The organism is Kribbella sp. NPDC051620 (assembly GCF_044453825.1).
GTDB lineage: Bacteria > Actinomycetota > Actinomycetes > Propionibacteriales > Kribbellaceae > Kribbella.
Genome location: NZ_JBITDB010000003.1, coordinates 307084 through 420778, shown reverse-complemented (window position 1 = coordinate 420778; position 113695 = coordinate 307084). Strand labels below are relative to the sequence as shown.

General features: G+C 68.3%; 108 protein-coding genes, 2 tRNA genes and 1 pseudogene (1 of these 111 cut by a window edge). 71 read left to right on the top strand and 40 right to left on the bottom strand.

The features are described from left to right. Together ACIA12_RS15035 and ettA are read left to right on the top strand one after the other, a co-directional pair. Positions 1–434: the 3' portion of a Type 1 glutamine amidotransferase-like domain-containing protein gene (locus tag ACIA12_RS15035; RefSeq protein WP_396367540.1), read on the top strand. It extends 286 nt beyond the left edge of the window; only the last 434 of its 720 coding nucleotides appear in the window; its start codon lies beyond the left edge, outside the window; it ends in the stop codon at positions 432–434. Positions 435–1320: 886 nt separating this feature from the next. After that, a complete protein-coding gene (gene ettA / locus ACIA12_RS15030) occupies positions 1321–3003 on the top strand; it encodes an energy-dependent translational throttle protein EttA (RefSeq protein ID WP_396367539.1) in 1683 nt (560 codons plus the stop codon). Between the two features lie 118 nt (positions 3004–3121). Here the strand turns inward: ettA and ACIA12_RS15025 are convergent, their stop codons facing one another. Then, the gene (locus ACIA12_RS15025; protein WP_396367538.1) at positions 3122–3571 is read right to left on the bottom strand and encodes a MarR family winged helix-turn-helix transcriptional regulator; all 450 of its coding nucleotides are present in this window, start codon (positions 3569–3571) and stop codon (positions 3122–3124) included. Positions 3572–3677: 106 nt separating this feature from the next. On the opposite strand from ACIA12_RS15025, the gene ACIA12_RS15020 reads away from it, so the two are divergent. Further along, on the top strand, positions 3678–5039 hold the full coding sequence (locus tag ACIA12_RS15020; protein ID WP_396367537.1) for an FAD-dependent oxidoreductase: 1362 nt from the start codon (positions 3678–3680) through the stop codon (positions 5037–5039). Here the strand turns inward: ACIA12_RS15020 and ACIA12_RS15015 are convergent. Continuing rightward, positions 5020–5685 carry an SGNH/GDSL hydrolase family protein gene (locus ACIA12_RS15015; RefSeq protein ID WP_396368290.1) on the bottom strand — a complete coding sequence of 222 codons (666 nt, stop codon included), beginning with the start codon at positions 5683–5685 and terminating at the stop codon, positions 5020–5022. The genes ACIA12_RS15020 and ACIA12_RS15015 overlap by 20 nt on opposite strands. Then, complete coding sequence (locus tag ACIA12_RS15010; protein WP_396368289.1) at positions 5682–6140, bottom strand: MarR family winged helix-turn-helix transcriptional regulator; 459 nt, start codon at positions 6138–6140, stop codon at positions 5682–5684. Before ACIA12_RS15010 ends, ACIA12_RS15015 begins: the two co-directional genes overlap by 4 nt. 140 nt (positions 6141–6280) lie before the next feature. On the opposite strand from ACIA12_RS15010, the gene ACIA12_RS15005 reads away from it, so the two are divergent. Further along, entirely contained in the window at positions 6281–6835 is a 555-nt protein-coding gene (locus ACIA12_RS15005) for a YceI family protein (protein WP_396367536.1), read from the top strand. A 48-nt stretch (positions 6836–6883) separates the two neighbouring features. On the opposite strand, the gene ACIA12_RS15000 is transcribed toward ACIA12_RS15005, so the two are convergent. After that, positions 6884–7486 carry a TetR/AcrR family transcriptional regulator gene (locus ACIA12_RS15000; protein ID WP_396367535.1) on the bottom strand — a complete coding sequence of 201 codons (603 nt, stop codon included), beginning with the start codon at positions 7484–7486 and terminating at the stop codon, positions 6884–6886. 75 nt (positions 7487–7561) lie between these two features. Between ACIA12_RS15000 and ACIA12_RS14995 the strand changes: the two genes are divergently transcribed. From ACIA12_RS14995 to ACIA12_RS14985, 3 genes are read left to right on the top strand one after another with little or no spacing between them, the layout of a single operon-like run. After that, positions 7562–8707: an acyl-CoA dehydrogenase family protein gene (locus tag ACIA12_RS14995; protein WP_396367534.1), complete on the top strand. Its 1146-nt coding sequence runs from the start codon at positions 7562–7564 to the stop codon at positions 8705–8707. An 11-nt stretch (positions 8708–8718) separates the two neighbouring features. Then, positions 8719–9939, top strand: a complete 1221-nt coding sequence (locus tag ACIA12_RS14990; RefSeq protein WP_396367533.1) for an acetyl-CoA C-acetyltransferase — start codon at positions 8719–8721, stop codon at positions 9937–9939. Next, positions 9939–10694 carry an SDR family oxidoreductase gene (locus tag ACIA12_RS14985; protein ID WP_396367532.1) on the top strand — a complete coding sequence of 252 codons (756 nt, stop codon included), beginning with the start codon at positions 9939–9941 and terminating at the stop codon, positions 10692–10694. The genes ACIA12_RS14990 and ACIA12_RS14985 overlap by 1 nt, the downstream gene beginning before the upstream one ends. 11 nt (positions 10695–10705) lie before the next feature. Here ACIA12_RS14985 and ACIA12_RS14980 read toward each other — a convergent pair whose 3' ends face one another. Beyond that, entirely contained in the window at positions 10706–11572 is an 867-nt protein-coding gene (locus ACIA12_RS14980) for a helix-turn-helix domain-containing protein (protein ID WP_396367531.1), read from the bottom strand. 125 nt (positions 11573–11697) lie between these two features. Here ACIA12_RS14980 and ACIA12_RS14975 point away from each other — a divergent pair, with 125 nt between their 5' ends. Next, positions 11698–12735, top strand: coding sequence for a zinc-binding dehydrogenase (locus ACIA12_RS14975; RefSeq protein WP_396367530.1), 1038 nt, complete (start codon positions 11698–11700; stop codon positions 12733–12735). Positions 12736–12748: 13 nt separating this feature from the next. Here the strand turns inward: ACIA12_RS14975 and ACIA12_RS14970 are convergent, their stop codons facing one another. Further along, complete coding sequence (locus tag ACIA12_RS14970; RefSeq protein ID WP_396367529.1) at positions 12749–13312, bottom strand: TIGR03086 family metal-binding protein; 564 nt, start codon at positions 13310–13312, stop codon at positions 12749–12751. A gap of 65 nt (positions 13313–13377) precedes the next feature. On the opposite strand from ACIA12_RS14970, the gene ACIA12_RS14965 reads away from it, so the two are divergent. After that, complete coding sequence (locus ACIA12_RS14965; RefSeq protein WP_396367528.1) at positions 13378–14358, top strand: helix-turn-helix transcriptional regulator; 981 nt, start codon at positions 13378–13380, stop codon at positions 14356–14358. Here the strand turns inward: ACIA12_RS14965 and ACIA12_RS14960 are convergent. The 5 genes from ACIA12_RS14960 to ACIA12_RS14940 are packed head-to-tail and all read right to left on the bottom strand — an operon-like array spanning position 14349 to position 18324. Beyond that, the gene (locus tag ACIA12_RS14960; protein ID WP_396367527.1) at positions 14349–14894 is read right to left on the bottom strand and encodes a hypothetical protein; all 546 of its coding nucleotides are present in this window, start codon (positions 14892–14894) and stop codon (positions 14349–14351) included. The genes ACIA12_RS14965 and ACIA12_RS14960 overlap by 10 nt on opposite strands. Before the next feature lie 18 nt (positions 14895–14912). Beyond that, the gene (locus ACIA12_RS14955) at positions 14913–15629 is read right to left on the bottom strand and encodes an ABC transporter permease (RefSeq protein WP_396367526.1); all 717 of its coding nucleotides are present in this window, start codon (positions 15627–15629) and stop codon (positions 14913–14915) included. A 4-nt stretch (positions 15630–15633) separates the two neighbouring features. Beyond that, a complete protein-coding gene (locus ACIA12_RS14950; RefSeq protein WP_396367525.1) occupies positions 15634–16548 on the bottom strand; it encodes an ABC transporter ATP-binding protein in 915 nt (304 codons plus the stop codon). Then, the gene (locus ACIA12_RS14945) at positions 16545–17432 is read right to left on the bottom strand and encodes an ABC transporter permease subunit (protein ID WP_396367524.1); all 888 of its coding nucleotides are present in this window, start codon (positions 17430–17432) and stop codon (positions 16545–16547) included. The genes ACIA12_RS14950 and ACIA12_RS14945 overlap by 4 nt, the downstream gene beginning before the upstream one ends. After that, positions 17425–18324 (bottom strand): ABC transporter ATP-binding protein, encoded by a 900-nt coding sequence (locus ACIA12_RS14940; RefSeq protein WP_396367523.1) that lies wholly within the window; start codon positions 18322–18324, stop codon positions 17425–17427. The genes ACIA12_RS14945 and ACIA12_RS14940 overlap by 8 nt, the downstream gene beginning before the upstream one ends. A gap of 117 nt (positions 18325–18441) precedes the next feature. Here ACIA12_RS14940 and ACIA12_RS14935 point away from each other — a divergent pair, with 117 nt between their 5' ends. Continuing rightward, positions 18442–19332 carry a GNAT family N-acetyltransferase gene (locus ACIA12_RS14935; protein WP_396367522.1) on the top strand — a complete coding sequence of 297 codons (891 nt, stop codon included), beginning with the start codon at positions 18442–18444 and terminating at the stop codon, positions 19330–19332. Positions 19333–19419: 87 nt separating this feature from the next. Continuing rightward, the gene (locus tag ACIA12_RS14930) at positions 19420–20307 is read left to right on the top strand and encodes a GNAT family N-acetyltransferase (protein WP_396367521.1); all 888 of its coding nucleotides are present in this window, start codon (positions 19420–19422) and stop codon (positions 20305–20307) included. On the opposite strand, the gene ACIA12_RS14925 is transcribed toward ACIA12_RS14930, so the two are convergent. Next, positions 20304–20756: a MaoC family dehydratase gene (locus tag ACIA12_RS14925; protein WP_396367520.1), complete on the bottom strand. Its 453-nt coding sequence runs from the start codon at positions 20754–20756 to the stop codon at positions 20304–20306. The two genes, ACIA12_RS14930 and ACIA12_RS14925, sit on opposite strands and share 4 nt — an antisense overlap. Before the next feature lie 10 nt (positions 20757–20766). Continuing rightward, on the bottom strand, positions 20767–21522 hold the full coding sequence (gene fabG, locus ACIA12_RS14920; RefSeq protein WP_396367519.1) for a 3-oxoacyl-ACP reductase FabG: 756 nt from the start codon (positions 21520–21522) through the stop codon (positions 20767–20769). A gap of 92 nt (positions 21523–21614) precedes the next feature. Here fabG and ACIA12_RS14915 point away from each other — a divergent pair, with 92 nt between their 5' ends. From ACIA12_RS14915 to ACIA12_RS14900, 4 genes are read left to right on the top strand one after another with little or no spacing between them, the layout of a single operon-like run. Continuing rightward, on the top strand, positions 21615–22043 hold the full coding sequence (locus ACIA12_RS14915) for an acyl-CoA thioesterase (RefSeq protein WP_396367518.1): 429 nt from the start codon (positions 21615–21617) through the stop codon (positions 22041–22043). Then, entirely contained in the window at positions 22040–22459 is a 420-nt protein-coding gene (locus ACIA12_RS14910; protein WP_396367517.1) for an acyl-CoA thioesterase, read from the top strand. The genes ACIA12_RS14915 and ACIA12_RS14910 overlap by 4 nt, the downstream gene beginning before the upstream one ends. Positions 22460–22486: 27 nt before the next feature. Next, positions 22487–22912 carry a globin gene (locus ACIA12_RS14905; protein WP_396367516.1) on the top strand — a complete coding sequence of 142 codons (426 nt, stop codon included), beginning with the start codon at positions 22487–22489 and terminating at the stop codon, positions 22910–22912. Positions 22913–22935: 23 nt separating this feature from the next. Then, positions 22936–23367 carry an OsmC family peroxiredoxin gene (locus ACIA12_RS14900; protein ID WP_396367515.1) on the top strand — a complete coding sequence of 144 codons (432 nt, stop codon included), beginning with the start codon at positions 22936–22938 and terminating at the stop codon, positions 23365–23367. A gap of 65 nt (positions 23368–23432) precedes the next feature. On the opposite strand, the gene ACIA12_RS14895 is transcribed toward ACIA12_RS14900, so the two are convergent. Continuing rightward, entirely contained in the window at positions 23433–24251 is an 819-nt protein-coding gene (locus ACIA12_RS14895; RefSeq protein WP_396367514.1) for a mechanosensitive ion channel family protein, read from the bottom strand. A gap of 80 nt (positions 24252–24331) precedes the next feature. Here ACIA12_RS14895 and ACIA12_RS14890 point away from each other — a divergent pair, with 80 nt between their 5' ends. After that, entirely contained in the window at positions 24332–25318 is a 987-nt protein-coding gene (locus ACIA12_RS14890) for a hypothetical protein (RefSeq protein ID WP_396367513.1), read from the top strand. Positions 25319–25321: 3 nt separating this feature from the next. On the opposite strand, the gene ACIA12_RS14885 is transcribed toward ACIA12_RS14890, so the two are convergent. After that, positions 25322–26812: a glycerophosphodiester phosphodiesterase gene (locus ACIA12_RS14885; protein WP_396367512.1), complete on the bottom strand. Its 1491-nt coding sequence runs from the start codon at positions 26810–26812 to the stop codon at positions 25322–25324. 213 nt (positions 26813–27025) lie between these two features. On the opposite strand from ACIA12_RS14885, the gene malQ reads away from it, so the two are divergent. The 5 genes from malQ (at position 27026) to ACIA12_RS14860 (ending at position 31249) form a co-directional block, all read left to right on the top strand. Further along, positions 27026–29143 carry a 4-alpha-glucanotransferase gene (gene malQ / locus ACIA12_RS14880; protein ID WP_396367511.1) on the top strand — a complete coding sequence of 706 codons (2118 nt, stop codon included), beginning with the start codon at positions 27026–27028 and terminating at the stop codon, positions 29141–29143. 143 nt (positions 29144–29286) lie between these two features. Continuing rightward, a complete protein-coding gene (locus tag ACIA12_RS14875) occupies positions 29287–29928 on the top strand; it encodes a lytic polysaccharide monooxygenase (RefSeq protein WP_396367510.1) in 642 nt (213 codons plus the stop codon). Between the two features lie 75 nt (positions 29929–30003). Next, positions 30004–30504 carry a hypothetical protein gene (locus ACIA12_RS14870; RefSeq protein WP_396367509.1) on the top strand — a complete coding sequence of 167 codons (501 nt, stop codon included), beginning with the start codon at positions 30004–30006 and terminating at the stop codon, positions 30502–30504. A gap of 81 nt (positions 30505–30585) precedes the next feature. Beyond that, positions 30586–30864: a hypothetical protein gene (locus ACIA12_RS14865; RefSeq protein ID WP_396367508.1), complete on the top strand. Its 279-nt coding sequence runs from the start codon at positions 30586–30588 to the stop codon at positions 30862–30864. Beyond that, complete coding sequence (locus ACIA12_RS14860; RefSeq protein WP_343971313.1) at positions 30851–31249, top strand: DUF5130 family protein; 399 nt, start codon at positions 30851–30853, stop codon at positions 31247–31249. The genes ACIA12_RS14865 and ACIA12_RS14860 overlap by 14 nt, the downstream gene beginning before the upstream one ends. A 40-nt stretch (positions 31250–31289) precedes the next feature. On the opposite strand, the gene ACIA12_RS14855 is transcribed toward ACIA12_RS14860, so the two are convergent. The 3 genes from ACIA12_RS14855 to pepN all read right to left on the bottom strand — a co-directional run bounded on the left by ACIA12_RS14855 (position 31290) and on the right by pepN (position 35463). Further along, complete coding sequence (locus ACIA12_RS14855) at positions 31290–32147, bottom strand: hypothetical protein (RefSeq protein WP_396367507.1); 858 nt, start codon at positions 32145–32147, stop codon at positions 31290–31292. Between the two features lie 200 nt (positions 32148–32347). After that, positions 32348–32890: a hypothetical protein gene (locus tag ACIA12_RS14850; protein ID WP_396367506.1), complete on the bottom strand. Its 543-nt coding sequence runs from the start codon at positions 32888–32890 to the stop codon at positions 32348–32350. Beyond that, the gene (pepN, locus tag ACIA12_RS14845; protein ID WP_396367505.1) at positions 32890–35463 is read right to left on the bottom strand and encodes an aminopeptidase N; all 2574 of its coding nucleotides are present in this window, start codon (positions 35461–35463) and stop codon (positions 32890–32892) included. Before pepN ends, ACIA12_RS14850 begins: the two co-directional genes overlap by 1 nt. Before the next feature lie 214 nt (positions 35464–35677). Between pepN and ACIA12_RS14840 the strand changes: the two genes are divergently transcribed. The 7 genes from ACIA12_RS14840 to ACIA12_RS14810 all read left to right on the top strand — a co-directional run bounded on the left by ACIA12_RS14840 (position 35678) and on the right by ACIA12_RS14810 (position 41225). Further along, positions 35678–36274 carry a DsbA family protein gene (locus ACIA12_RS14840; RefSeq protein ID WP_396367504.1) on the top strand — a complete coding sequence of 199 codons (597 nt, stop codon included), beginning with the start codon at positions 35678–35680 and terminating at the stop codon, positions 36272–36274. A 93-nt stretch (positions 36275–36367) separates the two neighbouring features. Further along, entirely contained in the window at positions 36368–37168 is an 801-nt protein-coding gene (locus ACIA12_RS14835; RefSeq protein WP_396367503.1) for a hypothetical protein, read from the top strand. 20 nt (positions 37169–37188) lie between these two features. After that, on the top strand, positions 37189–37662 hold the full coding sequence (locus tag ACIA12_RS14830) for a ribose-5-phosphate isomerase (RefSeq protein WP_396367502.1): 474 nt from the start codon (positions 37189–37191) through the stop codon (positions 37660–37662). 144 nt (positions 37663–37806) lie between these two features. Then, positions 37807–38646: an Fpg/Nei family DNA glycosylase gene (locus ACIA12_RS14825; RefSeq protein WP_396367501.1), complete on the top strand. Its 840-nt coding sequence runs from the start codon at positions 37807–37809 to the stop codon at positions 38644–38646. 111 nt (positions 38647–38757) lie between these two features. After that, positions 38758–39945: a PP2C family protein-serine/threonine phosphatase gene (locus ACIA12_RS14820; RefSeq protein ID WP_396367500.1), complete on the top strand. Its 1188-nt coding sequence runs from the start codon at positions 38758–38760 to the stop codon at positions 39943–39945. Positions 39946–40549: 604 nt separating this feature from the next. Continuing rightward, entirely contained in the window at positions 40550–40726 is a 177-nt protein-coding gene (locus ACIA12_RS14815) for a hypothetical protein (protein ID WP_396367499.1), read from the top strand. A 46-nt stretch (positions 40727–40772) separates the two neighbouring features. Continuing rightward, positions 40773–41225, top strand: coding sequence for a hypothetical protein (locus tag ACIA12_RS14810; protein ID WP_396367498.1), 453 nt, complete (start codon positions 40773–40775; stop codon positions 41223–41225). On the opposite strand, the gene ACIA12_RS14805 is transcribed toward ACIA12_RS14810, so the two are convergent. Beyond that, positions 41222–41668, bottom strand: a complete 447-nt coding sequence (locus ACIA12_RS14805; RefSeq protein WP_396367497.1) for a MarR family winged helix-turn-helix transcriptional regulator — start codon at positions 41666–41668, stop codon at positions 41222–41224. The two genes, ACIA12_RS14810 and ACIA12_RS14805, sit on opposite strands and share 4 nt — an antisense overlap. Before the next feature lie 79 nt (positions 41669–41747). On the opposite strand from ACIA12_RS14805, the gene ACIA12_RS14800 reads away from it, so the two are divergent. The 4 genes from ACIA12_RS14800 to ACIA12_RS14785 all read left to right on the top strand — a co-directional run bounded on the left by ACIA12_RS14800 (position 41748) and on the right by ACIA12_RS14785 (position 44128). Continuing rightward, positions 41748–41924 carry a hypothetical protein gene (locus ACIA12_RS14800; protein ID WP_396367496.1) on the top strand — a complete coding sequence of 59 codons (177 nt, stop codon included), beginning with the start codon at positions 41748–41750 and terminating at the stop codon, positions 41922–41924. A 38-nt stretch (positions 41925–41962) separates the two neighbouring features. After that, on the top strand, positions 41963–42427 hold the full coding sequence (locus ACIA12_RS14795; RefSeq protein WP_396367495.1) for a nitroreductase family deazaflavin-dependent oxidoreductase: 465 nt from the start codon (positions 41963–41965) through the stop codon (positions 42425–42427). A 74-nt stretch (positions 42428–42501) separates the two neighbouring features. Next, the gene (locus tag ACIA12_RS14790; RefSeq protein WP_396367494.1) at positions 42502–43230 is read left to right on the top strand and encodes a CDP-alcohol phosphatidyltransferase family protein; all 729 of its coding nucleotides are present in this window, start codon (positions 42502–42504) and stop codon (positions 43228–43230) included. A 1-nt stretch (position 43231) separates the two neighbouring features. After that, positions 43232–44128: a hypothetical protein gene (locus tag ACIA12_RS14785; RefSeq protein ID WP_396367493.1), complete on the top strand. Its 897-nt coding sequence runs from the start codon at positions 43232–43234 to the stop codon at positions 44126–44128. Here ACIA12_RS14785 and ACIA12_RS14780 read toward each other — a convergent pair. Then, entirely contained in the window at positions 44073–45251 is a 1179-nt protein-coding gene (locus tag ACIA12_RS14780; RefSeq protein ID WP_396367492.1) for an AAA family ATPase, read from the bottom strand. The two genes, ACIA12_RS14785 and ACIA12_RS14780, sit on opposite strands and share 56 nt — an antisense overlap. Positions 45252–45306: 55 nt before the next feature. Between ACIA12_RS14780 and ACIA12_RS14775 the strand changes: the two genes are divergently transcribed. After that, on the top strand, positions 45307–46260 hold the full coding sequence (locus ACIA12_RS14775; RefSeq protein WP_396367491.1) for a Gfo/Idh/MocA family protein: 954 nt from the start codon (positions 45307–45309) through the stop codon (positions 46258–46260). Between the two features lie 62 nt (positions 46261–46322). On the opposite strand, the gene ACIA12_RS14770 is transcribed toward ACIA12_RS14775, so the two are convergent. From ACIA12_RS14770 to ACIA12_RS14760, 3 genes are all read right to left on the bottom strand, one after another. After that, a complete protein-coding gene (locus ACIA12_RS14770) occupies positions 46323–48185 on the bottom strand; it encodes an ABC transporter ATP-binding protein (RefSeq protein WP_396367490.1) in 1863 nt (620 codons plus the stop codon). Continuing rightward, a complete protein-coding gene (locus tag ACIA12_RS14765) occupies positions 48182–49846 on the bottom strand; it encodes an ABC transporter ATP-binding protein (protein WP_396368288.1) in 1665 nt (554 codons plus the stop codon). The genes ACIA12_RS14770 and ACIA12_RS14765 overlap by 4 nt, the downstream gene beginning before the upstream one ends. A 330-nt stretch (positions 49847–50176) precedes the next feature. Continuing rightward, complete coding sequence (locus tag ACIA12_RS14760; RefSeq protein WP_396367489.1) at positions 50177–52954, bottom strand: hypothetical protein; 2778 nt, start codon at positions 52952–52954, stop codon at positions 50177–50179. A 166-nt stretch (positions 52955–53120) separates the two neighbouring features. Between ACIA12_RS14760 and ACIA12_RS14755 the strand changes: the two genes are divergently transcribed. From ACIA12_RS14755 to ACIA12_RS14730, 6 genes are all read left to right on the top strand, one after another. Beyond that, positions 53121–54182, top strand: coding sequence for an AAA family ATPase (locus ACIA12_RS14755; RefSeq protein WP_396367488.1), 1062 nt, complete (start codon positions 53121–53123; stop codon positions 54180–54182). 236 nt (positions 54183–54418) lie between these two features. After that, positions 54419–56206: a hypothetical protein gene (locus ACIA12_RS14750; protein WP_396367487.1), complete on the top strand. Its 1788-nt coding sequence runs from the start codon at positions 54419–54421 to the stop codon at positions 56204–56206. A gap of 26 nt (positions 56207–56232) precedes the next feature. Beyond that, positions 56233–57411: an MFS transporter gene (locus ACIA12_RS14745; RefSeq protein WP_396367486.1), complete on the top strand. Its 1179-nt coding sequence runs from the start codon at positions 56233–56235 to the stop codon at positions 57409–57411. A gap of 81 nt (positions 57412–57492) precedes the next feature. Further along, positions 57493–57678 carry a hypothetical protein gene (locus ACIA12_RS14740; protein WP_396367485.1) on the top strand — a complete coding sequence of 62 codons (186 nt, stop codon included), beginning with the start codon at positions 57493–57495 and terminating at the stop codon, positions 57676–57678. Then, positions 57672–58430, top strand: a complete 759-nt coding sequence (locus ACIA12_RS14735; protein ID WP_396367484.1) for an MBL fold metallo-hydrolase — start codon at positions 57672–57674, stop codon at positions 58428–58430. The genes ACIA12_RS14740 and ACIA12_RS14735 overlap by 7 nt, the downstream gene beginning before the upstream one ends. A gap of 9 nt (positions 58431–58439) precedes the next feature. Continuing rightward, the gene (locus tag ACIA12_RS14730) at positions 58440–58865 is read left to right on the top strand and encodes an NUDIX domain-containing protein (RefSeq protein ID WP_396367483.1); all 426 of its coding nucleotides are present in this window, start codon (positions 58440–58442) and stop codon (positions 58863–58865) included. 17 nt (positions 58866–58882) lie between these two features. Here the strand turns inward: ACIA12_RS14730 and ACIA12_RS14725 are convergent. After that, a tRNA-Gly gene (locus ACIA12_RS14725) sits at positions 58883–58953 on the bottom strand. Positions 58954–59087: 134 nt separating this feature from the next. On the opposite strand from ACIA12_RS14725, the gene ACIA12_RS14720 reads away from it, so the two are divergent. Together ACIA12_RS14720 and tig are read left to right on the top strand one after the other, a co-directional pair. Further along, positions 59088–59160 (top strand) — tRNA-Pro (locus tag ACIA12_RS14720). Positions 59161–59237: 77 nt separating this feature from the next. Further along, the gene (gene tig / locus ACIA12_RS14715) at positions 59238–60632 is read left to right on the top strand and encodes a trigger factor (RefSeq protein WP_396367482.1); all 1395 of its coding nucleotides are present in this window, start codon (positions 59238–59240) and stop codon (positions 60630–60632) included. Between the two features lie 77 nt (positions 60633–60709). Here the strand turns inward: tig and ACIA12_RS14710 are convergent, their stop codons facing one another. Further along, entirely contained in the window at positions 60710–61414 is a 705-nt protein-coding gene (locus ACIA12_RS14710; RefSeq protein ID WP_396367481.1) for an ice-binding family protein, read from the bottom strand. 402 nt (positions 61415–61816) lie between these two features. On the opposite strand from ACIA12_RS14710, the gene ACIA12_RS14705 reads away from it, so the two are divergent. The 5 genes and pseudogenes from ACIA12_RS14705 (at position 61817) to ACIA12_RS14685 (ending at position 67571) form a co-directional block, all read left to right on the top strand. Next, the gene (locus ACIA12_RS14705; protein WP_396367480.1) at positions 61817–62440 is read left to right on the top strand and encodes an ATP-dependent Clp protease proteolytic subunit; all 624 of its coding nucleotides are present in this window, start codon (positions 61817–61819) and stop codon (positions 62438–62440) included. 22 nt (positions 62441–62462) lie between these two features. After that, positions 62463–63080 (top strand): annotated as a pseudogene (locus ACIA12_RS14700) (ATP-dependent Clp protease proteolytic subunit); the annotation flags it as partial. A 214-nt stretch (positions 63081–63294) separates the two neighbouring features. Then, the gene (gene clpX, locus ACIA12_RS14695; RefSeq protein ID WP_328321187.1) at positions 63295–64590 is read left to right on the top strand and encodes an ATP-dependent Clp protease ATP-binding subunit ClpX; all 1296 of its coding nucleotides are present in this window, start codon (positions 63295–63297) and stop codon (positions 64588–64590) included. A 192-nt stretch (positions 64591–64782) separates the two neighbouring features. Further along, on the top strand, positions 64783–66321 hold the full coding sequence (locus tag ACIA12_RS14690) for an alkaline phosphatase D family protein (RefSeq protein WP_396367479.1): 1539 nt from the start codon (positions 64783–64785) through the stop codon (positions 66319–66321). A gap of 11 nt (positions 66322–66332) precedes the next feature. Beyond that, a complete protein-coding gene (locus ACIA12_RS14685) occupies positions 66333–67571 on the top strand; it encodes a hypothetical protein (protein ID WP_396367478.1) in 1239 nt (412 codons plus the stop codon). Between the two features lie 50 nt (positions 67572–67621). Here the strand turns inward: ACIA12_RS14685 and ACIA12_RS14680 are convergent, their stop codons facing one another. Further along, the gene (locus ACIA12_RS14680; protein ID WP_396367477.1) at positions 67622–68923 is read right to left on the bottom strand and encodes a phosphodiester glycosidase family protein; all 1302 of its coding nucleotides are present in this window, start codon (positions 68921–68923) and stop codon (positions 67622–67624) included. Between the two features lie 127 nt (positions 68924–69050). Here ACIA12_RS14680 and ACIA12_RS14675 point away from each other — a divergent pair, with 127 nt between their 5' ends. Both ACIA12_RS14675 and ACIA12_RS14670 read left to right on the top strand, forming a co-directional pair. Continuing rightward, a complete protein-coding gene (locus tag ACIA12_RS14675; RefSeq protein WP_396367476.1) occupies positions 69051–69329 on the top strand; it encodes an AEC family transporter in 279 nt (92 codons plus the stop codon). 12 nt (positions 69330–69341) lie between these two features. After that, positions 69342–69974: an AEC family transporter gene (locus tag ACIA12_RS14670; protein ID WP_396367475.1), complete on the top strand. Its 633-nt coding sequence runs from the start codon at positions 69342–69344 to the stop codon at positions 69972–69974. 17 nt (positions 69975–69991) lie between these two features. Here the strand turns inward: ACIA12_RS14670 and ACIA12_RS14665 are convergent, their stop codons facing one another. The 3 genes from ACIA12_RS14665 to valS all read right to left on the bottom strand — a co-directional run bounded on the left by ACIA12_RS14665 (position 69992) and on the right by valS (position 74977). Further along, positions 69992–70492: a hypothetical protein gene (locus ACIA12_RS14665; protein WP_396367474.1), complete on the bottom strand. Its 501-nt coding sequence runs from the start codon at positions 70490–70492 to the stop codon at positions 69992–69994. 338 nt (positions 70493–70830) lie between these two features. After that, the gene (locus ACIA12_RS14660) at positions 70831–71064 is read right to left on the bottom strand and encodes a hypothetical protein (protein WP_396367473.1); all 234 of its coding nucleotides are present in this window, start codon (positions 71062–71064) and stop codon (positions 70831–70833) included. Between the two features lie 1372 nt (positions 71065–72436). Next, positions 72437–74977 (bottom strand): valine--tRNA ligase, encoded by a 2541-nt coding sequence (gene valS / locus ACIA12_RS14655; RefSeq protein ID WP_396367472.1) that lies wholly within the window; start codon positions 74975–74977, stop codon positions 72437–72439. 71 nt (positions 74978–75048) lie between these two features. Here valS and ACIA12_RS14650 point away from each other — a divergent pair, with 71 nt between their 5' ends. The 9 genes from ACIA12_RS14650 (at position 75049) to ACIA12_RS14610 (ending at position 83925) form a co-directional block, all read left to right on the top strand. Continuing rightward, positions 75049–76410 carry a bifunctional folylpolyglutamate synthase/dihydrofolate synthase gene (locus ACIA12_RS14650; protein ID WP_396367471.1) on the top strand — a complete coding sequence of 454 codons (1362 nt, stop codon included), beginning with the start codon at positions 75049–75051 and terminating at the stop codon, positions 76408–76410. Further along, the gene (locus tag ACIA12_RS14645; protein WP_396367470.1) at positions 76407–76739 is read left to right on the top strand and encodes a DUF4233 domain-containing protein; all 333 of its coding nucleotides are present in this window, start codon (positions 76407–76409) and stop codon (positions 76737–76739) included. The genes ACIA12_RS14650 and ACIA12_RS14645 overlap by 4 nt, the downstream gene beginning before the upstream one ends. Positions 76740–76800: 61 nt before the next feature. Beyond that, positions 76801–77211, top strand: coding sequence for a nucleoside-diphosphate kinase (gene ndk, locus ACIA12_RS14640; RefSeq protein WP_396367469.1), 411 nt, complete (start codon positions 76801–76803; stop codon positions 77209–77211). 160 nt (positions 77212–77371) lie between these two features. Beyond that, positions 77372–78397 carry a rod shape-determining protein gene (locus ACIA12_RS14635; protein ID WP_164603246.1) on the top strand — a complete coding sequence of 342 codons (1026 nt, stop codon included), beginning with the start codon at positions 77372–77374 and terminating at the stop codon, positions 78395–78397. A gap of 3 nt (positions 78398–78400) precedes the next feature. After that, positions 78401–79327 carry a rod shape-determining protein MreC gene (mreC, locus tag ACIA12_RS14630; RefSeq protein WP_396367468.1) on the top strand — a complete coding sequence of 309 codons (927 nt, stop codon included), beginning with the start codon at positions 78401–78403 and terminating at the stop codon, positions 79325–79327. A 45-nt stretch (positions 79328–79372) separates the two neighbouring features. After that, positions 79373–79906: a rod shape-determining protein MreD gene (gene mreD, locus ACIA12_RS14625; RefSeq protein ID WP_396367467.1), complete on the top strand. Its 534-nt coding sequence runs from the start codon at positions 79373–79375 to the stop codon at positions 79904–79906. Continuing rightward, complete coding sequence (mrdA, locus tag ACIA12_RS14620; protein WP_396367466.1) at positions 79903–81960, top strand: penicillin-binding protein 2; 2058 nt, start codon at positions 79903–79905, stop codon at positions 81958–81960. Before mreD ends, mrdA begins: the two co-directional genes overlap by 4 nt. Next, entirely contained in the window at positions 81957–83123 is a 1167-nt protein-coding gene (rodA, locus tag ACIA12_RS14615; RefSeq protein ID WP_396367465.1) for a rod shape-determining protein RodA, read from the top strand. Before mrdA ends, rodA begins: the two co-directional genes overlap by 4 nt. Before the next feature lie 49 nt (positions 83124–83172). After that, the gene (locus ACIA12_RS14610; protein WP_396367464.1) at positions 83173–83925 is read left to right on the top strand and encodes a hypothetical protein; all 753 of its coding nucleotides are present in this window, start codon (positions 83173–83175) and stop codon (positions 83923–83925) included. 54 nt (positions 83926–83979) lie between these two features. Here ACIA12_RS14610 and ACIA12_RS14605 read toward each other — a convergent pair whose 3' ends face one another. Then, on the bottom strand, positions 83980–84945 hold the full coding sequence (locus ACIA12_RS14605) for an asparaginase (RefSeq protein WP_396367463.1): 966 nt from the start codon (positions 84943–84945) through the stop codon (positions 83980–83982). Positions 84946–84980: 35 nt separating this feature from the next. Between ACIA12_RS14605 and pcaD the strand changes: the two genes are divergently transcribed. The 3 genes from pcaD to ACIA12_RS14590 all read left to right on the top strand — a co-directional run bounded on the left by pcaD (position 84981) and on the right by ACIA12_RS14590 (position 90042). Further along, positions 84981–85739, top strand: coding sequence for a 3-oxoadipate enol-lactonase (gene pcaD / locus ACIA12_RS14600; RefSeq protein WP_396367462.1), 759 nt, complete (start codon positions 84981–84983; stop codon positions 85737–85739). Between the two features lie 52 nt (positions 85740–85791). Continuing rightward, positions 85792–87990 (top strand): P-loop NTPase fold protein, encoded by a 2199-nt coding sequence (locus ACIA12_RS14595; protein WP_396367461.1) that lies wholly within the window; start codon positions 85792–85794, stop codon positions 87988–87990. Positions 87991–88110: 120 nt separating this feature from the next. Next, positions 88111–90042: a TIGR03960 family B12-binding radical SAM protein gene (locus tag ACIA12_RS14590; RefSeq protein WP_396367460.1), complete on the top strand. Its 1932-nt coding sequence runs from the start codon at positions 88111–88113 to the stop codon at positions 90040–90042. 53 nt (positions 90043–90095) lie between these two features. On the opposite strand, the gene ACIA12_RS14585 is transcribed toward ACIA12_RS14590, so the two are convergent. The 5 genes from ACIA12_RS14585 to ACIA12_RS14565 form a co-directional block, all read right to left on the bottom strand. Beyond that, a complete protein-coding gene (locus tag ACIA12_RS14585) occupies positions 90096–90524 on the bottom strand; it encodes a hypothetical protein (RefSeq protein WP_396367459.1) in 429 nt (142 codons plus the stop codon). A gap of 139 nt (positions 90525–90663) precedes the next feature. Next, complete coding sequence (locus tag ACIA12_RS14580; RefSeq protein WP_396367458.1) at positions 90664–92028, bottom strand: HAD-IA family hydrolase; 1365 nt, start codon at positions 92026–92028, stop codon at positions 90664–90666. Next, a complete protein-coding gene (locus tag ACIA12_RS14575; RefSeq protein ID WP_396367457.1) occupies positions 92025–93365 on the bottom strand; it encodes a M20/M25/M40 family metallo-hydrolase in 1341 nt (446 codons plus the stop codon). The genes ACIA12_RS14580 and ACIA12_RS14575 overlap by 4 nt, the downstream gene beginning before the upstream one ends. Position 93366: 1 nt before the next feature. Continuing rightward, positions 93367–93600 (bottom strand): hypothetical protein, encoded by a 234-nt coding sequence (locus tag ACIA12_RS14570; RefSeq protein WP_396367456.1) that lies wholly within the window; start codon positions 93598–93600, stop codon positions 93367–93369. Between the two features lie 56 nt (positions 93601–93656). Further along, positions 93657–95846 (bottom strand): M43 family zinc metalloprotease, encoded by a 2190-nt coding sequence (locus ACIA12_RS14565; RefSeq protein ID WP_396367455.1) that lies wholly within the window; start codon positions 95844–95846, stop codon positions 93657–93659. 173 nt (positions 95847–96019) lie between these two features. Here ACIA12_RS14565 and ACIA12_RS14560 point away from each other — a divergent pair, with 173 nt between their 5' ends. Further along, positions 96020–96559 (top strand): hypothetical protein, encoded by a 540-nt coding sequence (locus ACIA12_RS14560; protein WP_396367454.1) that lies wholly within the window; start codon positions 96020–96022, stop codon positions 96557–96559. Here the strand turns inward: ACIA12_RS14560 and ACIA12_RS14555 are convergent. From ACIA12_RS14555 to ACIA12_RS14545, 3 genes are read right to left on the bottom strand one after another with little or no spacing between them, the layout of a single operon-like run. Next, positions 96556–97539, bottom strand: a complete 984-nt coding sequence (locus ACIA12_RS14555) for a GNAT family N-acetyltransferase (protein WP_396367453.1) — start codon at positions 97537–97539, stop codon at positions 96556–96558. The two genes, ACIA12_RS14560 and ACIA12_RS14555, sit on opposite strands and share 4 nt — an antisense overlap. A gap of 43 nt (positions 97540–97582) precedes the next feature. Then, entirely contained in the window at positions 97583–98461 is an 879-nt protein-coding gene (locus ACIA12_RS14550) for a prephenate dehydratase (RefSeq protein WP_396367452.1), read from the bottom strand. 39 nt (positions 98462–98500) lie between these two features. Then, a complete protein-coding gene (locus tag ACIA12_RS14545; protein ID WP_396367451.1) occupies positions 98501–99304 on the bottom strand; it encodes a lysophospholipid acyltransferase family protein in 804 nt (267 codons plus the stop codon). A 174-nt stretch (positions 99305–99478) separates the two neighbouring features. Here ACIA12_RS14545 and ACIA12_RS14540 point away from each other — a divergent pair, with 174 nt between their 5' ends. Together ACIA12_RS14540 and ACIA12_RS14535 are read left to right on the top strand one after the other, a co-directional pair. Further along, on the top strand, positions 99479–102235 hold the full coding sequence (locus tag ACIA12_RS14540) for a M64 family metallopeptidase (protein WP_396367450.1): 2757 nt from the start codon (positions 99479–99481) through the stop codon (positions 102233–102235). Between the two features lie 37 nt (positions 102236–102272). Beyond that, positions 102273–102773 (top strand): DUF1772 domain-containing protein, encoded by a 501-nt coding sequence (locus ACIA12_RS14535; protein ID WP_396367449.1) that lies wholly within the window; start codon positions 102273–102275, stop codon positions 102771–102773. A 6-nt stretch (positions 102774–102779) separates the two neighbouring features. On the opposite strand, the gene ACIA12_RS14530 is transcribed toward ACIA12_RS14535, so the two are convergent. Further along, a complete protein-coding gene (locus ACIA12_RS14530; protein ID WP_396367448.1) occupies positions 102780–103508 on the bottom strand; it encodes a zinc-binding alcohol dehydrogenase family protein in 729 nt (242 codons plus the stop codon). Beyond that, complete coding sequence (locus tag ACIA12_RS14525; protein WP_396367447.1) at positions 103463–103762, bottom strand: alcohol dehydrogenase catalytic domain-containing protein; 300 nt, start codon at positions 103760–103762, stop codon at positions 103463–103465. Before ACIA12_RS14525 ends, ACIA12_RS14530 begins: the two co-directional genes overlap by 46 nt. An 88-nt stretch (positions 103763–103850) precedes the next feature. On the opposite strand from ACIA12_RS14525, the gene ACIA12_RS14520 reads away from it, so the two are divergent. The 8 genes from ACIA12_RS14520 to proB all read left to right on the top strand — a co-directional run bounded on the left by ACIA12_RS14520 (position 103851) and on the right by proB (position 113577). Continuing rightward, the gene (locus ACIA12_RS14520; RefSeq protein ID WP_396367446.1) at positions 103851–104432 is read left to right on the top strand and encodes a TetR/AcrR family transcriptional regulator; all 582 of its coding nucleotides are present in this window, start codon (positions 103851–103853) and stop codon (positions 104430–104432) included. Positions 104433–104509: 77 nt separating this feature from the next. Next, positions 104510–105595 (top strand): Gfo/Idh/MocA family protein, encoded by a 1086-nt coding sequence (locus ACIA12_RS14515; RefSeq protein WP_396367445.1) that lies wholly within the window; start codon positions 104510–104512, stop codon positions 105593–105595. A gap of 57 nt (positions 105596–105652) precedes the next feature. Continuing rightward, positions 105653–106480 (top strand): TIGR03936 family radical SAM-associated protein, encoded by an 828-nt coding sequence (locus tag ACIA12_RS14510; RefSeq protein WP_396367444.1) that lies wholly within the window; start codon positions 105653–105655, stop codon positions 106478–106480. 146 nt (positions 106481–106626) lie between these two features. Beyond that, positions 106627–109920 carry an Rne/Rng family ribonuclease gene (locus tag ACIA12_RS14505; protein WP_396367443.1) on the top strand — a complete coding sequence of 1098 codons (3294 nt, stop codon included), beginning with the start codon at positions 106627–106629 and terminating at the stop codon, positions 109918–109920. Between the two features lie 136 nt (positions 109921–110056). After that, entirely contained in the window at positions 110057–110374 is a 318-nt protein-coding gene (rplU, locus tag ACIA12_RS14500) for a 50S ribosomal protein L21 (RefSeq protein ID WP_328335202.1), read from the top strand. 12 nt (positions 110375–110386) lie between these two features. Continuing rightward, positions 110387–110647 carry a 50S ribosomal protein L27 gene (gene rpmA, locus ACIA12_RS14495; RefSeq protein ID WP_020388387.1) on the top strand — a complete coding sequence of 87 codons (261 nt, stop codon included), beginning with the start codon at positions 110387–110389 and terminating at the stop codon, positions 110645–110647. A 120-nt stretch (positions 110648–110767) separates the two neighbouring features. Further along, complete coding sequence (gene obgE, locus ACIA12_RS14490) at positions 110768–112402, top strand: GTPase ObgE (protein WP_396367442.1); 1635 nt, start codon at positions 110768–110770, stop codon at positions 112400–112402. A gap of 62 nt (positions 112403–112464) precedes the next feature. Beyond that, entirely contained in the window at positions 112465–113577 is a 1113-nt protein-coding gene (gene proB / locus ACIA12_RS14485) for a glutamate 5-kinase (RefSeq protein ID WP_396367441.1), read from the top strand. The last annotated feature ends 118 nt before the right edge of the window (positions 113578–113695 follow it).

The window sequence follows — 113695 nt, the reverse complement described above, 5'->3', positions numbered from 1 at the left end:
ACACCGCCAACCTTCTCGCGGTCTGGCGCGTACACGGCCTCGACACTGCACTCGCGAAGGCCTACCGAGAAGGCGTGATCCTGGCCGGGATCAGCGCCGGCATGAACTGCTGGTTCGAAGCCTCGGTCACCGACTCGTTCGACACCAACAGTCTGGCCCCACTACCCGACGGCCTCGGCCTGCTCCCCGGCAGCGCCTGCCCCCACTACGACGGCGAGGCCCTCCGCCGCGGCACCTACCTCGACCTGGTCCAAAACGACTTCCCCGCCGGCTACGCAGCCGAGGACGGCGCAGCCCTCCACTTCACCAACGGCAACCTGACCACCGTCGTCTCATCCCGCCCCCAAGCCACCGCCTACAAAATCACCCCCGGCCCCACCCACCCATCCGAACACCCCCTCCCCACCAAATACCTAGGCACCACCCCTGCGTAATCCGAGCACCCCCACCTGCCGACAACCCCACATCCTGCGGAGCACGACCGACAGGGCTCCTCGCCCGACGACAGCAAGCATTTCGGCGACGCCAACCCCCACCCACCCGAACCAGCCACCCGCGGCCAGCCACATGCACCCGTGGCAAGCCACCTGCACCCGCCTCCCGTACCCGCGGCCGGCCGCCTGCACCCGTGGCTAGCCACCTGCGCCTGCCACCCGTACCCGCGGCCGGCCGCCTGCACCCGTGGCTAGCCACCTGCGCCTGCCACCCGCACCCGCAGCCAGCGGCATGCACCCGTGGCTAGTCGCCTGAACCCGCGGCCAGCCACCTGCACCCGCCTTCCGTACCCGCGGCCGGCGGCCTGCACCCGTGGTTAGCCACCTGCGCCTGCCACCCGCACCCGCGGCCAGCGGCATGCACCCGTGGCTAGTCGCCTGAACCCGCGGCCAGCCACCTGCACCCGTGGCTAGCCACCTGCACCTGCCTCCTGCACACGTGGCGAGCGGCGTGCAGCCGCGGCTAGCCACCTGCACCTGCCACCCGCACCCGCGACCGGCCGCGTGCACTCGTGGCTAGCCGCCTGCACCTGCCTCCTGCACACGTGGCGAGCGGCGTGCACCCGCGGCTAGCCACCTGCACCTGCCTCCCGTACCCGCGGCCAGCGGAGTGCACCCGTGGCTAGCCGCCTGCACCCGCGGCCAGCCATCGGCAGCCGCCACGCGCTTGGGGTCGGGGCTGCGGTGGGGCTTTGTGGGCGTGGGGTCTTGGGGTTGGGGTGTGGGTTGGGCTTGGGGTGGGTTGGTGGAGGGGTTACTCGGGTGGGGGTGCGGTGGGTGGTGCCGGATTGGGGCGGGTGGGGGGTGGGGACATAGGCTCTGGGGTATGGCGGAATTCATCTACACCCTTCGCAATGTCCGGAAGGCGCATGGGGACAAGGTCGTTCTCGACGACGTCACCCTGAACTTTCTGACCGGCGCGAAGATCGGCGTGGTCGGGCCGAACGGTACCGGCAAGTCCTCGTTGTTCAAGATCATGGCGGGGCTGGACCAGCCCAACAACGGTGAGGGGCGGCTGGCCGAGGGCGCGACGGTGGGGATCCTGTTGCAGGAGCCGCCGTTGACCGAGGGCAAGACGGTGCTGGAGAACGTCGAGGAGGGGGTCGGCGACACCAAGAAGAAGCTCGACCGCTTCAACGAGATCTCCGCCGAGCTGGCCGATCCGGACGCCGACTACGACACCCTGCTCACCGAGATGGGCGACCTGCAGACCGAGCTCGACCACCGCAACGCATGGGACGTCGACGCGCAGCTCGAGCAGGCGATGGACGCGCTGCGCTGTCCACCGCCGGATGCACTGGTCGACAACCTGTCCGGTGGTGAACGCCGCCGGGTCGCGTTGTGCAAGCTGCTGCTGCAGGCACCCGACCTGCTGCTGCTCGACGAGCCCACCAACCACCTGGACGCCGAGTCGGTGCTGTGGCTCGAGCAGCACCTGCAGAAGTACGCGGGCGCCGTCCTGGCGATCACCCACGACCGGTACTTCCTGGACAACGTGGCCGAGTGGATCCTGGAGCTCGACCGCGGCAAGACCTACGGGTACGAGGGCAACTACTCGAAGTACCTGGAGACCAAGCAGCAGCGGCTGGTCGTCGAGGGGCAGAAGGACGCGAAGCGGGCGAAGATCCTGGAGCGCGAGCTCGAGTGGGTCCGGTCGAACGCGAAGGCCCGGCAGACCAAGAGCAAGTCCCGGCTCGCCCGGTACGAGGAGCTCGCGGCCGAGGCGGAGCGCTCCAAGCCGCGCGACATCGACGAGATCAACATCCCGGCGGGCCCCCGACTGGGCAGCACGGTGCTGGAGGCCGACAAGCTGACCAAGGGGTTCGGCGACCGCGTCCTGATCAACGGGCTGAGCTTCTCGCTGCCGCGGGCCGGCATCGTCGGTGTCGTCGGCCCGAACGGTGTCGGCAAGTCGACGCTGTTCCGGATGATCGTCGGCGAGGAGACGCCCGACAACGGCACCCTGAAGCTCGGTGAGACGGTCCGGATCTCGTACGTCGACCAGTCCCGCGGCGGCCTGGATCCGAAGAAGACGGTCTGGCAGATGGTCTCCGACGAGCTCGACTACATCAAGGTCGCGAACTTCGAGATGCCGAGCCGCGCGTACGTCGCGTCGTTCGGGTTCAAGGGCCCGGACCAGCAGAAACCGACCGGCGTACTGTCCGGCGGTGAGCGGAACCGGCTGAACCTCGCGCTGACGCTGAAGATGGGCGGCAACCTGCTGCTGCTCGACGAACCGACCAACGACCTGGACGTCGAGACGCTGCAGTCACTCGAGGACGCGCTGCTCGAGTTCCCGGGCTGTGCCGTGGTGATCTCCCACGACCGGTGGTTCCTCGACCGCGTCGCGACCCACATCCTGGCCTGGGAAGGTACCGACCAGGACCCGTCGAAGTGGTTCTGGTTCGAGGGCAACTTCGCGGCCTACGAGGCGAACAAGATCGAGCGTCTCGGCGCCGAAGCGGCCCGCCCGCACCGCGTCACCTACCGCAAGCTCACCCGCGACTGAGCTAGCCACCAAGCACCCGAGCCCCGCCAGGAATCCCCTGGCGGGGCTCAACTGCGTCCGGGCGGGGCGGTGACGCGTACTACGCGGAGGCGGCCGGCGGGCGTTGTTGCCGGGTGGATCAGGCGTCTGCGCCGGGCTGGGCGTTGTCGATCGCATCGGCCAGGAAGGTGGAGATCACTCGCAGCTCATCGTCGGAGCGGGTGGCGAGGACGGACTGCATGCGGCGGCCCTGTTCGGCGTACAGAGGGGCCAGTTTTTCCTGGATCGCCTCGAAGGACGGGGTGACCAGGACTTTGCGGCGGTCGTTGGGGTCGGGCTCGCGGGTGATCAGGCCGATGGATTCCAGGCGGTCGATGACGCCGGTGACGGTGCCTGAGGTGAGGCCTGTGTGTTCGGACAGTTGCCGCGGGGTCAGCGGGCCGTGCGACTGCAGCAGGGTCATGAACTGGGAGTCGCTGCCGCCCAGGCCGACCTTGGCCGAGACGGCGTGGTTGAAGAGGATCACGTCCGCGATGAAGTGGATCATCCGCTCCTGCAGTTCGGCGGCCAGCTCTTCCCGGGTACTCATCACAGACCTCCACCGACGACGGGCTTGCGTTTATCTCGGATCTCCAAGATACTCGGAATGCCGAGATACTTGTAGATCCGAGACAATCGTAGTGGAGGAGTGACCGATGAAGGTGTTGGTGATCGGTGGCGGGACCGGCGGCCTGGCGCTCGCCCACGGGTTGAAGCGGGCCGGTATCGAGGTGCGCGTGTTCGAGCGGGACGTACTGCGGACCGACGGACTGCACGGCTACCGGGTCGGCATCGATCCCGACGGCAGCCGGGCGCTCAGCGCATTGCTGCCCAAGGACCTGTACGACACGTTCGTCGCGACGAAGGCCCGCGACCCGAAGTACTTCAACATGATCACCGAGGACCTCAAGGAGGTGCTCTCGATGGAGATCCCGCCGGCGGCCGACCCGGTCGAGAGTGAGAAGTCGATCAGCCGGATGACGATGCGGCAGGTGCTGCTGACCGGGCTGGACGACGTGGTCGAGTTCGGCAAGGAGTTCGTTCGGTTCGAGCAGCGGGACGACAGCGTGACGGCGTACTTCGCCGACGGGTCCCAGGAGACCGGCGATCTGCTGGTGGCTGCGGACGGTTCGGGTTCCCGGGTACGCCGGCAGTACCTGCCGCAGGCGAAGACCGAGGAGACCGGGATCGTCGCCATCGCAGGCAAGCTGCCGATCACCGAGGAGAGCGCGAAACTCGTGTCCCCGAAGGTGTTCGAGGGCATCACGATCGTCCAGGCGCCGCGGGGATTCGCCTGCATCCTGCACGTGATGGAGTTCCAGTGGGACCGCGACGGCAAGGTCAAGGACGGCATCGGCGGCAACACCGAGCAGCTGATCCGGCAATGGCCCGGGCTGCAGTTCGACAACACCCGCGACTACATGAACTGGGGTTTGTCGGCGACCGCGGACAAGCTGCCGGCGAACGTGATGGATCTGCGGGGCGAGGAGTTGATCAAGGTCGCGCTGGATGCGACGCCCGGCTGGCACCTGAATCTGCGCCGCCTGTTCGAGCTCACCGATCCAGGCACCTGCTTCCCGGTGAACATCTGGACCTCGGTGCCGCTGGACCCCTGGCCGACGACCAACGTGACGCTGCTGGGTGACGCGATCCACACGATGACGCCGGGCCGCGGGGTCGGGGCGAACACGGCGCTTCGCGATGCGCTGCAGCTGTGCAAGAAGCTGATCGAGGTCAGGGACGGGCGCAGCGAGCTGATCGCGGCGGTCGGCGAGTACGAGAAGGCGATGATCGAGTACGGCTTCGATGCTGTCCTGAAGTCACGGGCTCAGATGAGTGCGAGCGACCCCGTGCACAAGCCGGTCGTCGGGCGTGTGGTGTTGGCAGGCATGCGTACTGCGATGCGCGCCGTCAACCACCTGCCACCGGTGAAGCGCCGGATGCGCGACTCGATGCTCGCCTACCGGGGCGCCGACCGCGACGAGGCCGCCTTCGAGATCACGCCCGCGGTGAGGTGACCGCGGTGATCCAAGCGTCGGCGAGGACCCGCTGGCCGGCGTACGTGGGATGGATGCCGTCCCAGATCCAGTGCTCGGCGGGTGCGCGGAGTACGGCGGCGTCGAACGCAGCCTGGTTGGGCACGAAGGTCGCGTCGAAGGTGTTCGCCAGGTCTCGGACGATGGTGGCTCGCAAAGCAACGGCAGCGGCCCAGTCGGCGCGGAGCTCGGGAGCCGGGCTCGTCGGCAGGTAGAAGGGCTCGCCCAGGACCAGCAGCACGTTCGGCAGCGCAGTACGGGTGCGGTCGAGCAGCAACCGGTACTCCGCTGCGAAGGCCGAACCGTCGGCGTCACCCGACTCCCCGCTCAACACCGCGTCGACGTCGTTGACCCCGACCAGGATGCTGAGCACGTCCGGGCGCAGGTCGATCGCGTCCGCGTGCCAGCGGGCGGCGAGGTCGGCGACTGTGTCTCCGCTCACACCTCGGTTGACGAATCGCCAGTCGCGCTCGGGCAGGGCGGCGGCCGCTGCCGAGGCGATCAGGAACGGGTACGAGTGACCGAGGATGTGATTGGGGTCCTCGGTGGGGCCGCGGCCGCCGTGGGTGATCGAGTCGCCCTGGAAGACGACCCGAGCGCCCGTGGGGAAGCCGAGATCAGCGCTCAGCGCTGGCCGATGTGTTCGGAGACGGCATCGAAGACGCGGCCGAGAGCGGCGAAGTCCTCGGGGGAGACCAGGTCGACGAGGTTCTCCCGGACGCCGTCCACGTGGTACGGCGCGGCGTGCTCCAGGAGCGAGAGGCCGGCGTCGGTGAGCTCCGCCCACACGCCGCGCTTGTCGCTCTTGCACGAGGTGCGGCGGACCAGTTCGGCTGCCTCCAGGCGGCCGACCGTGTGGGTCAGGCGGGATCGGCTCTGGTGCAGCCGGTCGGCCAGCTCGGCCATCCGGAGGCGGCGCTCGGGCGCCTCGGAGAGCCGGACCAGAATCTCGTAGTCGTTGATGCCCAGGCCGAACTGTCGGAGATCGTCGTCGAGTTTGGCCATCAGGCGTGCAGTGCCCAGCAGGTAGGCGCGCCACGCCACCTGCTGCTCGGAGTCCAGCCACCGGGTCCCAGTCGTCATCGTCACTCCGACAGTGTACCGGGAATGTAGTTGACTTTTAAATAGTTCATCTCTATTGTCGACGTCGTTGGTTGAAGTTTTAACGAACCTCGACGGCGACGCCCCCTACAGCTCTCCCGGTTTTCGAAAGGACCTCACACATGAGCACCGCCACCACCACGATTCCCGGCCTGGTATCCGGAACCTATGCGCTCGACGTCGCGCACACCGAGATCGGCTTCACCGTCCGGCACCTGATGACCAAGGTCCGCGGCGTGTTCAAGGAGTTCAGTGGCGAGATCGTCGTCAAGGACTCGCTCGAGGAGTCGACCGCCAACGTGTCGGTCGAGCTGGCCTCCGTGCACACCCGGAGCGAGCAGCGCGACGGCCACCTGCGCTCGGGTGACTTCTTCGACGCCGAGAACAGCCCGAAGATGACGTTCGTCAGCACCGGCATCAAGCCCGAGGGCGACGACTACATCCTGGCCGGCGAGCTGACCATCAAGGACGTCACCAAGCCGATCGAGTTCGCGGTCGAGTTCCTCGGCGTGGAGCAGAACGCCTACGGCCAGACCATCATCGGCTTCGAGGGCTCGACCTCGATCAGCCGCAAGGACTGGGGCATCGACTTCAACGTCCCGCTGGAGGGCGGCAAGCTCCTCATCGGCGACAAGGTCGACATCCACCTCGACGTCCAGGCTGCACTCCAGGCCTGACCTGTACTACGGAACGCCCCGCACCTCCCTTGAGGTCGCGGGGCGTTGCTATGCCTGGACCATTCGTAGTGCGAGGTCGGCGTACGTTGCGCCCAGGGCTTCTGGGGAGGCTCGGCGGGTGGGGTCGTACCAGCGGGCTACGTCGATTGACAGCGACAGGACGGCGAGGGTGGTGCCGGGGAGGTCGGGGACTGTGAAGGTGCCGTCGCTTACGCCGTCGGTGAGGACTTTTTCGATCAGGGTGGAAATTGATCGGCGGATGGCGGCCACCTCGGTGAAGTGTTCGGGGGAGAGGGCTGCCAGTTCGTACTGGACGACGCGGGCGATCGTGTGGTGTTCGGCGTGCCAGGCGGTGAAGGCGGCGACCATGGCGCGCAGCCGGTCGGCGGGGGTGTCGGCCGTGTTGGCCGCGGTCAGGATCTCCAGCGCCGCGCGGTGACCGTACAGGCTGATCTCGAAGAGCAGGCGTTCCTTCGAGGGGTAGTGCACGTAGAGCGCCGCGGGGGACATGCCGGCACGCGAGGCGATGTCGCGCGTGGTGGTGGCCTGGAAGCCGCGCTCGGCGAAGGCTTCGATGGCGCCGGTGAGGAGCCGGCGGGCGGCGGCGGGCTGGACATGCTCCCAGACGAGGGGGCTGGTGACTGCGGACACGTTGACACCATGCCCTAAGTTCGCGAAGCTAAGCAAGCGCTTAGCCATCAGTCTTACGTCTCGGGAGGCCCCACGATGGAACGGATCATCTTCAACGAGGACCACCACGCCTTCCGGGCCAGCGCCAAGGAGTACTGCGACCGCTCGCTGGTGCCGCGGATGGAGCAGTTCCTCGAGGAGAAGACGATCGAGCGGGCCGCCTGGCTCGAGGCCGGCAAGCAGGGCTTCCTCGGCCTCGACGTACCGGAGGAGTACGGCGGTTCGAGCGTCGGCGACTACCGGTTCAACCAGGTGTTCGCCGAGGAGGTCTCCAAGGTCTCCGCCTCGCTGTCGAGCTGTTTCGGCATCCACTACGACTGCGCCGCGCCATACTTCGTGGACCTCGGCACCGAGGAACAGAAGCAGCGCTGGCTGCCGAAGTTCTGCTCGGGTGAGTACGTCGCCGCGATCGGGATGACCGAGCCGTCCGGTGGCTCCGACCTGGCCGCGCTGAAGACGACCGCGAAGAAGGCCGACGGCGGCTGGGTGCTGAACGGGTCGAAGACCTTCATCACCAACGGCGACATGGCCGACCTCGTCATCGTCGCCGCCCGGACCACCCCCGAGAAGGGCGCGAAGGGCATCACCCTCTTCGTGGTCGAGGAGGGCATGACCGGCTTCGCCCGCGGCCGCAAGCTGGACAAGGTCGGGCAGACCGAGTCCGGCACGTCGGAGCTGTTCTTCGAGGACCTCTTCATCCCTGACGAGAACGTGCTGGGCCAGCTCGACCGCGGTTTCATCCACATGATGGAGCGGCTGGCCCAGGAGCGGATCGGCGCCGCCGTGTGCAACATCGCGCACGCGACTCAGATCCTGGACGAGACGATCGAGTACGTGAAGCAGCGCAAGGCGTTCGGTCAGGCGGTCGGCTCGTTCCAGTACAACAAGTTCCTGATTGCCGAGCTGGTCACCAAGGCCGAGGTGACCCAGGCCTACGTCGACAACGCGGTCGTCGCGCACGACCAGGACCGCCTCTCCGCTGTGGACGCCGCCAAGGCGAAGTGGTGGAGTGCACAGGTACAGAACGAGATCCTCGACGCCTGTGTCCAGCTGCACGGCGGCTACGGCTACATGAACGAGTACCGGGTCGCCCGGGCCTGGCGGGACGCCCGCGTCACCAAGATCTGGGCCGGCTCGAACGAGATCATGAAGGAACTCATCGGCCGCGATCTGGGCCTCTGAAAGGAATCGGTATGCCTGAAGCAGTCATCGTCTCCACCGCGCGGTCGCCGATCGGCCGGGCCAACAAGGGGTCGCTGACCTCGATCCGGCCGGACGAGCTGGCCGTCCAGATGATCAAGGCGGCCGTCGACAAGGCCGGCCTGACCGGGGACCAGATCGAGGACCTGATGCTCGGCTGCGCCGAGCCGCACGACGAGCACGGCGGCAACATGGCCCGCCGGGTCGCCGTCCAGCTGGGCTGGGACAACACGCCCGCGACGACGATCAACCGGTTCTGCGCGTCCTCGACGCAGACCGCGCGGATGGCCTTTCACGCGATCAAGTCCGGTGAGGGCGACATCTTCGTCAGCGCCGGCGTCGAGTGCGTCTCGCGGTACAAGAACTTCGGGTCGGCCGGGGTCGGCGACCCGAGCTCGTTCAACCAGGTCTTCGCCGACGCGGTCCAGCGCACCGAGAAGTACGCGGAGACCAACGAGACCTGGCACGACCCACGCGAGGACGGGCTGATCCCGGACGTCTACATCTCGATGGGCCAGACCGCCGAGAACGTCGCAACGCTGAAGGGCATCAGCCGGGCGGACCAGGACGCATTCGGCGTACGGTCGCAGAACCTGGCCGAGAAGGCGATCAACAACGGGTTCTTCGAGCGCGAGATCGTCCCCGTCACGCTGCCCGACGGTACGGTCGTCAGCGCCGACGACGGTCCGCGGGCCGGTACGACGCTGGAGAAGGTCAGCCAGCTCAAGCCGGTGTTCCGCCCGGACGGTACGGTCACCGCCGGCAACTGCTGCCCGCTGAACGACGGCGCCGCGGCCGTCGTGATCATGAGCGACACCAAGGCACGCGAGCTCGGCCTGACCCCGCTGGCCCGGATCGTCTCCACCGGCGTGAGCGGCCTGTCGCCGGAGATCATGGGCCTCGGCCCGGTCGACGCGACCAAGCAGGCGCTGGCCCGGGCCGGGATGAGCATCGGCGACATCGACCTGGTCGAGATCAACGAGGCGTTCGCCGTCCAGGTGATCGGCTCGGCGCGTGAGCTCGGCATCGACGAGGACCGGCTGAACGTGCACGGCGGCGCGATCGCGCTCGGCCACCCGTTCGGCTCGACCGGCGCGCGGATCATGACCACGCTGGTCAACGGTCTGCAGTTCGAGGACAAGCAGTTCGGCCTGGAGACGATGTGCGTCGGCGGCGGGCAGGGCATGGCCGTGATCCTGGAGCGCCTGAGCTGATGAGCCTCAAGGGCAAGACGGCGATCGTCACCGGCGCCTCCCGGGGGATCGGGCTGGCGATCGCCAAACGGCTGGTGGCCGATGGCGCGCATGTGGTCATCACGGGTCGCAAGCAGGATGCCCTGGACGAGGCGATCGCCGGCCTGGGTGGTCGCGACAATGCGATGGCCGTCGCGGGCAACGCCGCCGATCCGGCTCACCGTGCGAGCGTGGTGGCCGCGGCGGTAGCGACGTACGGGTCGGTTGATCTGCTGGTGAACAACACCGGCATCAACCCGATCTACGGCTCGCTGCTGGACGTCGACAGCGCAGTGGCGGCCAAGATGGTCGACACGAACGTGCTGGCGACCATCGCCTGGGTCAAGGCCTGCAGCGATGCCTGGATGCGGGCCCACGGCGGCTCGGTCGTCAACCTGTCGTCTGTGGCCGGCCTGTCGCCGTCGCCCGGCATCGGCTGGTACGGCGCCACGAAGGCGATGCTGTCGCGCGTGACGGCAGAGCTGGCGGTGGAACTCGCCCCGGCGATCCGGGTCAACGCGGTTGCCCCGGCGGTGGTGAAGACCCGATTCGCCGGCGCCCTCTACGAAGGCCGCGAGGAGAAGGTCGCCGCGGCGTACCCGATGAAGCGCCTGGGCACCCCCGAGGACGTCGCGTCCCTGGTCTGGTTCCTGCTCTCCGACGAAGCCTCCTGGATCACCGGCCAGACCATCACCATCGACGGCGGCCTGACCCTCAACGGCGGCATCACCGGCTGACCTCAGCTGATCTACTCGTTGCTGTGGGCGATTGATTCGGTGGCTGACCAGCTGGCCAGCAGGGTGAGGGCGTCGGCGGTGGGGGTGTTGGGGGCGGCGGTGTAGACGAGGAGGGTCAGGCCGGGGGAGGAGGGGAACTCCATTGCTTCGAAGTCGAGGTCCAGCGGGCCCACGACGGGGTGGTGGAGTTGTTTCTTGCCGGTGCGGTGGAAGCGGACGTTGTGGGTTGCCCAGCGGGTGCGGAAGTCCTCGCTGCGGGTGGAGAGTTCGCCGATCAGTTCGGTGAGTGCCTTGTCGTGCGGGTTGCGGCCGGCGTGGGAGCGGAGGATGGCGGCGATGTCGTCGGCTGTCCTGTCCCAGTGGGGGAAGAAGTCCTTGGATGCCGGGTCGAGGTAGACGAAGCGCGCGGTGTTCGCTGGGCGGCGTGGGTCGGCGAGCATCGGGGCGTACAGCGCCGACGCCATCCGGTTGGCGGCCAGCATGTCGTGACGGTCGTTGCGGATCCAGGCCGGTGCGTCGGTGATCGCGTCCAGGATCTGCTGGATGGCCGGCTTCACGGCTTGCGTAGTACTGCGGCGGCGCCGGGCCGGGGTTGCTGTGCTCTCCCGGGCTAGGGCGAACAGGTGGGACTGTTCGGCCTCGTCGAGTTGCAGCGCTCGTGACACTGACTCCAGCACGCTCTCGGAGGCTCCGCTGAGGTTCCCGCGCTCCAGCCGGATGTAGTAGTCCACGGACACGCCGGCGAGCAGGGCGACCTCCTCCCGGCGCAGTCCCTTCACCCGGCGGTTGCCGCCGTACGCGGGCAGCCCGGCGCGCTCAGGGGTGATCCGCGCACGCCGGGAGCTGAGGAACTCCCGGATCTCGGCTCTGTGGTCCATGGCGTCCACGCTACGTCGCTGCACTGTCGTGAAGGAGGTACTGCCGTTACCTGGAACGACAGACACTGCCGACCGGGGATGCGAGCGCCTTCACTGGGGACATCCAAACCAGCTGAGAGGAAGCTATGCGAGCGACATACCTGTACGGCGCCGGCGACGTCCGCGTGATCGACGTACCGGACCCAGTCATCCAGCAGCCCACTGATGCGGTACTACGGGTCATCCGCTCTTGCGTTTGCGGGAGCGATCTTCATCCGTACCACGGTGCGCCGGTCCCTGCGGGCGGCAAGCCGATGGGGCACGAGTTCATCGGCGTCGTCGAGGAGATCGGTGGCGAGGTGGCGACCGTCAGGCGCGGTGATGTGGTCATCACGCCGTTCGCCTGGTCGGACGGGACCTGCGACTTCTGTCGCGAGGGTCTCCAGACGTCCTGCCGGCACGGTGGTTTCTGGGGGAGCAACGGAATTGGCGGCGGTCAGGCCGAGGCGGTTCGCGTACCGCTCGCGGACGGCACGCTGGTCAAGGTGCCGGTTGATGAGGACTCAGAGTTGTTGCCGTCGCTGCTCACGCTGTCGGATGTCTATGGCACGGGCTACCACGCGGCGGTGAAGGGTGGTGTCAGCGAGCAGACGACGGTGACCGTGATCGGTGATGGAGCGGTCGGTCTGCTTGCAGTGCTGTCCGCCAAGCAGTTGGGAGCGTCCAGGATTGTGTTGATGGGGCGGCACAAGGAGCGCACGGAGCTCGGGGTCGAGTTCGGTGCGACCGAGGTTGTCGCCGAGCGGGGTGACGAGGGGATCGCGAAAGTCCGCGAATTGACTGGTGGCGATGGCACGCACGTGGTGATCGACGCGGTCGGGTTTCGGGAGGCGTACGACCAGGCGCTGGGAGTTGTGCGCGCTGGTGGCGTGATCAGCCGGGTGGGCGTTCCGCAGTACGCGGAGGCGCCGGCGGGCTTCGCCGACTTTTTCGTCCCCAACATCACCCTTACCGGTGGCGCCGCTCCGGCCCGCGCTTACATCGAGCGGCTGCTTCCCGACGTACTCGCCGGAAAAGTTGCCCCAGGCAAGGTCTTCGACCAGGTGGTCACCCTGGAAGACATCCCGGACGGTTACCGCGCGATGCACGAGCGGACAGCACTAAAAGTACTTGTCCGCCCGTGATCACCCTTGCCTGCTAGGGCTGGCGGCCCTGCCAGCCCGCCAGGCGGTCGTAGGGGGAGGCGTCCGCGGGGACGTCGACTACCGGGCCGAATGGAATGTGGCCGCCTCGTGGCTCGGCAGGTAGGAATTGCTGAGACAGCGGTAGGCAGTAGATGGCGATGGCGTCGTCGAGCAGGTCGGTGCGACCGGTGGCCTTGGCGAGATCCCAGGCGTGGGTGGCCAGTTCGCTTGTGTAGGAGGCGATTGCCGCCGCGCCGGGGATGGTTCCCCACGGCACCGTGCAGGTCATGGTGAGGACGTCGGGGTTGGACAGCGTCTCGTCGGCGACAGCGCGGCGTTCCTTCCACGTGCCGGCGAAGTCCGTCACGCCGGGCGTCACGGTCGGGATCGACAGCGGGTTGTTGCCGGTCAGCGCCAGGTCGATCCGGGCGATGACTGTCATCAGGTGGCCGAGCAGCGTCTCGACGTCGTACTCCGGGCAAGGCGTCGGCAGGGCCAGGTCGTCGGCGCCGATGGTGTCGATCATCGCCTGGGTCTGGTCCAGGGCGCGGGCGAGCATCGGGCGTGGGTCCGTCACGATTCCTCCAGTAGTTGGCTTCTGTCCTTACTCTCGCGCGCTATCTATGACATCTTCTGTCTTATATGAGAGCTGATCGGTTGTTGCAGATCATCCTGTTGCTGCAGCGGCATCCGCGGTTGAGTGCGCGGGAGCTGTCCGAGCGGCTGGAGGTGTCGACGCGCACGGTGATGCGCGACATGGAGGCGCTGTCGGCGGCCGGCGTACCGGTTTACACGGAGCGCGGCCGCAACGGCGGATGTGTGCTGCTGCCTGGCTACCGGGCTGATGTGAGTGGGCTGACCCCGCGGGAGGCGCAGGCACTGTTTGCCTGGAGCGGTAGGGCGTCGCTGTCGGCAGAGCTCGGCTTGCACGACGCACTGCAGTCCGCGATGGGCAAGCTGTCGTCCACGCTTCCCCTGCAGTTGCAGGACGATGCAGACGCGCTATCCGATGCCATAGTCGTCGACAGGCGCCGGTGGTTTGCCGATGCCGAGGACACCGGCGCACTGCCGGTACTACGCCAAGCCGTCGTCACCCGCCGTCGAGTAGCCATCCGCTACGCCTCAGCCAGCGAGGGCCGGCCAGTACGCCGTACCGTCGACCCCTGGGGCCTTGTCGAGCAGGCGGGCCGCTGGTACCTGGTGGCAGCCCATCGCGGTACCTCCCGGATGTACAGGGTGTCGCGGGTCGAGCAGGTCGACGTACTGGACCAACTCGCCGCAAGGCCGGAAAACCTCGACCTGCAAGAGGAATGGGACCGCCTGCGGTCAGGGCTGGAGCGGACGCTACCGGCCAGGGGCGTGTATGTACTGCTCCGGGTGCGACCGGATCGGGCGGAGCAGGTCAGACGGATCTCGGCGCCCATGCTGGCCAGGGGTGAGCACGTGCACCAAGTACCGGCCGAGGAGGACGGCTGGCCGCGGCTGTCGATGCGTTTCCGCATCCGCGAAGCCGCGTGCGGGGTCCTGCTCGGCTTCGGCGACGTGGTGGAGGTGCTCGAACCTCTGGACCTCCGCGACGAACTCCTGCGGCTCGCACACGCGGCCGTCGCGGTCTACGGCTGAAGATGTAAGGCTGGGCGGGTGCCGGAGAAGCGTTGCCGGACGATGATTCGTCCGTCGGCGTCCTCGTCCTCGTTGCGCCACTGGAAGCTCGTCGCGGTGATGTCGGTGAAGATCCACCGCGTCTTGGCCGCGTCCGAGTCCCGCGCCTCGAGTGTGATGCTTCCCGGTCCAGCATGCCCGATGAAGGTCTTCACAAGCGCATTGCGAGGCCCCATCCAGGTGGACCGGAAGGCATCCAGCTCAGGGTCGTACAGGCGGATGCTGAGCCCCCACTCGCCGTCGTCCGGCGAAGTACGAATGGCCCGGCTCGGGGTGATCCAGACGTCGGCCACCGCGCTGCCGTCGAGCGCCCAGGAGAAGTGCCACTCGCCGTTGGTCTCCCGGGTCAGCCGTCCCTCGTCGTCGTACCAGGTGACGTCCAGGTCCCAGCTGCCGATCAACGGCGCGTACGGCTGAAACGCCTGCTCGAACTCGGGCCGCGGCGCATCGGAGACGAACAACCCTGCCAGTAGCAAAGCCGGTGACGCTGCTGTCATCCCGGCAGGCTACAACACCTACTCGGCGGTGGAAAGGATGAGGGAGCGGAGGCGGGCGATCGCGAGGCTCAGGCCGATGATGGTGACGGCCAGCAGGAGGATGGTGGCGATCGGGAGTTTGACGGCTGAGTCGACGTCCGCGTGGTCGGTGAGTTTGTTGATGACGGCCAGGGACCATTGTTGGACGCTGAGGGTTTTCGCGCCGTCGACGTACTGGCCCATCACGCCCTCCCAGAGCAGGGCGTAGATCAGTCCGATGGTGACGGCGTTGCCCGAGATCACCGACAGGGCGATGAAGATGGCCGTGTAGGCGATCCCGGCCACCAGGGAACCGATGCCGAAGGCAACGGCCGTCTGGGGGTCGTGGACGTCCAGGATCAGGCCGGCGACGAACATCGGCACGGCGCCGAGGACGAAGATCACCGCGATCGCGACCAGCGCCTTGGTCAGGATGATCGTGGAGCGCTTGATCGGCTTGCTCAGCAGGTAGACGATCGAGCCGTCGTCGATCTCGGACGACAGCGCGCCGGTCGCCGCGAGCAGTGAGACCAGCGGCACGATCACCGCGAGGCCGAACAGCTGGAGCAGGCTGATGCTGAAGTCGGCCGAGTCGTCCAGCGTCAGCGCCAGCAGCAAACACAGGGCAAGCAGTACGCCGGGCAGGATGAAGAGCAACAGCCCACGCCGGTGGCCGAACAAGGTGGCCATCGTGAGCCGGGCGATCGTCGCGTTCATGAAGTCAGCGCCTCCCGACGAGGTAGGAGAAGACGCTCTCGAGGGACTCGTCGGTCGGCGCCACCTCGAGCAGCCGGATGCCGAGGTCACGCGCCAGCGCCGGCACGATCCGGCTGAACCGTTCGAAGTCGACCACCTGCACCTGCAGGGCGCCACCGTCGAGATCGGCGCCGGACGTACAGGGATCGCCGATCAGTGCGGACGCGAGCCGGCGGTCGTCCGACGAGCGCAGCCGGTACAGCACCGGCCGGTCCGTCATCAGCGTGCGGATCGCGCGGTAGTCGCCCGAGGCCGCGTGCCGCCCGGACACGACGACCTCGATGTGCGTCGCGACCTGCTGCACCTCCTCGAGGATGTGCGAGCTGAACAGCACGGTACGGCCGTCCGCGCCCATCTTGCGGAGCAGGTCCATCAGGTGCAGCCGTTGCCGCGGGTCCATCCCGTTGAACGGCTCGTCGAGCAGCAGTACCGACGGCTCGTGGACGAGCGCCGCGGCCATCTTGATCCGCTGCTTCATGCCCTTCGAGTACGTCGAGATGCGCCGCCCGGCAGCATCCTCCATCGCCACCGTCGCGATCGCGGCCGCGCCGGCGGCACCCGGATTCGGCAGGCCTTGCAGCTCCGCGTTCGCGATCACGAAGGCCGAGCCGGTCAACGTGTCGTACACGGCCTCGGTCTCGGGCACCAGCCCGATGTGCCGGTAGGAGCTCTCGTTGCGCCAGACCGGTACGCCGTCCAGCGTGACGTCTCCTGTCGACGGCGGCAGGAAGCCGGCCATCATCGTGATCAGCGTCGACTTGCCGGCACCGTTCGGCCCGAGCAGCCCGGTCACGCCGGGACCGATCGTCATCGTCACGTCGTTGACCGCGACGACGTTGCCGTACCAGCGGGAGACCTTCTCGATCTGGATCACGCTCATCCGCGGGCCACCTTCGCGTAGCGCCAGTTGACGCCCCAGCCGCACAGCACCACCACGACGACGTAGACGCCGACGAAGACGAAGCCCTGGGTGGTCGTCGGCCTGAACTCGCCGTGCCCACGCAGGATGAAGGTCTGCAGCACCTGGATCAGCGTGAAAGGCGAGCCCAGGTTGGCGTATCTGGCCGCCGTGGTCGTCCCGCCGGCCTGTTCGTTGAGGATCGCGGTCGTCGTCACGACGGCCGTGAAGGAGACGAGGAGGACCGCGATGATCGCCGCTACCGCGAAACCGCGGCGCGGGGTGGCGGCCGAGATCAGTCCGCCGATCGCGGCCAGCAGGATCGAGAGCAGCAGGGCGGCGACGAGTCCGCCGAGGAACTGTTTCGTCATTTCCGTGAAGTCGAACTTGGCCAGCAGCGCTCCGGCGTACAGGATCACCAGCGGCAGGCCGGTCAGGATCATCAGCGCGAGGATCAGAGCCGTCAGCTTGGCCAGCGCGTAGTCGGTCCGCCGCAGCGGCCGGGCGAGGTAGAGCACGATCGAGCGGTACCGGAGATCCCGGGAGAACAGCTGTGGCGCCTGTGAGGCCAGATAGAGGGCGATGACGGCCTGCAGCAAGAAGATGTACTGCACCTGGGTCACCGGCGGCTTGTCGAACTGCAGCGCGGTCTCGATGCCGACGATGATCGCCACCGGCACCACCATCACCGCGAGCAGCAGGATCGGCATCACCTTCGACTTGCCGGACCTGCCCAGCCCGTACGCGTGCCGCAGGCTCGACACGACCAGCGCCTGCCAGATCGCGAACCGGCCCAGTCGTGGACCGTCGTAGTGCCGGTAGCCGATGTCGTGGATGACACCGGCGGCACGTTGCTGGTCAGACACTGAAGACCTCTTCCAGGCGGTGCCGATGCTGCTCGACCCGGACCAGTCCGAGGCCGAGCTCGGCGATCGAGTCGCGGACCAGGTCGTACGTCTCCTCGCCGCTGATCTCGACGAGCACCAGTGGGCCGTCGGTCCGCGCCCGTCCACCGGCTCGCTCCAGTGCGGCGGCCAGTCGGTCGCGTCCGCTGAGATCGCGTACTTCGACCGCGAGCACTCCGGTCTCGCCGGTCAGTGCGGCCTTCGACTCCGAGCGAAGCAGCCGGCCTCCGTCGAGTACGACGATGTGGTCGCAGACGTGTTCGAGCTCGCCGAGCAGGTGCGACGTGATCAGCACGGGGATGCCGAACTCGGTGCCGATCCGGCGTACCAGCGTGAGCATCTCGTCGCGGCCGGCCGGGTCGAGCCCGTTGGTCGGCTCGTCGAGCAGGACAAGCTTGGGGTCGTGCACCAGGGCCTGGGCCAGCTTCACGCGTTGCTTCATGCCGGTGGAGTAGCCGCCCATCGGCCGGTAGCGTGCCTCGTCGAGGCCGACGTGCCGCAGTACGTCGGCGGCTCGTTCTCTCGCGGCGGTCGCGGGCAGGCCGGACATCTGGGCGAGGTGCACCGCGAACTCGGTCGCGGAGACGTCGGGGGGCAGGCAGTCGTGCTCCGGCATGTAGCCGACGAGAGCACGGACCGCCTCGCCGCCGGTGACCACGTCGTGTCCCAGCACGATGGCGCTTCCGGCGGTCGGGGCGATCAGTCCGAGCAGAATTTTCAGCAGGGTCGACTTGCCGGCACCGTTGGCTCCGACCAGTCCGGTCACGCCGGACCCCACCTCGACAGTCAGCTCGTCCAGGGCCGTCACACGCGGGTATCGCTTGGTCAACGATGTGGTCGCGATAACGGGCACCGGCCAACCCTAATGCCCACCCGGCCCACGACAGAATCACAGCCACCCCACAGCTGTTGCGATCGCGTCCCAACTAATCCGCTGGCGGCCGCTGATGGCTCTGGTTAGGGTCCGGAGATGCGGATCAGGGTGATGACGGCCGACGATGCCGAGGCGGTTTCGCGGTTGCGGCGGGAGGTCTACTCGTACTCCGTGATGTCGCCGGCCTACCTCCGGCACCAGCTCACCACGCGGTCGCCGGCGGAGCGGCATCTCGGGCTGGTCGTCGAAGAGGGCGGGCAGTTGGTCGGGATGGGGACGGCCGGGCTGAACCTCTGGACCAGCGAACCGGGGCAGAGTGAGATGGCGATCCAGGTCCATCCGTCGCATCGCCGTCGTGGCATCGGTGCAGCGTTGGCCGAGCGGTTGCACGGTCACTTGAGCGAGATCGACGCCTTGCGGATCCGGACTTTCGCGACGCCTTCGGGGCTGTCCTTTGCCACCGGGCTTGGGTATGAGCCGTCGCGCGAGATGCACTACTCGGGTGTCGATCCACGGGTACTCCCGGAGCAGCCGGCTGTGCCGGACGGGATCCGGATCGCGACGCTGGACACGTTGGAGCCACGGCAGATCTTCGTCGCGGACACGATCGCCACCCTCGACGAGCCGGCCGATTCACCGATGGACTCGGTGGACTACGACCGGTGGCTCGACGAGATCTGGAATTCACCGGCCTCGGACAAGACACTGAGCGTCGCGGCTCTCGCCGGCGATGAGGTCGCCTGCTTCACGGCGGTCGCGGCGGACGGCGACCGAGCTTGGTCGGACATGACGGGGACCATTCCGCAGTACCGGGGTCGTGGACTCGCAAAGCTGGTGAAGTCCATCGCGCTGCGCCGCTGCGCCGATGCCGGCATCACCGGCGCCTTCACCTCGAACGACGACGCGAACGCCCCGATGCTCGCGATCAACAACTGGCTCGGCTATCGCCGGATCGAGACCCAGACGAGCCTGCTCAGGACGCTTTGAGTTCGGTAACTTTTGCAGCAGTCCAGACCAGTTTGCTCCTGACCGCGGGTATGTTCCGGTTGACTCTTCGCCCCTGAAGGAGTTCCGATGGAGATCAGGCCAGCTGTACCGGATGATGCCGCGGCTGCCGCGGCGCTCTACGAGATCGTGGAGCCGTGGTCGGTGACGACCGCCGAGTTGATGCGCGCGGGGCTCGAGGAGGGCAGTGGGTCGCGGGCTCGGGCCGCCTTCGCTGCGTTTGAAGATGAGCAGTTGATCGGGTGGGGGACGTGTGCGGTGATCCCGGGGTCCAACCCGCTCAGTGCTCAGCTCAGGGTGCTGGTGCATCCGGAGTACCGGAGTCTTGGTGCGGGGACCGGGCTGGTGGAGTGGACGCATGCGCATCTGAAGGCGGCGGGGGCGGTGAACGTTCGCGTGTTCGCCGACCCTGCGTCGCGGGAGTGGGCGTCGCAGTGGGGGTACCAGCAGACGCGGCAGGTGCACTACGCGGGGATCGATCCGCGAGAGGCGCCGGCGCTTCCCGTAGTTCCGGCCGGGGTTCGGCTGGAGCCGTTGGTCGAGGTGGATCCGCGGCTCGTCTATGCGGCCGATGAAGTTGCCCAGCGCATCAAACCGGGCGACGCGAAGATCGAGAGCCGGCCGTACGAGGACTGGCTCAACGATGTCTGGCAGGCGCGGGGGATGATGCTCGACCTGAGTGTCGCGGCCCTGCAGGACGACGAGGTCATCGGCTTCACGCTCGGTACCGGCAGCTATCACAAGATCTGGTCGCAGATGACGGCGACGATGCCCGAGCACCAGGGGCGGGGGCTGGCCAAGCTGGTGAAGTGCGCGGCGCTGCATCGAGCCGCCGACGCCGGGGTGGTCGGCGCGTACACCGCCAACTACGACGGCAACGAGCCGATGCTTGCCGTCAACAACTGGTTGGGCTACCGGCGCGCGGCAACCCACTCGGTCTTGGTCTGCCCTCTTTAACGGACCAGCAGTACCACGGTCTCCGCGACGCAGGCCGGCTTGGTGGAGTCCTCGAGCTCGATGACCCACTGCAGCGAGACCTGTACGCCGGCCGGAGTCTCCTGCGCGCCAGCGATCGAGGCGCTCGCGCGGACCCGGCGGCCGACCGGGACCGGGCTGGGGAAGCGGACCTTGTTGACGCCGTAGTTCAGTTTGGCCGTGACGCCCTTGACCGAGAACAGTTCCTCGCCGAACCGGGCGATCAGGCTGAGCGTCAGGTAGCCGTGCGCGATCGTGCCGCCGTACGGTCCCTTCGCCGCCCGATCGACGTCGACATGGATCCACTGGTGGTCACCGGTCGCCTCGGCGAACTGGTTCACCTGCTCCTGGGTGATCTCCAGCCACTCGGTCTCGCCGAGCTGGGTGCCGACCGCGTGGACGACCTCGTCGACGCCGGTGAAGGTTTGCATCTCTCGACTCCTAGTTGCGGGGTCCGCCGGCGACGTACAGGACCTGGCCGGAGACGAAACCGGCCTCCTCGCTCGCGAAGAACGATGCGGCGGCGGCGATGTCCTCGGGCTTGCCGGTCCGGTTGACCGGGATGGTGGCGGCGGTGGCCTTCTTGAACTCCTCGAAGTCGACGCCGACTCGGGCCGCGGTGGCCGCCGTCATGTCGGTCTCGATGAAGCCCGGCGCGATCGCGTTCGAGGTGATGCCGAACTTGCCCAGCTCGATCGCGAGCGTCTTGGCCAGGCCCTGCAGGCCGGCCTTCGCGGAGGCGTAGTTCGCCTGGCCGCGATTGCCCAGCGCGGAGGTGGAGGACAGGAAGATCATCCGGCCGTACCCCGCGTCGACCATGTGCTTCTGGCAGGCCTTGGACATCAGGAAGCTGCCGCGCAGGTGCACCGACATGACGGTGTCCCAGTCGTCCTCGGACATCTTGAAGATCAGGTTGTCGCGCAGTACACCGGCGTTGTTCACCAGGATCGTCGGCGCGCCCAGCTCGGATACCACCCGCTCGACGGCGGCGGCGACCTGGTCGGACTTGCTCACGTCACAGCCGATCGCGACGGCCTTGCCGCCGGCTTCGGTGATCGCGTCGACGGTGGCGGCGCAGGCCGCCTCGTCCAGGTCGAGTACTGCGACGGCGTTGCCGTCGGCGGCGAGCCGCTGCGCCACGGCGGCGCCGATTCCCCGGGCCGACCCGGTCACGATCGCCACGCGCTGCTCGCTCATACCGCCTGCTCCCTACTGATCGGTTCGTATCCGGGGATGACATTACCCACGTTCGCTCATGGCCGGTGCGGCCAGGATGCGATGATCGCCGTGTGGATCATCACAACCGGCACGTCTACCACTGCCCGCTGCGCTGGGGTGACATGGACGCGCTGGGCCACGTCAACAACGGCCGGTACGTCGACTACCTCCAGGACGCGCGCGTCGACTTCCTGTTCCGGACCGCCAAGGAGCTCGGCGCCGACGACCTGGAGACCGGGCTGCTGGTCGCCCGGCACGAGGTCGAGTACCGGCGGCCGCTCGTCTTCCGGCCCGAGCCGGTCCGGATCGAGCTGTGGATCAGCGAGATCAAGGCAGCGTCGTTCATGGTCGACTACGAGATCCTCGACGTTGCTGCCGGCGACCGGGTGACCTACGTGGAGGCGCGGACCCGGCTCGTTCCCTTCGATTTCGCCGCCAACCGGTTGCGCCGGATCACTGCGGTGGAGCGGGCGGCGCTGGAGAAGCTGGTGGGTTCGTGACGTTCAGCCATCCCGTACTGGTCCGCTGGTCCGACATCGACTCCTACGACCACGTGAACAACGTCCGGTACTTCGACTACTTCCAGGAAGCCCGGATCCTGTTCCTGACCTCGTTGGTCGGCGTTTCGGGCGACTACTTCGCGCACTATCCGGTGGTACTGGTGAGTCAGACCGTCGACTACCTGCGCCCGATCCTGCTGCGGCATCCGCCGTACGACGTGGACGTCTGGGTCGAGGCGGTCGGGCGTACGTCGTACACGCTGGGCTCCCGGATCGTCGACCGGACGGGGGAGACCGAGGACGTCTACGCGTGGGCCACGTCGGTACTGGTCGCGGTGGACGGTTCGACGCACGCCAAGCGGGAGCTCAGCGATGCCGAACGGGAAGCCCTCGTGCGGCACGTTTCGGTGGCTTGAGACACTGATGAGGATATGAGCGAGCCGATGAGTTCCAGCGAGCCGATGAGCTTCTACGACGCCGTGGGCGGGGCTGACACCTTCCACCGCTTGGTGGCCGCCTTCTACCGCGGAGTCGCCGCCGACCCGGAGCTGCGCGCGATGTACCCGGAGGAGGACCTCGGCCCGGCCGAGGTGCGCTTCCGGATGTTCCTCGAGCAGTACTGGGGCGGGCCGCGCACGTACTCCGAACAGCGCGGGCACCCCCGGCTGCGGATGCGGCACAACCCGTTCGCCGTCACCCCGACCGCCCGTGATCGCTGGCTCGGCCACATGCGGGCTGCGCTGGACGAGCTGGGGCTGGAGCCGGAGCGCGACGAGGAGATCTGGAAGTACATGGTGATGGCCGCGCACAGCATGGTGAACACCGACGAACCGAACTACCCGGGCGCGATCGACGTGGCCGGGAACTGACTTTCTTAGGAGATACGAAGAGCATGGCTGCTACTCGCACCGCCAAGGCCCACTGGGAAGGTTCGCTGCTGGAGGGGGCCGGTCAGGTCAACCTCGAGTCGTCGAAGCTCGGTACCTTCGACGTGACCTGGGCCGCCCGGTCCAACGACAAGGCCGAAGGTGTCACCAGCCCCGAAGAGCTGATCGCCGCCGCCCACTCGACCTGCTTCTCGATGGCCCTGTCGCACGCCCTGGCCGGCGCCGGCAATGCCCCCGAGTCGATCGACACCACCGCGGACGTCACCTTCGTCCCCGGCGAAGGCATCACCGGCATCAAGCTCTCCGTCAACGGCAAGGTCCCCGGCCTCACCGCCGACGAGTTCGCCCAGTTCGCCGAAGAGGCCAAGAAGAACTGCCCGGTCTCGCAGGCCCTCACCGGTACCACCATCACCCTCGACGTGACCTTCACCGCCTGACCTGCTGAACACCTCCGGCACCGCTCTCCCTTGGAGACCGGTGCCGGATCTTTTTGCCCGTGGGGTCAGGCGGGGGGTTCGTGGCCGCCGCTGGTGTGGTGGGCGGGGGTGGAGCGGGGCGGAGGCTCGTCGGCGGGGGCCTCGAGGTGGGCCAGGCCGTCGGCGGCTTCGGCGGCGCTGCCTACGCCGGTGGTGGAGGTGGCGGGGGCTTCGGGGTCGCGGGTGGTGAGGTTGCCGACCCGGAGGACCTCGCCGTTGCGGACGTACCAGGTGGTGCCGTCCTCGCCGCGGAGCTGGGTGACGCGCAGGCCGACCGCCTCGACGACGCCGGTCGCCTTCTCCATGTCGATCAGGTCGCCGACGGCGTACTGGTCCTCGAAGATCATGAAGACGCCGGCCAGGAAGTCCTTGACCAGCGTCTGGGCGCCGAAGCCGAGCGCCACGCCGATGATGCTCGCCGACGCGACCACCGGGAGGATGTTGAAGCCGAGCTCGGCCAGCAGCATCACGACCAGGATGGCGGTCAGGATGATGGTGACCGTGCTGCACAGCAGCGACGCGATGGTCTCGGCGCGCTGGCTGCGGCGTTCGCTCATCAGGGTCTGTTCGACGAACTCCTGGCCGCGCTTGGACTTGGCCAGGACGCCGGCCACGGCGCCGTTGCCGGTACGCCGGGCGAACCGGCGGATCGCCTTGTGCAGCAGCCAGCGGACGACGAAGAACGCGAGGATCAGGCCGACGATCCGGGCCGGCACGGTGATGATCTGGTCGGTCACCTCGAGCTTGCCGTCGTTGCCTCTCCGGAAGAACGTCGGGAAGCTGTCCGGGACGGAAAACAGGGGGTGACTGAGCAGGGACACGGGGTAACTGAGCAGAATAGGCATCTCGCCGCCCTACTGTAGTGATCCCGCCAAGGATCTCTACATTCCCTCATCCGGAGATTTGCGAGGAGGAACGAACGGACATGCCGAGCCGGCTGCAGGACGAGCTGACCCGACTGGTGTCCGCCGGCGTCCTGCGCCCGCACCAGGCCGAAGCCCTCCGCACAGCCGCCGAAGCAGACGCCGCCGCACCTCGCATCGCCCCCGGCGCCAATCGTCCGCCTGAGGCGCGGCGGCAGCCTCCTACGGCTGTGCACTCCTCTGCGTTGACTGAGGTGTTGGGGTATATCGGGGGTGCGCTGCTCCTGGGGGCTGTGGCGTTGTTGACGTTGGCCAACTGGGGGGAGATGGGGCGGGCGGCCCGGATCAGTACTGGGGCCAGTGCGGCGGTGATTTTGCTGGGGACTGCCGCGGTGCTGGCCTTGTTGAGGCGGCGGGAGCAGTTGAGCTCGGCGTTGGCGTCGTTGGGGTGTTGTGTGGCGGGGTTCGCCACCTATGTCGCGATCGAGGGGGAGACCGGCCGGGTCGCCGGCGTCGCCGTGGCGCTCGCGCTGGCGGTGGTCGGGGTGTGGTGGCTGGCCGGGTCTTCGTTGCTGGTGGCAACGTTCGGGATCCTCGCCGTCGGTGTGTTGGTGATCACCGCGGACGTCCTCACTCCGGACACCTCGACGAACACCAACTCCGCGGGCATCGCCGGTACCGGGTTCATCCTGGTCGCCTTCGTGATGGCGATGATCGGCCTGGTGCGCGACCAGGTGACGGCATGGTCACTCGCCGGCGCCGCCATGTTCAGTTCCTCGATCTGCTGGCTGATCCAGGAGCGAGGTGAGGTGATGGCCCTCGCAGTCGGTACTGCCGGCCCGGCCGCTCTCCTGGTCGCCTACGGCCGCCGCCACGCCTCGGCGTACGCGGTAGTCGGCTGCTCGATCCTCCTGGTCATCTGGCCGATCTCGCTCTACCAACTGACCAACAACGTCGCCGGAGTAGCCATCGGCCTGGTGATAGCCAGTACTGCGCTCCTGCTGGCCGTCTTGCTCCTCACCCGCCGCCAGCGAAGACTGGTCGAGTGAGACTCAGGGCGACTGGGTGACCGTCAGGGCGCGCAATGCGAGGCTGCCGTCGGTGGAGGCGCGGCCCAGGTGCAGGTAGCCGCCCCGGTAGGTCTTGTCGGTGACAGACACCTTCGTGGGGTGGTCGAGCCGGCTCCAGGTGAGCGTGGTCGGCGTGACGTCGAGGCGGAACCGCATCCACTCGCCGGCGAACACCGGGGCGGTCTTCCGGACCGCCAGCTTGATCCCCGGCCGCTGCCCGGTCCGGTGCGCCCACAGGCCCAGTTCCCCGTTGGCCTGCAGGATCGCGTGGTAGCCGCTGGCGGTGCCGATCCGGTTCTCGTAGTACGAGTCGTCCTGGTGGCCGAAGGCCAGGCTGAGGTGCGCGAGCGGGTCGGACGGCAAGGCGGCGAACGACGCCTCGAACTCGACCGAGTAGGCCGGTGAGGTGATCGGTCCGAGATTGCCCAGCGTCAGGAAGTGCTGCGTACCCTTCGCGGCGAGCCCGATGCTGCCCCCGCGTCCCCAGCTGACGGCGAACCGGTCGTCGTACGGATCCCGGGTGAGCTCGCCCGGCACCACCGCTCCGGTCGCCCACTGATCGGTCGTGACCTGCTCGGTCTTGCCGAGGACGTAGCCGAGGTTCGACGTGACCGCGCCCTGCATCCCGAGCGCGGTGTAGTGCGCGAGGTCCGCGCGACGATGCAGCGGGTACGGCCAGATCGGGATGCCGGTCCCCACGGCCGCCTCGGCGAGCGACGCGTCGAGGTACCCGCCAGGACCGGAGTTCGGTACCACGATCGCGTCCGTCCGCGGCGACAACTGCCCGGCGACCGCCTGGATCGCCTCCGGGGTCATCTCCTCCGGCGTGGTGAAGTACGCGAACACGCCGAGCCCGAGCGACTTCACGTCGGCGATCAGCTCGCCCTTGAAGTAGGTCTTGATCATCACGGCCGACTCCAGCCGGTACTTCGCCACCATCGCCATCATCGGGGCGTAGGCCCGCTCGTCCTTCGCCTCGATCGCGAGGATCACCCGGCCGCCGTACTTGCGCAGGACGTCCTCGAACAGCGGCACCTTGAGCTTGGCCTCGGCCCAGCGCGGGCCCAGCCGCGGTACCTGCAGCCAGCCCTTCTCGAGCTGGGAGTACTTCACCGCCCGCAGGTTGCCGGTGAGGTTGGTGGTCCGTTCGAGGGTCTTGTCGTGCATGCAGACCAGCACGCTGTCAGCGGTGATGCCGACACTGACCTCCATCGCCTGTGCGCCCCACGCGACCGCGGCGTCGTACGACTCCATGCTGTGCTCGGGGAACACGTCACCGACGCCCCGATGGGCGACCAGGTAGTGGTCGCCCCGATCCGCGACCCAGTCGGTGAGGCTGTAGTCGCCGGTGACGCCGATACTGCCGCCGGTCGTCTCGCGACAACCGGTGACCAGCGAGCCGGCCGCGACCGCGCCGAGCAGTCCCAGCGTCGTACGGCGGCTGACCCCGGTACGCGGCAGCAACTCATCCATCGGGTGTGCCCCCTCCAACGCACCGGCGCAAGTCCCCCCTGCGCGTGCTTAGCCGAAGAGTAAGGGCATCAGGCGGTCTTGCGGCAGTGCTCGATGCAGGGTCGTGACGCAGGAGAACGCGTAGTACCGAATCGCCTCCGAGCGGTGACGTCCACGACCCCGATGGCGCGCGCCGTTGGGTGCGATGCCCCGGGATACGGCAGACTCGCACGCGTGACTGCTCCCACTCCAGCCCTTGTCGAGCTTGCCGTCGCGCACGGAGTGGCGACCGAGTACTGGAACTGGCAGGGCGAACACGTGCTGGTGTCGTCCGAGGTCGTATCCACAGTGCTGGCCGCACTCGGTGTCGACGCGTCCACCCCCGAGCAAGCCACCGATGCGCTGGCGGAGCACCAGTTGGCGCGCTGGCGCCGCGTGCTGCCCGCCACGCTGGTGATGCGGGAGGGCTGGACGCCCTGGTTCGCAGTACACCTGCCGCACGGCTCCACTGCCGAGGTGTGGGTCGATCTGGAGGACGGTGGACAACGCCGGGACATCCCGCAGCAGGAGCACTGGGTAGAGCCGGAGTGGGTCGACGGCGTGCAGATCGGCGAAGCGACGTACCAGCTGCCGGGTGACCTGCCACTGGGCTATCACCGGCTGTGCGCGCGTGTCGGCACCAGCCCGGAGATCTCCGTCGGCTCCCTGATCGTCACCCCGCAACGACTGGAGCCGCAGCGACTGCAGCGGACCTGGGGCTGGGTGCTTCAGCTGTACTCCGTACGCTCCCGCAGGTCCTGGGGTATCGGCGACCTGCACGACCTGGCCGACCTGGCCGCGTGGTCCGCCAACGACCTGGGCGCCGGCTTCGTACTGGTCAACCCGCTGCACGCTGCCGAGACCGCCGGCCGCATGGAGCCGTCGCCGTACCTGCCGGCCTCCCGTCGGTTCGCGAACCCGCTCTACCTGCGCATCGAGGACATCGACGAGTACGGCGACCTCGCACCGGCCGAGCGCGACCGTGTCCGCACACTGGCCCTCCAGGCCCGGGCGCTGAGCGAGGACCCGGATGCGCTGGACCGCGACACCGTCTGGGCCGCCAAGCGCGAGGCCCTCCAGCTCCTCTTCGGTGTCCGCCCATCCATCGGCCGCATAGCCGAGTACGGCGCGTACTGCGACCGCGAAGGCCTAGGGTTGATCGACTTCGCCACCTGGGCGGCCATCGCGGATGTGCACGGTCCCGAGTGGAGCAAGTGGCCCGAGGAGCTGCAGGACCCGAACGCGGCCGCAGTCGTTGCCTTCCGCAACGAAAATCCGGACGCGGTGGAGTTCCACTGCTGGTTGCAGTGGCAGCTCGACGAGCAGCTCGCCCGGACCCAGGCGCGGGCCAAGTCGGCCGGCATGTCGCTCGGCATCCTGCACGACCTCGCCGTCGGCGTACACCCCGATGGCGCCGACGCGTGGGCGCTCAAGCGCGTGCTGGCCGCCGGCATCCATGTCGGTGCGCCGCCGGACGCGTTCAACCAGCAGGGACAGGACTGGTCGCAACCTCCGTGGCGGCCGGACGCCCTTGCTGCCACCGGTTACGCGCCCTGGCGGGACCTTGTTCGCGCGGTGATCCGGCATGGGGGCGGGCTGCGGATCGACCACATCCTCGGGCTGTTCCGGCTCTGGTGGGTCACCTCGCCGGAACGGCCGACCGAGGGCACCTACGTCCGCTACGACCACGAGGCACTGATCGGCATCCTCGTCCTCGAGGCGTCTCGCGCCGGTGTGGTCGTCGTGGGGGAGGACCTCGGCACGGTCGAGCCGTGGGTACGCGACTACCTCACCGAACGCGGAGTCCTCGGTACTTCGGTGCTGTGGTTCGAGCGCGACGCGAACGGCAACCCGCTCCCGCCCGAGCGCTGGCGCGAACTCTGCCTGGCCACGGTGACGACCCACGACCTGCCGCCGACCGCCGGGTACCTGGCCGGCGACCACGTCCAGCTGCGCGACCGCCTGGGCCTGCTGACCCGCCCGTACGCCGAAGAGCTCGCCATCGACGAGGCCGAGCGCGACTCATGGCTGAACGCGTTGCGCGAACGGCACCTGCTGGGCTACGCGGACGGCGATGTCGAGCGCATCGTCGAGGCACTGCACCGGTACGTCGCGCACACCCCGGCGAAGCTGGTCGGTGTCGCCCTGACCGACGCGGTCGGCGAACGGCGTACCCAGAACCAACCCGGCACCACGGACGAGTACCCGAACTGGCGGGTCCCGCTCGGCGGCCCTGACGGGATGCCCGTCCTGATCGAGGACCTGCCCAACAACCAGCGGCTCCGCAGGCTCATCGGCGTACTGCACTGCTAGGCGGTGCAGTATTCGCGGAAAGTGAACAACCGCCTACGAGCTGTTGACAATAGATTTGAACGGTTGTTATCTATTGTCACACGAAGGCGCCTTCCTTCATTCCCCGACCGCCCCCACAACCGGGAATCCGAAGGAGTGTCCGCATGCCGCGAACACACAAACTCAGCCTGGCCGCAGTTGCCGCCGGAGCCTTGGCTCTGACGGCCTCCACGTCCCTGTCCGTACCCCTGGCCTACGGCCACGGGTACACCAACTCGCCGATCAGTCGCGCCAAGCTGTGCGCGAACACGACGGTCAAGAACTGCGGCGCGATCCAGTGGGAGCCGCAGAGCACCGAGGGTCCGAAGGGCTTCCCCGGCGCGGGTCCGGCCGACGGAAAACTCTGCTCGGCGGGCCTGCAGCAGTTCAACGAGCTGAACGACCAGCGCGGTGGCGCGTGGCCGGCCACCCAGCTCACCTCGGGCGCGAACTACGCGTTCAAGTGGCACCTGACCGCGCAGCACTCCACCACGGACTTCAAGTACTACGTCACCAAGCAGGGCTGGAACCAGAGCGCGGCGCTGAGCCGTTCGGCGCTCGACCTGACTCCGTTCCTGACGGTGCCGATGGGTGGCGCCCGGCCTGCCGCCGACATCACCCACAACGGCCGGCTGCCGAGCCGGTCCGGGCGGCACATGATTCTCGCCGTCTGGACCATCGCGGACACCGGCAACGCGTTCTATCAGTGCTCGGACGTCCAGTTCGCGAGTTCGTTGTCGAAGACCGGAACCGATTTCGGGTTCTGACCATGTTTGGTTAATAACTTTCGTGGGAATGGCCCTCCTTGAAACCTTCCGCCCCGAGTTTCAAGGAGAGTCCCCATGAAGTTCTTTCTCCGTCGCGTGACCGTGCCCTTGGTCGCCTTGCTGGTCGGGCTGCTGCCCGGCCTGCTGGTGATCGAGAACGCCTCGGCCCTCACCAAGCTGACCCAGGCGCAGGCAGCCTCGATCCTGAGCGCCGCCGGCGTCACCTGGTCGTCCAGTGGCAACTGCACCGACTGGAACAACTCAACCTGTACCTCGTTCACCAACATCAACGACAGCACCGTGTACGGCGTCCGGACGCTGCACACGGCGAGCGGGTGCGCGGTGAACATCACCGGCGGCACCGAGGTCGGCCACGCCAGCGGGACCTACAGTCACCGCAACGGGTACAAGGTCGACATCTCGAAGTACACGTGTGTCGGCAACTACATCAAGAACACCTTCACCCGGATCGCCAACCGCGCTGACGGCTACCCGCAGTGGAAGGCCGCCTCCGGCAACATCTACTGCGACGAAGGAAACCACTGGGACATCACGTATTACACCTGTGGTTGCTAGCCGACTTCTGAATCCGTCCGTGCCCGTCCCGGTCGAGGCCCCGGGGCGGGCGCGGGTGTTCGTGGGACTAGGCTTGCGTCCGTGATCACTCAGCTCTCCGGCCACACCGTGCTGGTGTTCGTCGGTATTCCAGTGCTGGTCGTGGCGGTGCTGGCCTTGCTCGTCTTCGCCTCCTCGATCGCCAAGGGTCCCCGCTACCGCCCGGGCCTGTCCTGGTGGGCTCCGCCCGTCTGGATCGGCGGCCCGACGGCCACCCGGCCCGACCCGGCCAACCTGCCCGAGCTCCCCGCCGGCACCACTACCGCGACCGCCGGCACCGGCGTCGCCCGGACGACCGGAGGCGCAAGTGCCAGCTGGTGACGCATTCACCCCGGACCAGCTCTACGACATCGAGCGCGCCGTCCGGCATGCCGAGGACGCGTCCGGCCTGCACTTCTCCGTGTACGTCGGGGGAGCGGACTCCGAGACGCGCCCGTTCGCCCTGGAGCTGCTGAACGAGCTGGACGACCCGGACAACAGCGTCCTGGTGTACGTCGACCCGGCCGGGCGCCGGCTGGAGGTCGTCACCGGCGCCAACGCGCGGCGGCAGCTCTCGGATCACGCGGCCGGCCTGGCAGCGCTGACCATGCAGACGTCCTTCGCCACCGGCGACCTGACCGGCGGCCTGGTCACCGGCGTCCAGCAGCTGGGCACCCACGCGCACCAGCCCCCGCTGCTCCACGCGAACGAGCCCCACAAGCAGTAGCAGCCCACACAGCTCACCCGGCGGTCAGTCGGGTGAGCTGTCAGCCGGGCTTGGCGGCGGGTTCGTACGTCGGGCAGGCGATGTTGGAGTGAATCGCCTGCGTCTTCGCCGCCTGGCAGAGGTTGAGGGCCGCCTCGGCGCTGGGGAGCGCGGCGAGGTACACGACCCACTCGCCGGTCTCCGGCTCGAGGCTGCTGTTCGCTATCCCGGGGTACTGCCCGTTGAGGAACATCGCCCGGCCAGGTACGCCGGCGGTGATCAGCTTGGCGGCGAGCTCCTTGGCGACCTGCTCGGCGTCCATACCGGCGTCGGTCGGGTACTTGTCGAGCACCGCGATCCACTGGCCGCGGCGGAAGACCGGGGTGGCCGGGCCGGTGTTCGGTGTCGCGGACGTCGCGGTGGTGGTCGTCTTGGCCACGCTCGGCTTGGCTGCCGTCGGCTTCACCACGGGAGGCTTGCGGTCGGCCTTCGCCGTGCTGACCGCCGCGGGTGCGGTACCGCTCTTCGTCTTCGGCGTCGCTGAGGTCGGCGGCGCGGGAACCGGCGGATTGCTTCCGCTCTGCGGCGAGGACCCGCCATTTGTCAGGATAAAAGCAGAAGTCGCGACCACCGCGGCGCTCGCGATGATCGCGGCTCCGACCGCGGCAGTGGATCGCTTCGATTTCTTCCGGCCCGAATGGCCCGCGCCGTGGCCCGCGGAGCGCTTGCCGGCGGCCATCCGCTCGGCGCGGTCGGCCTCGCTCTCCAGTTGGGACCCGGCCACGTCCTTGGTCGGTACCGCACGTCCGGCGCGAGCGGCCACCCGGCTGTCGCCGCCGTGGTTGAGCGCACGCGCGTTGGCCCGGCCGGCCGAGCGCTTCGCCCGGGTCGGGCCTTTCCGGTCATCCACGTGTGTCACGACAAAGGTCCTCCCCAGAATCCTCAGGTGAATATCTGGGTGCAGCTTAAACCGGGAAAGCGGAAAAGTGAGGGCCCTTCACGTGGTGAGAATCTCCTTCTGGACAAGGCGATCGCGGCCCGCGACCGATCAGCGACGGTGTGGTGACATTCAACTGTTTGAATGTCGCGGACAGTGCCCGCGCCGGCACTGTCCGGAATTCAGGTCCCGGAAGGGATGCCGCCCTGTTTCGGAGCCGGCCGGGTGTCCAGGCAGTCGTCCAGCCAGGTCTCGACATCGACCTCGGAGTTGAGGATGTGGCTCACGTACGACGCCCGCTCGTGGCTGAGGACTTCCTGCTCCCAGACGCAGGGCGCGACGCCGATCGGAGCCGGGCGCAGATCGTCGACGTCCAGGCCGCGGAAGATGCTCAGCCGGGACTGGAACTCCTTCGCCCAGCTCTGCACGACGAGGTACGTGGCGTCGTCACTCAGATGGAGGACCACCACGCCGAGCCCGACCGCGCCCATCGCGTCGTCGAACTCCAGCTGCTTGGCGGCGGTCACTCGCGCCACCGCCACCATCTGGTCGTCCCAGGAGCGGCCGCGGGCGGTGATCACGTACGGCTTGACCAGCCGGCCGGTGAACCGCCAGGGCATCAGCGGAGTGACCGGGCGCGGACGGTAGGCCTCGGCCAGGCCGGTGAGGGCCACGGCCGAGGCGCCGGCTAACGAGGGATCCCCTGCTTCACTCCGGTCCGGCATCAGCCGACCGCGTCGCGACGCTGGGCCTCCAGCGCACGCTCCAGGTCGGCACGGGCCTCTCCGACATACCGGAGGGTCGGTGCGTCGACTGACTCGGCCTCCGCGTCCAGCCAGCCGGTCAGCGCCTCCAGCGTGGACTGCTCCGGCAGGCCGCGCGGCGACAGGTAGACCAGCACGTTCTCGCCCATGGACGAGCCGAGCCGGGTGTAGACGTCCTTGGCCGCGGTCAGGTACTTGCCGACGTACGGCCGGAGCAGGTCCTCCTGGCCCGGCTGCTGGAAGCCCAGGATGGTCCGGAACTGCGTCTCGTTCGGGGTGTCCTCGGACTCCACGGCGATCCGCCACGCGTCGGCCTTGGCCTCGGCGGTCGGCCGGGCGGCGCGTGCCTGCGCGGCCCGCTCCTGGCCGGTCATCGTGGTGTCGTGGGTCAGCTCTTCGTCGATGGCGTCCGCGTCGACCCGGCCGAGCCTGGCCAGCGCGACGATCAGCGTCCAGCGCAGGTCGTTGTCGACGACCAGGCCGTTCGGCAGGTCAGTACCGGCGACCCAGGCGGCCAAGCGGTCGGCTCCGGCGTCGGAGAAGACGCCACCGATGTAGGCACGGGCGAACGCGAGCTGGTGGTCACTGCCCGGCTCGGCGCCGGCCAGCAGCTCGGCCAGGGTCTCCTCGTACTGCGCCCGCAGCTCCGCGCGGTGCTCCGGTGCTGCATAGCTGTTGATCGTGGAGGTGGCCTGCGCGAGCAGCGACCGCACACCGGTGAGGTCCGTCTCGGCGCGAACACCCTTGAGCACGATGCCGACGTACTGGCTGGCAGGCATCTCCGCGTCGCGGGTCATGTCCCACGCCGCGCCCCAGGCCAGCGCCCGGGCCAGCGACTGGTCGAGCTTGTCGATCGAGTCGACCAGCGTCAGCCGGGACCGCTCGTCGAGCCGGATCTTGGCGTAGGTCAGGTCGTCGTCGTTGAGCAGCACCAGGTCGGGCTGGGTCGCGCCGACCAGCTCGGGAAGCTCGGTCCGCGGGCCGTCGATGTCGACCTCGAACCGCTCGGTCCGGACCAGGCCGGCGTCAGTGAGCCGGTACAGGCCGACCGCGAGCCGGTGCGGCCGCAGGGTCGGGTGGTCGGCGGCAGCGGTCTGCTCGATCGCGAAGGTCTGGAACTTGCCGTCCGCGTCGACGGTGAAGTCGGCGCGCAGGGTGTTCACGCCGGCGGTCCGCAGCCAGCGCTCGGTCCAGTCGTCCAGGTCGCGCCCGGACGCCTTCTCCAGCGGCTTGAGCAGGTCGGCCAGTTCGGTGTTGCCGAACGCGTGGTCGGCGAAGTACTCCTTCAGCGCGGTGATGAAGGTGTCCTCACCGACGAAGGCGACCAGCTGGCGCAGCGTCGAGGCGCCCTTGGCGTAGGTGATGCCGTCGAAGTTCACCTCGACCGCGTGGAAGTCGACCATGTCCGCGGCGATCGGGTGCGTCGAGGGCAGCTGGTCCTGCCGGTAGGCCCAGTTCTTGCGGGCGTTGCAGAAGGTCGTCCAGGCCCCGGCGTACTTCGTGGTCGCGGTCGCCTGCGCCCAGTGGCTGGCCCATTCGGCGAACGACTCGTTCAGCCACAGGTCGTCCCACCAGGTCATCGTGACCAGGTCGCCGAACCACATGTGCGCGAGCTCGTGCAGCACGGTGTTCGCGCGGCTCTCCAGCTCGGCGTGGGTGGTCCGGCTGCGGTAGATGTACTCGTCGCGGATCGTCACGCAGCCCGCGTTCTCCATCGCGCCCATGTTGTACTCCGGCACGAACGCCTGGTCGTACTTGTGGAACGGGTACGGCGTACCGAAGGCGCGCTCGAACAGCTCGAAGCCCTGCTTGGTCACCTCGAACAGGTCCTCGACGTCGAGCGAGTCGGCCAGCGACGGGCGGCACAGCAACGACATCGGGTACGTGCCGTTCGGGCCCTCGTAGGCGTCGGTCACCACGTGGTACGGACCGGCGACGACGGCGGTGATGTAGGTCGAGATCGGCTCGGTCGGCGCGAAGCTCCAGGTCGCCAGCTCCTCGCCGTTCGCACCCTTGTACGGCGTCGGCTCGGGGGTCGGCGCGTTCGAGATGACGACCCAGCGGGCCGGCGCGGAGACGGTGAAGGTGAACGGCGCCTTCAGGTCGGGCTGCTCGAAGGTGGTGAACACCCGGCGGGCGTCCGGCACCTCGAACTGGGTGTAGAGGTAGGTCTCCTTGTCGGCCGGGTCGACAGAGCGGTGCAGCCCTTCACCGGTACGCGAGTAGATGCAGTCCGCGACCACGACGAGCTCGTTGCGCTCGGCCAGGTCGTCCAGCTGCAGCCGCGCGCCGTCGTACACGCTGTCCGGGTCGAGGGCGCGTCCGTTCAGCGTCACCTCCCGCACCGTCGCGGCGATCAGATCGGCGAAGGTGCTCGCGCCGGCTTCGGCGGTGAAGGTGAGGGTGGTCGTCGACGCGAACGTCGCGGCTCCGCTCGCGGCGGTGGTCAGGTCGAGCTCGATCGCGTAGCTCACGTCACTGACCAGGCCGGCGCGGGTGCGCGCTTCGTCGCGCGTCAGGTTGGTTCCAGGCATGTCGGCATCCTATGCACCTGGGTGGTTGCGGCACCGAGGGTTTCCCCGCGACTTGCGCACCAGGTGGGAAACCGTTGCCAGAGCTTGATCCGGCGTTGCCCGAGCGTGATCGGCCGGTGCCGGCTGGTGACCGGTCTGGTCCGGTGCCTGTCCGCTGGACGAGACGCCACGCGGCCCGGAGTACGAAGTGGTTTCAGTTTGTACGATCGAAGGCATGACCCCCACCGCTGATTTCTGGTTCGACCCGGCCTGCCCCTGGGCCTGGATGACGTCTCGCTGGATGCTCGAGGTCGAGCAGGTCCGGGACGTGAAGACCGCCTGGCATGTGATGAGCCTCGCGATCCTGAACGAGGAGCGCGACGAACACGACGCGAACTGGCTGCGCAAGCTCGGGCTGGTCCGGGTGCTGATCGCCGCCGAGCAGGCGCACGGCAACGAGGTGCTGCTGCCCTTCTACACCGCGCTCGGCAATCGGATCCACGTCGCAGGCCGTGGCATCAACGGCGAAGGCGTGCTGGAGGAGTCGCTCGCCGAAGCCGGTCTGCCCGCCTCGCTGGCGGAGGCAGCCGGTAACGACAGGTACGACGACGCTGTCCGCAAGTCGCACCTGGCCGGGATCGAACTGGTCGGGATGGAGGTCGGTACGCCGGTCATCTCCGTCGAGGGCACCGCGTTCTTCGGGCCGGTGGTCACCCCGGCGCCCAAGGGCGAGGCGGCCGGCAAGCTCTGGGACGGGGTCCGGCTGGTGGCGGCGACCGACGGCTTCTTCGAGCTGAAGCGCACCCGGGACCGCAGTCCCAGCTTCGACTGATTCCTTCGAACTTGCTGAGAAGGGTTGAACGTTCCAACGGTCTCGGCGAAGGTTACTCACCAAGTTAATCGTTCAATGGTGAGTAGGTTGCAAGTGAAGCTTCTGCGTAGTGGCGAGGCCGTCGTGCCTGTCGGTGTGACGGCCGGGATCGCGGTCTTCGATCGGCAGACCGGGCAGTTCACCGACGTGGTCGACCCGGATCGTCAATTCCGCTCGGCGTCGGTGGTGAAGCTGCTGCTGGTGCTCGACTTCCTGTGGGACCGCGGTCCGGCGTACGACATCCCGGCGGCCGACAAGGCCCGGCTCGAGGTGATGCTGCGCAGCAGTGACGACGACGCGGCGAGCTACTACTGGGACCACCTCGGCGGCTCCGCGATCATCGACCGGATGGTGCTGTTGCTCGGCCTGACCCACACGGCCGGGCCGCCGGTCACCCACCCGGGCTTCTGGGGGTACGCGGCCTTCACTGCCGCCGATACCGTGCGGATCTACCGCTACCTGCTCGACCAGGCGCCTGCGCCCGTGCGGGACTTCGTGATGGGCAACCTGCAGCAGCCGACCCGCTACGGCACCGACGGCTTCGACCAGTACTTCGGGATCGCGTCCGCGTTCGAGCCGCCCTTCGCGATCAAGCAGGGCTGGTCGGGCTACCTGGACTCCAGTGGGTACGGCAGGGACAAGAACAAGCCGAAGGACGCGGCGGTGGATTTCGTCCGGGCGGCGCTGCACACGACGGGAACCGTCGGCCCGGACCACCGGGCCATCGTCGCGGTCTACACGCTGCATCCCGCCGGGACCGGGTACGGCAAGGCCTGCGCCGACACGACGGCCCTGACCAGAACTCTCAACGTGCCCGGCGCGGTCAAGACGCCCGGCGTACCGGACTGTCAGTAGGACCTGTAAGACTTCTGGGCATGCGAGTGCACATCGGCTCTGATCACGCCGGCTTCGACCTGAAGAACCATCTGGTCCAGCACCTCAAGGGTGCCGGGCACGACGTCGTCGACCACGGCCCGGCCGTGTTCGACGCGGTGGACGACTATCCGCCGTACTGTCTGCGGGCAGCCGAGGGGACCGTCGGTGACGAGGGCAGTCTCGGCATCGTGATCGGTGGCTCGGGCAACGGCGAGCAGATCGCCGCGAACAAGGTGAAGGGCGTCCGGGCCGCACTGGCCTGGAGTGTCGAGACCGCCGAGCTCGGCCGGCTGCACAACAACGCGAACGTCGTCAGCGTCGGTGCGCGGATGCACACCGAGGAGGAGGCGACCGCGTTCGTGGAGAAGTTCCTCGCCACCGCGTACTCCGGCGAGGAGCGGCACACCCGGCGGATCGAGATGCTGTCCGCCTACGAGGAGACCGGCGAGCTGCCGCCGTTGCCCTCGTCCTGATCTTCTTTCTGTTTGCGGGCCGGCCGGTCCGGAGTACGGGGTCTGGAGACGTCCCGGGCCCGCATGGAGCGGCCGGTCCCGACCACTGCCGGAGTCGGCGCGCCGCTGCGGCCTTTACCTGATGTCAGACCCATAAGAGGAATCATGCCCGAAGGTCACACCCTGCATCGCCTGGCCAACGACGTCTGGGACGACTTCGGCGGCCGGGTGGTCCGCGCGTCGAGTCCGCAGGGCCGGTTCGTCGAGGGCGCCGCGCTGCTCGACGGTCACGTCCTGCGCGGGACCGAGGCCCACGGCAAGCACTTCCTGGCCGACTTCGAGGGAGCTGGCTGGCTGCACATCCACCTCGGCCTGATCGGCAAGATGGACTTCGGCAAGATCGAGGCCGGCGACACCGCGCCGCAACCGGTGGGCCAGGTCCGGCTCAGGTTGCAGAACGCGACGGCGTACTCCGATCTGCGCGGCGCGACCGTGTGCGAGGTACTGACCGACGGCGAGCGCGAGGCGCTGATCAAGCGGCTCGGGCCCGACCCGCTGCGCGACGACGCCGATCCCGAGCTGGCCTGGAAGCGGATCCACCGCAGCAAGCTGCCGATCGGCCAACTGCTGATGGACCAGGAAGTGCTGAGCGGCGTCGGCAACGTGTACCGCGCCGAGGTGCTGTTCCGCGCGAAGCTGCACCCCAAGACGCCCGGTCACCTGGTCAAGAAGAAGGAATGGCAGGGGATGTGGACCGACTTGGTCCAGCTGATGAAGTACGGCGTCGAGACCGGCCGGATCGACACCGTTGCCGATGACCACACACCCGAGGCGATGGGCCGCGACGCCCGCCAGGACGACCACGGCGGGGAGGTCTACGTGTACCGCCGCCAAGGTCAGCACTGTCACGTCTGCGACTCGGTGATCCGGACCGAGATCCTGGCCGGGCGCAACCTTTTCTGGTGCCCGAAGTGCCAGCGCACCGGGCTGACCCGGCGCGGCTGAGAAAAACGGTCACCGGGTCTCAATTGTGACTGTATCAATTGAGAGAAGGCTGCAATCAGGTTGTGACAATGTGATGCGCGGACCTGATGGTGCCGTTATCTTCATCTCACCATGAGTAGCGGCGGTGGCGGCAACGCTGTTGTGCGACGGGTCGGCAACCGGGCCGAGTCGTGGCTTCGGCGCGCGCGGACCTCACACCAGCTGGCCTTCGTCGGTCTGCTGGCGTTGACGGTCACGGTCAGTTCCGCCGCACTGGCGATGCCCTCCTTCATACCCAGCAGCGTGCTGGTCATACCTCTTCTGCTCGGCGGATTGGTGCTGCGCTTCCGGCCGCTGGTGCTGCTCACCGTCTTCGCGCTGATCACCGGCTCGTACGTCGTGTCGGAGCGCGCGGCCGGCCTGCCGAAGACCGGGTTCGTGGTGGTGCTCGGGCTGATCGCCTGGATCATCCTGACCGGGGCGAAGGTGCGCAGCCGGCTCGGAGTCCAGGGGACCCGCGGCGAGACGATGCTGATGGAGTTGCGCGACACGTTGACGGCTCAGGGCGAGTTGCCGAAGCTGCCGGGCGGGTGGCGGGCCGAGCAGGCGATCCGGTCGGCGGGTGGGGCGTCCTTCTCCGGCGACTTCGTGGTGTCGACGACGCGGGCGGACGAGGTGCTCGAGGTCGCGCTGGTCGATGTGTCGGGCAAGGGAATCGATGCCGGGACGCGGGCGCTGCTGCTGTCCGGGGCCTTCGGCGGGTTGCTGGGGGTGGTACCGGTGGAGGAGTTCTTGCCGGCGGCCAACCACTACCTGCGCAGGCAGGCCTGGAACGATGATTTCGCGACCGTGGTGCATGTGGCGGTCGACCTGCGCACGGGCGGGTTCGAGGTGCGGACCGCCGGGCATCCGCCGGCGATCCAGTTCGACTCGTGGTCGGGGCGGTGGCAGACCCGCGACGCCGACGGGCCGCTGCTCGGGCTGGTCGAGACCCCGGACTTCGTGGTGAACCGCGGCGAGCTGAAGATGGGCGACGCGCTGTTCCTCTACAGCGACGGCATGGTCGAGACACCGCGGCGCGACATCGAGCGGGGGACCGACCGGCTGGCGGGGCATGCCGAGCGGCTGATCGCGACCGGCTTCAAGGGCGCGGCGCTCGAGCTGGTCGACGAGATCGGCGGGCCGGGCGACGACTCGGCGATCGTGGTCATCCACCGCAAGACGAACCCGTCCGACACGCCGGACTTCACGGCCGCGCGGCCCGGGTTCACGACGAAGATGCAACGCCGGAAGACGGCAATGCTTCGCTACGCTCGCTGACCGCGCGCATACTGCTGGAAGAGACGCTTCCAGTTTCTGCGAACGGGGCAGTGCCGTGATCGCTAACTCGGCCAGGTTGTTGCCGCTACTGCTGATCGCCTTCGTCCTGCTCGCCTTCGGGCCGCAGACCGCTGCCGCGGACGGACTGCCACGTACTGTTCCGGTGGCGTCGGGTGAGCGTCCACCGACGGTCCCGGTCGCGACGGCGTCGCCTCCGGTGGCGTCCGAGTCGCCGCCGGAGACGCCGCCCGGTACGCCGCCGGTTACGCCGCCCAGCACGTCGCCGTCGACTCCACCGGTCACGCCGCCGTCGACCCCACCCACCAGCCCGCCAGCGACCAGCCAGTCACCCACTAGCCCGCCAGTGACTCCGCCCGGGACTCCGGCCACCTGTCAGCCTTCGAGGGCGTTCGCCATGGAGTGCTCGCCGGGGGATGGGCGTCCGACGTTCCCCGCCCGGCCGCTACCACCCGTGCCGTCGACCGCGCCGGAGCCGTCCGTCCCGACGGTGACTGACTCCGAGCCGGCTCCTCCGGTTTGGCGGGGCGGGCCGAGCGATGGGGGCACGCCCCAGCCAGCGGGTCCTACGGTTCCACCCAGCGGGGTGACCTTGCCACCGCCGGCGGCGGGCGGAGTACAGGTTGAGGGGGTTGCTCTGGCTCGGAATGCGGCTCCGCTGTTGCCGTTCGGAGTACTAGGCGGCATCTTCCTCGCGTCTGGCGGCCTACTGCTGGCAGCGGCCGCCCTCCTGCTCCGCCGCCGAGGCAAACACTCCTACTGACGCACCCGTACTGACCTGACCGGAGCATGGCGTACCGTGCTCGGTCGTGACGATAGATGGGGTGGACCGCGGCGCCGACCGAAGCGCGCCAGACGTCTCGTTCGACGAACTGCTGGCGATGACTCCGCCGTCCATGCGCGAGGTCTTCCCCCAAACCCACTGGCAACTGGGCAAACTCTGGGCCCTCGACCTGCGGGTGGAACCGGTAGAGGTAGCCGACCTCCTCTGGATGTTCGACCTCCCCTTGTGGCAGCTGAACGGCGAACGCTTCAAGGTCACCCCCAACCAGGTAGCGGCGACCCCCATGAACTACCGCCCCCACTACGAACGCGTCATGGACGCAGACCTCGACTTCCCCATCCACCTGGTCGCCTACCGAGGCCGCCTGGTAGTCCTGGACGGCGTCCACCGCCTCCTCAAAGCGCACTTCCTCCGCCGGCGCTGGATCGAAGCCAAGATCGCCACCGCGGCCCAACTCCAGGAATGCACGCCCAGCTAGGTCGTCGCGGCGGCGATCACCCGGGTCAGGGACTTGTGGAGGCCTTCTAGCTCCTCGAGGGTCATGCCCAGGCGGTCGATGATCGCGGGCGGGATCTTCAGGGCCTGGGTGCGGAGGGACTGGCCGGCTTCGGTGAGGGTGACTGCCAGGGAGCGTTCGTCGCGGGGGTCTCGGGCTCGGGTGAGGTAGCCGCTTGACTCCAGGCGCTTGAGCAGCGGGGAGAGGGTGCCGGGGTCTAGGGCCAGCAAGTTGCTGAGTTGCTTCACCGACAGTGGGGATTCCTCCCAGAGGGCGAGCATGACGAGGTACTGCGGGTGAGTAAGGCCCATCGGGTCCAGTAATGGGCGGTACAGGGCGATCACGCTGCGGGAGGCGACCGCGAGCGCGAAGCAGACCTGGCGGTCCAGGGCCAGCAGGTCGACCTCTTCGGATGTCCCGGGCATATCTCTCCTTCGAGCTGTGTTGACTACAGTATCAGTTGGTGTACAAACTATTGCCACACCAAGCAATTGGAGAGACCTGATGAGCAAGAAGACCGACGGACTGAGCCTGCCCTACCGGATCCGCTGGCGCCTGACCTGGCTGCTGCTGCACATCGCCGGCCCCGCGACCCTCCCGGACCACCTCGACCCTCGCCGCCGGATGGAACGCGAACGCGCCGCCCGAGTCGCGCGTTTCCAGGCCGCGCACCACGCCTGACCGGGCGGTGACCTGCCCGATAGGGCAGGGTGGGTGACATGTCATCCCCTGAAGAGGAATATGCGCCCAGCCCGACCGGTTGGGTCCGCGCCGCGGTCGAGAAGATGGTGGCGGCCGGCGACACCAGCGTCGGCGGATTCGACGGTATGGGCGTCGTGCTGATGACCATGCGCGGCGCCAAGTCGGGGAAGCTCCGCAAAGTGCCGGTGATGCGGGTCGAGCACGATGGCGTGTACGCCGCGGTCGCGTCGCTCGGCGGGGCGCCGAAGAACCCCGTCTGGTACTACAACCTCCAGGCCGACCCCAAGATTCAGTTGCAGGACGGCGAACGCACCGGCGAGTACGTGGCCCGTGAGATCCACGGCGAGGAGTACGAGCTGTGGTGGAAGCGCGCCGTCGAAGCCTTCCCCAACTACGCCGAGTACCAGACCAGGACCACCCGGATCATCCCGGTCTTCCTGCTCGAACCGTATGCGGTCGCCGACTCGGCACCCGGCTCGTGAGACCCTGACTCCCTGAAGTCCGGGGCGTTGCGCCCGGCCGAGTTCTGGGAGTTCTCCTGACCACACACGACGCGGTGCGGGAACCGTTCGTCGGGTCGACGCGGTTGCGTCTGGCCGGACTTGCACTGCACGCCTATACCGCGAGCGGAACGGTGCTCGCGTTGCTGATCGTGATCGCGGCGATCGACGGGGACGCGGTCCGCGCGCTCTGGCTCGGCCTGGCCGCGCTCTGGATCGACGGTACCGACGGGATGATCGCGCGACGGCTCCGGGTGAAGGAGACGATCCCGTGGTTCGACGGCGCGATGCTGGACAACATCGTCGACTATCTGACGTACGCGTTCGCGCCGATCGTGTTGCTGTGGACCGGCGGCTTCCTGCCGCACGGCTTCATCGGCGCCGCGCTGGCCGCGCTGCCGCTGCTTGCCTCCAGCTACCAGTTCTGCCGGACCGACGCGAAGACCGACGACCACTTCTTCCTGGGCTTCCCGAGCTACTGGAACGTGGTCGCCTTCTACGTCGTCGTGCTCGACCTCGGCCAGACCGCGACCGGCATCATCCTGCTGACCTGCTCGATCCTGGTCTTCATCCCGATCAAGTACGTCTACCCCTCGCGGACCAAGGCGTTCCGGACCACGAACCTGGTCACCACGCTGATCTGGCTCGGCTCGTACGCCGTCCTGCTGACCCAGATGCCGAACCCGAGCGCGATCGTGGTGGCGATCTCACTGGCCTATCTCGTGTACTACGGAGTGCTCAGCCTGTACCTGACCTTCTGGGCCCCCAGACGCAAGGCCGCCTGAGTTGATCCTCGGTCTGGGCGCGGCCCTCGGCGCCGCAGTCGTCTTCGGCATCGCGTCGATCCTCCAGGCGGTCGGCTCCCGCAAGGTGCCGACCGGCTCGGAGCTCGACCCGCGGCGCTTCGGCGGGTTCGTCATCGCCCTGCTCAAGCAGCCCGCGTGGCTCGGCGCGCTGGTGCTCCAGCTGGCCGGCTTCGGACTGCACTTCGTCGCGTTGCGGCTCCTTCCCCTGTACCTCGCTCAGGCAGGTATCGCGGTCAGCCTCGTGGTCACCGCCTTGCTGGCGACCCGGTTGATGGCGGACAAGCTGTCCGCGATCGAGTGGTCGGCCGTCGTCGCGGTCTGCGGCGGACTCGGCCTGCTCGCGGTCTCGTCCGGTGACGCGGGGGAGGCGGCCGTCCATCACGGCCTGACGATCGGAGTCATCGTCGGGTTGATCGCCATCGCGGTGCTCGGTGGCGTGGCCAGCCGTTCGGAGCACGCGAGTGCGACGGCGGTACTCGGGGTGCTCGCGGGATTCGGGTACGCCGGGGTGGCGATCTCGGCAAGGATGCTCGACGACAGCTCGATCGGCGCGCTGTTCGCCAGCCCCACGACGTACACGCTGCCCGTCTCGGCCGCGCTCGCGTTCCTGCTCTACTCGCTGGCCCTGCAACGCGGCTCGGTGACTCTGGCGACCACCCCGATGATCGCCCTCCAAACGATCACCCCGGCCGCCGTCGGCGTCTTCCTGCTGGACGACAAGATCCGCGACGGCTGGTACACCGGCGCCATCGCCGGCTTCGCGGTCACCGCCATCGGCGCCCTGATCCTCGTCCGCTTCGAAAGCGTCAAGGACGAGGTGGCTACCGACTCGGCCACTTCCACGCCGGCTCGTCCAGAGGGCGCTGACCCTCGATAGTCGTCTGGCCGAACTCCTTCAGCAACTCGATGGTGTTGAAGTCGACGGCGGTTTCTTCGGCGCCGGACCGGAGAGCGGACTGGAAGGGGCGGGAGTGGGTCACCACGATCACCTGGGTGTTGCGAGCGGCCGTGACGACGAGGTTCGCCAGCGCAGGCAGCAGGTCTGGATGCAGGCTCGTCTCGGGTTCGTTGAGCACGAGGAGCGCCGGTGGCCGGGGTGTCAGCAAGGCGGCCACCCACAGCAGGTACCTGAGTGTTCCGTCGGACAGCTCAGCACCTGACAACGGCCTGAGCAGCCCGTACTGCCGGAAGGCGATCTCGAACCGGCCGTTGTTGTTCTCGATGGCCAACTTGCTGCCCGGGAAGGCCTGCTCGATCGCAGTGTCGATCGCACGCGGCGCGCCGATCTCCTTGATCGTCTGCAGGGCGGCCGCGACATCGGCGCCCTCCGGGCCGAGCACCGTGGTGCGCGTGCCGATCTGCACCTGCCGGGCGGGGGCCTCGGCATCGGTCCGCAAATGGTCGTAGAACCGCCAGGACCGCATCCGCTCGCGTAACGTCAACAGCTCCGGCGCGCGCTCCGGATCGGCATACTCACTGAGCATGCTGTCGAAGGACTGCAGCGGATGACGGCTGTCGTGCCACTTCCCGTCGTCGTCCCGGATCCGGACCCCGCCGCTGCCGCGCTCGGCCAGCAACGCGCTGGGGCGCAGGAATGGTCCGGCCCACAACACTTCACGCTTGATCTCGGGGTCCAGCGCGAAGGCGGATGAGCTGGGCATCGGCAATCCGAGGTCCATCGCATAGCCGTAGTCCTCCGACGCGAAGCCCATGCGGAGGTGGACCGCCTTCGTCCGTACCGTGCCCTGGATCGGTTGCTCGCCTCGCCGGACCGCCTTCGACACGTTCTCCGGACCGGCCCACAGCGTGGACTGCAGCCCACCCTCGTGGGCCAGCGCCGCCACCGCCCCGTTGCGCGAGGCATCGGCCAGCAACCGCAAAGCCCTGTACAGACTCGACTTCCCGGTCCCGTTGGCCCCGCTCACCACGTTCAACCGCCTCAACGACACCACCAGCCGCCGCAACGACCGGTAGTTCTCGATAGCCAACGTGGTCAACATGCCAGCCAACGTAGCCGCCACCGGGGACAAGTTCGCGAGACGGCAGACTGTCCGCATGACCACACCGATCCGCCTCGGCATCGTCGGGCTCGGCGCGATGGGCCGGCATCTGCTGACCGAAGCTCTGAGCCACCCGGACTTCACCGTCACCCACGCCGTCGACCTCGCCCCGACCACCGTCGCCGCACTCCAGGGCGAGCACCCCGACGTCAGCTTCAGTACTTCGCCGGCCGACGTGATCGGGGCGGACGACGTTGACGCGGTCTACATCGCGACCCCACCGGCCACCCACGCGGCGCTCGCGGTACCGGCCTTCGAGGCTGGTCAGGCGGTGTTCTGCGAGAAACCACTCGCGGTGTCGAAGGCCGACGCGGCCACGATGCTCGCCGCGGCAAGCGCGTCCGGCCGGGCCGCCGCGGTGAACTTCTCCTTGTCGGACCGGCAGACCACTCGGTACCTCGAGCAGGCGATCGCGGACGGCCGCGTCGGCGACGTGCTGGGGGTCGAGATCCGGCTCGCCTTCCCCGTCTGGCCGCGGGCGTTCCAGGCGGAGGCGACCTGGGTGGGGGAGCGTGAGCAGGGCGGGTTTGTCCGCGAGGTCTTCTCCCACTTCGCGTACCTCACCGACCGGCTGGTAGGCGCGCTCGTACAGGTCCACGTCGAGATGGAGTATCGCGACGAGGCCAGCGAGACCGGTGCGTACGGGTTGATGATGGCGGGCGACGTTCCCGTGCACCTGATCGGTACCGTCGGCGCCGCCGGACCGGAGACCTACGAGTGGTTGCTGCGGGGAACCAAGCAGTCCTACAAACTGACCGGCTGGCGCGACCTGTTTGTTGCTGAGGGCAAGGACTGGCGGCCCGCCGAGCTGACCGGCGAGCCGGGCTCCGAGGCTACTCGGCTGACCCTGTTCGCCCAGGCCGTGCGGGGTGAGCATCCGCGCGACCTTGCCGACTTCGCGGCGGGCGAGCGGGTCCGGCAGATCGTCGAAGCGTTTCCGCGCGAGTAGCTCTTTCCCGGCAATCGAAGCCGCCCCGCGCCTCGAGAGGCGCGGGGCGGTTCAGATGCTGCTCAGGCCAGGGAGTCTTCCCAGGCCTGGTGGAGGTCGGCGTAGTTGCCGCCGGTGTCGATCAGGTCGGTCGGCGCGCCGTCCTCGATGATGCGGCCGTGCTCGAGCACGATCACGCGGTCGGCGGTCTCCACCGTGGAGAGGCGGTGGGCGATGACGATCGCGGTCCGGTCGTCGAGGATGGTCCGCAGCGCGCGCTGGATCAGCCGCTCGCTGGGGATGTCGAGGCTCGACGTCGCCTCGTCCAGGATCAGTACCGCCGGATCCGCCAGGAACGCCCGGGCGAACGCGACCAGTTGCCGCTGACCCGCCGAGAGCCGGCTGCCGCGCTTGGCGACCGCCGTCTCGTACCCGTCGGGCAGCGCCATGATGAAGTCGTGCGCGCCGATCACCTTGGCCGCCTCGACGATCTCGTCCATCGTCGCGTCCGGCTTGCCGAACCGGATGTTGTCGGCGACCGAGCCGGTGAACAGGAAGTTCTCCTGGGTCACCATCACCACCCGCTCGCGCAGGTCGTCCTCGGTCAGGTCGCGCAGATCGATCCCGTCCAGCAGCACGTGGCCGCCGGTCGGGTCGTAGAACCGCGCGACCAGCTTGGCGATCGTGGTCTTGCCGGCTCCCGTAGTACCGACGAGGGCAAGTGTCTGCCCGGCCGGCACATCGAGCTCGAGCCCCGGCAGCACCTTCACGCCGTCGACGTACTGGAACTGCACGTTGCGCAGCTCCAGATGCCCGCGCGCGTGCGTTGCGGGCGTCGCGGGCTTGACCGGCTCGGGAACGTCCGGCCTTTCGTTCAGTACGCCGGACAGCTTCTCCAGCGCGGCACTCGCCGACAGGAAGGTGTTGTAGAACTGCGAGATGTCCTGCAGCGGCTCGAAGAACTGCCGCAGGTACAGCAGGAACGCGGTCAGCACCCCGACCGTCACGTGCCCGTGGTACGCCTGCCAGCCGCCGTAGGCCAGGATCGCGACGATCGTGATGTTGCCGACGCCCTTGATCGACGGCATGAAGATCGCGTTGATCCGGAACGACTCGAGGTTCGCCTCGCGGTACTTGTCGTTGACCCCGTAGAAGATCTCCTCGTTGCGCGGCTCCCGCCGGAACGCCTGGACCGCCCGGATCCCGTGCATCGACTCGACGAAGTGCACGATCACCAGGACGACGGCCTCGCGGGTCCGCCGGTAGACGATCGCCGACCGCTTCCGGAACCACGCTGTCAGCAGGAACAGCACCGGGAACGACAGCAACGCCAGCAGGCCCAGCTTGACGTCCAGCGTGAGCAGCAGGATCGCCGTACCGACCAGGGTGAGCAGCGCCGTGACCAGCCCGTCGAAGCCGGTCTCCAGCATCTCGTCGATGACATCCACGTCCGATGTCAGCCGCGAGATCACCCGCCCTGACGTGTACTTGTCGTGGAACGACGGGCTGAGCCGCTGGAAGTGGTCGAACACCCGCCGGCGCAGACCGAGCAGGATGGTCTGCCCGAGCCGGCCGGACCGCATCAGGAAGATCTGCCGGGCGCCGGCCTGGATCAGCGCCGACGCGAGCACGATCAGCACGATGTCGATCAGCGTCGACGTGCCCTCACCCGCCAGGATCGGCGGGATGCCCTTGTCGATGCCGAGGTGGACCAGGTACGGCACCGCCAGCCGGGCCGCGTTCTCCACCACGACGATCGCGACCAGCAGCCAGATCATCTTCTTGTACGGCCGGAGCAGCTCGCCGAGCAGTTTGCGCGACTGCTCCTTGAGCCGCAGGGTCGTCGCCTTCGACAGCTCCCGGTCCGGGTCCTCGGCGTACCCGCGCCAGGACTCCTCCTGGTTCGGCTGATCAGTAGGCTGAGGTGTTTGCTGAGTGGTCGTCATGCGTGCACCTCCTCCTCTTCCGCCGCGAGCAGCGTCCGGTACGCCGGTACCGTCGCCAGCAACTCCTGGTGCGTACCGACGTGGGTGATCGTGCCGCCCTCGAGCAGCGCCACCTGGTCGGCCAGCATCACCGTCGACGCCCGGTGCGCGACCACGATGCCCGTCGTGGCGGCGAGCACGTTGCGCAGCGCCTCCTCGACCAGTGCCTCGGTGTGCACGTCCAGCGCCGACAACGTGTCGTCCAGGACCAGTACTGCCGGCCTGGCCAGTACTGCGCGCGCCAGTGCGAGCCGTTGCCGCTGGCCACCCGACAGGGACATGCCCTGCTCGCCGACCCGGGTCTCCAGCCCCCAGGGCAGCTCGTTGGCGAAGGTCGCCTGAGCGATCTCCAGGGCCTGCTGGACCTCGGCGTCGGTCGCGTCCGGCCGGCCGAGGGTGATGTTCTCCCGGGCGCTCATCGAGAACAGCGTCGGGTCGTCGAACGCCGACGCGACCGCGCTGCGCAGCGACTTCAGGGTGAGGTCGCGGACGTCGTGCCCGTCGATCGTGATCCGCCCGCCGGTGACGTCGTACAGCCGGGGGACCAGCGACGTCAGGGTGGTCTTGCCCGAGCCGGTGGCGCCGACCAGGGCGAGCGTCGTACCGGGAGCCAGGTCGAGGTTGATGTCGTGCAGGACGTCGGCCGAGTCCGGGCTGAACCGGAAGCTGACGTTCTCGAAGACCAGGTGGCCGCGCGGGTTCACCAGCTCGTCGGGACCGTCGGTGATGGTGGACTCGGTGTCCAGGATCTCGCTGATCCGGTCCGCCGACGTCATCGCCTCCTGCGCCATCGCGAGGATGGTGCCGAGCGACTCGACCGGCCAGATCAGCGACAGCATCAAGGTGATGAAGGCGACCAGGGTGCCCAGCGTGATCGAGTGCCGGCCGACGGCGAGCGCGCCGAGCAGCAGCACGATCACCAGGGTCAGGTTCGGGATCACCTCCAGGAAGGTCCAGAACCGCGATGCCAGCTTCACCTTGTCGACCGAGGTCTCGTACAGCTTCACCGCGCCGTCGTCGAACTGCTTCTTGACGTGCTCGCGGCGGCCGAACGCCTTGATCACCCGGAAGCCGACCGCCGACTCCTCGATCCGGGTGGCCAGGTCGCCCTGCTGGTCCTGCACCCGGCGGGAGATCGCCAGGTACTTCTTCTCGAACTTCAGCGAGACCACGATGATCGGCGCGGCGGCCACCAGGACCACGACGCCGAGCGGCCAGTACAACTGCAGCAGCAGGAAGGTGACGACCACCAGCTGAAGGATGTTGATCACCAGGAACAGCAGACCGAAGCCCATGAACCTGCGGATCGTGGACAGGTCGGCGGTCACCCGGGAGAGCAGCTGACCGCTCTGCCAGCGGCTGTGGAACTCCATCGGGAGGGCCTGCAGCCGGATGTAGAGGTCGTTGCGGAGATTGGCCTCGAGGTCGCTGACCGCGCGCGACTGGGCCCACCGGCGGACCCAGACCAGCAGTACTTCGCTGATGCTGAGGCCGAGGGCCAGCAGGCCGAGCGGGAGCAGCAGGTCGATCTCGCGCCGGGTGACGGGGCCGTCGATGATGGCCCGGGTGACGAGCGGGACGGTGAGGCTGACACCTACGCCGAGGATCGCCGTGGTGAACATCGTCACCAGGCGCCACTTGTGCGGGCGGAGGTAGGGGCGGAGTCGCCAGAGATTCTGGCTCCGCCGGGGGTTCGTGCGGTTGGAGGGGGCAGCGATAGAGGGCGCTTGGACAGGGTGCTCAGAGGGCATCTGGAGGGGCGCACTTCCCAACATGGCTCGACTCGGGATTGGCTGGCTACCGGAAAACGGCGCACTTTCCAGTATCCCGTAGTGGTAAGCGCTTGTCCTGCGCTTTCCATTCCCTGGAGCTGAGTTACAGCTTGTTGCAATGAACGAACCCCGCCACCGGGCGGTGACGGGGTTCACACTGATCACGTTCCGTTATGAGTCTCAGTACCTCAGGAAGGCGACGCCGTCGATCACGGCCGGGGCGGTGGAGGTCGAGATGATCTTGACCGTGCCGGTGCGGAAGACGGTCGTCGGCAAGTAGATGACTTTGCGGGCGGTCGTGGTGGCGGCCAGGCTGACGGTGCCGATCTTGACGCCCGCATGGTAGACGTCGACCTTGCCCTGGCCGGGTCCGGTGATGCCTACCACCGCGATCCGCAGGCCCGCTTCGCCGGTCTTCGCCAGGTACGCGCCGTTGGCCTTCAGGATCGTGGTGGTGCCCTGGTAGGCGAGCGTGCTTGTCGACCGGGTGACCGTGCCGGAGGACGGCAGCGCCCGGTCGTCCTGTGGGGCCACCGAGCAGAGCGGCACGGACCAGGCCGACAGGTTCCCGACGACGTCGCGGGCGCGGATCATGAAGCACTCGTCCCAGCCGAGCCGTGGGGTCCAGGAGATGGACTGGAGCTGGGTGTTCTGCCAGGCGGCGGGGTAGACCCAGCTGCCGAAGGCGGCACCGGCCGCGGCGGTCTTGTAGACGATGTCGTACGTCGCGACCGCGGTCTCGTCGGTGTAGGCCCAGCGGACGGTGGCGGGCGTCGCCAGGTTGGTCCGGTCGCCGATCCGCAGCGTGACGGCGGTCGGCGCGATGCCGTCGACCTCACTGCAGTACGAGGTGCTCCAGTTGCTCAGGTTGCCGGCGTAGTCAAGCGCTCGCACCTGCCAACACGTGTCCGTGCCCGGTACCGCGCTGTAGCTCGCCGCTGTCGTTGTGAGGCCTTGCCAGCTCGGTACCTGGTTCCAGGCCCCGTACGGCGAGGTGCGGTTCGGCCGCTGCTGGATGCGGAGGTCGTAGGACTTGACCCCGGTCGCCGGGGCGTTCGGGTCCTGCGGGTCGGTGTAGGCCCAGTCGAACGACAGGCTCGTGTTGTCCCGCAGCCGGTCGCCCGCGGTGGCACTGGTCAGCACGGGCGCAGTGGTGTCGGGGCGCTGCTGCGGGTCCGCCGCCAGCCAGCTGAGGCTGATGATCCGCGGCCGGGCGTCCGGGTCCGCGTAGATGAGCTTGGCGCCACCAGAACCATCTGGGCGGAAGCTGGACGGCTGCAGTCGCCCGTTGATCGGGCCGTACCGCCGTTGACCGAGACCCTGGTCGTTGAGGTCGGTGACCAGCAACTCCTTGGTCGAGAGCCCGGCGGCGTCCTGCCCGACAGCGGTCTGTACTACGAACCCGTTGCCCAACTGGGAGTCCGCCGCGACTGTCAGGTTGCGCGGCGCCTCTGGGCCCTTGATGTCGATGACCTGCTTGCAGCCATCGAGCAGTGCCCAGCGACCGTTGACGCTGTCCGGCCCGACTGTGCAGGCGCTGGCCACTGCGATCGTCTTGGTCGCCTGCGTGGTGAGGTCCTTGCCGGTCAGCACTCCGGTCGCGGTGACCTTCCAGACCGAGCTGTCGGCCATGGCGAAGGGCACTGCGTAGTCCGCGAGCTTCGTCTTGCTCGCGACGTCGTAGACCTCGGCGGTCGCCGCATCCGGCGCACGGTGCGACACCAGCTTGCCGCCCTTGCCCAGCACGACCTCATCGGTCGCGGGGAAGGTGAGATCGCCGCCAGAGCCGCGCACCCGAGCGATACCGGCCTGGTACGTGACCAGGGTGGTCCCCTCGAGCTGGATCGGCTTGGTGGAGTTGCTGGTGCTCAGTGATGACCAGGTGGTGCCGTTGCTGGTCGTCTCGTACACGCCGTGGTCTGGCTGATAGTCGGCGGTCACTACGCGCGCGCCGGACATAGCCACTCCGCTGACCTGAGCAGCGAAGGCGGGAGTCGCCTTGACCGTCGTCAGCACGCCGTCTGCTCCGACGCTGGCCACCTTGCTCTGGGCACTGACCAGCAACCGGCCGTTGCCGAGATCTGCCGCGTTATGGACTCCAGTGACGAACGCTGGTGTGACAGTGCCATCGCTAGCCGCGATCTTGGCGAGCTGCTTGGTCTCAGGCACCAGTACTGCGAGGTCGTCGCCAACTGTGAGCAGTGGGAGTCCGAACGGCACCTCCACCGAGCCAGTGGTTGCGCCTTGCTTCCAGCCGACCGTCTTGGAGTTGGCGGTGGCAGCGGTCTGCCAGAGCACCCGGTTGGGAGTCAGCGCAGCCCAGGCCGGGTTGGCGGGCAGGGTCGCGACAGCGGTCGCAGTACCGGTTGCTGTGTCTACTACTGAGAGGTGGCCGGCTACGGCGATCAGGATCGAGGTGGCGGTGGTGTCGAGGATGGCGGGGTCGCCGAAGGCTGCGCCGGTGACTGGCTTCTCGGTGTTGTCCACTGCGCGCAGCGCGAAGGAGCTGTCGGCTGCGCGGGACAGCAGGATGCCGCCGGGGTAGGCGCCCTGGTACGTCGCTCCGGCCGGTATCGCGACCTGGCTGACCGCATCAGTGGCGATGTCGCGGAAGGCTGTTTGGTCAGCGGCTGGCGTCACGACGTACTTGCCGAGCAGGGTTGGCGGCTTGTCCGGGGCGTCACGGAGTCGTGGGGAAGTACGGGCCAGTGCGCCGTTGGTGGTGCTGAGGATCTCCCACGGCTCGGGCGAGTGGTCGTCGGGCTGGCCGTACGACGTCACGTAGTACGAGCTGGTCGCCTGTCTGATCTGGAGCGCGGGGTCGGCCACGGAGCGGTTGCCGACCAGTTGGCCCTCGCCGAGGTGCTGCGGCGGATCGGCGGCCATCACCTTCACGGCGGCCAGTGGCAGCAGGACGACCGCGCAGGCGGCGGCGACCAGTTTCGAGCGCAGCATCATCAGAACGCAAACCCCCTCGGCGGCCGAGCCACCGTGTCTTCTCCTGATCGCGGCACCATAGCCGGTAACCCGGAGTAACGGAAGCGCCTGCCCGGAAATCCGATGGACACGCGCAGTGACGCGGAGGACCCTGGGAAATGTTGTCCGAACCCGCTGAAAGGACCCGATGCAGGCCGCCATCACCGTGACGCCGGCGCAGTTGCCGGACGTGTTGCTGAACGTCGCCGTGGTCCGGCCCGTCTTCGTCTGGGGCGCGCCCGGGATCGGCAAGAGCAGCCTGGTTCGCGCGTTCGCCGAGTCGCTCGGGCTGGACTGCGTCACGCTGCTGGGAACGCAACTGGCGCCGGAGGACCTGATCGGCGTACCGCAGATCGTGGACGGGCGGAGCCGGTTCGCGCCACCGGTGAGCATTGCCCGCGAGACGCCGTACTGCCTGTTCCTGGACGAGCTGAACGCGTCCTCGCCGGAGGTGCAGAAGGCGTTCTACTCGCTCATCCTGGACCGCCGGATCGGCGAGTACGAGCTGCCCGCGGGATCGGTCGTGATCGGCGCCGGGAACCGGGCCACCGACAACGCGCTGGCCCGGCCGATGGCCTCGGCGCTGCTCAACCGGTTGGTACATGTGCATCTGAGCGCGTCGGCGAGGGACTGGCTGGCGTGGGCGGCCGAGGCCGGGATTCACCAGTGGGTGCTGGACTATCTGCTTAACCGGCCCGATCACCTGTGGACCGCGCCGCCGAAGACGGAGGAGCCGTTCTCGACGCCGCGCAGCTGGCACATGCTGTCCGACGCGCTGCACTCCTACGGCGACGGGGTGGACGACGAGACCGTCCGGATCCTTGCCTTCGGCACCTTGACCGCTTCGCACGCCTCGACCTTCCGGGCGTTCGTGAAGACGGTCCGGAACGCGTTCGGGCTGGAGGCGGTGCTGAAGGGTGACGCTGCCTGGCCGGCCGCTGCTGAGGACCGGGATCTCCTGTACTTCCTCGCCGAGACGTTCCGCGCCCGGCTGGTGAAGGAGCTGTCGGCCGACAAGGCGTCGGCGAGCCCGGCGGCGCGGCAGTTGGCTTATCGCGGCAAGGCACTGTTGGTGGAGCTGGCCGAAATCTCATTGGAGGTAGCCCAGATCGTGATCGCATCCGACGACAACGGACGTCCGGTACTGCCGTCCTGGTTCCTGGTCGAGGTCACCCGCGACCTGCCCCGGCTCGTGGCTGCCCGGTCCTGACATGGCACGGTGGGCGAGCAGGCCGGGCTGGTGGGCGAAGAAGCCGGCCCGATGGGAACCGAAGCTGACCCGCTGGGAGAAGCGAGCGGCACGGCGAGAGCAGAAGCCGCCCCGCTGGGACAACGGCCCGGCCCGCTGGGCAGCCCGCGCCAGACGCGGCCTTGGCTGATGGGCAGCTGCGGGGACTGGCTGACGGCTCGGCGGGGGACTGGCAGCGGTCGCCGGGGGATTGGCTGATGGCTCGGCGGGGGCCTAAGAAGGATCCGGCGCTGGAGGCGGTCCGGGACGGCTGGGGGCGGGTCGCCGCTCATCCGCTCTTTCGGCCGATGGTCAGCTACCGGACGGAGCCACGGCGGGTGCAGAACGGCCCCTGCCCGGCTGACGGGTGGGCGGTGGTCGACTCGGACGGAGCATTCTTCGCCCACCCGACCCGGCTGGCCGATGCGGATCAGTGGGCTTGGGTTTTCGCGCATCTGTTGATCCACCTGGGGCTGGGGCACGCGTCGCCGGAGCGGCCCATGGCAGATCATGCCGCGGCGGCTGCTGGATGCGTCGCGGTCAACCGGTTCCTTGCGTCGCTGGGGATCGGGCGGGCCGTGGTGCCGTTGCCTGATGAGCTTCCTGGGGCCGACGAGGAGGTGCTGGCACGGGGGTGGCGGCGTACCGGCGTACCGGCTGGGTTCGGGCAGTTGGGCGTGGCTGGGCATGTGAATGACGTGGTGGTGAAGCCCTGGACGGGGTGGGGCGATCCGCCCGCCTGGGAGGACTGGTTTGCCGCTGGGCTCTCGGACGCGGCTGCGGCGGCTGTAGAGGTCGCTGGTGGGGTGCGGTCGTCGCTGTCGGACGCGGCCGGTCGTATGGATGAGTGGGACCGGGCGCTGGGGTGGTTCGTGTCGTCGTACCCGTTGCTGGGGGCGCTGGCGGCGAGCATGACGGTGGTGGCCGAGGCGGAGCTCGCCCGCGGGTGGGACATCCACGTGGCGGCGGTGAACGCCGAGGTGGGGGAGATCTACGTGAACCCACTGCACAAGCTGACGCAGAACGAGTGGCGCTTCGTGATGGCCCACGAGATGCTCCACGCCGCCCTGCGCCACGGCGCTCGCGTTGCCGGCCGCGACCCGTACCTGTGGAACGTGGCGGCCGACCTGGTCATCAATGGTTGGCTGATCGAGATGGGCGTCGGCACGATGCCGGACGGAGCCCTGTACGACGTAGCGCTGCGTGGACTGTCCGTGGAGGCCGTGTACGACCGGATCACGACTGACCTGCGCAGGTACCGGAAGCTGGCGACTCTGCGGGGTGTAGGGCTCGGCGACGTGCTGGGCCAGCCACTGCCGCGGGTAGGTGAGGCTGCGCGGGCTGCTGACCTTGACGACATCTACCGGCGTTCGCTGACTACTGGGCTGGCGTACCACGACAGCAGTCGAGGCCTGCTGCCCGCGGGGCTCGTGGAGGAGATCAAGGCGCTCGACCATCCTCCACTGGCTTGGGATGCGCAGTTGGCGCGCTGGTTCGAGGAGCATGTGCCGGCTGTGTCGAAGGTACGGACGTATGCTCGCGCGTCGCGTCGCCAGGCGAGTACTCCGGACATCCCTCGGCCGGGGTGGATCCGGCCGACCAGTGTCGAGCGACTGCCGACGTACGGGGTGGTGCTGGATACGTCCGGCTCGATGGATCGCGGCCTGCTGGGGAAGGCGTTGGGGGCTATCGCGTCGTACTCGGTGGCCCGGGACGTACCGGCGGCGCGGGTGGTCTTCTGCGACGCGACGGCGTACGACGCGGGCTATGTGCCGGTGGACGACATCGCTGGCCGAGTGAAGGTGCGCGGGCGAGGCGGGACAGTGCTGCAGCCCGGGGTGGACCTCCTGGAGCGCGCGGACGACTTCCCGGCGGACGGCCCGATCCTGATCATCACGGATGGCGACTGCGACGTCGTACGGGTGCGGCGTGAGCACGCTTGGCTCATACCGGCCGGTGCAACGCTTGCCTTCACTCCAAGGGGTCCTGTGTTCCGCGTGCAGTGAACCTCTGCTGCTGTGAGGTTGTAGCTGTGTGGCGCAACAGGGAATTCCTCAAGCTGTGGTCCGGTCAGGCCATCTCCTGGACCGGTAGCGCGATCACCACCGTCGCCATGCCGCTGGTTGCCGTCGTCGCCCTGCACGCGTCGCCTGTGGAGATGGGTGTGCTCGCGGCCCTGAATGTCCTTCCCCACTTGGTGTTTGGGCTCCCTGCCGGCCTATGGGTCAGCCGCCTCTCCTTGCGCCGAGTGCTGATCGTTGCTGACCTCGGCAGAGCAGTGCTGCTCGGTGCAGTCCCTGTCCTGGCGGGCGTCGGGCACCTACAGATGCTCCATCTCTACCTGGTTGCCGTTGGCGCTGGCACCCTCACACTGCTGTCCGACACCGCGTCACAGTCGCTGCTACCGGTGCTCGTCCCGCGCGAGGACCTGATGTCCGCTAACAGCGCAACGCTCTTCACCCAAACCGTCGCCGGCACCACCGGCCCTTCGCTGGCCGGCGCCCTGATCGCAGCCGTCAGCGCCCCGTTCGCCATCACCTTCGACGCCCTCTCCTACGCAGGATCCGCTTTGGCCTCTCTGTTGTTGAAGGAACCGCCACACTTGCCAGTCACCCGCGGCCCTGCCTTGACTCTCACCGGCGGCCTCCGGGTGCTCTTCGGTGACCCGCTGCTCAAACCGCTGGTCATCTCCGCCACAGCGGCCGCGGCCTTCGGTGCCCTCCAAGCGCCGCTCGTAGTCCTCTACCTAGTCCGCGAGCTCCACTGGTCCCCACTACTCGTCGGCGCCGCCATCACCGTCTCAGGAGCCGCCTCCGCACTCGGCGCGCTCGCGGCCCCGGCGTACGGGCGTCTGCTGGGCTTAGGCCGCGCCTACATCACCGGCCAACTCCTCGCGTCCCTCTCAGGCCTAGCCCTGGCAGCAGCCCTCACCCCACTAGCCTTCCTCAGCCAGCTCCTCACCGGCCTCGGCATGCCCCTGTACGGCGTACCGCAACGCACCCTCCGTCAATCCCTGGTCCCGCCAGCCCTACTCCCACAAACCACAGCCACCTGGCGCACCCTCGTCATCGGCGGCCAAACCCTCGGCGCCCTCGCCTCCGGAGCGCTAGCCACCACCCTGGGTCTCCGCATGACCTTCCTCCTAACCACAGCAGCCATGCTCACCACCACCCTCTACTCCGCCCGCTCCCCCCTCCGCCACAAGCGATGATGGCCGGATGACCAGCTGGCTCGCCCGCTCGGCGTCGAAGGTGACAACAGACCCCCCGGCGCGTTCGCCGCGGTCTTTGTCGTGGACATGTACGAGGACAGCTCCTCGGCCGTGGCGTACTTCGAGACCGGCTACGGCCGTACCGGCGCGTGCTACAACCCGTACGGCAAGGGGCACGCCGGCGTCTGCAACCTGGACCTCAAGGAGGGCTCGCGGATGTGGGGGTCGCGTTGGGGTGGGGTGGCTGGCAGAGTGGGCGGATGCTGACGCAGGTGGCTGACGGGGTGTGGGTGCGGCAGAGCGAGTGGGTGTGGAGCAATGCCGTGGTGGTGAGCGGGGAGGACGGGTTGGTGATCATTGATCCCGGTATCGACGGTGCCGATCTGAGCCAGCTTGCGGATGATGTGGAGCGGCTGGGGATTCCTGTGGTTGCTGGGTTCTGCACTCATCCACATTGGGACCACCTGCTCTGGCACTCCCGATTCGGTGACGTGCCGCGGTACGCGACAGCAGGCTGCGCGCAGGTTGCCAGCGAAGCGCGGGAGCGGGCGCAGGCGATGGCGGCGGACACTGCGTCGGGCATCCCGCTCGAGCTGATCGGGCTCCTCACCCCGCTGCCTGCGGACGGGGGAGGCGTACCGGGCAAGCTCATCGAGCACCAGGCACACGCTGTCGGCCACGCCGCGATCCTCCTCGCCGACCGCGGCGTACTGATCGCCGGCGACATGCTCTCCGACGTACTGATCCCACTCCTCGGCGCCCGCCGCCCCGGTCAATTGGACGCCTACGAGGCAGCCCTCGCCCAACTGGATGAGGCAGCCCAGTACGCCGATGTCCTGGTACCGGGCCACGGGACCGTGGCCAAGGGGCCCGACCTGGCCGCCCGCCTGGCCGCCGACCGCGCCTACATCGACGCGCTCCGCCAAGGGGCCGACTCCACCGATCCCAGGCTGGCCCAAGACTGGCTGGCCGGCCCCCACCAGTCGAACGTGGCGCAGGCCTCTGCAGCAGCCTCCTAGGGTGTCGCCATGGCCGCTCGGATTCAGATCGCAGTAGCTGTACTTGTCCGCGACGGTCTCGTGCTGCTGGTGCACCGCCATCCATCGCGACGCTGGTATCCCGACAGCTGGAGCTTCTCCGCCGGCGGACACGTCGACCCGGGCGAGTCGCACCACCAGGCGGTCATCCGCGAATGCCGCGAAGAACTCGGGATCCACATCCACGACCCGGTACCGATCCCGATGACGATCAGCGACCCCACGCTCGACGTGCAGGCGTTCCTCGTCACGCGCTGGGACGGCGAGCCGGTCAATGCGGCCCCGGAAGAGCATGACGATCTCCGCTGGTTCCGCCCCAGCGATCTCACAGAGCTGAAGCTGGCCCACCCCGAGAGCCTCCCGACCCTCCTGGGCGCCATACAGAAAGGCCCCCAGCCTCAGGAATCCTGCGACTAGGGGCCTTTCGCGTGCTGAGCGGGTGACGGGAATCGAACCCGCGTAGTCAGTTTGGAAGACTGGGGCTCTACCATTGAGCTACACCCGCATGCGCCCTTTGGTGGGCACACGCACATGATTCCACATGGCCCGGCCAGGCCTCAAACCGGTTCCCGTCGGCGCCTCGGACGGGGGTGGTGGCGCGAGCACTGGTCCGCGTCCACTAGACTCGTGCGGTCACTGCGGGGCGTAGCGTAGTGGCTAGCGCGCCTGCTTTGGGAGCAGGAGACCGCAGGTTCGAGTCCTGTCGCCCCGACAAACCCCAGCAGCACCGTGCAGCGTGGCCTGTCCGGCCACGGCTGTGAACGTCATCGACCAAGGAGAACCGCCACCGTGAAGAGCACCGTCGAGTCCTTGAGCCCGACCAAGGTCAAGCTCATCGTCGAGGTGCCGTTCGAGGAGCTCAAGCCGAGCCTCGACGCGGCGTACAAGAGCATCGGAAGCCAGATCGTCGTCCCGGGCTTCCGCAAGGGCAAGATCCCGCCGCAGGTCATCGACCAGCGGGTCGGTCGCGGTCCGGTGCTCGAAGAGGCGATCAACGACGCGCTGCCGAAGCTGTACTCGCAGGCCGTCCAGGACAACCAGGTCAAGGCGATCGGCCGGCCCGAGGTCGACGTGACCGAGTTCAACGACAAGGAGAGCCTGCAGTTCTCCGCCGAGGTCGAGGTCCGCCCGGAGATCACCCTGCCGGATCTCGAGGGCATCGAGGCCGGCGTCGAGGACATCGCGATCTCCGACGACGAGGTGAACGAGCAGATCGAGGCGCTGCGCCAGCGGTTCGGCGCGCTGAACCCGGTCGAGCGCGCGGTCGCCGACAAGGACTTCATCACGATCGACCTGTCGGCCACCAAGGACGGCGAGAAGATCGAGGAGGCGCAGGCCACCGGCCTGTCGTACCAGGTCGGCAGCGGACAGCTGCTCGACGGCCTGGACGAGGCCGTCATCGGGCTGAACGCCGGCGAGTCGAAGACCTTCGTGACCCAGCTGGTCGGCGGTGAGCTCAAGGGCGAGGACGTCGACGTCGAGGTCACCGTGACCGCGGTCAAGGAGCAGGAGCTGCCGGAGTTCGACGACGACTTCGCGCAGACCGCGTCGGAGTTCGACACCGCCGAGGAGCTCACTGCTGACGTCCGCACCCGGCTGGAGCGCGGCAAGCGCCTCGAGCAGGCCGGCGACGCGCGCGACGCGGTACTCGAGAAGATCCTCACCCTGGTCGAGGTGCCGGTCCCCGAGGGCCTGCTGACCGACGAGCTGGCCGCCCGCCGGGAGAACCTGGAGCAGCAGCTCGGGTACTCCGGGATGAGCTTCGCGCAGTTCCTCGAGGGCGAGGAGCAGACCGAGGAAGAGTTCGACGAGGACCTGAAGAAGCGTTCCGAGGACGCGATCAAGGCCCAGTTCGTACTCGACCTGGTGGCCGAGCAGCAGGAGCTGAGCGTCAACGACCAGGAGCTGACCGAGCACATCGTCCGGCACGCCCAGCGTTCCGGCGTCAGCCCCGACCAGTTCGCCCAGCACGCCGTCGAGAACAACCTGGTACCGAGCCTGGTGTCCGAGGTGGTCCGCGGCAAGGCGCTCGCCCACCTGGTCGAGAACGCCAAGGTCACCGACGCCTCCGGCAACGTGATCGAGCTCAAGACCCTCCAGCCCGACGGCACCTACGCCGACCCGTCTGAGGCCGACGCCGAAGCCCCCGTGGCCCCCGCCGAGGAAGAGCCCGCCAAGGCCTGAACCACCTGAACAACAGCCGACGGCCCCGGATCCGCCATGGATCCGGGGCCGTCGGCGTCAGGCCCTGGGTGAGTGGGTCAGCACACGGGTGCCGTCACGGTGTTGGCGATCATCGTAACCGCGGTTTGGGCCAGGGCCCGGCCCGGTGTGAGGGTCGCGCCGCTCTGGGCGACGATGGCGGTTTTCCCGAGGATGACGCCCTTGGTCGCGGCGCCTCCTGCCAGGGTGACCTGGCTGGCGGATTGCCAGATCACGTTGCAGGCGCGGGCTCCACCGGTCAGGACGATGTTGGCGGATCCCGCGAAGTTCAGGGTGCCGGCGACCTGGAAGATGAAGACGTCATTGACACCGCCATTGAGGGTGACGGTCCCGGACACGGTCACGCCGGTCGTCCACTTGTAGACGCCGCGGGCCAGGGTCACGGGTCCGGTGACCGCGCCGGCGAGGTAGTTGAGGGAGTCGGCCGGCGTCCGGCCGGCGGCGTCGTTGTAGGCGGTGACCTCGTTGCTCACCGCGGTGATGAGATTGGCCGGGGTGGGAGCGGTGTAGTCGGCGGCGTACACCTTCCCGACAACACTCGGGGAGGTGGCGAACGTGCCGAACTGGGTCAGGCTGAAGCCGGTGATCGCGCTCGCGGCGGACGGGGAGATCCCCATGTCGCCGGTGACGGTGGTGACGCCGGTGGTACTGATCCCCGAGCTTGCCAGGATCGCGTAGTTTCCGGCGGCGCCCAGGCTCACGGGAGCGGGATTGGTGTAGGCGTAGGCCGGACTCGCGACCACAGTGGATGCCCCGAGGAGAGCCAGCCCACACAGCAGGACCACACCCTTCCGAGGCAGCCCGCGGCGGGTGTTTCGTTTGACAACGGGTGTGGCGTGAACGGTGTCGACTGGCATGAAAGCCAAGCCTTCCCTGGTTCTCTGGTTGCGCTAGGCCGCTGGTAAGCGACCCGGGTGCGCGGTGGAGATCACCGTGCGGTATCCGGCCTTGAGCCATCCGCTACGTCTCGTGTCTCCTTGATTCCTCTACGTAATCATGGGTCGGGCTGATTAGCCAGACCCGGAGGCACCACCATGGTGATCGGAACCATTCCGGAGTTTGCTGAGGGCAGATGGCGTGCGCCGTGAGCGAACAGGTGGCTACCAGCCTTAGGTCTGTGGGTGGGGACCAGTAATGTCGGCTTTGTGAACGAGACATTTGCAGCCAGCCCCACCGCCGCGGGCGGTGCCGGATCCGGCGGACTAGACGACCACATCTACCAGCGCCTGCTGAGCAACCGGATCATCTTCCTGGGGTCCGAGGTTCGCGACGACAACGCGAACGCCATCTGCGCTCAGATGCTGCTCCTCAACGCCGAAGACCCCAACAAGGACATCTGGCTGTACATCAACTCGCCGGGTGGCTCGGTGGACTCCGGCATGGCGATCTACGACACCATGCAGTGGATCTCCAACGACGTCGCCACGGTCGGGATGGGCCTGGCCGCCTCGATGGGCCAGTTCCTGCTCTGCGCCGGCGCGAAGAACAAGCGCTTCGCCCTGCCGCACGCGCGGATCATGATGCACCAGCCATCGGGCGGCATGGGCGGTACGGCCTCCGACATCAAGATCCAGGCCCAGCAGTCGCTGCACATCAAGGCGCAGCTGTTCAAGCTGATCGCCGAGCACACCGGCCAGCCGCTGGAGCAGGTCGAGACCGACGCCGACCGGGACCGCTGGTTCACCGCGGACCAGGCGAAGGACTACGGCTTCATCGACCACGTCGTGGCCAGTGCTGCTCAGCTGAGCAGCGGCAGCCCGAACTCCTGACCTCTCCTGCGAAACTAAGGACACCAGCATGAACTACTTCATCCCGCAGTGGGAGGAGCGCACGTCGTACGGCATGCGCCGGATCGACCCCTACACCAAGCTGTTCGAGGACCGGATCATCTTCCTCGGCACCCCGATCACCGACGAGATCGCCAACGCCGTGATGGCGCAGCTGCTCTGCCTGCAGGCGATGGACTCCGACCGGGACATCAGCATCTACATCAACTCGCCCGGTGGCTCGTTCACCGCGCTGACCGCGATCTACGACACGATCCGGTACATCAAGCCGGACGTGCAGACGGTCTGCCTGGGCCAGGCTGCCTCCGCGGCGGCGGTACTGCTCGCAGCCGGTACTCCGGGCAAGCGGCTCGCGTTGCCGAACAGCCGGATCATCATCCACCAGCCGGCCACCGAGGGCACCTACGGGCAGTCCAGCGACATCGAGATCCAGGCCAACGAGATCCTGCGTCTGCGGGCACTGCTGGAGACCATGCTCGCCGAGGCCAGCGGCAAGCCGCACGAAGAGGTCTCGCGCGACATCGAGCGGGACAAGTTCCTGACCGCCGACCAGGCGATCGAGTACGGCCTGATCGACGACATCCTGCAGACGCTCAAGACCCCGGTCCCGGCCGGCGTCTGAACGACCGTTCCGCTTCGGCGGTACCTCCCCGCGAGCCGTGCACTGTCAAGTGACAGTGCGTTCGCCACCGGCGTAGTCACAACGCGTCGGTGAGCGCGGCGTTTCGGCCCCGGGCGCGGTACCGTCGAAGCGAGTTCCGGGTGGGGATCAACACCTGAGATGGTTCAGGTTCGAGTCCGCCCGGTTCGACTGCTCAGAGAAGGGATCTGTCCCGGTGGCACGCATAGGTGACGGCGGTGACCTGCTCAAATGCTCGTTCTGCGGCAAGAGCCAGAAGCAGGTCAAGAAGCTCATCGCCGGTCCCGGCGTCTACATCTGCGACGAGTGCATCGATCTCTGTAACGAGATCATCGAGGAGGAGCTGAACGAGGGCTCCGAGGTCGGTCTGACGGAGCTGCCCAAGCCCCGGGAGATCTACGACTTCCTCAATGCCTACGTCGTCGGACAGGACGTGGCGAAGAAGGCGCTCGCGGTAGCGGTCTACAACCACTACAAGCGGGTCCGCGACGGTCAGGGCTCGTCGAGCGCCGGCCGGCACGCGAAGGACGAAGCCGTCGAGCTGGCCAAGTCGAACATCCTGCTGATCGGCCCGACCGGCTGTGGCAAGACGTACCTCGCCCAGACGCTGGCCCGGATGCTGAACGTCCCGTTCGCGATCGCCGACGCCACCGCGCTGACCGAGGCCGGCTACGTCGGCGAGGACGTCGAGAACATCCTGCTGAAGCTGATCCAGGCGGCCGACTACGACGTCAAGAAGGCCGAGACCGGGATCATCTACATCGACGAGGTCGACAAGATCGCCCGCAAGAGCGAGAACCCGTCGATCACCCGCGACGTCTCCGGCGAGGGTGTCCAGCAGGCGCTGCTGAAGATCCTGGAAGGCACCACGGCCAGCGTTCCGCCGCAGGGCGGCCGCAAGCACCCGCACCAGGAGTTCATCCAGATCGACACCACCAACGTGCTGTTCATCGTCGGCGGCGCGTTCGCCGGCCTGGACCACATGGTGGAGCAGCGGGTCGGCAAGAAGACGCTCGGCTTCAACGCCAAGCGCGAGCCGGAGAAGCCCAAGGAGCTCAGCGGCTACTCCGACGTGATGCCGGAGGACCTGCTCAAGTTCGGTCTGATCCCCGAGTTCATCGGCCGGCTGCCGGTGATCACCACGGTCTCCCCGCTGGACCGGGACGCGCTGATCAAGATCCTGTCCGAGCCGAAGAACGCGCTGGTCAAGCAGTACCGGCGGCTGTTCGAGATCGACAACGTCGAGCTGGAGTTCAGCGAGGACGCGGTCGAGGCGATCGCGGACCAGGCGCTGCTGCGCGGCACCGGTGCCCGCGGGCTGCGCGCGATCATGGAAGAAGTCCTGCTCAACGTGATGTACGAGGTGCCGAGCCGGGAAGACGTCGCCAAGGTCGTCGTCACCGGCGAGGTCGTCCTGGAGAACGTCAACCCGACGCTGATCCCGCGCGACCAGATGGTCAGCAAGCGCGAGCGCCGCGAGAAGACCGCCTGAGCCCAGTCACCGAAGAGGCCGGCATCCGCTGACAAGCGGATGCCGGCCTCTTTCGTTTGCCTGCGCGTCCGAGCCACCCAGGAATTCACCCAATCGGCCGTTGTCCAGTAGGACAAGGTGTAGGAAAGTTACGAAAGCTTGGGGACTATGGGCACGAACCGCCCCGATCGTGCACCTTGAAAGGTGACGCCCATGAAACCCATCAGTCGTCGAGCTGTCGTCCTCGGCGGACTCGCGGCGGCAGGTGCTACCGCACTGCCCGCCCGTTCCAGCATCATCACCGCCACTGCAGCGGTCCCCTACCCGTTCCAGCTAGGAGTCGCCTCCGGTGAGCCCGACGCGAGCAGCGTCGTGCTCTGGACCCGACTGGCCCCGTCCCCACTCAATGCCGACGGCCAAGGCGGCATGGCCAATACCAACGTCGCCGTGGAGTGGCAGGTCTCCACTACCGAATCCTTCAGCACCCTGGTCACCTCAGGGACCGTCACTGCGACCTACGGAGCCGCTCACTCCGTCCATGCCATCGCCAACAACCTCAACCCCGACTCGGACTACTTCTACCGCTTCCGTGCCCAGGGCCACGTCTCACCCGTCGGCCGCACCCGTACTGCGCCCGCTGCGGGCACGAACGGCCGCGACCTCGTCATGGCCTTCACCTCCTGCGCGCACTACGAGGAGGGGTACTACACGGCGTACCGGCGGATGGCTGAGGACAATCCGGGCCTCATCCTGTTCCTGGGCGACTACATCTACGAGTACCCCGCTACTGCCGGCCGGACCCGTCTCCATCTGGGTGCTACGGAGATCACGACGCTGGCCGACTACCGGCGTCGTTATGCGCAGTACAAGTCGGATCCGGATCTGCAGGCGGCCCATGCGGTGGCGCCGTGGATCGTAGTACCGGACGACCACGAGGTGGAGAACAACTACGCGGGGACGGTACGTGCCGACAGCACGCCTGCGCTGACCGCCGCGCAATGGACCGCTCGGCGTAGTGCGGCGTACCAGGCCTACTACGAGAACATGCCCTTGCGGCCGGCTCAGGCGAACAACGGCAACTCCATCCAGCTGTACCGACGGCTGCCCTGGGGCAAGCTCGCCACCTTCCACATGCTGGACACCAGGCAGTACCGCAACGACCAAGCGTGTGGTGACGGCTGGAAGATCTGTTCAGATGCGGACCTGGCCTCCCGGAGCCTGCCCGGCAACGCCCAGGAGACCTGGCTGCTCGACGGTCTCGCTCAGAAGGCCGCCACCTGGGACATCATCGGGCAGCAGGTGTTCTTCGCCAGCCGCTTCAACTCGACCGGGGCCAGCATGGACTCGTGGGACGGGTACCGCGCGTCCCGGGCCCGGATCCAGCAGGGCTGGGTCGACCGCGGCAACCGCAACCCGGTAGTGCTCACCGGCGACGTACACCGCGCCTGGGGCAACAACCTGATGGCCGACTACAACAACGCGAACTCGGCCGTGATCGGCACCGAACTCGTCACCAGTTCGGCCACCTCGACCGGCGACGGTGACGCCACCACCGCGATCCCGGATGTCGGGACCAACCCGTGGCTGAAGTTCTACAGCAACCGCCGTGGCTACATCCGTACGACGGTCACGCCCACGCAGATGCAGGCGGATTTCCGTGGAGTGGCGAAGGTTTCGGAGCACGACGCGCCCGTGTCGACGTTGAAGTCGTTCGTCATCCAAGAGGGCCGGCCCGGCCTTCAGGCAGTCTGAGGGGACCGGCTATGAAGAAGAAACTTCTCGCCCTGGCCGTCGCCGTTCCGTCGCTCCTGCTCACGATCCCTGCACAGGCAGCGATTGCGGCGCCGGTCTGGAGTACTGCGAACAGCGTGTCGACCGGAGATCAGGACACGGCTGCCATCGCGACCAACCGCAACGGGTACGTCGCTGTCGTCTGGGAGGACGATCGCGACACGACCGATGCGACCGACAACGCGCACAGCGAGATCTTCCTGCGGCTGTATCGCAACGGCACGGCGCTCTACGAGGTCAAGCTGTCCGCGGCCGGCGGCAGCGGCGTCACCAACTGGCGTCACCTGCACCCGGATGTCGGCCTGGACGACAAGGGCAATGCCGTTGTGGTCTGGGCCGACGACCCGGACGGCAACGGGTACTACAACATCCCCTACCGGGTGGTGAACACGGCCGGCACGGTGACTGCCTCGGCCAACGCCAACACGTCGGCCGACGGCCAGCAGATCAACCCGCGCGTGGCGGTCGACCCGGATGGTGCTCCGTCGACCGCTGCGGTCGCGTTCACCGTTGTGTGGGAGGACATCCAGACCGGCACTCCGGCGACGGTGAAGGCGGCTGGATTCACCGGGCCGACGACTCGCGGCTACGAGGTGACCGCCTCGACGACGAGCGGGCAGCACCACAATCCCGACGTGGCGGTGTCAGCCTCAGGCGACGCGGTCGTGGTGTGGGATGACGGGTCGACCGATACGGCGTACAACGTCGGGCTGGTCGGCCTGGCCCGTACGAATGGCGCGGTCACGCTGTCCCGGCGTACGGCGAACGCGACCACCGCCGGCGCACAGGCGCACGCGTCGGTCGCCGCCAACTTCAACGGCGACTTCGCGGTCGCCTGGGAGTCGGGTGGCGGAGTGTGGACGCGCGGCTTCACCGGAACAGGCGCTGCTCGCTTCGCCGACCTGCAAGTCGTTGCCAGTGGCAATAATCCGTCGATCGGCATCGACGACCAGGCCGGCACGGTCGTCGGCTGGACCGCGCTGGCCACGGACTCCGACGTGTGGATCCGCGGCTTCAACTCGGCCGGTACTACGGACGCGCCGCGGCTGTCGGCTCAGCAGTTGAGTCAGGTACCGGCGGGACGGCAGGAGCAGTTGGTGGTTGCCGTGTCGCCGTGGTCCGAGGTGGCGGTCGCCTATACCGACGACAACGACGGAAACACCTATGACCAGGTGATCCTCGGCCAGGGCATCTCGAACAACAACTTCTGAGAACCGCGCAGGGCCCGGGCAGTCTGCCCGGGCCCTGCGTTTTCGGCGTACTACTTCTTGGCGACCCAGATGAGGGCATCGCCGACGGCCCGCTCAGCGCCATTGGTGCCACTCGGGTGGCTGACGAGGGCGCCGTTGACGGCCATCGCGGTCGAGCCGCCGCCGTCGAGGTTGATCGCGTCGCTCAGGTCGAGTGCCTTGGCGACCGCGGCCGTCTCGTCCATCGTCGTACCGACGCTGGTGGTCTGCCGGCCGTCGAGCGCCGCCAGGGTGAGCTTGCCGTCGCTGGTGGTGCCGACGATCGAGCGCGGGTTGCGGTCGAAGAAGCTGCCGGTACCCGCGGGGACGACGACCTGGCCGTTGGCGGTGAGACGGTACCGGCCGGTGACGGCGTACAGGTCCTTGCGCAGTTTGAGGTTGGTGCCGTGCTCGTCGGCGATCGCCAGGTCGGTCTTGAGGCAGGTGTGCGAGACCATCGCGAGGAGCGCGTTCGCGTCGCTGCCGGTGGCCTGCAGCGAGGTCTGGTTCTTCGTCAGCGTCGTACCGCGGGTGGCGGCGACCCGCTCGACGCAGCCGTCCCGGTCGAGGACGACCTCGATGCCCGCGCCGGCCGGAGTGCTGGCCGCGAACTCAGGGGTGAAGAGCGTGACGTCGCCGGGGACGGTGCACGCCGTCTGGGCTGGGAGGGTGGCGCAAGCGGTCGGGATCACCGGCGGGTGGTTGACGAACTCGAGCGGTAGTGTCGCGCCGGTCTTCGGGTTCTTGACCGAGCCGGTCCAGCTGAGGTGGCCCATCACGGCCTTGTTGGTCTTCGCGTCGACGATGAAGTTGGCCTCGGCGGGGTCGGTGAGCGGTTCGCTGAGCAGCTTGCCGTCGAAGATGCCGAGCCCGACCGGGTCGCCCGGGTAGAGAGCGCTGGCGGTGAAGGTGAAGAACGATGCGTTGATGCCGGCCAGGGCGCCCGACGTACGGACCAGATCGCTGGTCTTCTCGACCTTGGCGAGGTCGGGGCCGTAGGTCGTCCGCAGCTCGCCCCTCGCCTTGCGCGGGTCGATGGTGAGCACGTTGACGATCCACGGGCCGCGGGTCGTGGTGTTGATCTGGTCGGCCGGCGCGGGGTCGGTACCGCGAACGATGCGGGTGAGCGTGACGCCCTCGGCGAGGGTGGTGACGGTGCGCGTCTCGGCGAGGTCCGCGTCACCGAGGGGGAGGACGCCGGCGGCGTACTGGATCGGGGCTGGTTGCTGTTCGGGGTTGGGCTCGGCGGCGGTGGCGGTCGGGGCGACGAGCAGGGTCGCGAGCGCGGCCAAGGTGCTGGCGGCGGCGAGACGAGACCGGACGGAAGAAGTCATGAGGGCCATCCTTCGGGGTTTTGGTGGAATCTTTCCACTCGGATGGCTTGCTGGTCAGTAACTTGCAGATGAAACGTTTCGTCTACGATCGCTGGCGTGACGACGAAGCCGGCGGGTCGCTGACCCCATGTCTGCCGTCGTCGCCGCTTTCGTCGCGCTCGTCTCGGTCGCCGTGCTCGGGTACCTGGTCGGGCTGGCCGGCGTACTGCGAGCCGAGGACGAGCTGGTGCTTTCGCGGCTGGCGTTCTTCGTCGCGACGCCCGCGTTGCTGTTCACCACGGTGGCCCGGGCCGATCTCCATGCGATCTTCTCGCCGGTGCTGCTGACGAATCTGGCTGGGCTGTTCGTCGTACAGGTGCTGTATCTGGGCGTGGCCGTGCTGTGGTGGCGGCGGAGCCGGGCGTAGGCGACGATCGGGGTGCTGGCCGCGTCGTACGTGAACGCGGGGAACCTCGGGGTGCCGGTCGCCGCCTACGTGCTGGGCGACGGGGCGTTGGTGGCGCCGATCGTGTTGTTCCAGTTGCTGGTGATGGCGCCGGTGGCGTTCGCAGTACTGGATGGGGATCGGCATGGTGCAGGGCGGCGGGTGCCGGTGCGGGTACTGCTGACGCGGCCGTTGCGGAATCCGCTGACGGTGGCGTCGCTGCTCGGGTTGCTGGTCGCGGCGGCGGGGATCGAGCTGCCGTCGTTGCTGATGCGGCCGATCGATCTCGTGGCGGCGGCTGCGGTGCCGGTCGCGTTGGTGGCGTACGGGTTGAGCCTTGGTGGCGCGAAGGACTCGATCAGCCTCGACCGGGACGCGGTACTGGCCGTCCTGCTGAAGACGCTCGTCCAACCGCTCGTCGCGTACTCCGTCGGGCGTTGGCTCCTCGACCTCGAGGGCCCTGCCTTGCTCGCCCCGGTGCTGTTGGCTGCGTTGCCGACTGCTCAGAACGTCTACGTGTATGCCGTGCAATACCGCGCCGCGCGGAGACTCGCCCGCAGCGCGGTCCTGCTCAGCACCTTGCTCTCAATCCCGGTAATGATCGCCCTAAGCGGCCTACTCGCCTGACCACCTGTTTGCTTGGACTACTTCATGGCTTTGAACGCCTCGTCAGCGAGGGGGCCGACGTCGTCGACGCTGACGCCGTCGTTGGCCGCCTGGGCGATCACGGTGAGCGTGTTGGACCCTCGGTAGCACTGCGTCGGCAGGTTGTCGGTCGACTCGACGCAGGTGGCCTGGCCGACCTTCTTCACCTGCTCCGGCGAGGCGCCCGAGTCCTTGATCGTCTTGTCGATGTCGACCTTGCCGCGCAACGCGATCACCACGAACAGCCGCCGGCCGTCAAGATTCCCGTACGCCTCGACGGTCGCCTGCTTCCCGTCGTTGATCCGGCTCAGCTGATCGCGCGTCTGCTCCAGTTTGAGCTGCTCACGGATCTGCGGATCGGTCACCCGATCCAGCCCACCCAGCTTCGCCGGCGGCACGATCCCGCGAGACGTGTTCAGCCGACTCATCGGCCCCAGCCCAGCGAAGTACCCAAACGCCGCGACCACCAGCAAAGCCAGCACAACCCCACCAACAGTCACCCAAGGATTCCGCCGCCACTTAACCTTCCTCAACGCCCCCCAAGACGCCTTCCACCAAGGCCCCTTCCCCCCACCCCCACCAGCACCGCCGGCCGCACCCGCAGCACCCGTCCCCCCAGCAGCCCCCGCCGCACCGTCCCCGGCCGCCGCACCACCAGCACCAGGCACGTGCGCACCACCAGCCATACCTGAAACCGAAGAACCGCCAACACCACCTGGTACCTGCGAACCGCCAGCCCCACCCGGCACCTGCGAACCGCCAGCCACACCGGCGGCCCCCATTGCCGCCGTACCGCCAGCAGCACCGTCCCGACCGCCAGCGCTATCAGCCGTGCCCGTCACCACCGTCGGAGCATCAGCCGCACCCGGTACCGACGCACCGCCAGCGGCACCTGCGGTACTCGCTCCCGCCATGCCGCCAGCCGCGCCTGTCCCACGGCCAGCGCCGTCAGCCGCGCCCGTCCCACCGCCAGCCGTACCCGCCACTGCCGTCGGAGCATCGGCCGTACCAGGTACCGGCATACCGCTAGCAGCACCTGCGTTACCCGCTGCCGCCGTACCGGCAGCGGCACCTGCGGTATCGGGTGCCGCCGTGCCGTCAGTCGCGCTCGTCCTCCTACCACCAGCTCTGCCAGTCGTACCCGTCACGGCCGTCGGAGCACCGGCCGTGCCCGGTACCGGCGTACCGCCAGCGGCACCTGCGTTACCGGCTGCCGCCGTACTGCCAGCCGTGCCCGACCTACGGCCAGCGCCGCCAGCCGCGCCCGTCCCACCGCCAGCGCCAGCCGTACCCGTCACTGCCGTCGGAGCATCGGCCGTACCCAATACCGGCGTACCGCCAGCAGCACCTGCCCTACCCGCTGCCGCCGTACCGGCAGCACCGGCCCTACCGCCAGCTGTACCGGTCGGTGCCGCCGTGTTGCCTGCGCTACTCGGCGCATCAGTGCCGCTCTGTGCCGGAATCGGCGCCGTGTCAGCCTCGGCGGCACCTGCGCCGAGCGGGGTGTTGCCGGTCGGGATGCTGGATTTGGCGTAGTTGCCGGAGGCGGTTCCCGCAGCGGGAACCTTCGCTCCGAGGGGGCTGTCTCCGGCGGTGCTACTGGCTGGGGTGCCTGTTTTGGCGGAGTTGCCGGAGGTGGTGTCCGCAAGGGGAGTGTCGCCGGCGGTGCCGACTGGAGTGGTGCTCGCGGCGGGAGCGCTGGCGCTCCGACTGATGGCGCCGGGTGAGCCGGCCGGGGTAGTGCTTCCGGCTGGCTTACTGGTGCCGGTGCCGGTGCCGGTGCTGGTTGTCTTCGGGCTGGGTGTGCTGGGCGGGGTGCTGGGGGTGTTTGCGGGCGGATCGGCGGGAGTGATGGCGCTCGGGCTGGTGGTTCCCGATGAGCCGGCTGAGGCGGTGCTTCCGGCTGGCTTCTTGGTGCCGGTGTTCCTGCCCGTGCCGGTACTTCTGCCTGTGCCTGTGCCCGTGCCGGTGCCCGTGCCCGTGCCGGTGCCCGTGCCCGTGCCGGTGCCCGTGCCTGTGCGGGTGCCCGTGCCGGTGCTCGGGCTGGGTGGGGTGCCGGGGGTGTTTGCGGGCGGGTCCGCAGGAGTGTTTGCCGGGCTGTTGCTCGTGGGGTTGTCGGTGGTGGGGCGGGGGGTGGCTCGGGGGCGGCGGGTTTGCTTGGGGCGGTTGTCCGGGCCGGGGGTCGTGGGGGTGCTCATGGGTGCTCCTCGGGGCGCGCGGACGGGATCGCCGGGGGTTCGGGCTGGGGTTGTCCCGATCGTTTCATATCTGGACAAGGTGGGCCCGCACGCTGGTCAGCGGACCGGTTGAACCCGCAGGGTAGTCGGTCGGGTGAAAGCAGTAGCGCCCGCCTCCGAAGAAGCGGGCGCTACCGACGGGCAAGCCGCCAGGATGCTCCGGCGAGTCAGCCCGGGTGTTGCGGGTGACTCAGGTACTGCAGGTGACTAGAGGGCTGCGATGACTGAGAGCTCGGGGGATTCGTCGGGGCTCCAGAGGATTTCGCCGGTGATTCGGCCGGCGGCTCGGAGGTCGACTTCGGCTTGGGCGGCGAGGGTGAGGCGGGCGGCGGGGCCGCTGACCTCGACCTTGGAGACCTCGGTCTTCATCGAGACCTGGGCCGTCGATTTGGCGCCGCGAATGCCCGCGAGGACCTCCGCGACCGCGTCGAGGACGGCCGGGTCGTGCTCAGCAGCAGCGACGTCGACCGAGGCGACCGGCCAGGAGCTGGTGTGGATCGAGCCTTCCTGCCACCACGACCAGACCTCTTCGGTCGCGAAAGGCAGGTACGGCGCGAGCAGCCGCAGCTGAGCCGACAAGGCGACAGCCAGCGCCGCCTTCGCCGAGGTAGCACCTTCCTCGCCGTGCCCGCCGTACGCGCGCTCCTTGACCAGCTCGACGTAGTCGTCGCAGAAGCTCCAGAAGAACCGCTCGGCGATCTCCAGCGCACCCGTGTAGTCGTACCGCTCGAAAGCGGCCGTCGCCTCGTCGATCACCTGACGCAACTGCGCCAGCATCGCCAGGTCGACCGGTTGACTCACAGCGTCCGCGTCGACCGACGTCGCCCCGAACGACAGGACGAACTTCGACGCGTTCAGCACCTTGATCGCCAGCCGCCGGCCGACCTTCATCTGCGACTCGTCGAACGGCGAGTCCATCCCCGGCCGGGCCATCGCGGCCCGCCAGCGCACCGCGTCCGAGCCGAACTTCTCCAGGATCTCCGACGGGACGACGGCGTTGCCCTTGGACTTCGACATCTTCTTGCGGTCGGGGTCGACGACGAAGCCAGAAATCATCGAGCGCGCCCACGGCAGCGTGCCGTTCTCGTAGTGCGCCCGGACGACACGGGAGAACAGCCAGGTGCGGATGATCTCGTGCGCGTGCGTGTTCAGGTCCATCGGGAAGGTCCGCTGGAACAGGTCGTCGTCGCGCTCCCAGCCGCAGACGATGTGTGGGCTCAGCGACGAGGTCGCCCAGGTGTCCATCACATCCGGATCCGCGACGAAGCCGCCCGGCTTGCCGCGCTGGGACTCGTCGTACCCACCCGGAACCTGCGAGGTCGGGTCGATCGGCAGATCTTCCTCGCGAGGCATCAGCGGGTGGGCGTAGTCCGGCTCGCCGTCGTGGCCGAGCGGGTACCAGACCGGGAACGGGACGCCGAAGTAGCGCTGGCGGGAGACCAGCCAGTCACCGTTCAGCCCCTCGACCCAGTTCTGGTAGCGGTGGTGCATGAACTCGGGAACCCAGGCCAGCTCGTCGCCGCGCTCGAGGAACTCGGCCTTCAGCTCCTCGTCCCGGCCGCCGTTGCGGATGTACCACTGGCGGGTGGAGACGATCTCGAGCGGCTTGTCGCCGTTCTCGTAGAAGTTCGCCTTGCGCTGGGTCGGCTTCGGCTCGCCGTCCAGGTCGCCGCTCTCACGCAGCTTGCCGACGACCAACTCGCGCGCGCTGAACGTCGTCTTGCCGGCCATCTCCGCATACAGCTCGGAGCCTTCGAGCCACGGCGGGGTGTCCCGCAGGATCCGGCCGTCGCGCCCGATGACGGTGCGGACCGGGAGTTGAAGCTCGCGCCACCAGATGACGTCTGTGAGGTCACCAAAGGTGCAGCACATCGCGATGCCCGCGCCCTTGTCGGGCTCGGCCGCCTCGTGGGCCAGGACCGGGATCTCGACGCCAAACAGCGGCGAGCGGACCGTAGTGCCGAACAAGTGCTTGTAGCGCTCGTCGGACGGGTGGGCGATCAGCGCGACACAGGCCGGCAGCAGCTCGGGACGGGTGGTCTCGATGTAGATCGGGCCGTCGGCGCCGTGGAAGGCGATCTTGTGGAACGCGCCCGGGTAGTCCCGCGCCTCCAGCTCGGCCTGCGCGACAGCAGTCTGGAAGGTGACGTCCCAGAGCGTCGGAGCCTCGGACAGGTACGCCTCGCCGCGCGCGAAGTTGCGCAGGAAGGCCCGCTGCGACGTCCGCCGGGAGTCGTCGGAGATCGTCGTGTACAGGTAGTTCCAGTCGACGCTCAGCCCGACCTGGCGCCACATCGCCTCGAACGCCTGCTCATCGATGTGGGTCAGCTCGCCGCACAGGTCGACAAAGTTCTGCCGCGAGATCGGGACCTGCTTCTTCGGGTCCGGCTTCGCGGGCGGCTCGAAGGAGGGGTCGTACGGCAGCGACGGGTCGCACTTGACGCCGTAGTAGTTCTGCACCCGGCGCTCGGTCGGCAGGCCGTTGTCGTCCCAGCCGATCGGGTAGAAGACCTTCTTGCCGCGCATCCGCTGGAAGCGCGCGACCAGGTCGGTGTGGGTGTAGCTGAAGATGTGCCCGACGTGCAGCGACCCCGAGACGGTCGGCGGCGGGGTGTCGATCGAGTAGACGTCGGCGCGCTCCGCAGTACGGTCGAACGCGTAGGTCTGCTGTTCCTTCCATACGGCAGCCCACTTCTCCTCGAGACCGTCGAGGGTGGGCTTGTCAGGAACACGGGACGCTTCGCTCATACGGCAATCCTAGTGGTTGTCAAGGGGTGCTCACGACGGGTTATCCACAGCCCTCCTACACTGGCCGTCTGATGAGCGCACCTTCTTATGCCGAGGTATCGGCGAAGCTTCAGGCCCGTTGGCCGGAGAACAAGATCGATCCCACGCTGGACCGGGTCCGGCGGCTCGTCGAGCTGCTCGGCGATCCGCAGAAGAGCTACCCCGTCGTCCATCTGACCGGCACCAACGGCAAGACCTCGACCGCGCGGATGGTCGACGCCCTGCTGCGCGAGGCCGGGTTGCGGACCGGGCGGTTCACCAGCCCGCACCTGGAGTCGGTGCGGGAGCGGATCACGCTGAACGGCGAGCCGATCGACGAGCAGCGGTTCGTCGAGGTGTACGCCGAGATCGAGCCGTACGTCGACGTCGTCGACTCCGAGAACGAGCACCCGTTGTCGTTCTTCGAGGTGATGACCGGGATGGCCTTCGCCGCCTTCGCCGACGCGCCCGTCGACGTCGCGGTGGTCGAGGTCGGCCTCGGCGGCACCTGGGACTCCACCAACGTCGCCGACGGCACCGTCGCGGTGATCACCCCCGTCGCCGTCGACCACGCGCACATCCTCGGCGCCGATCCGGTCACCATCGCCAAGGACAAGTCCGGGATCATCAAGTCCGGCAGCACCGCGGTGATCTCGCAGCAGAGCCTCGACGTGGCCGAGGTGCTGGTACGCCGGGCCGCCGAGGTCGGCGCCCAGGTCGCCCGTGAGGGACTCGAGTTCGGAGTCGTCAGCCGCTCGGTCGCGGTCGGCGGCCAGCTGATCTCCTTCAAAGGTCTCGGCGGCGAGTACGACGACATCTACCTCCCGCTGCACGGCGAGTACCAGGCCCACAACGCCTCCACCGCCCTCGCGGCCGTCGAGGCGCTGCTCGGGGCGAGCGGGCAGAACGAGGGCCAGCGGATGACCCGCGAGCTGGTCGAGGCAGCCTTCGCCGAGGTGACCAGCCCCGGCCGGATGGAGGTCGTCCGGACCAGCCCGACGGTCATCGTCGACGCCGCGCACAATCCGCACGGCGCCCAGGCGACCGCCGAGACAGTGTCGGAGGCGTTCGCGTTCCAGCCGCTGATCGGCGTACTGGGCTGCATGAAGGACAAGGACGTGTACGGCGTCCTGGAGGCGTACGAGCCGATCATGGAGACCGTCGTCTGCACCCGGAACTCGTTCGACCGGTCGATGCCGGCCGAGGAGCTGGGTGAGCTGGCGATCGAGATCTTCGGCGAGGACCGGGTGCTGGTCCGGCCCAAGCTGCTCGACGCGATCGACGACGCGATCCGGCTGGCCGAGGAGAACGCGCTGGCGATGGGCACCGGCGGCGTCCTGATCACCGGCTCGGTGATCACCGCGGGCGAGGCCCGGACCCTGCTGGTCCGCAAGCCGGCAGGGGAGAAGCGATGAGATCGCTGGCCGGTATCGTGCTCGGCTTCGAGTTCGTCGTCCTGGCGCTCGTGACGCCGGTGATGATCTCGGTCGCCGACGTGAAACCCAGTACCGCGCTCCCGCTGTGCCTGGGGCTGGCGGTGCTCGCGCTGGTCGCGGCCGGACTGCTGCGCAACCAGGCCGGGTACGTCCTGGGCTCGATCATCCAACTGGCCTCGGTCGGCCTCGGCTTCGTCGTACCGGTGATGTTCGTGCTCGGTCTGGCCTTCGGCGCGTTCTGGGTGATGGCGATCGTGCTCGGCCGCCGGATCGACGAGGCCAAGGCCGCCCAGGCTCAAGCGAGCTGACACCCACTAGGCTCGGCCCTGGTACGGCCCGCCTGAAACACGCATCGGAGAGAGAACAGACATGTCGCAGCGCACCCTCGTCCTGCTCAAGCCCGACACGGTACGCCGTGGCCTGGTCGGGGAGGTTCTCGGACGGTTCGAGGCGAAGGGCCTCGCCATCGTCGCGATGGACCTGCGCACGATCGACGGCGAGCAGGCCGACCAGCACTACGCCGAGCACGTCGAGCGGGACTTCTACCCGCCGCTGCGCGAGTTCGTAACCAGCGGCCCGCTGGTAGCGCTGGTGCTCGAGGGCGACGAGGCGGTCGAGGTCGTCCGCGCGCTGAACGGCGCCACCGACGGCCGCAAGGCCGCTCCGGGCACGATCCGCGGCGACCTGTCGCTGTCGAACCGGGAGAACCTCGTGCACGGCTCGGACTCGCCGGAGTCGGCCGAGCGCGAGATCAAGATCTGGTTCCCCGACCTGCCCTAGCACCCGGCCGGTGGGGCTTGCCGCGGAGGGCGGCGCGGACACCTGGTGAATGGACCGATACGATGCGTCGTGGGCAGGCGGGACGTGTCGGTCCCCGGTTGGCGTCGGGTCCGCGCCTAGCCTGAGAACCCCGGGACCCGAGCAGGTGGAGGGCGCCGAAATGGCGAACAGCATGCTCGGCCGCGATATGGCGGTCGACCTCGGTACGGCCAACACACTCGTGTACGTACGTGGACGTGGCGTCGTACTGAACGAGCCGTCGGTGGTCGCGATCCGGACCGACGAACCGCGCGAGGCGGTCGCGTTCGGCGCCGAGGCCAAGAAGATGATCGGCCGGACGCCCGGCAACATCACCGCGATTCGGCCGTTGAAGGATGGTGTGATCGCCGACTTCGACGCCGCCGAGCAGATGCTGCGGTACTTCATCCAGCGGGTCCACCGCCGCCGGTACTTCGCCAAGCCGCGGATCGTCGTCTGCGTCCCCTCGGGCATCACCGCCGTCGAGCAGCGCGCTGTCCGCGACGCCGGGTACATGGCCGGCGCCCGCAAGGTCTACATCATCGAGGAGCCGATGGCCGCCGCGCTCGGGTCGAACCTCGAGGTCCGCGACGCGACCGGCAACATGGTGGTCGACATCGGCGGCGGGACGACCGAGGTGGCGGTGATCTCGTTCGGCGGGATCGTCACCAGCCAGTCGATCCGGGTGGCCGGCGACGCGATCGACAAGGCGGTCGTGAACTACTGCAAGAAGGAGTACTCGCTGATGCTCGGCGAGGCCACCTCCGAGCAGATCAAGATGACGATCGGCTCGGCCTTCCCGACCTCGGACGGGCCGGACTCCGAGATCCGCGGCCGGGACATGGTCTCCGGGCTGCCGCGCACCGTGAAGGTGTCCTCGGCCAGCATCCGGCAGGCGATCGAGGAGCCGATCACCGCGATCGTCGACGCGGTCAAGGCCACCCTGGACAAGACGCCGCCCGAGCTGGCCGGCGACATCGTCGACCGCGGCATCGTGCTGACCGGTGGCGGCGCGCTGCTGAAGGGCATGGACGAGCGGCTGCGGCACGAGACGGGGATCCCGATCCACGTCGCCGAGAACCCGCTGGACGCCGTCGTGCTCGGCGCCGGCAAGTGTGTCGACAACATCGAGACGCTGAACCGCATCCTCGTCACCGACCGCCGCTGACCGATGCTGAAAGATCTTGGTACGCCGGCGCGCGGGCTGGTCCGTTCGGCCGGGTTGCCCCGGGAGATCCGCCGTCGCCGGACCATCCTGGTGCTCGTCATCCTGGCCTCCTTCACGCTGATCGTGCTGGACGCGCGACGCTCGGCGGGCTCTCCCGTCGAGCCGCTGCGGCACGCGGCGGCTGCTGTCTTCGGCCCGCTGGAGTCGACCGCGACGAACGCGCGGCAGCCTGTGGACAACCTTCGGGACCGGTTCGCCGAAGTGGATACATTGAAGGCAGAGAACGAAAAACTCCAAGCAGAGAACGAGAAACTCACCAGCGAGCTGCGCACGACCGACTATGCGCGCAACCGGGCCGGCGAGCTGGACCGGCTGCTGAAGGTGGCGCCGACCTACACGGTGACACCGGCCCGGGTGATCGGCCTGGGCAGCGCGCAGAGCTTCAACCACACAGTGACCATCGATGCCGGAACGGCGGACGGGGTGCGACCGGACATGACAGTACTGAATGGCGACGGGCTGGTGGGCCGCGTCGTGCGGACCACCCAGGCCACCGCCACGGTGCTGCTGATCGGCGACCGCAACTCGACCGTCGGCGGCCGGCTGAACTCGACGATGGCGCTCGGGTTCGTCTCCGGCCGGGGAGAGATCGGCTCGTCGGCCGCGCTCGACTACAAGCTGGTGGACCTGAAGGCCCGGCCGAAGGTGGGCGACCGGATCGTCACCTGGGGCTCGAGCGGCAACGCGCCGTACGTCCCGGGGGTGCCGATCGGCGAGGTCACCTCGGTGACCTCGGTCCAGGGGGCGCTCGGCTCGACCGCGCTGCTGAAGCCGTTCGCCGACCCGACCCGGATCGACCTGGTCGGCGTCGTCACCGGTCCGCCCGCGCGGGCTCCCCGTGGCACCGTCCCGGCAGGCGGCACCCGGTGACCGCCCGCAGGTGCGGTCGGCCTACGCCGGGGGAGGGCTGCTGAGATGCCGGCTGTTCGGATCGGGCTGGCGGCGGTGTTCCTGCTGATCGCCGTTACGGTGCAGATCTCCCTGTTGCCACACATCGCCGTCGCCGGGGTCACCTGCGACCTGGTGATGATCGTGGTCATCGCGCTCGCGCTCTCCCGCGGCGCCGAGTGGGGTGCGATCGCCGGCTTCCTCGGCGGGCTGCTGCTCGACGTCGCGCCCCCGGCCGACCACACCGCCGGCCGCTGGGCCCTCGCCCTCGCGCTCTCCGGGTACGTCGCGGGCCTGATCCGGCGCGAGACCTCGGCTGCGCCGGTCGGTCCGGTGGCCGTCGCGCTGACCGTCGTACTGGGCGCCGCCCTCTCTCTCACGGTGTACTCCGCGACGGGGTCGTTGCTGCATGATCCGGCGGTCGACTGGGGTGAGTTCGGCGTCCGGCTCGGTATCGCCGCCGGGTACGACGTGGTGGCGGCGATCCTGGTCATCCCGCTGGTGATGTGGGTGATGGGCCGCGTCGTGCCGGCGCGGGAGCGGCGGCGGGTGCTGCCATGAGCTTCGACAGCTTCAACCCGGCGCCGCTGAAGCCGCGGTTGCGCCTGTTCGTGATCCAGGTGCTCGTCTTCTCGCTGATGTTCACCTTGCTCGCCCGGCTCTGGTACATGCAGGTGATGTCGTCCGACGACTACTCACAGGCCGCCACCCAGAACCACACGCGTGAGGTGCTCGTCCCGGCGCCGCGCGGCACGATCGTCGACGCGGCCGGCCGGACCTTGGTCGGCAACCGGGTATCCCTGGTGATCACCGTCGACCGCTCGGTGCTCGCGAAGCTGCCCGATGGCCAGCAGCAGGTGGTGCTTGCCAGGCTGGCGAAGGTGCTCGGCCAGAAGCCAAAGGACCTGACCGCCCGGACGATGCTCTGCGGAGAGCCCGGTGCTTCCAAGCCGCCGGCCTGCTGGAACGGCACGCCGTACCAGCCGATTCCGGTCGCCAAGGACGTCAGCGAGCAGGTCGCGATCGAGGTGATGGAGCGCCGCGAGGACTTCCCGGGCGTGGCCGCGGAGTCCCAGACGCTGCGCGCGTATCCCGCGCCCTTCAAGGTGAATGCAGCCCACATACTCGGCTACCTGTCGCCGATCACCACCAATGAGCTGGACGAGCTGGACAAGGCCGGGCAGGACTCCGTGCCGCACCGCTCGGACCTGGTCGGCCGGGCCGGTGTCGAGCGCACCTACGACCAGTTGCTGCGCGGGACGCCAGGCGTGAAGAACGTCATCGTCGACGCGGTCGGGTACACGACGGGCCTGAAGAGCCAGACCGCGCCGGTGCCGGGCTCGACCCTGATGACGAGCATCGACGCGCGGGTCCAGGCGTCGGTGGAGGCCCAGCTGCGCGGCGCGATCATGACGGCCCGCAAGCAGTACGACAAGATCACCCGTCGCAACTACGTCGCCGACTCCGGCGCGGCGGTGGTGATGGACACCAAGACCGGCCAGATCGTCGCGATGGCGAGCTATCCGAGCTACGACCCGGGCGTCTGGGTCGGCGGCATCTCGCAACGCGAGCTCGACGCGCTCTACTCCACCAAGGCCGGCACCCCGCTGGTGTCGCGGGCGATCCAGGGCCAGCTCGCGCCCGGTTCGACCTTCAAGCCGATCACCACCGCGGCCTCGTTCGCCAACGGGTACGGGCCGAAGACCCGGCTGGACTGCTCGTCGTACTTCGAGGTCGGCGACCGCCGGTTCAAGAACTACGAGTCCGCCTCCTACGGGATGATCGGCTTCGACCAGGCGCTCGCCATCTCCTGTGACACCTTCTTCTACAGGATCGCCTACGCGCTGTGGCTCAAGGAGGGTGGCAACTCCGGCGACATCACCGCCGCCGACCCGATGGTGCAGATGGCGAAGAGCTTCGGCCTCGGCAGGCCGACCGGGATCGACCTGCCCGGCGAGGTGTCCGGCCGGATCGCCGACCGGAAGTGGAAGAAGGAGTACTACGACGCGCAGAAGGACTACTACTGCAAGCTCGCCGCAAATCCACCGGCCGGCACGTCGGCGTTCCTGAAGCAGTTCTCCCGCGAGTTCTGTGAAGACGGCTACCGCTACCGCGCCGGTGACGCGGTCAACTTCGCCATCGGCCAGGGTGACACCACGGTCACTCCGTTGCAGCTGGCAACGGCGTACTCGGCGCTCTCGAACGGTGGCAAGCTCTGGGAGCCGCGGGTGGCGAAGGCGGTGATCGGCCCGAACGGCAAGGTCCGGCCGGTGCCGCCGAAGCTCGCGGGCAGGCTGCCGGTGCCGGCCTCGACGCTGCGCTACATCGACCGGTCGCTCAAGGAGACCGCCAAGACCGGTACGGCGGCCTGGAAGTTCAACGGGTTCCCGCTCGACCAGATCCCGGTCCGGGTCAAGACCGGAACGGCCGAGGTCTACGGCAAGCAGACCACGTCCTGGATGGCGAGCTACACCGATCGCTACGCCGTCGTGATGATGATCAGCCAGGCCGGTACCGGCTCGGGCGCCTCCGGCACGGCGGTCCGGCACATCTACGAGACCCTCTACAACGTCAAGCCACCGGTCGCCCCCACCGAGAAGAAGGCCGACCGATGAGTTTGCTTGCACCGATTCGGCAGTCGAGGCCGCGGGCCGATCGGCGCTCGACGCTCTGGCAGGTCGACTGGGTGCTGGTGATCGGGGTGCTCGCGCTGTCGGCGATCGGTTCGCTGCTGATCTGGTCGGCGACGTACAACCGCACCGCCCTCACCGACGGCAACCAGCACGCGTTCCTGCTCCGGCACGCGCTCAACTTCGCCATCGGTCTCGTCCTCGCGGTGCTCGCCGCCGTCAGCGATCACCGCCGTCTCCGCATCCTCGCCCCGGTCCTGTACGCCGCTTCGGTGGTCGGGCTGATCCTCGTCCTGGTGCCCGGCGTCGGAGCCGTCATCAACGGGTCGCGTTCGTGGATCCAGGTGCCCGGGATGTCGATCCAGCCGAGCGAGTTCGCGAAGCTCGCGGTGATCGTCGGAATGGCGCTGCTGATCGCGGAGAAGGGTGAGACCAACCACCGCGAGGCCCGCACGATCGACATCGCCCAGGCGATCGCGGTGGCCGCGATCCCGGTGCTGCTGGTGATGCTGCAACCCGACCTCGGCACGGTGATGGTGCTCGGCTCGATCGTCTTCGGCATCGTCGCGGTCTCCGGGGTGCCGAAGCGGTGGATGCTCGGCATCGTCACCGCGGCGACGGTGATCGCGGTGCTCGCGATCCAGTTCAACGTGCTGAAGAAGTACCAGCTGGCCCGGTTCACCGCGTTCGCGGATCCGGAGTCGGATCCGCAAGGCATCGGGTACAACGTGAACCAGGCGCGGATCGCGATCGGCAACGGTGGCGTCTTCGGCCAGGGACTGTTCCACGGTTCGCAGACGCAGAACGCGTTCGTACCCGAGCAGCACACCGACTTCGTCTTCACCGTCGCGGGGGAGGAGCTCGGCCTGATCGGCGCGGGCGCGATCATCTGCCTCTTCGTGCTGATCCTGTGGCGCGGACTGCGGATCGCGGTCAACGCCCGGGACGCGTTCGGCCGGCTGATCGCCACCGGCGTGGTGTGCTGGTTCGCCTTCCAGGCCTTCGAAAACATCGGGATGACGCTGGGAATCATGCCGGTCACCGGTCTGCCGCTGCCCTTTGTGTCCTACGGCGGTTCCTCGATGCTCGCCGGCCTGCTCGCGGTCGGCCTGCTGCAGAACATCCACCTGCGTTCGCACCAGGTCTGAGTCAGGTACGCTTCAGCTTCCTTGCGCCCTCGACGGTTCTGGATGGGTCATGAAGCTCGCGTCGTCGTTCCCGCTCGTCGTTGCCGCCGCTCTCTCGTTGTCGCTCGCCGCCTGCGGTGAGGACAAGGCCAGTGGGTCGTCCGGCCCGTCGTCGACACCGTCGGTGACCGCCACTCCCACGCAGAGTACGCCGAGCGATCCGCCGACCGAGACCGGTCCGGTCAAACGCTCGAAAGCCGAACTCACCAAGGCACTTCTCGAGCTGACCGAGCTGCCGAGCGGCTTCTCCGAGGAGAAGGACGACCCGGCCGACGCGAGCAGTACGCCGTTCTCCGCACCGACCAGCAAGTGCAAGCCGCTGGTCAAGTTGCTGAACGCCGACGAGGCGCCGGACTCCAAGCGGAGCGTGCACCGCTCCTTCTCCGGCAGCCAGGAAGGCCCGTACATCGACTTCTCGCTCGACTCGATGAGCACCTCGAAGGCGGTCCGCGAACTGCAGACGTCGTACCAGGAAGCCGTCGCGTCCTGCAAGAAGGTGACGATGCGGATGGAAGGCGCCGGCTCCACCCAGATGGAGGTCGTCGAGATCCCCGCTCCGCAGTTCGGCGACGAGCCCTTCGCCTTCAAGCTGACCGGCGTCAGCGGCCCGAAGGAAGGCCTCGAGTTCGACGCCGCCATCACCGGCATCGGCGACGTCATCCTGGCGGTCGGCGTCCTGGCCGGCCAACCGGGCGAACTGGACGGCGCCACCGAAGCAGCCGTCGAGAAAGCCCGCACCACCCTCACCAAGACCGGCAGCTAGTCAGCCCAGGGTCGCTCTACGGTCGGGGCAGGGGTCCTCGTCGGAGTCCCGGGCCTACAAGGTTGGCTGGATTTCGCCGACTGGCTGGCCGCCGCCGAGTACGGGTAGGGCGAGCAGGGCAGCGGCGGGGGAGATGTCGACCCCGCACTTGGCCAGCAGTGTCAGGGCTAGGGCTGTGGTTGCTCGGGGGTTGCCGTCGATGACTTTGACGGCCACCGCGTGGCCGTCGGGGGTGGCCATGGCGATGACGCCTTCGGCGCCGCCCTTGGCGATGACGCCGGGGAGTAGGCGCATCACCTCGGTGTTCTGGTGGCCGTTGCCGCCGACGAACTCCGGGTACTGGCGCATGGCAGCCGCCACGCGTCCTTCCGGAGTACCAGGCGGGGCGGTTGCCAGGCGGCCGAAGGCGAGAGCCAGGCCGGAAAGCGGCATACCGAGTAGAGGAGTGCCGCAGCCGTCAACTGTGAGGACTCCGGTGGAGGACTGCGTCAGGCGCTCGATTTCGGCGGTGATCGTGCGTTGGACGGGCGACTGCGGATCGAGGTAGGCGGCCGGATCGTTGCCCCGAGCGACGGTTGCCAGCAGCATCGCCGCGTGTTTGCCGGAGCAGTTCATCCGGACCGGCGACGGTTCGATGCCTTCGGCAATCAATCGGAAGCGGGTCGGTTCGTCCTCGGGCCGGTCCGGCGGACAGCGCAGGGCGTTGCGATCAAGGCCGGCCGACGCGAGCAGCCGGTCCACCACCGCGACGTGGCGGTCCTCGCCGGTATGGCTCCCGGCCCCGATCGCGGCCTCCTCGCCGACCAGGTCAGCGCCGGCCACGATGCAGCCCACTGCTTGCAACGGCTTCGCAGTCGAGCGCGGCAGTACGACGGCGTCGACGTCCCCAGCCGCGTACAGAGCCTTCCCGTCCGGATCCAGCGCCACCGCCAGCCCGAAGTGCCGGCTCTCCACGAACCCGCTCCGCACCACCTCAGCCAGCTCGACCACATTTCCCAGCCCCGGAACACCCTTGATCATGGCCCGACGCTAGCAACGTTCGTACTGTGGACTTCATGCGACTCAATTACGAGACGACCGGTCCTGATGACGCGCCTGTGCTGCTGCTCGGCTCGTCGCTCGGTACTACGCACGCGATGTGGGCGCCGCAGCTCGACGTACTGTCCCAGCGGTTCCGGGTGATCGCGTTCGATCATCGCGGGCACGGGGACTCCGAGGCGCCCGACGGGCCGTACACGATCGAGGACCTCGGCGGCGACGTCGTCGAGCTGCTCAACGAGCTGCTGATCGAGCGGGCGTCGTACGTCGGCATCTCGCTCGGCGGCGCGGTCGGGCTGTGGCTTGCCGAGAACGCCCCCGACAGGTTCCACCGTTTCGCGTTGCTGTGCCCACCCGCGTACCCGTCCGCGGGCGCCCAGATGTGGACCGACCGAGCCGCCCAGGTCCGCGCCGAAGGCACCAAAGCGATCACGGAGGCCACGCTCAGCCGCTGGTTCCTGCCCGAGTACGCCGAATCGCACCCCGCTGAGGTCGACACCATCCGCCAGCAACTCCTCACCACCTCCCCCGAGGGCTACGCCTCCTGCTGCGAAGCCCTCGGCGCCATGGACCTCCGCCCAGCCCTCGCCGACATCACCGCCCCCGTCCTCCTCGTCACCGCCGAGTCAGACGCCTCCATCCCACCCGAAACAGTCATCCCACTCGCCACCCAGATCCCCGGCGCCCACCTGGAAATCCTCGAATCCGCCGCCCATCTGGTCACCTACTCCCACCCCACCCAGATCAACAACCTCCTCCTGACCCACCTCACCTGACCACTGTCCGTAACCACCCCGCAGCCACTAACCTGCCTGCGGGGAGGGGTACATGGCTGATCAGCTGCAGATGGCGGTGGACGTCGACGGGAATCGCGTCGAGGTGTTCGTCGGTGATCTCTTCGAGAGTGGAGCCCGGATCCTGGTCGTGCCCTGCAACACCAGGGGCCACATGGCACCAGATTTCGCGGAACGCCTGGAAGCACGTGGGATCCCACAACCGACGGGGGCCTTCGAGCCAGGTCAGGTGGTCGAGGTTTCCGCACCGGACAGTCGCCAGACGATCCTGCTCGCGGCGGTGGTCACGGACACCGGTTCGGCAGCCCAGTTGGTGAGGGATGCGGTGCGCCGCGTGGGCGAGATCGCTGCCGGCATCGCCGGCGATACGGCTTTCCCGTTGCTCGGGAGCGGTGCCGGCGCGCTCAGCCCGGAGGAGTCGCTGCGCTCGATCGCGGGCGGGTACGGCTTCTCCCGGCCGAGCATGGTGCCGCGCGTCTACGTCCTCGATCGGTCGATCTTCGAGCGTCTCCGCAAGCTGAGCCTCAGCAGCACCCTCGACCCGGAGCCGCCCAGCAGTAGCAGCACGGCCGATCCAGCCGTACCGGACGAAGCCTCAGCGACCATCCCGCCGGTGACCACATCCGGCCGTGAGGAGCGCCGGGAGGAGTCGGTTCCTACCCATACGGATGGGCCGGCCGCTGTGGATGAGCTTGGGCGGCAGGGGTTTGCGAAGGTGTTGGCCAAGCGGATTCGGGAGGCTCGGAGGGAGGAGACCGAGAACAGCAAGCGGGTGAAGGATTCGCTGGCGCCGCGGGGTGGGGCGTTCATCGTTCATCTGCATGCGCCGTGGGGCGCGGGCAAGACGTCCGTGCTCCGCTTCCTCGGCGATGAGCTGCGCAACCCCGCCACGGACGCCGAGAAGCGGTGCGTCGTGGTCGAGTTCAACGCCTGGCGGCATCAGCGGATCGAGCCGCCGTGGTGGTGGTTGATGACCGCCCTGTACGCCGGTGCCGTCCGCGAACTCTGGAAGTCCGACAAGCCACGGGCCGCGTGGCTCTGGCTCCGGGAGCGACTCTGGCGCTCGAAGGGTGGCTGGCCCGGCTACCTCGCGCTGCTGGTCGTCGCCGGAGCCGTCACCTGGGCCTGGCAGGCCGGCTGGTTCGGTGCCGGCGGCAACGAGGAGTTGTTCTCGCCCGACACGGTCAAGGACTACGTGGTCACCGCGGCCGCCATCATCACCCCGGCGCTCACCGTCTGGGGCCTCCTGCATGCGATGGGCCGCTGGGTCTTCACCACCTCCGCGAGGGGCGCCAGACGGTTCATGGCGAACACGAGCGACCCGATGCGGACCGTGCAGGAACACCTGGCCGACCTCACCAGATGGATCCACCACGACGTCGTGGTGATGATCGACGACCTCGACCGTTGCAAAGGTCCGTACGTCGTGGAGTTGCTCGAGGGCATCCAGACGCTGTTCCGCGACGTCCCGGTGACGTACGTGATCGCCGCCGACCGGGACTGGCTCGCGGACAGCTACGCCAACGAGTACGACGAGTTCGTCAGCGCCGGGGGAGGGCCCGGCCGGCCGGTCGGCTACCTCTTCCTGGAGAAGACGTTCCAGATCTCGACCGGTCTGCCCCAGGCGGGCAAGCGGCTGAACGACTTCTGGGGCCGGATCCTCCGGTCGGCGAGCGTGCCCGACGAGCAGGCGCTGGAGAAGGCGCGAGCCGACGCCGGCCGCGACCTCGCCGGGAAACTCAGCGACGAGGTGCGCGCGGAAGTACTGGCAAATCCCGGCCGGACACCAGCCGACCAGCAGGCGCGGCTGGAGACGCTCGCGATCGAAATGGTCGGCGAACGCGCCCAGCAACGCAACAAGCACACCCTGGAACCGTTCCAGCAGCTACTGGGCCGCGACCCGAACCCACGCGCCATGAAGCGCCTGGTCAACGCCTATGGCATCGCCCGGGGCATCGAGACGCTCCAAGAGGTGAACCTGGCCGACAACCACCTCCAAGAGCAGCAAACCGCCCTCTGGACCATTCTCACCCTGCGCTGGCCCAAGCTCGCCGGCCACTTCGCCCGCTACCCCGAACACCTCCAGTACGTCGGTACCGCCGACCCGCCAACCACCCTCCCCACCGACCTTCGCCCGCTGTTGGCCGACCCCGAACTCCACGACGTCGTCCATGGAAAAGGCGTCGAAGCAGCCCTCACCCCCGAGTTTCTGACCGAAACTCCGCTCCGCTGACCGGCCGGGTGAGCCTGCCGGTTGCTGTCTCATAGCAGAGGTTTGGTGAGGGATGCGGGGCGGGGAGCGGGTCGGCGCTAGGCTGGTAGGCGCTCTGACCGCTGATCTGGAAGTTCTGTGATGACTGTTGAGTCCTTGTTCCCCCGCCTGGAAGCGTTGCTGCCGACCGTGCAGAAGCCGATCCAGTACGTGGGCGGTGAGCTGAACTCGGTCAGCAAGGACTGGGAGTCGGCGAGCGTGCGCTGGGCGCTGATGTACCCGGACGCCTACGAGGTCGGCCTGCCCAATCAGGGTGTGCAGATCCTGTACGAGGTGCTGAACGAGCGCGAGCACACGCTCGCGGAGCGGACGTACTCGGTCTGGCCGGACATGGAGCAGGTGATGCGGGACAACGGCATCCCGCAGTTCACGCTCGACAGCCACCGGCCGGTGCGGGCCTTCGACGTGTTCGGGATCTCGTTCTCCACCGAGCTCGGGTACACCAACATGCTGACCGCCCTCGACCTGGCCGGGATCCCGCTGTACGCCGTGGACCGCACCGACGAGGACCCGATCGTGCTGGCCGGTGGGCACGCGGCGTTCAACCCGGAGCCGATCGGCGACTTCATCGACGCGGCGGTGCTCGGCGACGGCGAGGAGATCGTGCTCGCCATCTCCGACGTGATCCGGGAGTGGAAGGACGAGGGCAGCCCAGGCGGTCGCGACGAGGTGCTGCACCGGCTCGCCTCCACCGGCGGCGTCTACATCCCCAAGTTCTTCACCGTCGACTACCTCGACGACGGCCGGATCAAGCGGATCGCCCCGAACCGCCCCGGCGTCCCGTACCGGACCGCCAAGCACACCGTGATGGACCTGGACGCCTGGCCGTACCCGAAGAAGCCGCTGGTACCGCTGGCCGAGACCGTCCATGAGCGGTTCTCGGTCGAGATCTTCCGTGGCTGCACCCGGGGCTGCCGGTTCTGCCAGGCCGGGATGATCACCCGCCCGGTCCGCGAGCGCAGCATCACCACGATCGGCGACATGGTCGAGAACGGCCTGAAGCAGACCGGTTTCGAGGAGGTCGGGCTGCTCAGCCTGTCCTCGGCCGACCACACCGAGATCGCCGAGGTCGCGAAGGGCCTGGGCGACCGGTACGAGGGCAGCAACGTCTCGCTGTCGTTGCCCTCGACAAGGGTCGACGCGTTCAACATCACGCTGGCCAACGAGTTCTCCCGCAACGGCCGGCGCAGCGGTCTGACCTTCGCCCCCGAGGGCGGTTCGGAACGGCTGCGCAAGGTGATCAACAAGATGGTCACCGAGGACGACCTGATCCGGACCGTCGCGGCGGCGTACAGCCACGGCTGGCGGCAGGTGAAGCTGTACTTCATGTGCGGCCTGCCGACCGAGACCGACGAGGACGTGCTGGCGATCGCCGACCTGGCCAAGCGGGTGATCGCGACCGGCCGGCAGGTGTCCGGCCGCAACGACATCCGCTGCACGGTGTCGATCGGCGGGTTCGTGCCGAAGCCGCACACCCCGTTCCAGTGGGCCGCGCAGCTCGGCGTCGAGGAGACCGACGCCCGGCTGGCCAAGCTGAACGCGGCGATCCGCGCTGACAAGAAGTACGCGAAGGCGATCGGCTTCCGGTACCACGACGGCAAGCCGGGCATCATCGAAGGCCTGCTCTCGCGCGGCGACCGCCGGGTCGGCCGGATCATCGAGCAGGTCTGGCGCGACGGCGGCCGGTTCGACGGCTGGAGCGAGCACTTCTCGTACGAGCGCTGGATCGCCGCCACTGAGAAGGCGCTGGCCGACGAGCCGGTCGACCTGGCCTGGTACACGACGCGTGAACGCGAGTACGCCGAGGTGCTGCCGTGGGACCACCTGGACTCCGGGCTGGACCGCGACTGGCTGTGGGAGGACTGGCAGGACGCGCTCGAGGAGGACGGCGCGATCGAGGTCGAGGACTGCCGCTGGACGCCGTGCTTCGACTGCGGCGTCTGCCCGCAGATGAACACCGAGATCCAGATCGGCCCGACCGGCAAGAAGCTGCTGCCCCTGTCTGTGGTGTGACGCTGTCCGTGGTGTGACGCTGTCCGTTGTGTGCGCTGTCCGTGGTCTGACGGTTACGCGGGGTCGCGGCGCTTGAGATGGCGCCGGGCCGCGAAGTGACCGTTGTCCGCGGCCATCCGGTACCACGGATCGCTGGCATCGATTCCATCGCGCCGGTCGATGAGCCGGGCAAGTTCCCACATCGAGTCGATGTCGCCGTGGTCGATCGCGACCAGCAGCAACCGCTCGGCCCGGGCGTCGTCACCAGTGCTCAGGGCATCCATCGCCAAGGCCCGGATCGCGCGTGGGTTGCCCGCCTCGGCGGCCAGCCGGGCGGCTTCCGGCGTACGGAATCCCTGGCGGCGCGGCAAGAACCACAACCACAGCGCGGAGAGCGCGCCGACGATCCAGATCCCCAGGCCGACGTACAGCATCGGCTTGTTGTCGGTGACGACCGCGGCCAAGGTGAATCCGGCCGCGGCGGCGAACAGAAACAGCGTCATCGCAGGTCCCTTCCCCAGCCCCGCGCCGCCCCCCAGCGGTCCTACTTCTGCCCAAGGTAACCGACCCACGGGTCCAGCACCTCAGCTCCCGCGCGCCGCGGCCCCTCAAACGACGGGTTCAAACGACTGGATGCCGGGGTCAACCAACCGCGTGGAACAAGGCCTCGCCGAGTGGCAGCTCGGCGGCCGTCTTCAGCACCAGATCGGCGGCACCGAGCGATGACGCAGCGACATAGGGGTTGGGGATCGCGATGGCCGTCATCCCCAGCGCGGCCGCCGCGGCGACACCGTGCGCTGTGTCCTCCACTGCGGCGGTGGCAGGGCCGGGGAGTCCGAGGCGGTCCAGCGCGAGTTGGTAGACCGCCGGGTCAGGCTTGTGAGCAGTGACCTCGTCGCCGGCGGCGATCACGTCGAAGAGGTCTACAGCGCCGACCCGCTGCAGGTTCCCGACCACCCAGGACAGTTCCGAGCTGCTCGCGATGGCGAGTCTCAGCCCGAGTTCGCGGGCCTCCAGCAACCAGGAGCGGATGCCCGGACGGAAGTCGAGATCCTGGTGCAGTCGATCCCGGTACGCCGTACGCCGCGCATGACTCACCTCGCGATCGAAGTCCGGCACCAGAGCAGCCAACTGGGCGTACCGAGCCTCGCTCGTACTTCCGCCGTGCCCCGGCCAGAAGTCGTCATCCAGCGAGAGCTCGAGCCCGTGCTGCGCCCACTCGTTCTGCCAGCTCTTCACCAGCGTCGTCTCGGTGTCCATCAGCAGCCCGTCGAAGTCGAACACCACCGCCTCGACCGGCAACCCCACCAGCCGCGCCGCCAGGCGATGAATCTCCCCGGTGCTCAATCCGCACAGCGACAGATAGCTCCGCACCCCGCCGTACCGCGCGTCCACATGATCAAGGGCGGCGGTGATCGTCTCGGGCAACGTCCGGGAGAGCAAGGCAGCCCGCGAACGCTCCTCAACAGGCAGTGCCGCGATCTGTTCGAGCACGCCCAGCCGCACCTCGCTGATCACGTAGTCGGCCACGATCTGGTCCCGCGGCACACCGATCAGGTCGAGCAGCAACGCGACCAGCAGCCCCGTGCGGTCCTTGCCCGACTTGCAGTGCACGACGACCGGCCGATCCTGCGGCGCCGAAGCAACAGCCCGCAAAGCCTGCTCGATCTGTCCCTGGTTGCGATCAAGACTGCCGCGATAGATGTCGCCCAGCAGCGGCTCGTCCTCCGGCACGCGCTCCTTGTCGCGTACCGGATCGATCCACGGAATCCGCCGGTACTCCGCTACGCCCTCCAGCGGATGCGCCTGCGTCATCTCCCAATCCGAGCGCAGATCGAGCACCAACCCGGCCCCGACGCCCCGCAACGCCTCCCGCCCGGCGGCGTCGAGGTTGTCGGGGGAGTCGGTCCGAATCATCGTCCCGCCCCGCGTCACCCCGCCGTACCGGGTCTGGAACCCACCCAGGTCGCGAGTGTTCAGGCAACCGCTCCACGCCAGATCCGTCACCCACCTGACCCTATGACACCCAACGACTCGAAGTCGTGCCAACTGCCGCCGTCCCAGTAGAGGTGGTGCAGCGCCGAATCGGTGCCCCGCACGAAGATGTCGAGCCGGCCCGGTCCCCAGGACACGGCTGATCCGGCTGGTTGCGCCCGGGGTGCCACAGTCGCGCCGACGAGGCCGAGCCAACCAGCCAGGGCTGCGGCGTTCATCCGGAGGATCTCGCTTGCCAGCGACCAGTCGAGGAATTCGAGCTTGTCGTTGGCCGAGTGGATGTGCCCGTTCGCGCTGTCCGCGCCCTCGATCGTCAGCACCGCCGGCACTCCAGCGTTGTTGAACGGCACATGATCGCTGGCGAACGGACTCAGCGACGTCTCGACCTTCAGTCCCGTGTACGTCGCCGCGGCCGCGGCCAAGTCGTCGATCTGCCCGGACGACACCGCCGCGCCCTCCAGCAGGACGGTCGGTGTCGCGCTGTTTTTCGAGGCGATCATGTCCATGTTGAGCACCGCGCGGATCCGCGACCGCTCCACAGCCGGCAGTGCAGCGACGTACTGCTTGCTCCCGTACAACCCTTCTTCCTCACCACCGAAGAGGATCAGCCGTACGTCGTGCTCCCACTTCCGGCTCGCGATCAGCCGCCCGAGCTCCAGTACTCCGGCGGACCCGCTCGCGTTGTCGTCGGCGCCCGGCGCATTGCCGCCCGGCCCACCCGCGAGGTTGATCGAGTCGAGGTGCGCGGTGATCAGGACGAGCCCGCGCGCCCCGGCGCCTGACCCGGCCCGGTCGCCAATGAGGTTCTCCGAATGCCCGGCCCCGACGGTGATCGGCTGACGCGTGACACCGTAGCCGAGGGCAACCATCCGCGCTGCCGCGAAGTCCACCGCGGTAGTGAATGACGGGCTGAGTGAATGCCTGGTCGGCAGACTCGCGAACCAGGACAGGTCCGCCTGGTACGACGCCGGCGCGAGCTCACCGACCAACCCGGCAACCACCGGGTCGGCCCGTCGAGCCACTCGCGCCGGTACGTCGACGATCGTCGTACCGGCCTTCAACGCCTCCACTCGCCAGCAGTGGTTGGACCGCCGCCGGGGTTTGTCAGCAGCCGAGATCACCAGATGGCGACCGTGATCGAGCAACGGCGTGACGTCAGGAAACTCGTCCTGGAAGCTACGCCCGACCTGCGTCACGAGCACCAGCCCCGGCGCAGTACGCGACGCCCGCCCAAGCTTCTGGTCGGCAGGCCCCCACAGGATCGTCTTGTCGCCGAACCGAGCCGACTTGGCACCGTCGGCCGCATCCACGCTCGGCACCACCAGATACCGAACAGGCGAACCGGTCATCTCACTCCTCCCAACGAATCTCCAGCCGATCCGGCCCCACAGACACCAAGGACCCGGCCGAGCTTGTGGGGCGGCTGATCTGCCCGGCCGCTGACCAGCGCCCCGCCGGGCCGCTTTCGGGGGCGTCGCCTCGGCCGATCAGCAGTTCTGTGAAGGTGCCGTCGGCGTGGAACTCCACCCCCCGCCGGCCGCGGGCCGGCGGGAAGGCGAAGTCGTCGCGGCGGTAGACGGTCACGCCGTCGTGGTCCTCCTCGAAGGAGTGTGTCCACCGCCCGGCCAACTGCGAGGTGTTCAGTTCAGCACCGCCTGCTCAGCGACAGCGCCGTTCGGCAACAGGTCCGGCACCGGCTGATCCAGCTTGAAGTCGCTGATCACGCCGCCGAGCGCCTCATACCCGGTGATCGACGGTCCCCAGGCCGTTCCGTCCCACCACTTGTGGTACATCCCGCCATCCGTGCCGACGACGAAGACGTCCAGCCGGTCGGGTCCCCACGACGTCACCCGAGGCTCGTCGACGCAGATGCCGCCGAGCGACTCGAACCCGGACCACGACGTGCCGTCCCACCACTGGTGGTACAGCGCGGAGTCGGTACCGAGGACGAACACGTCGAGCCGGTTCGCGGCCCACGAGACGACGGTCGGCGCGCTCGTGCAGATGCCGCCGAGGTTCTCCCAGTCCGCCGACCACGACGTACCGTCGTACCACTTGTGGTAGAGCGCGGAGTCGGTGCCGATGACGAACAGGTCGAGCCGGTTCGGACCCCAGGCCACCGCGGTCGGGGGAGAGGCGCAGACGCCGCCGAGCGACTCGAAGCCGCCCCAGGCGGTGCCGTCCCACCACTTGTGGTAGACCGCGTTGTCCGTGCCGAGCACGAAGACGTCGAGCCGATCAGGGCCCCAGGCAACTACTTCGGGCGGGCTCATGCAGATCCCGCCGAGATACTCGAAGTCGTTCCACTGTGACCCGTCCCACCACTTGTGGTAGAGCGCACGGTCGGTACCGAGCACAAAGACATCAAGCCGGTCGGAGGACCACGTCGCGACCCGCGGTGGGCTCATGCAGATGCCGCCGAGCGCTTCATAGCCAGTCTCCGAAGGTCCCCAGGCGGTCCCGTCCCACCACTTGTGGTAGAGCCCGTGGTCGGTTCCGAGCACGAACGCGTCGAGCCGGTTCGGCCCCCAGGCCGCCACTTCCGGAGCACTCATGCACACACCACCCAGGTATTCGTAGCCGCTGACGGACGGTCCCCAGGCGGCTCCGTCCCACCATTTGTGATACGTCGCCCGGTCCGTACCGAGCACGAACGCGTCGATCCGGTTGTCGTCCCACGACACGACCGGCCCGGCGGGAGTCGGCAGTGCCGTACCGGAGCCCGAACCCTGGTTGAGATCCGTGCGGACGGTGTCCAGACAGGCTTCCATCCGAGCGACCTGGTCGTTGGTGAACATCACCATGCCGCGGTCGTCGGTGTAGTCCATGTAGTTCACGAACAGGTCGCCGTTCGGCCCGTTGCTGCAGGACAGCTTCGGGAACGTCGGTACGCCGAAGTTCGGGCCGCCCTGGTTCGGGGTGTCCGCGACCTCGTCGCTGCCGCTGCAGCCCGTGCCGTCATCGCCCCAGATGTGGAACAGGTTGAGGTAGTGGCCGATCTCGTGCGTCGTCGTCCGGCCGAGATCGAACGGCGCCGCGGCGGTACCGTTCGTGCCGAACCCGCTGTGCAGGATGACGACGCCGTCGGTCTCCGCCGGGCCGCCCGGGAACTGCGCGTAGCCCAGCAGGCCGCCACCGAGCTGACCGACCCAGATGTTCAGGTACCGATCGGCTGGCCAGGGATCGATGCCACCTGTCGCCGACGACTTGATCGCGTCGTCCGTCGTGAAGCCGGTGCGCGTCGTCTGGGTCCGGGTGACGCCGGTCGTCGGGTTGCCGTTCGGGTCCGTCGTCGCCAGCGCGAACTCGATCCGCGAGTCGGCGACCAGCCCGGTGAACGGAGCCGGCACGATGCCGATATCGGTGTTGGTCGCCCGGAAGTCCCGGTTCAGGACCTCGATCTGGCTGTCGATCTGGGCTTGCGAGATGTTCTGCGCGGCCGTGTTCCAGACGACATGGACGACAACCGGGATGTGCGCGACGCCGCTGAACCGCTGCTGCGCGGCGACGTACTGCGTGGTCGCGTTCTCCAGATAGGAACGCGCCGCGACATACTCCGCCGACGTCGACAGCAGCCGCCGGTGTACGTCCATCACGCCACACTGCCGCCGACTGGGCGTCTGGCTGTCGCGCCCCATACCGGCCCCACCACCACTGGTCATGCCAGGTGCGGCCTCTCCACCACCGGCCATACCAGTCGCACCGGCTCCCGGCATGCCGGGCATTCCGTTCACCGACGGCGTCGCCCCCGTCGGCATCGCTCCACCGGGCATCTCGTTCCCGGCGCCCCGTTCGTTCTTGTCCGCTCTCCCGTTGGCCTTCCTCGGCATTTCTCCCCCTAGTGCGTGCGGGGGCAAGGAAAGAAGAATGAACAGGATGCCCCCCAAGACGCTGCTCTTTTTCAGCGTGCTCCCGTCAGCGCCGGTGCACAAGACCGCGAGCCCTGGCAGTCAGTTTCACCTTTTCCCTTGCGTACGTTGGAGAATGGCGTCAGGAGGGGTGAATGAGACGAGAGCTGTCCGTTCCGTTCGAGGTCCGCGGTCAACGCGGACTGATCAACATCCGCGTGCTGGCCAACGACGACCCTTATGCCTCCGGGCACGGGTTGGTCGTCCCAGGTCTGGATGCGGAGGCCTACCGCAACTTCCCGATCTGTACCGCGACGCTGCGGTACCACGGTCAGGGCCTCAACGCGATCATGGGCTGGATCCAGCTCGTCACCCGCGCGGGCGAGGTCACGGTCGACGCCCCCGCCTTCACCGCCGACGTCAGCCCGCTGGCCGCGTACGGGTTCTTGCCGACCTTCTTCGACGCGCCCGCGCACCCCAAGGACCCCGATGGCGTCTGGCGCGCGGACACGTTCCTCGTGATCGTGCCCGATGTGTTTCACACCCGCGTCGTCGAGCCGATCGGCGCCTTCACCTGGGGCTACCGCCTGCACGGCGGCTATGCCGACCCACTCGACCCAGCTCGCCGCTCAGCCGACTGGCGAGATCACCGTGCCACGCTCACCACGCGCTACCCGGATTGGCAGTTCCTCTAGAGCTCCAGCTCCCAGTCGGTTCGCTGGGCGACCGGCCGGAAGCCGAGGTGCACGTTGACCGCGATCATCGGGCCGTTGGTGGTCGCGTTCCAGGTGTGCAGGACTGCCGGACGGTCGAGCTCAGCCTGCAGCGACCGGAAGTTGGGCACCTTCACCGCGAGCCCGAGCCGCCGGCCACGGTGTTCCGGGCGGACGAAGGTGTCCCATTGGTAGAGGCGCCCGGGATCGCCGGTCCCGCCACCCATCTGCGTGTACGCCGCCAGCTGACCGTCCTTGTCGACGGCGACGGTGGTGTGGCAGAACCGACCTTGCTTGAGCCTCCGCGCCTCGGCCTCGCGCAGTCGCTCGGGCGTCCACCGGGCCGGTTCCTGGTCGAGCTCTCCGGTCGGTACGTCGACGGACATCGCGCTCAGCGCATCGGCGAACTGCTCGACCCACTCGTCCGGAGTGTGCTCACGCCACTGGACGATCTCGTATCCGGCGACCGGCTGATCCAGCTCGGCCAGCCGTTCCTCCGACAGCGGCAGTTCGAGCACCTGATGCAACTCGACCAGCTTGCGGACGAACCCCTGCTTGGCGGCGAACGCAGTACCAGCGCTCTCACCGGTCACCGCATCGCCCAGAATCATCCCGGCGAGCACTCGCCGGCCGTCCTGCCTGGCCCGCTCGATCACCGCCTCGAGAAGCTTGGTGCCCACGCCTGTACGCCGGTACTGCTCGGCGACCGCGATCTCCACCTCGACGAGGTGCGTGTTCTCCTGCAGCGGCCAGTCGAGCCAGGCGATCCCCAGCCACCTATCGCCATCGACCAGCCCGAGTCCGTCGGCCCGCAGATCGGAGTGCTGGTCGGCCATCAGGACCCGCGCCTCTTCCAGTCCCAGCCCTGACGGGAACTCGGCTTCCCGGCGTACCGCGTCCCGCAGCTTGTAAAACCGCTCGAAGGTGTCGCGGTCCCGGCCGTCCACTGTCACGGATTCCATGACGGCGACCCTATGGGGTGCGGGCAGGGAAGCGCGCTGGGTTTTAGTGGTGGGGGCGGAGGGTGCGGTTGGCGGCCGGCTCGGCGATCTGCTCGCGGAAGGGGTGGGCGGGGTAGACGCCCAGGATCCGGACCTCGACGGAGAAGAAGGCGAGCTCCTCCAGGGCGAGGGCGACGTGCGGGTCCTCGGGGTGGCCCTCGACGTCGGCGTAGAACTGGGTGGCGAAGAACGAGCCGCCGAGCTGGTAGCTCTCCAGCTTGGTCATGTTGACGCCGTTGGTCGCGAAGCCGCCCATCGCCTTGTAGAGCGCGGCGGGCACGTTGCGGACCCGGTAGACGAAGCTCGTGATCGTCGGCCCCGAGCCCACCGCGGGCACCACCGGCTCGCGGGACAGCACCAGGAACCGGGTGGTGTTGTGGTGCTCGTCCTCGACGTCCTCAGCCAGGATGTCCAGCCCGTAGAGCCCGGCCGCGGCCACCGGTGACAGGGCGGCGACGGTTGGGTCGTTCAGCTCGGACACCTCCCGGGCGGCGCCGGCGGTGTCGTCGGCGACGACGGTCGCCCAGCCGTGCTCGCGGATGATCTTGCGGCACTGGCCGAGCGCGTGGACGTGGCTGCGGACCGTCTTGATCGACTCGATCGGCGTACCAGGGGTGGCCAGCAGCTGGAAGTGGATCGGCAGGAAGAACTCGCCGATGATGTGCAGCCCGGAGTCCGGCAGCAGGTGGTGGATGTCGGCCACCCGGCCGGCGATCGAGTTGTCGACCGGGATCATCGCCAGCCCGGCGCGGCCGGTGTTCACCGCCTCGAGCGCGTCCTCGAAGGTCGTACAGGGCAGCTGTTCGCGGCCGGGAAACATCTCGGTGCACGCCATCGCCGAATTGGCTCCTGGCTCACCCTGGTACGCGATCGGTCCGTCCACGGTTTCCCAGCCTAGTGCCACCCTGTCTCACCCCTTGACTCAGGTGTCCGACTTGCGGACTTTCTTCGGGGCGCCGGTGGTCGCCCGGCCCTCCAGCGACTTGGCCTTGGTGGCGTACATGTCGACGTACTCCTGGCCGGACAGCTCCATGATCTTGTACATGATCTCGTCGGTGACGGCGCGCAGGATCAGCCGGTCGCCCTCCATCCCGTCGTACCGGGAGAAGTCCAGCGGCTCGCCGAACTTGACCGTCGGGGAGGCGAACGAGGCGACCACCTTGCCGGGCGGGGCGACCACGTCGGTGCCGATCACGCCACACGGGATCACCGGGACCTTCGCCTCGAGCGCGAGCCGGGCGACACCGGTCCGGCCCTTGTAGAGCTTGCCGTCGTGGGAGCGGGTGCCCTCGGGGTAGATGCCGAACAGGTCGCCGCGCTCCAGCACCTTGAGGCCGGCCTTGATGGCGCCCTCGGACGCCGAGCCGCCGGACCGGTCGATGGGGACCTGGCCGGTGCCCTTGAAGAAGCCGCGCTGGAACCGGCCCTTGATCCCGGCGCCGGTGAAGTAGTCCGACTTGGCGACGAAGGTGACCCGGCGGCGCAGTACCAGCGGCATGAAGATCCAGTCCGCGTAGGACAGGTGGTTGCTCGCGATGATCGCCGGACCGAGGTCCGGGATGTTCTCGGCGCCCTCCACCTTCGGGCGGAAGATGCGCTTGACCGGCGGGCCGACCACGACGTTCTTCAGCACCCAGTAGATGCCCTTGCCATCGCCGTCACCGGCGTCGTCGACCGGGCGCTCAGGCTCCGGTTCGAACCGCGGCGACTGTGCCGGTTCCGTCATCGATGTCCTTTCCTCACGTTTCCCCGAGCCCTCATGATGCCGTACGCCGCCCGGTCACGCCCCCGGCTACTGGCAAGTTCGCCGCGCGGAAGCCGCTGACAAGTCCGCCGGGCTCTTCGTAGGCTTCTCACGGCGGCCTCGCCATGAGCCGCCATGTCTGGGGAGGACCGCCTCGTGAGGACCAGCGCCAAGGCACGCCGACTGACAGCCGTCCTGGGAGCAGCCGCCGCGGTACTGGCCGGCCTTCCGCTCGCCGGCATCCCGCTCCCGGCGACGGCTGGTGAGTCGCCCACCGACAGCCTCGCGGCCGCCGTGCCCGCCACCGTGGTGCCGCTCCAGGTGACGGGACCCGCCTCGTCGCGGTTCAACCTGGTGGTGATGGGGGACGGGTACACGGCGGCTGACCTGCCGAAGTTCCGGGAGCAGGTGGACAAGCACCTGAACGTGCTCTGGAGCATCGAGCCGTTCAAGACCTACCGCAACTACGTCAACGTGTACGCCGTCGAGATCGCCTCACCCGAGAGTGGCGTCGACTGCGATCCCGGCTTGGACTCACCCAAGGTCGACACCCCGCTCCAGATGGGCTTCTGGGGCGGCTGCAACCCCGGGTCGGTCCAGCGCCTGCTCACGGTGAGCGCGACCGCGGCAGCGCAGTACGCCGATCTGGTCCCCGGTACTACGCCCGCCAACCGTCAGATCCTTGCCATCGGCAACAGCAACACCTATGGCGGCGCAGGTGGCACCTACGCGACCGCCTCCGGCGGCAACGCCCTCTCCGCCCTCATCACGCCCCACGAACTCGGCCACTCCCTGGGCGGCCTGCAGGACGAGTACGACTACTACGCCCGAGGCGACCGGGGTGCCCCCTACGAAGGCGCCGAACCCTCGTCAATCCACCACACCCTCCTGACTGAACAGCAAATGCTCACCCAGCAGAAGAAATGGTTCCGCTGGCTGGGCGAGCCCTCGGAATCCGGCGGCCCGATCGCCCGCTACGAAGCCGGCATGTACGCCGGCTCCGGCATCTGGCGCCCGTCCAAACACTCGATGATGAAGGTCCTCGGCTACTACTTCGACCAGGTCTCCCGAGAACGCATGACCCAGCGAATCTCCTCCCGAGCCACCCTCATCCAATCCAGCACCCCACCCGGCCCAGTAACCCCCACCCAACTGGTCTGGCTACAAACCCTCCACCCCGCCACCCACGAACTAACCGTCACCTGGACCCTCGACGGCACCCCCCTCCCCACCAACAACCAACGCCACGTAAACCTCAACACCCTGGCTCTAACCCCCGGCCCCCACACCCTCACCGCAAAGGTGGTCGACCCCACCCCCTTCGTCCGAGACCCAGCGATCCGAGCCTCCACCGCCCTGACGGCAACCCGTACCTGGACCATCACCCCACCAAGCCAGCCCCAAGCAGACGCACAGGCAGAAGCCCAACCACGGGCGGACGCGCAGCCCCGGGCGGACGTAGAGGCGGTAGCCCAGTCCCAGGCGGCCGTGCAGGCAGAAGCCCAACCCCAGGCGGACGCGCAGCCCCGGGCGGACGTAGAGGCGGTAGCCCAGTCCCAGGCGGCCGTGCAGCCCCGGGCGGACGTGCAGGCAGAGGCACCCACCCGGCCCCCAGCAACCCTCACCAACGAGGCGGGCTCTGAACCACCACCGGCGGCGCAGGCCAACCCGACCACCGGCGAAGGGGCCGCCGCCGACGGCATCCGGGCCACCGGCTCAGGAGCTGGCACCCCGCCCACTGGCGGCTCGCAGACGGACCTGACCCAGGCACCCACCCCCCAGGACGCGGGCCTCGCAACACAACCGGCGGCGCAGGCCAACCCGACCACCGCGGAAGTACCCGCCGCCGTGCAGGCGACCTTCACCACCTCCACCTCGACCGAGCACCCGGTGAATGCGGATGAGGTGGTTTATGTGGAGACGACCCAGAGCGACACCGAGCAACCACCAGTCGAGTGGCGGCTGGATGGCAACGTGGTGGACAACCCCGGCAACGACCGCGACCTCGACCTCGCACCGCTCAACCTGACCGGCACCCACACCCTCACGGCCCGCGTAGGCGCCAGTGAACTGACCTGGCAGGTCGACGGAGTAGAGCCGACAGTGACCCCCACCCTGTCGAAGCCGCTGCTCAAGATCACCAAGCCCACCGGCCCGGAGTACATCTACAACGACGCCTTCACCATGTCCTTGAAGGCGACGGACGACACCGAAGGCTACGTAGTACCGGAGTTCCGCACCGACGGCGACGGTTGGTACAACTACTACGGCTGGCCGACCGACGCCAACGCCCCCTTCAAGTTCACCGCCGAAGGTACCGAGATCGACCAACTCGTCTACGGCAAACTAGGCGCCCCCCGAGTCGTCCCCTGGGACGACGTCCCGTCCGGCTACGGCCGCCACCGGATCGAGTACCGCGCGATCGATGCCCCCGGCAACATCGCCACCCCGCACAGCTTCGCCGTCACCCTCCTCCGCCCGACACCAGCCTGCACGACGACCATCACCGGCACCCGCAACGGCCCACTGACGTTGACCTCCGGCGTCACCTGCCTCACCAACGCCACCATCAACGGCCCGGTCGCAGTCCGCAACGGTGCCTCTCTGGTTGCCACCGACACCAAGATCTCCGGCCCGGTCAACGCCACCAACGCGGCAGACCTCCACCTGCTCCGTACGACGGTCAACGGCCCAGTCACCTCAACCGGTACCACCCGCTCCGAGGTACTCGTCGCCACCACCGTCAGCGGCCCGACGACAGTACTCAAATCGAGCACCGCCGACCCCGTAGTACTGGCCGGCAACACCATCAACGGCCCCCTCACCTGCTCCTCCAACACAGCAGCACCGTCGAACCTCCAAGCCCCCAACCACGTCACCGGCCCCCGCACCGGCCAGTGCAGCGGTTTATGACAGGCGGGTGAAAGGCCAGGCCGGGTAGCGTGCCGCCATGAACGGACTGCGAGTCGGATCGCTGCTGGTGGCGATGATGCTGACCGGCCTGGTCGCCGGTGTGTTCGGCAGCTATGCCAACGCCTTCATGCCCGGTCTGGCCAAGACCGATGACAAGACGTTCGTCGGCGCCTTCCAGGCGGTCGACCGGGCGATCATCAACCCGGTCTTCCTCGGCGCCGGCTTCTTCGGCGCGCTGTTCTTCACCCTCCTGGCGGGCATCGTCAACCTGAAGGAGAAGGCGCTGCCGTGGATCGCGGTCGCCTTCGTCCTCTACCTGGTCGTCGTGATCATCACGGTCAGCGTCAACGTCCCCCTGAACGACGCGATCAAGGCAGCAGGCGACCCGAACACGATCGACGTCACCGCCGTCCGCGCCGCCTTCGACGAGTCCAAGTGGCGCGCCTTCAACCTCGTCCGCGTCGTCCTCAACACCGTCGCCTTCGCTCTGCTCGCTTGGGCGTTGTACCTGACCGGCAAGTCCAGCGCCCAGCCGTAGCCGTTCTCATACCCGTACTGCGTACTTGCCCTCGCCGCGCCCGTCCGCCAACGCCTGCTGAGCCTCCGCTGCATGCTGGAGCCCGTCGACGACGGTCGGCTCGACCTGCAGCTCACCACGGCTGAGCCTCAGCAGTACGTCGGTCAGCGCCTCAGCCACCATCCAGGGCGCCTTGGCCGCGTACCCCCTGATGCTGAACCCACCGATCGCCGCATTCCCACCGAACAACCTCCCGGCCGCAGGCAGGGAAGCCAGGGGAGTCCCGCCCGCGTTGCCGAACAGCACGATCCGTCCACCGGCCGCGACCAGCTCCAGATCGGTCTCGATCCAGTCCGTCCCCTGCGGATCGAGGATGAGGTCGACGCCCCGTCCACTCGTCAATTCCCCAACCCTGTCGACGATTCCGTCACCACGGACGACCACCGCGTCGTACCCGGCCTTCTCCGCCGCAGCGGCCCTCCCTGCGCTCCCCACAGTCCCCACCAAGAGCCCAGCCCCGTACAGGCGAGCAAGCGAAGCCAGTGCCTGCCCCACCCCTCCAGCTGCCGAGTGGACGAGCACACTGTCGCCCGCACGCAACCGCCCAGTCGGTCCCAGCAGCAGTGCCGCGGTAGTGAGCGTCCCCGGAGCCACAGCCGCCTGCTCGAACGGCACCCCAGCAGGGATCTCCACAACAAGCTCACCCCGTACTACGGCAACCTCAGCCAACCCACCCGTCGCAGTGAAGGCCGCCACCGGATACCGATCGCCGGCCCACTCACCCCAGCACCGAGCGCCCGTACCGTCCCAGCAACCTCAAGCCCCGGTATGAACGGCCAGCCAGTCGCATACCCGGCATCCCCACGCCGGGCCATCACGTCGATGAAGTTCACCCCGGCCGCCCGGACATCGATCGCCACCTCGCCAGGCCCCGGCTCCGGCGTCGCAACCTCACCCACTCGGGTCGTACTCGTGTCGGCGGCGGGCTGGTCGAAGAGCAGTGCGCGCATCGGGTTTCCTCTCGGCGTTTCGTCGAGCCCACGCTATGCCTCGCGAGGGTTTCTTGAATGAGCGTTCCAGTTAGCTTAGGCTGGGCGCATGGCGAGGATGCGGGAGTTCGACACCGAGGCGGCGGTCGAGGCAGCGATGACCAGTTTCCGCCGCACCGGCTTCGCCGGCACGTCGATCCAGGATTTGGTGGACGCCACCGGACTCGGCCGCGGCTCGCTCTACGCAGCCTTCGGCAACAAGGAGGGCCTGTACCTGGCCGCCCTCGACCTCTACCACGACCGGTACGCCGTACCGCTGATGGAACTCCTGCGCAGCGGCGCACCCGCCCGGGAACTGATCCGCGCGGTGATGATCTCCGTCGTCGACGAGGTCGTCGGTGACGGCCGACAGGAGGCCTGCCTGATCGTCAGTAGCGCGACGGAGCGGGCTCGGCATGACGCTGTCGTGCAGACTCGCCTCAAGGAGACCATCCACTCGCTGGAGGGCGCCTTCTTCGACCTGATCGCGCATGCGCAGGGGACCGGTGAGCTGCCGGCGACCCATCGGCCGCTCGAGCTGGCCAAGTTCCTGGTGATGACTCTGCAGGGGATCCGCGTAATCGGCGCGGTCGACCCGGATCGCGCCGCCCTGACCGCCTCGGTGGAGCTCGCGGTCAACTCTCTGGACTGACCGGGGCTGCCGCCTCGTCCGGCGGTGGTCGCGATCTGCGCAAATAATGGAATGCTCGTTCAAGATAGGTGAAGACGATGAAGAAGATCGGTGTCGGAGTGATCGGCGCGAGCCTGGACGGCTGGGCGGCGATGAGTCATCTGCCGGCTTTGGCCGGCCATCCGGAGTACGAGCTGGTGGCCGTCAGTACCACGCGCAAGGAGTCGGCCGAGCTGGCCGCGGAGCGGTACGGCGTACCGGCTGCTTTTGACGACCATCAGGATCTGATCGCGCATCCTGGCGTCGAGTTGGTCGTGGTGGCGGTCAAGGTGAGTCATCATCACGAGCTCGTCAGCGCTGCGCTGGCGGCGGGCAAGCAGGTCTACTCCGAGTGGCCGCTCGGCGTGAACCGCGCAGAGGCCGAGGAGCTGGCGTCACTGGCTGCCGGGGGCCGCACGGTCATCGGCTTGCAGGGCCGGTATGCACCTGAGATCCAGTACGCGCGACAGCTGATCGCGGACGGGTACGTCGGCCGCGTACTCGGTACGACGGTGGTCGGCTCGGGTGCCGCGTGGGGTGCGGAAACCCAACGCAGGCAGGCATATCTCTTCGATGACTCCCAGGGCGCGACGCTCCTGACGATCGCCGCCGGGCACACCCTCGACACGCTGCAGTACCTGCTGGGGGAGATCGCCGAGGTCTCCGCTGATCTGGTTGTCAGCCGCAAAACGGTCACTGTCATCGACGACGGCACCGAACTGCCGGTGACCGCACCCGATCAGGTCGGGCTGATCGGCACGCTGGCCGATGGCGCCGCGCTGTCCTTCTTCTATCGCGGCTCCAGCTCGCGTGGCGACAACTTCCGCTGGGAGATCAACGGCACCGAGGGCGATCTCGTCCTCACGTCGCCCACCGGGAGCGCGCAGGCGACCGGCCTGACGCTGGCCGGCGGCCGCGGTACCGACCACGAGGTCGCCGAACTGACCGTGCCGGCCGAGCTGCGCGCCCCCGCCAGCCTGCCGAAACCGGCCGAGAACGTCTCACTCCTGTACTCCGCCCTGGCCCGCGACCTGCGGGAGGGAACCAACACAGTGCCCGACTTCACCCACGCCCTACGCCACCACCGCCTGATCGACTCAACCCGCGAATCCGCCACGACCGGCCGCCGCATCCCACTGGCCTGACCCGCTTCTGGGCCGCGGAGGTGAGGTTGTGGCGGCGTTGCTGCGAGAATGGGGTTCGTGGCACCAGTACAGGCTCCGCCGTCCCAGCAGCTCCCTGCGGTCCAGAAGCTGCGGATCCGCTTCGCCAAGCGCGGGCGGCTGCGGTTCACCTCGCACCGCGACTTCCAGCGCGCGTTCGAGCGGGCAGTCCGCCGCGCCGGGCTGCCGGTGGCGTTCTCACACGGCTTCAGCCCGCACCCCAAGATCTCGTACGCCGGTGCCGCGCCGACCGGCGCCGCCTCGGAAGCGGAGTACTTGGAGATCTCGCTCACACACGAGCGGGACCCCGAGCAGGTCCGGGCAGCCCTCGACGAGGCGCTCCCGCCCGGGCTGGACGTGCTCGAGGTGGTTGTCGCCGGGCCGGGCTCCCTGGCCGACCAGCTGGAGGCCAGCGAGTGGCTGATCGCGCTGCCTGGCGTGGATCCGGCCGACGCCGAGCAGGCGGTCGCGGCCTTCCTCGCCCGGGACGAAATTCTGGTCGAGCGCATGACCAAACGGGGTCTTCGCTCGTTTGACTGCCGGGAAGCCGTCCTCCGACTCACCGTCGGTAGTGACCTGGCGACGGTTGAGACGTGTGCGATACTGCAAGTGGTGTTACGGCTCGGAACCCCGGCCGTGAGACCCGACGACGTTCTCGCCGGCGTGCTAGAGGTAGCGACGCTTGAGGTGACGGGCCCGGCTCTTCTGACCAGGCTCGCCCAAGGCCCGCTCATCGAGGCAACCGGCACTGTGGACGATCCGCTCGCTCGTGACCGCGACGCCACCCAGGCGACCGCGACCGGCCAAGCGGTCGACCACCAGACGCATGTAGCGGAGGGCGACGCCGCCGCTCCAGCTGTGCCCTGACGGCATTGCAGGGAGCGGATCCAGAAGGCTTCCGCCGCACCGGATTAGCACCCGGGAGTGGCGAACCGTGACCGCCAGCTGGCAGCGCCGGACCTGTGACAGAGGCCCGCAGGGTGCGCCGGATGGCCTGAGGAGACCCGCACCGCATGCTCGACAACGAGCCGAACGACACCGAGGCAGCCGACGTGGCCGCCACCGCCCCCGCAGCCAAGCGCGCTGCCAGACAACCGGCCGCCAAGAAGGCGACCACGACGCGCAAGCGCACGGCCAAGAAGGCCGCCGCCGTGCCCGTCGAGGCCGCCGCCGTCAGCACCCAGGACGATGGCGAGACCGCTGACCCGGCCCCCGCGCCGGTGAAGAAGACCGCCGCGAAGCGCACGGTCAAGAAAACCGCCGCCAAGCGCCCGGCGAAGAAGGCTGCAGCCCGCGGCACCACCCAGGACAGCCTCCTGGACACCGACGCGGACACCACAGCTGACGCGACTGCCGACGCGGCCTCCGTCGAGGCGGCCGCCCCGGCGCGTGCAGCGAAGAAGACAACTACCCGTAAGCGCACCTCGAAGAAGGCCGCTGCCGCGCAGCCCAACCTCCTCTCCGAGGACACCCCGCTCACCGACGGCCCGGTAGCGGCCGCCGAGCTCCCCGAGGAGCAACTGACCGAGGAAGAGCTCGCCGCCGCCGAGGCAGCAGCCGCTGAGCTGGCCGCAAAGGAAGCGGCACTCCTGGCCGCCGCCGATGCTCCGGCTCGTCGGTCGCGCCGACGTGCGCCGGCCGCCGCGGCCGTGCTGTTCCAGGCTCCGACCGAGGTGCCCAAGCAGGCCGCGTCCACGAGCCCAGTGGAAGCCACCCCGGAAGCAGCCCCCGAGGCTGCGCCCACCGCCGGCCGTCGTACCCGTCGCCGGTCGACCGCCGCCGAGCGTGCGGCCGAGGCCGCCGAGACCCAGGCCAACACCGCCCAGGCCGAGCCCGTAGAGGTCGAGCAGACCCCCGAGGTCGCCGAAGAGCAGGCAAGCACCACCACCCGCCGTCGCCGGAGCCGTCGTAGCCGCGACGCCGAAGAGGTTGCCGCTGACCGCGCCGAGCCCGTGCTCGAGCAGGCCCGCCACATCGACGCGGACACCGAGGACGACGAGACCGACGAGGGTCACGACGCCGAGGCCGACGAGGACGACGACCAGCCCAGCACCACCCGCCGGCGCCGTCGCCGCGGTGGCCGTCGCCGCCGCAAGGCCGGCGAGTCCGACTCCGAGGACAACGCCGACGAGGGCGACGAGCCCGACGAGGACCAGTCCGACGACGAGGCCGAGGACAACGACCAGTCCGCCGAGTCCGACGACGAGGCCGAAGGCGCTGGTACGTCGTCGCGCCGTCGCCGTCGCCGTCGTCGCCGCAAGGGCGAGGACACGGCCCTGGCGGCCGACGACCCGGACGAGACCGTCGTCCGCGTCCGCGAGCCGCGCAGCAAGACCGTCAACAACGAGATCACCGCGGTCGAGGGCTCGACCCGCCTGGAGGCGAAGAAGCAGCGCCGCCGTGAGGGCCGCGCCGCCGGCCGCCGCCGCGCGCCGATCGTCAGCGAGGCCGAGTTCCTGGCCCGCCGCGAGTCGGTCGAGCGGACGATGGTGATCCGGGCCCGCGACGACCTGACCCAGATCGCGGTCTCCGAGGACAACGTCCTGGTCGAGCACTACGTGACGACGGCCGAGCAGAGCTCGCTGATCGGCAACGTGTACCTCGGCCGCGTACAGAACGTGCTGCCCAGCATGGAGGCCGCGTTCATCGACATCGGCAAGGGCCGCAACGCGGTCCTGTACGCCGGTGAGGTGGACTGGGCGACCCTGGGTGGCGCCAACGGCCCGCGCAAGATCGAGCAGGTGCTCAAGTCCGGTCAGGCGGTCCTGGTCCAGGTGACCAAGGACCCGATCGGCCACAAGGGCGCCCGGCTCACCAACCAGATCAGCCTGCCCGGCCGGTACGTCGTGTACGTACCGCGCGGCGGCAACGGCGGGATCAGCCGCAAGCTGCCCGACACCGAGCGGAACCGGCTCAAGGGCATCCTGAAGGACATCGTCCCGGACGAGGCGGGCGTCATCGTCCGTACCGCCGCCGAGGGCGCGACCGAGGAGGAGCTGACCTCGGACGTCAGCCGGCTGCAGTCGTACTGGACGGAGATCGACCAGAAGTCGAAGTCCGGCCAGGCGCCCGCGCTGCTGCACGGCGAGCCCGACCTGCTGATCCGGGTCGTCCGCGACCTGTTCACCGAGGACTTCTCCAAGCTCGTCATCTCCGGTGACGACGCCTACGACCAGGTCAAGGAGTACGTCTCGTACGTCGCTCCGCACCTGGCCGACCGGGTGGAGAAGTGGGACTACAACACCTCCGGCGACGTGTTCGCGAACTACCGGATCGACGAGCAGATCAAGAAGGCGCTCGACCGCAAGGTCTGGCTGCCCTCGGGTGGTTCGCTGATCATCGACCGGACCGAGGCGATGACGGTCGTCGACGTCAACACCGGCAAGTTCACCGGCTCCGGGGGCAACCTCGAGGAGACGGTCACCAAGAACAACCTGGAAGCGGCCGAGGAGATCGTCCGCCAGCTGCGGCTGCGCGACATCGGCGGCATCATCGTGATCGACTTCATCGACATGGTGCTGGAGCTCAACCGCGACCTGGTACTGCGCCGGCTGGTCGAGTGCCTCGGCCGCGACCGGACCAAGCACCAGGTGGCGGAGGTGACGTCGCTCGGGTTGGTCCAGATGACCCGGAAGCGGATCGGCACCGGCCTGCTGGAGGCGTTCAGCGAGAACTGCGACCACTGCGGTGGCCGCGGGCTGATCCTGCACGACGAGCCGAAGGAGTCCCGCCGTCGCGACAACGACGGGCGTGGCCGCGGCCAGCAGCAGCAACAGCAGCACTCGCACGAGCAGAAGCCCGAGGGCGAGGCCGCGAAGAAGACCACGACCCGCAGCCGCAACCGCGGCAAGGGCCGTCGCGACGACGAGCAGACCGATCACACCGATCACACCGATCACACCGAGCACGCTGAGCACCAGGGCAGCGGCAACGGTGACGCGGCCCAGCGCCTGGCCCAGATCGCGGCAGCCTCGGCCGCCGCGAACGGCGACCACACCGCTGGGCAGGCCGAAACGCCCGCGCACACCGAGGCTGCCCACACGGAGGCTGCTCACACCGAGGCCGGACGCGCCGAGGCGACAGCCCAGGACGACCATTCGCAGGCCGAGCAGACCCACGGGGAGCCGTCCCAGGGTGATGACGCCGAGAAGGCTCAGCAGAACGGTTCCGGGCGGAACGGCAGCACCAGGCGCCGGCGCAGCAGCCGGAGCCGCAGCAAGGCCGCGGACAGCGGTGACAGTGATTCAGGTAACAACGGATCCGATGCCGGAGTGAGCACTCCGGAGCTGGAGTCCACCCCAGTTTGACCCGCTCGTGGCGCGCGCCGTATTCTTGTCATTCGGCGCGCGTCATGCGTGCCTCCTTTGTGTGGGCCGCGGTAGGCAGTACACATGCAGGCCCCGCAGTTCTAAGACTTCCGAACAATAGAGAGTGAGATCCACGGTGTACGCGATCGTGCGCAGTGGCGGCACCCAGCAGAAGGTCGCCGTCGGCGATGTCATCGAGATCGACAGCCTGACGGACCAGGTCGGCGACACGGTTTCGCTGACCGCAGTCCTCGTCGTCGATGGCGACACCGTGACGACCGATGCCGCCGCTTTGTCCAAGGTGGCCGTCTCGGCTGAGGTTCTGGGCCGTACCAAGGGCCCGAAGATCCACATCCTCAAGTACAAGAACAAGACCGGTTACCGCAAGCGCCAGGGGCACCGTCAGCACTACACCCAGGTCAAGGTCACCGCGATCGACGCCAAGAAGAAGTGAGCTGAATAAAAAATGGCACACAAAAAGGGAGCAGCGTCGACCCGTAACGGTCGCGACTCCAACGCGCAGCGGCTCGGCGTGAAGCGCTTCGGCGGCCAGCTGGTCAACGCCGGCGAGATCATCGTCCGTCAGCGGGGCACCCACTTCCACCCGGGCACCCTGGTCGGCCGTGGCGGCGACGACACCCTGTTCGCGCTGGCCGAGGGCAAGGTCGAGTTCGGTGTCCGTCGCGGACGCCGTGTTGTCAACATCGTCCCGGCCCCGGCGGAGTAACACCGCCACCCGGTTCGAGCAACAAAGCCTTTTCGAAGGGCGGGTCCGCGGAATAGCGCGGCCCGCCCTTCGGCTATGTATAGAGAAGAAGCGTTTCCCAGCAGGAAGTTGAGTACCTCGATGGCGATCCCCAGCTTTGTCGACCGGGTCACGGTGCACGTCACCGGTGGCAACGGCGGAAACGGCTGCGCCTCGGTGCACAGCGAGAAGTTCAAGCCGCTCGGTGGACCTGACGGCGGCAACGGCGGTGACGGCGGCAGCATCATCCTGCGCGTCGACCCCGACCAGACCACGCTCGTCGACTATCACCGCTCCTCGCACCGCTCGGCCACGAACGGCCAGCAGGGCAAGGGCGATCACCAGGCCGGCAGCAGGGGCGGCGACATCATCCTGCCCGTCCCGGACGGCACGGTCGTCAGCACTCCGGAGGGCGAGGTGCTGGCCGACCTGGTCGGCGTCGGCTCGGAGTACGTCGCGGCCGCCGGCGGCAAGGGCGGTCTGGGCAACGCGGCTCTGGCCAGCTCCAGCCGCAAGGCGCCCGGTTTCGCGCTGCTCGGCGAGGACGGCGAAGAGCGCACCATCGTGCTCGAGCTCAAGGTTGTCGCCGACATCGGTCTGGTCGGCTTCCCGAGCGCCGGCAAGTCCTCGCTGATCGCCTCGATCAGCCGGGCCCGCCCGAAGATCGCCGACTACCCCTTCACCACCCTGATCCCCAACCTGGGCGTCGTCGTCGCCGGTGAGCACATCTTCACCGTGGCCGACGTACCGGGCCTGATCGAGGGCGCGAGCGAGGGCCGCGGTCTCGGCCACGACTTCCTGCGCCACGTCGAGCGCTGCGCCGCGCTGGTGCACGTGATCGACTGCGCGACGTACGAGCCGGGCCGCGACCCGCTGAGCGACCTCGACACGATCGAGGCCGAGCTGAAGGCCCATGGCGGGCTGGAGGACCGGCCGCGGCTGATCGCGCTGAACAAGGTCGACGTGCCGGATGCCAAGGAGATCGCCGAGATGGTGACGGCCGAGCTCGAGCAGCGCGGCTACAAGGTGTTCTCGATCTCGACCGCCAGCCACGAAGGCCTGGATGCGCTGAAGTTCGCGATGGCCGAGATCGTCGAGAAGCGTCGCGCCGAGGAGGAGAAGCCGGACACCACCCGGATCATCCTGCGCCCGCGCGCGACCGGTGGCCCGGAGTTCAAGGTCAAGAAGACCCCTGACGGCGGCTGGCTGATCCAGGGCGAGAAGCCCGAGCGCTGGATCCGGCAGACCGACTTCACCAACGCCGAGGCGACCGGGTACCTGGCCGACCGGCTGAACCGGCTCGGCGTCGAGCGGCAACTGCTCGAACTGGGCGCGATGGCCGGCGACAGCGTGACGATCGGCGACGCCCCGAACTCCGTGGTCTTCGACTTCGCTCCCGAAGTACAGGCCGGTGCTGAGCTGCTGTCTCGCCGTGGCGAGGACCAGCGACTGGACGAGGACCGTCCGGCGGCGCAGCGCCGCAAGGACAAGGACTACGAGTACCACGCCCGGCGGGAGGGCGAGATCGAGCGGCCCAAGGACCTGTCGGAGTACGGCAAGGGCTGGGTCGATGACGAGGTCGACCTGACCCCGGCGGAGGCGAAGGCGGCTCAGAAGGCCGCCGAGAGGGCCGCGCGCAAACAAGCCCGCGAGCTGGCCGCCGCCGAGGAGCTGGAGGCCGAGCGTCTCTACGCGCTGGGTGAGACCATCGACATAGATGCCGAGAGCAACAAGTAGCGTTTCCGGAGGCCGTCGACGACGCCGGCCCACTGCTTGCTCCCACTGAGTCAGGAAAACTGATGACGCAACGGGTTGAGGTCGTCAAGGCCGGGCGGATCGTGGTGAAGGTCGGTTCGTCGTCGCTGACCCAGCGCGGCCGGATCGACCTCGAACGGCTGCGAGTGCTGGTCGACGCGATCGCCGCGCGCCGGGTCGAAGGTACCGAGGTCGTGCTGGTCTCGTCCGGCGCGATCGCGGCCGGTCTGGCGCCGATGGGGTTGCGCTCGCGTCCCCGCGACCTCGCCACCCAGCAGGCGGCCGCGTCGGTCGGCCAGGGGCTGTTGATGGCTCGGTACTCCGATGCCTTCGCCGCGCACGGACTCCGGGTCGGTCAGGTGCTGCTGACCGTCGACGACGTCACCCGGCGAAGCCACTACCGCAACGCGTACCGCACCTTCGCGCGGCTGCTGGAGCTCGGCGTCGTCCCGATCGTCAACGAGAACGACACCGTCGCGACCACCGAGATCCGCTTCGGCGACAACGACCGGCTGGCCGCGCTGACCAGCCACCTCGTGCACACCGACCTGCTGGTGCTGCTGTCGGACGTCGATGGTCTGTACGACGGTGACCCGCGCAAGCCCGGTACGACGATGCTCACCGACGTCCGTGGCCCCGCTGACCTGTTGCCACTGCAGATCGGCCGGACGGGCAGCTCTGGCGTCGGTACGGGTGGTATGCAGACGAAGGTCGAGGCCGCCGCAATCGCCACCGAGGCAGGGATCCCGGTCGTGCTGACCTCAGCCGCCCGAGTCGGCGAAGCCCTTCGAGGCGACCCCGTAGGAACCCTCTTCCACCCCACTGGCCGCCGCCGCAAGACCCGGTTGCTCTGGCTGGCCCACGCAACCTCAGGCCAAGGCCGCCTGGTACTGGACGAAGGCGCCGTCCGAGCCGTGACAGACCGCCGCAGCTCCCTGCTCCCAGCTGGCATCACCGGCGTAGAAGGCACCTTCTCCGCCGGCGACCCAGTAGACCTGATCTCACCCACCGGCGTCGTCATCGCCCGAGGCCTCGTCAACTACGACGCCACCGAACTCCCCAACCTCCTAGGCCGCTCCACCCGAGACCTGGCCCGAGAACTGGGCCCGATGTACGAACGCGAAGTAGTCCACCGCGACGACCTAGTACTCCTCTGACCCCACAGAGCGAAGAACAAGAGCGAAGAACAAGAGCGAAGAACAAGAGCGAAGAACAAGAGCGAAGAACAAGAGCGAAGAACAAGAGCGAAGAACAAGAGCGAAGAACAAGAGCGAA

Coding starts and splice junctions, on each gene's coding strand:
- ettA (WP_396367539.1), top strand. CDS start 1,321: ATGGCGGAATTCATCTACACCCTTCGCAATGTCCGGAAGGCGCATGGG.
- ACIA12_RS15025 (WP_396367538.1), bottom strand. CDS start 3,571: ATGAGTACCCGGGAAGAGCTGGCCGCCGAACTGCAGGAGCGGATGATC.
- ACIA12_RS15020 (WP_396367537.1), top strand. CDS start 3,678: ATGAAGGTGTTGGTGATCGGTGGCGGGACCGGCGGCCTGGCGCTCGCC.
- ACIA12_RS15010 (WP_396368289.1), bottom strand. CDS start 6,140: ATGACGACTGGGACCCGGTGGCTGGACTCCGAGCAGCAGGTGGCGTGG.
- ACIA12_RS15005 (WP_396367536.1), top strand. CDS start 6,281: ATGAGCACCGCCACCACCACGATTCCCGGCCTGGTATCCGGAACCTAT.
- ACIA12_RS14995 (WP_396367534.1), top strand. CDS start 7,562: ATGGAACGGATCATCTTCAACGAGGACCACCACGCCTTCCGGGCCAGC.
- ACIA12_RS14990 (WP_396367533.1), top strand. CDS start 8,719: ATGCCTGAAGCAGTCATCGTCTCCACCGCGCGGTCGCCGATCGGCCGG.
- ACIA12_RS14985 (WP_396367532.1), top strand. CDS start 9,939: ATGAGCCTCAAGGGCAAGACGGCGATCGTCACCGGCGCCTCCCGGGGG.
- ACIA12_RS14980 (WP_396367531.1), bottom strand. CDS start 11,572: ATGGACCACAGAGCCGAGATCCGGGAGTTCCTCAGCTCCCGGCGTGCG.
- ACIA12_RS14975 (WP_396367530.1), top strand. CDS start 11,698: ATGCGAGCGACATACCTGTACGGCGCCGGCGACGTCCGCGTGATCGAC.
- ACIA12_RS14965 (WP_396367528.1), top strand. CDS start 13,378: ATGAGAGCTGATCGGTTGTTGCAGATCATCCTGTTGCTGCAGCGGCAT.
- ACIA12_RS14960 (WP_396367527.1), bottom strand. CDS start 14,894: ATGACAGCAGCGTCACCGGCTTTGCTACTGGCAGGGTTGTTCGTCTCC.
- ACIA12_RS14955 (WP_396367526.1), bottom strand. CDS start 15,629: ATGAACGCGACGATCGCCCGGCTCACGATGGCCACCTTGTTCGGCCAC.
- ACIA12_RS14950 (WP_396367525.1), bottom strand. CDS start 16,548: ATGAGCGTGATCCAGATCGAGAAGGTCTCCCGCTGGTACGGCAACGTC.
- ACIA12_RS14935 (WP_396367522.1), top strand. CDS start 18,442: ATGCGGATCAGGGTGATGACGGCCGACGATGCCGAGGCGGTTTCGCGG.
- ACIA12_RS14930 (WP_396367521.1), top strand. CDS start 19,420: ATGGAGATCAGGCCAGCTGTACCGGATGATGCCGCGGCTGCCGCGGCG.
- ACIA12_RS14925 (WP_396367520.1), bottom strand. CDS start 20,756: ATGCAAACCTTCACCGGCGTCGACGAGGTCGTCCACGCGGTCGGCACC.
- fabG (WP_396367519.1), bottom strand. CDS start 21,522: ATGAGCGAGCAGCGCGTGGCGATCGTGACCGGGTCGGCCCGGGGAATC.
- ACIA12_RS14905 (WP_396367516.1), top strand. CDS start 22,487: ATGAGTTCCAGCGAGCCGATGAGCTTCTACGACGCCGTGGGCGGGGCT.
- ACIA12_RS14900 (WP_396367515.1), top strand. CDS start 22,936: ATGGCTGCTACTCGCACCGCCAAGGCCCACTGGGAAGGTTCGCTGCTG.
- ACIA12_RS14895 (WP_396367514.1), bottom strand. CDS start 24,251: ATGCCTATTCTGCTCAGTTACCCCGTGTCCCTGCTCAGTCACCCCCTG.
- ACIA12_RS14890 (WP_396367513.1), top strand. CDS start 24,332: ATGCCGAGCCGGCTGCAGGACGAGCTGACCCGACTGGTGTCCGCCGGC.
- ACIA12_RS14885 (WP_396367512.1), bottom strand. CDS start 26,812: ATGGATGAGTTGCTGCCGCGTACCGGGGTCAGCCGCCGTACGACGCTG.
- ACIA12_RS14875 (WP_396367510.1), top strand. CDS start 29,287: ATGCCGCGAACACACAAACTCAGCCTGGCCGCAGTTGCCGCCGGAGCC.
- ACIA12_RS14870 (WP_396367509.1), top strand. CDS start 30,004: ATGAAGTTCTTTCTCCGTCGCGTGACCGTGCCCTTGGTCGCCTTGCTG.
- ACIA12_RS14850 (WP_396367506.1), bottom strand. CDS start 32,890: ATGCCGGACCGGAGTGAAGCAGGGGATCCCTCGTTAGCCGGCGCCTCG.
- pepN (WP_396367505.1), bottom strand. CDS start 35,463: ATGCCTGGAACCAACCTGACGCGCGACGAAGCGCGCACCCGCGCCGGC.
- ACIA12_RS14840 (WP_396367504.1), top strand. CDS start 35,678: ATGACCCCCACCGCTGATTTCTGGTTCGACCCGGCCTGCCCCTGGGCC.
- ACIA12_RS14830 (WP_396367502.1), top strand. CDS start 37,189: ATGCGAGTGCACATCGGCTCTGATCACGCCGGCTTCGACCTGAAGAAC.
- ACIA12_RS14825 (WP_396367501.1), top strand. CDS start 37,807: ATGCCCGAAGGTCACACCCTGCATCGCCTGGCCAACGACGTCTGGGAC.
- ACIA12_RS14820 (WP_396367500.1), top strand. CDS start 38,758: ATGAGTAGCGGCGGTGGCGGCAACGCTGTTGTGCGACGGGTCGGCAAC.
- ACIA12_RS14805 (WP_396367497.1), bottom strand. CDS start 41,668: ATGCCCGGGACATCCGAAGAGGTCGACCTGCTGGCCCTGGACCGCCAG.
- ACIA12_RS14800 (WP_396367496.1), top strand. CDS start 41,748: ATGAGCAAGAAGACCGACGGACTGAGCCTGCCCTACCGGATCCGCTGG.
- ACIA12_RS14795 (WP_396367495.1), top strand. CDS start 41,963: ATGTCATCCCCTGAAGAGGAATATGCGCCCAGCCCGACCGGTTGGGTC.
- ACIA12_RS14780 (WP_396367492.1), bottom strand. CDS start 45,251: ATGTTGACCACGTTGGCTATCGAGAACTACCGGTCGTTGCGGCGGCTG.
- ACIA12_RS14775 (WP_396367491.1), top strand. CDS start 45,307: ATGACCACACCGATCCGCCTCGGCATCGTCGGGCTCGGCGCGATGGGC.
- ACIA12_RS14770 (WP_396367490.1), bottom strand. CDS start 48,185: ATGACGACCACTCAGCAAACACCTCAGCCTACTGATCAGCCGAACCAG.
- ACIA12_RS14765 (WP_396368288.1), bottom strand. CDS start 49,846: ATGTTCACCACGGCGATCCTCGGCGTAGGTGTCAGCCTCACCGTCCCG.
- ACIA12_RS14760 (WP_396367489.1), bottom strand. CDS start 52,954: ATGATGCTGCGCTCGAAACTGGTCGCCGCCGCCTGCGCGGTCGTCCTG.
- ACIA12_RS14755 (WP_396367488.1), top strand. CDS start 53,121: ATGCAGGCCGCCATCACCGTGACGCCGGCGCAGTTGCCGGACGTGTTG.
- ACIA12_RS14750 (WP_396367487.1), top strand. CDS start 54,419: ATGGCTCGGCGGGGGCCTAAGAAGGATCCGGCGCTGGAGGCGGTCCGG.
- ACIA12_RS14735 (WP_396367484.1), top strand. CDS start 57,672: ATGCTGACGCAGGTGGCTGACGGGGTGTGGGTGCGGCAGAGCGAGTGG.
- ACIA12_RS14730 (WP_396367483.1), top strand. CDS start 58,440: ATGGCCGCTCGGATTCAGATCGCAGTAGCTGTACTTGTCCGCGACGGT.
- ACIA12_RS14690 (WP_396367479.1), top strand. CDS start 64,783: ATGAAACCCATCAGTCGTCGAGCTGTCGTCCTCGGCGGACTCGCGGCG.
- ACIA12_RS14685 (WP_396367478.1), top strand. CDS start 66,333: ATGAAGAAGAAACTTCTCGCCCTGGCCGTCGCCGTTCCGTCGCTCCTG.
- ACIA12_RS14680 (WP_396367477.1), bottom strand. CDS start 68,923: ATGACTTCTTCCGTCCGGTCTCGTCTCGCCGCCGCCAGCACCTTGGCC.
- ACIA12_RS14675 (WP_396367476.1), top strand. CDS start 69,051: ATGTCTGCCGTCGTCGCCGCTTTCGTCGCGCTCGTCTCGGTCGCCGTG.
- valS (WP_396367472.1), bottom strand. CDS start 74,977: ATGAGCGAAGCGTCCCGTGTTCCTGACAAGCCCACCCTCGACGGTCTC.
- ACIA12_RS14650 (WP_396367471.1), top strand. CDS start 75,049: ATGAGCGCACCTTCTTATGCCGAGGTATCGGCGAAGCTTCAGGCCCGT.
- ACIA12_RS14645 (WP_396367470.1), top strand. CDS start 76,407: ATGAGATCGCTGGCCGGTATCGTGCTCGGCTTCGAGTTCGTCGTCCTG.
- ndk (WP_396367469.1), top strand. CDS start 76,801: ATGTCGCAGCGCACCCTCGTCCTGCTCAAGCCCGACACGGTACGCCGT.
- ACIA12_RS14635 (WP_164603246.1), top strand. CDS start 77,372: ATGGCGAACAGCATGCTCGGCCGCGATATGGCGGTCGACCTCGGTACG.
- mreC (WP_396367468.1), top strand. CDS start 78,401: ATGCTGAAAGATCTTGGTACGCCGGCGCGCGGGCTGGTCCGTTCGGCC.
- mreD (WP_396367467.1), top strand. CDS start 79,373: ATGCCGGCTGTTCGGATCGGGCTGGCGGCGGTGTTCCTGCTGATCGCC.
- mrdA (WP_396367466.1), top strand. CDS start 79,903: ATGAGCTTCGACAGCTTCAACCCGGCGCCGCTGAAGCCGCGGTTGCGC.
- rodA (WP_396367465.1), top strand. CDS start 81,957: ATGAGTTTGCTTGCACCGATTCGGCAGTCGAGGCCGCGGGCCGATCGG.
- ACIA12_RS14610 (WP_396367464.1), top strand. CDS start 83,173: ATGAAGCTCGCGTCGTCGTTCCCGCTCGTCGTTGCCGCCGCTCTCTCG.
- ACIA12_RS14605 (WP_396367463.1), bottom strand. CDS start 84,945: ATGATCAAGGGTGTTCCGGGGCTGGGAAATGTGGTCGAGCTGGCTGAG.
- pcaD (WP_396367462.1), top strand. CDS start 84,981: ATGCGACTCAATTACGAGACGACCGGTCCTGATGACGCGCCTGTGCTG.
- ACIA12_RS14595 (WP_396367461.1), top strand. CDS start 85,792: ATGGCTGATCAGCTGCAGATGGCGGTGGACGTCGACGGGAATCGCGTC.
- ACIA12_RS14590 (WP_396367460.1), top strand. CDS start 88,111: ATGACTGTTGAGTCCTTGTTCCCCCGCCTGGAAGCGTTGCTGCCGACC.
- ACIA12_RS14585 (WP_396367459.1), bottom strand. CDS start 90,524: ATGACGCTGTTTCTGTTCGCCGCCGCGGCCGGATTCACCTTGGCCGCG.
- ACIA12_RS14575 (WP_396367457.1), bottom strand. CDS start 93,365: ATGACCGGTTCGCCTGTTCGGTATCTGGTGGTGCCGAGCGTGGATGCG.
- ACIA12_RS14565 (WP_396367455.1), bottom strand. CDS start 95,846: ATGCCGAGGAAGGCCAACGGGAGAGCGGACAAGAACGAACGGGGCGCC.
- ACIA12_RS14560 (WP_396367454.1), top strand. CDS start 96,020: ATGAGACGAGAGCTGTCCGTTCCGTTCGAGGTCCGCGGTCAACGCGGA.
- ACIA12_RS14555 (WP_396367453.1), bottom strand. CDS start 97,539: ATGGAATCCGTGACAGTGGACGGCCGGGACCGCGACACCTTCGAGCGG.
- ACIA12_RS14545 (WP_396367451.1), bottom strand. CDS start 99,304: ATGACGGAACCGGCACAGTCGCCGCGGTTCGAACCGGAGCCTGAGCGC.
- ACIA12_RS14535 (WP_396367449.1), top strand. CDS start 102,273: ATGAACGGACTGCGAGTCGGATCGCTGCTGGTGGCGATGATGCTGACC.
- ACIA12_RS14525 (WP_396367447.1), bottom strand. CDS start 103,762: ATGCGCGCACTGCTCTTCGACCAGCCCGCCGCCGACACGAGTACGACC.
- ACIA12_RS14520 (WP_396367446.1), top strand. CDS start 103,851: ATGGCGAGGATGCGGGAGTTCGACACCGAGGCGGCGGTCGAGGCAGCG.
- ACIA12_RS14515 (WP_396367445.1), top strand. CDS start 104,510: ATGAAGAAGATCGGTGTCGGAGTGATCGGCGCGAGCCTGGACGGCTGG.
- ACIA12_RS14505 (WP_396367443.1), top strand. CDS start 106,627: ATGCTCGACAACGAGCCGAACGACACCGAGGCAGCCGACGTGGCCGCC.
- rpmA (WP_020388387.1), top strand. CDS start 110,387: ATGGCACACAAAAAGGGAGCAGCGTCGACCCGTAACGGTCGCGACTCC.
- obgE (WP_396367442.1), top strand. CDS start 110,768: ATGGCGATCCCCAGCTTTGTCGACCGGGTCACGGTGCACGTCACCGGT.
- proB (WP_396367441.1), top strand. CDS start 112,465: ATGACGCAACGGGTTGAGGTCGTCAAGGCCGGGCGGATCGTGGTGAAG.